Genomic DNA, 115,343 nt, shown 5'->3' with positions numbered 1-115,343 from the left:
CAAAGAACTGAACAAAACCGGCCTGTGTAACATCGTCGCGCTATGCGATGTGGACATGGGCGCCAAGCAGACCTTGGAGGTGATGAACATGTTTCCTCAGGCGAAAAAGTATCAGGACTTCCGCAAGATGTTTGATGAGATCGGCGGTGAGTTTGATGCCGTGAGCATTGCCACACCAGACTTTTCACATTTCCCTGCTACCATGATGGCTCTCTCCGAAGGCAAGCATGTCTATGTGGAAAAGCCCATGGCACGAACCTTCCAAGAGGTCGATCTCATGATGGCTGCTGCCAAAAAATACCCTAAACTGGCCACCCAAATGGGAAATCAAGGTCACTCCGAGGGAAATTACTTTCAGTTCAAAACCTGGAAAGAAGCCGGTGTAATCAAAGATGTCACCGCCATCACCGCCCACATGAACAGCCGGCGCCGTTGGCATGGCTGGGATCCAAAGATCACGAAATTCCCTACTCCTGAACCTATTCCTTCTACTCTAGACTGGGATGTATGGACCAGCCAAGCTCAGCCTCATGGCTTCCATAAGGACTTCCACAACGGGCAGTGGAGATGCTGGTATGACTTCGGCATGGGGGCCTTGGGTGACTGGGGAGCGCACATCATCGACACGGCACATGAATTTTTGGAGCTTGGCCTACCTTACGAAGTCAATCCCGTGAAGCTGAGTGGACACAATTCCTTCTTCTTCCCGATGTCTACCACCTTGGAGTTTAAGTTTCCTGAGCGTGGTGCCATGCCTCCACTGACCATCACCTGGTATGATGGCTTGGATAATATCCCTGCTGTACCGGATGGATATGGAGTATCCGAGTTGGATCCAAATATCCCACCGCCAAGCAACGGACAGATTCAACCTGCCAAACTCAATCCAGGAAAGATCATTTACAGCAAGGAACTCACCTTCAAAGGCGGTTCGCATGGCAGCACCCTATCTATCATCCCCGCTGAAAAAGCCAAAGAATGGGAATCCAAACTCCCTGAAGTACCTCAAAGCCCTTCCAATCACTTCGCTAACTTCCTAAAAGCATGTAAAGGAGAAGAAAAAACCAGATCTCCTTTTGAGATTGCAGGACCACTGAGTCAGGTATTCTGTCTTGGGGTCATGGCACAGCAGATGGGTGTGAAACTGGAGTTTGATAGAGAAACCAGACAAATCACCAACAACCCTCTTGCCAATCAAGTCTTGGCAGGCATGCCGCCAAGAAAGGGATGGGAAGAGTTTTATAGAGTTTAGAAGCTAGAGTCAAGAAGTGGCAGATAAAATATCTAGTAGCTAGACACAAGTATCAAGATTTGAGTTTGGTAGTAAGACCGCCGGGAAACATCGGCGGTCTTTCTATTTCTTGAGGTGCCTTTAGAAAAATCTGATAGCCTTTTTTAATAGAAACTTAATTAAGAAGTAGAATAACCCTACAACTTTAGCACCTTTCGACTTTGCAACCTACTTCTCCAATCGCTCCAACCTCTCCAACAACGGTGGATGTGAATAATTCACAAATACATACCAAGGGTGAGGATTGAGATTGCTGAGGGTTTTTACAGAAAGTGTCTTGAGTGCTTCAGCCAAAGGTTTACCATCAAAGGTGGTCTTGGCGTAGGCATCTGCTTCAAATTCATTTTTGCGACTGAGCCAGTTCATACCAATACCAAGTACCATGGAAATCGGGGCAAAAAGCATGGTAAACCCGATGATATTCAATTCAGCAGACCATTCAATCCCTCCAAGTGCCACACTCATTTGCTCAGAAAAGATAAACTGAGCAAGCAAAAAGAGCATCAGCCCTACTTGCAGCACCGATAGAATCATACTCCAGAGGATGTGTTTTCTTTTGTAATGCCCAATTTCATGAGCCAGCACAGCTACCAGTTCATCTGGCGGATGCTGCTCAAGTAACGTATCATACAGGACTACCTTCTTCCTTTTTCCAAATCCGGAGAAAAACGCATTGGCCTTGGAGGAGCGCTTACTTCCATCCATGACAAAGATGTTTTGAAGTGGAAAACCGACCGAATTGGCGTATAGAACGATTTTTTGCTTGAGTTCTCCGTCTTCTAGCGGAGTGAGCTTATTGAAAAGAGGTAAAATCCATGCCGTATAAAATAGGTTAATCCCTACCATAAAGATGGAGGCCACAATCCAAAACTGCCACCAAAAGTCTTTGCCCATCTGGTGAATTAGCCAAAGAAAAACCATCAATAGCGCTCCTCCTACCAGGATAGACAGCAGGTATCCTTTTACCTTATCACTGAAAAAAGTCCGAATGTTGGTTTTGTTGAAGCCATATTTTTCCTCAATGACAAAGGTGGAATAATAGTCAAAGGGTAAGCTCAGAATATCAGACCCTACGAAAACCAGCCCAAAAAACACCAGAGATTTTACTAAGGGACTTAGACCATATCCTGCCACCCATGTGTCGATGGCTCCAAACCATCCCTGTGTAATAAAAAGGAGAGTGAGTATAAAGGAAAAGGTGCCCGCTAAAAACTTAAACCTGAAATTTTCCTGTTGGTAAGCTTTGGATTCTTTGAGTTTGGCCTCATTCAAATATTCCATAAGCGTATCAGGAATGGCAGGTACTGGATTTTTGACATTCAAATAGCCCAGCGTTTTTCGCAGAAGATACCCAAAAACCAATACCCCAATGAGGAGGTATTTCAAACTTTCTGCACTCATACGCTAATTTAGAATTTAGGACAAGGGAGGATCGTATCCCGTCGAGAGGGTTTCCCTTGATAACTGTTGGGAAGGGTCCAGGATAAACTCAACTCATGAGCCCCGCCAGACTGGATGCCCAACTGGGAGACCGTGTAGTCGAAACTGTACCCGATATTTAATCCGCTTAGCAGGTTTACGCCCACCATCATCACAATGGCATCCCTGTTACTTTGATTTTCCACTGGTTTATAAGGAAGCCCTCTATACCACAATCCAAAAACAATCGGTTCTACATAAAAATAGGCGCCCAAATCCAACTGTTCAAAGGGTCCTTGTTTTTTGTAATTGACAGTTGGTGTAAAATATCTCTGCCTCCTCATGTGTGTAAAATCACTTCTCATGCTGCCTTCCCCAAGAGAAATGCGGTAACCTGCATGAAAAGAAAGTTTCATCGGCAATGGACTGATTCCGTCAATAAAGGACTGATTGGGTTGATTGACGTGGTGAGCAGAAAGCCCTGCCCACGCATTTTCAGTGAAGAACAATCCTCCCACAGACAAGGAAAGCATGCTGACAGGATCTCCCAATCCCGGTATATCACCAGGCCAGTTGATCAGATTGCCAAAAGGATCGACTGGATTGATGTTATTGGCAAAGACCAAACTCTCATAGAAACCTATTTCTCTCCTGATGTAAGAGGCCTGAAATCCAGGTCTGAAATAGACATTGTCTGCCAGTTTGAGTTCATAGGAGTAAAGAGCAGAAATGGTAGTTGACCGTAATTTGGCCGCGCCTTCCGTGTCCTGCATCACATGGACCCCTATGCCACTGTTGTAATCAGGCAGGTAAGTATCATAGTAAGCAGAAAAAGTGGTGAACTGAGCATCAATTGAAGGCCACTGATTGCGGTAGTTAAAACCCACTCTTCCAGTCAACTCCCCACCCGCCATCGCCGGATTAAGGTAAAGAGGAGCTGCGTAGTATTGACTGTACTGGGGATCCTGGGCATAGGCAGCATGATTCGTGGAAATCCACGAAAGCGCAAAAAAAACCAAAACTACCAGAGACCGTAACAAGGATTTGTTCGTTTATTTGAATTGTGAGTCAGCTTCTAAACGAATCACCTTCAAGGTTGTTTTAGGAAGCAGGTCGAAAAATATGAAAAGCAGCCCTAATTCCATAAGGTTCATTTTAATTTTTACCAGTGTCTTTTTCCTTGGTTTTTTTGGAAAGAGTGGAAAATCCTTGGCTCAGGGTTTCAATAACAATGAATGGATCTTTGGCAATTGCGGCTCAGGAGAGAATAGTTACCTGTCTTTTGGGAAAGGAAAAACTGCAAATGTTCAGACTTTGCCAAGCTCAATCCTGATTGGCAAAAACAATAATGCACTAGCAATAGACCCCATTACCGGTCAACCACTTTTCTACACCAATGGTGAACTGGTATATGATTACAGTGGTAGTCCCATCGAAGGTAGTGCCCCCGGACTAAATGGGGACATAGATGGCAAGCAGAAAGTAGCTACGGGATTTTTGAATTATGATCCAAGCCCCGGAGGACAAAAGTTATTTTACATCTTTTACATTTCGCCAGGTGGTCAACTCCAATATGCCCTCGCAGACATGAATGCTGCAGGCCAAGCTACAGGTAATGAAAGACCCTTGGGGGAAATCACATCCAAGGATCAATCCATTGGACCTGCTCAAGGAGCCATCTTGGTTGTAAAAACTCCTTCTTCCCCTTCCTATCTCATAAGCTTTACAGGAGGCAACCTTGTGGCTAGGCGACTGGGAAGCACTGCGGGAGATTTCACGCAAACTGATACGGAAGGAATTCCATTTACCCCAAAAGGAATCGTCTTTGACGAGGGAAACAGCAGGTTGATTTTAATTCCCGAAAATCCCGGAGATGATCTGGTGATGGTTCCTTTTGACACTTCCAATGGCAATTTTGGTACACCTCAGACTATAACCAATTCAGGAGGTAGCGCATCTATCAATGGTGCAGAATTTTCTCCTGATGGAAATTTCATTTATTTCTCAAGAGGCAACCAACTATTCAGAGTACCGACCAATAACCTGAGCGCAACGCCCGAGGAAGTCCCGTTGACAGCTGGACTACATCAGGTATACGATGTCAAAGCAGGTCCAGATGGCCAACTCTACTACATCTATGAGGAAGTCCCCGGAGGTCCTCAACTGATCGGTCGTGTAGCCAATCCGAATGAGGCTGATCTAACTCTACTCACAGTTGATGAAGATCCATTTGCCGGAACTGATTTCTGTGGTACTGTTTTTCCTGTGTTTGCTCCAAATGCGGACTTGGAACCTACGGTGGATTTTACTTGGGATCCCGAAGAGCCTTGTGCTAACAATCCGATTCAGCTGACGAGCGAAATCACACCGGAAAACTACCAGCCCGTATCTTTCAATTGGGAATTTAGCCCCCCTTTGACTGATTCGGACGGAAATCCACTTCCTGCAGACTATAAGCAAGAACATTTTCTGGTACCTCAGGATGCTGCTCAAGGCACTAGTGTTTCAGTCACTCTTACCGTGGAATTTGCCGATGGGTCGACCAAAGTGGTCAACAAATCGATTCCTTTGACAGAGAATGATCTGGAAGCAAACTTCACCCCTTCCGATACCACGCTCTGCGAAAGCTGTATCGACCTAGACCCTTTGCTCCAAGCTCAAGCTGCATCTGGCCAACAGGGAGGAGAGGCACCCGGAGCAGGCGGCCAAAACTACGAGTACTTCTGGTCCAATCAACGAGATAAAGGATGGATTCCAAAAGGTGCCAATGAAGTCTGCAAACCAGGTTTGTATTGGGTACTGGTAAGAGAGCCCGGCTCTTCTTGCTATGCCTATGCGGAGATCCGAATCAAAATGTGGGATATCCCCGATCAGACCAATAACATCTGGTACTTCGGTGATGGCGCTGGTTTGGATTTCAATCCTGATCCTGACGATGAAAATGCACCTGTTCCAAGACCAATAGCCCAACGCCATCCAAGAAACATTCCCGCAGGAACTACCACGATTTCGGATCAAGCAGGACAAGTACTTTTCTTTACGGATGGGAAGTCCGTGTGGGATCTCAATGGCGACCTGATGCAAAACGGCTCTGATATCGGAGGCGACAATACGGCCAGTCAGGCCGTAATTGCTGTAGCGGTACCTACACAACCGACCCTATTCTATCTTTTCACCACCCAAGCGACGGCAGGAGGTAGCAATACGGTGAGCTATTCTTTGGTAGATATCAAATCTGAAAACCAAACAGGTGTAGGGAATGTGGTCACCAAGAACAATTTCTTATTTAGTCCATCTACGGAACACACAGCCGCTTTCACGGCGGGAGACACCACTTGGGTCATGTTTCATGAATTGGGTAATAATTCATTTCGTGCATACCCCGTATCTGCCCAAGGTATAGGTCAGCCCGTGATCAGTTCAGTAGGCAGCAATCATGGATTCAACTCAGGGGTTGGTGCCATGAAATTCAGTCCTGATGGTACCAAAGTAGCAGTGACTATTAATGATGGAGGGTGTAATCGGGCTGAAATCTTCGAGTTTGATCAGCAAACCGGACGAATGACAGAATATGCCCGCCTTAACCTGGGTTGCAGCGGATCGGTCTATGGTCTTGAATTTTCCCAAGACTCTGATCGGATTTTGGTCTCTTACCGAAACGGTGGTCCCGGAATCGAAGAATTTATAATCAAACCTGTAAACTCAAACGATCCCAACGCTACCACTTGTCCTTCTTGTTTCCAAGGGGCTACCACCCGTGCCCAACGAGAAGCTTGTATCCTCACCACCCGAAAAACAGTAAGCGGAACTTCAGGACTAAATTTAGGTGCGCTTCAAATCGCATCTGACGGTCAGATCTATGTGGCAGTGGTAGGAGACAACCGAATCGGACAGATTCAGGTAGGCACTGGCTGTACAGCTTCCAGCACCTTCAACCAAGACGCGGTGGAGCCGATGCCCGGTACTGCCAATTTGGGACTGCCTTCTTTTGTCCAAAGCTCGGGAAGTTCGATTCCTGAACCTGCCTTATCATTTCCCCCCAGACTTTGTCTTGATCCGGAGTTGGGAGCAAGCGCTTTATTGGAAGGAGCGGGTGAACCTGACATTGACTCTTATTTTTGGACGATCACACACGAAGACGGCACTGTCATCCGTAATGCATTCGGAGGGCCGGGAGATCAGTTCCAAAGTCTAGAGCAACTTTTCAACAGACCTGGTAAATATACCATCGAACTCAGAGTTGACCGCTGTGCTGAAGTGGGTTATTTTACAGCTGAAGGCGAAATCGAAGTAGTCGCTCCGCCCACCTTAACCTTGGAGGCTGACGCCACGCTTTGTGCAGGTAATCCCGTCACACTCACTGCGATCGATGGATATGATCCAGCGGATGGATTATATGACTTTCAATGGACCAATGCAGCAGGTCAGGTCTTTGGAGATGTCAACTCCAATTCGATCACAGTTGACGAGGAAAGTATCTATACGGTAAGGGTAAGCTATAGACTGCCAGGAGGACTTTCAACCGATGAGTCTGCATTGTTCGATACCTGTCCTGCCACAGCTGAAGTTTTTGTCGGACCAGCCTTCGAATTTGACCTGACCCAGACTGCCACTGAAGTCTGTTTTGAAGAAACATCCGTAACATTCGCGCCAAATACTCCAATTACAGGAGAATGGTTTTATGAACGGAATCAAGACGGAAATAGAGTACCGCTTGGAGAGTTCTTTGAACTGGAGTTATTCATCACTAATCTCCCAGGTCCAGGGGATTATGAATTGATTTTCGTGACCGAAGATCCCATATTGGATGGTTGCGTGGTGGAGAAAAAATTGGATTTGAAGGTAAATGAGCTTCCTCTTTTTGTGGCTGCACAAACGAATCCAGCTACTGATTGCGCCACTGCGGATGGGGCTTTTGAAATCACCATGCAGGCCGATGCATCCGAAGTACGCCTCACTGAACTTGGATTAGTTTTCAACAATGTCAGCAATGGGGATGTAATCCCAGTGAACAATGTTTTGCCAGGAGCTTACACCATTGAGGCAGAGAATACTTTTGGGTGTGTGTATTCCTTGACAGTAGCAGTTGAAAACCTGAATCCACCGAGTCTGTACGCGTTTACAGTAACAGAAACCGACGAGACTTGCTCAGCCACAGGCGTGGAACCTGGCTCGTTGACCATTACTTTCTCTTCAGGTACACCGCAACCAGGCACTTACACCATTGTCAGACAAGGAGACGGACAGATTTTCACAGGTGCAATTCCCAATCAAGCGACTTTTACTATCCCTGTACCTTATGGAGAGTATGTGATAGAATTGGAAGATCCATCTGGGTGCAGCATTCCTGACCCTACGGTGTATGTGATTGAGCAAAAATTTGAAGTGGTTTTCTCTGTGCCAACGCTCGTCAATGCCTGTGAGGAATTTGCATTTACACCCACTGGACCTAAGCCATTAAGCTACACACTTACCAACTCGGCAGGAACGGTCATATCCCCGAATGCATCTGGAGAGTACCTTTTGACCCAATCAGGAACCTATACCATGAGAGGTGAAGATCCAACTGGCATAGACTGTCCTATGGAAATTGAAATGGCTGTAACTATTTCACAGCCGATTGATTTTCAAGTTTCCCCTCCTGTCATCAATTGTTCGGTGGGCGTGAGTTATGAAGCGATTCTTACCAATGCATCACCAGCCGATGTCATTTTTCTATGGAGAGATGATTTAGGTGTGATCGTAGGGAGAAGGCAAACCTTTGTACCCAATAGAGCAGGAACTTATTCACTAGAGGTGCAGCCAGCAAGTGGCGGGCTTTGTCCTTCCACACGTATTGAGTTTGAAGCGGAAGTGCTTTCAGAAAATGTACCAGTCAGCTTGGATGTAGTTCCTTTTTGCGTAGACCAAGTGAGTACAACGATCAACGTGGAAGCCAATCTCAGTGAAGTCGCAGAATTAGAGTGGTTTTTTGTGGTCAACGGTACCCGATCACGGCTTCCAGCTTTTGACAACCTACCTTCCATCGAGGTCACACAAGAAGGAACCTACGAAGTACTGCTAAGAAGTGAATTCGGATGTGAATTAGGACGGGCTAACGGAGTGGTGGTTAAATCCACCATCATTCCTCCGGTGGTCCCTCTGGAAGAAATTACCATCTGTGCAGTAGAAGGAAATACATTAAGTATCAATCCTGGTATTTATGATAATTATTCTTGGATTTTGAATGGTGAAGAAGTGTCACAAGAAGGCATCTTTACTCCAACTAAACCGGGGAATTATGAACTTAGGGTTTCAGATAATTTAGGATGTGAGTATACAGCTACGTTTTCGGTTCTTGAAGATTGTAGACTGCGAGTAACCTACCCATCCGGAGTGGTGCTTGGGGACCCGAACAGAAACTTTGTACTTTATGCAAATGAATATATTGACGATGTGGACGTCTTCATTTTCAACAGATGGGGCGAGTTGATTTTTTATTGTGAGCACGAAAACCTAGAACCCCGCCAAGCATTTTGTCCTTGGGATGGAATTGTCAATGGAAAATTTGTTCCAAACGGAACATATGCCGTGGTGGTAAGGTTTACTTCCCGAGAGCAAAATATCACCCAATCCGAAACCAAAGCGATTACGATTATCCAATAGTATGTTGATTGTCATTTCCCCTGCCAAAACCCTCGATTACAGCAATCCATCCATTTCAGACTACACTTTACCGGATTTTCCGTCGGATGTAAAGTCCTTGGTGAATGTCATGAAGAAAAAATCTGCCAGTGAAATATCTCAGCTGATGCACATCAGTGATAACCTAGCAGTGCTTAATGAGCAGCGATACAAAACCTTTCAGGAGAACTTTTCATTTGAAAACTCCAAACAGGCACTTCTGGCATTCAAGGGTGATGTATATACCAAAATCGACGTGGACAGCTACACTAGGGAAGACTTTGACTTTGCCCAAGAACACCTTAGAATCCTATCAGGGCTGTACGGGCTTCTCAAACCTTTGGATCTTATCCAGCCTTATCGATTGGAAATGGGAACCAAATTGATCACCAAAAAAGGCAGCAATCTTTATGACTATTGGGGTAGTAAAATTGCCAAAGCACTGAATGAAGCTGCACAAGGAAAAACCCTAGTCAATTTGGCTTCCCAAGAATATTTTAAGGCAGTAGAACTGAAGGCACTCAAAGTACCCGTAGTAACTATTCAATTCAAAGAATATAAAAATGGCACTTATCAAATCATCGGACTCTTTGCAAAACAGGCTAGAGGCATGATGACCAACTTTGCCATCAAGGAGAAAATCAATAATCCCGAGGAATTAAAAACCTTTCAGGAAGGTGGATATGAGTATTCGGAAGGGTTGAGCTCAGATAAAGAATGGGTGTTTGTGAGGTAAGCCTTATAAACACCCATTCTTTATCTGAACTTTTTGAAAGTTTTTATCAGAGTCAAATTTCCTTATTTTAGTTGCCTGATTACTAGTCATTTTAGAAGCTATTTTGCAAAAATCACGTGTTTTCTTTCTATCTGCAGTTTTCTTATCGACCCTCCTTTTTGTATGGGGAAATGGTTGGGGAGAAGACTTATGGAAAAAAAATAGTTTAATTTTTAAATCTTTTGGAACAACTGCAGAATCAAACAATCTTCCCAAACTTAGCGGTCCGGAATTACTCTGCAATGCTTTTGGAAGCGTACTAGCCAGTTATTCTGGAGGAGGCAACCCTGTTATTGACATTTACAAATGGGAAATCACCGACCCTTTCAACTCATTGGTATTTGACAGATTGGGAGGGGCTACTTTTCAAGAGATTTCCTTTACCTTTTCCCAAAATGGTAAGTATACCATTTCATTGACTGTCATAAGAGGAGGAATTGAAATTCATAAGGAATCTAAAAGTGTCGAGGTCATTCAGGGGCCAAGCTTGATTCTAAACTCCAATTATTCCTTTTGCGAGGGAGAAAATATCAAACTAACTGCAATAGATCCTTCCTCAACTAACTTCTCTAAGTACTCTTTCGAATGGTATGACGATTCTGGTAAGCTAGTCTCAAGTCAAAACACATTTTCTACCGACATTTCAGGAAAATATACAGTTACCTTATTCATTTTAGATTTGAATGGAAATAAGGTATGCGAGACCCAAAAATCAACCCAAGTTTCAAAGGTCGTTGATTATACAATTTCAGTTAGTAAGCCTATCGTTTGTCCAGATTTACCCACTAATCTTTCTGCAAGTTCTTCAGTTATTGGAAATTGGACTGCCCAAAAAAGCGGAAGCCCAGTGACCATTGCCCTTGGATATGGGAACTCTATCAATGTAGTACCAAATCAACAGCTGACAGAAGGTGAGGGAACTTACACCATTACATTCACCCCAGATCCTTCTATCAATCCTTCTTGCCTAGTAAAAAAATCCTTATCAATCACCTACAATCCACAGCCAGACTTTTTAGTCTATCCTTCTAAGGACGCTACGGATTGTGATTCATTCAATGGAACACTAACAATAGAGGCAGTCACAGATCTTGACTACGTGGTGATTGAAGGTCTGGGGATAAGCACACCATCGATCAGTTCAGGTCAAAGCTATGTGATAACTGGTCTGAAAAGTGGCACTTATAATCTTACAGGAGTACTGGGTAGTTGTTCAAATGGATTTGGATCTATAGTGCCATTAGAAAATCCTCCTACTCAATTATTATTTACTATTGAAAACATCGTCGGGGAAACTTGCCTTCCTGATGGAAAATCAGAAGGTTCATTTGTACTCAAATTTGACAACCCTCCATCTACAGGAAGCTATAAAATAATTAATCAAAAAGGCACCTTAGTAAAGGAAGCGGCATTTACCAATGTGTCAGAAATTCCGGTTTCCATTCCTGGGGGTGTCTATTTTGTGGAAGTGCTCAGCCCAAATGATTGCAATATTCCAGAGTCACAAGAATTACAAATCCCGAGCTTGACACAAAGTCAATTTTCAGTTCCAAGTGAGCTTACAATTTGTCAATCCTATGAATTAATTCCCCAAACCAATCAGAACCTAGAATTTACTATAGTTAATCCATCGGGAATTTCGCAAACCAAACCAAAAGGAACTCCTTTTACAATAGATGAGGAAGGAGAATACCTCGTAATCGGAAAAAACCTGACTGACCCAACTATTTGTCCTTCACAGTCAAAATTTGTGGTCAAGCTGGTAGACCCCATCGCTTACGAGCCTAAGTTGATCGATCAGGATTGTTTCGGAAATCGAACCTACGAGGCCGATATCAAAGGAATTGATCCAAATACAGTAAAATTCCAGTGGTTTAATGAAAAAAACGAGTTGGTAGGGACAGGACAATTCTTAAATCCAGTCTCCAATGGGTTATTTAAATTGAATGTTCAACCAATCAATAGTGAGGCTTGTCCAATACCTCCTACAGAATTTGAAATCAAGGAACCCATACTCTTTGTTGATGTTAATCTTTCTTCCACAAAACTTTGTGAATTTGGCCCAAGAGCAATACTAAGTTTGACTACAACTTTTCCAGAGGAAATAACAGATGTGGAATGGAGAAAGTATGATGTTGCTGGAAATATTGAAGAACTACCACAATTCAAGAATAAATACGAGGTAACTGTAGATGAAGAAGGAATTTACGAGGCCTCCGTTTTCAGTAGAATTCCCAGTATCAATAAAAATTGTGAACTCGGAAGAAGTAGCCTTCAGATAGACTTAGTCCCAAATAAAGTAACCTATACTATCCCAGGTGATCTATCCTTATGTGACCCTTTTGAGCTATTGCCCATCGGGTCAGCTGATCTTGAATATATCCTGACCTATCCTGATGGCAGCCAAATCACAAAACCAACTGGGGATCAGTTCATTCTTGATCAAGCCGGTAATTACACTATTTTAGGGTATAATCCAGATGTAACGTGGCCACTTTGCCCTGAGCAAAAAGAATTCACTGTGACTTTCTTTGAACCCGTGGTATTTGAACCTGAATTGGTCGATCTAACCTGCGAAGGAACCTACACTTATCAAGCGAGAATTAACAATTATGACGAGGATGAGGTTGATTTTTTCTGGAGAAATTCAACAGGGGTTCTTGTTTCAACAAACCCTATTTTGCTCACCAATATCTATGGGGAGTTTTCTTTGGAAGTACAGCCAAAAGGTTCTCTATCTTGCAGTGATAGCACCGTGCCATTTACTATCCCCATTCCAATCCTAGAAATAAACACCCAGCTAATTTCTGAGACACTATGCCCGGATCAGCCGAATGCAGCTATCAAGGTGAACGCAAACTTTGAATCTGTACAAACTATCCAGTGGTGGTACACCGACCTTAGTAACAATACATACCAATTGACTCAGTTTACAAATAGAGAGGAAATTTTAGCCACTCAGGAAGCCACTTATGAGGTAAGACTGATAAATTCCTTTGGTTGTGTTATCGGAAGTGCCAATCAACTAGTCATCAGAAGTACGGATCAAATCCGACCTCAATTAGAGTCGTCTTACCAAGTCTGCCCCAGGTATGAAATTGGGCCGACACTAAATCCAGGTAATTTCAGCTCTTATGAATGGTATTTTGAGGGAAATCTAGTTTCCACCTCTTCCAGTTTTAAACCATTGCAAGTCGGGGTATATGAGGTAATTGTATTTAGTCAGGAAGGATGCGCTTACCAGACTTCATTCGTCACAGAAGAAGAATGTGAATTAAAACTAAGGTTACCCAATGCTCTTCAACCTGGCGATCCCGAGAAGCAATTTTTAATATACACCAACTATCTCGTGGATGAACTCGAGGTTTGGATCTTCAACAAATGGGGCAACTTGATTTTTCACTGTAAAAATTCGGGATTGATCGATGAAGAATCTACCTGCCTGTGGGATGTCACTTACCAGGGGGAAAAAGTCCCGCAAGGTGTCTATTCGTACAGGATCAATTATAAAAATCTGGAAAAAAATATTCAAAAAACTCAGCTCGGATCTTTGCTTATCCTTGACTGAAGTCATTGCTTTTGCATTATTAACCACTATCTATTTAAATCAGTATAGTTTTTTCGGATGGCCTTGAAAGTAGGCTAATTGACATCCCCAATCAATCACAATCCAAAATGAAACATTCCCAATATTCTGGCAGGAAAATGAGCTTCCTGATCGTGGAGATGATTGGAAACGATTCCCGATTAGCATTGGATCAATCTTAATCATTCAGGAGATAGGGCCAAGAAATTGTAACAACTAAACCCAACTATAATTTTTCTGAAAAGGTGACCAAAAGCCTTCTTGTAATTAAATAATTTCTAGAGACTTATAGAAAATTTTCTGTACGGGGAAGCTAGATAATTTTTTTTTTATATTTTGAGCTGTTTCAATCGTTTGTTTCACTCAACCCAAAATCCAAAAGCACGAATCTATGACTCAAACCATCAACAAAGGAGCACTTTTCAACGCAAGTTGTCTGGCCCTTATCACCACCGCTTTTTCGTTTTCGATCAGAGCGGGCATCCTCCCTCAGTTAGGAACTGAGTTTGGACTTACTGCCGAGCAGCTCGGCTTTATCAACTCGATGTGGTTCTTAGGCTTCCCAATTTCAATGATCTTAGGCGGGCTGTTCTACCACATCGTAGGACCTGCTAATATCATGCGAATTGCCTTTATCACACACACGCTTGGCATTTTGCTTACCATCTATGCAGGTGGTTATACCACCTTGTTGATTTCAACATTGTTTATCGGATTTGGCAACGGATGTACCGAAGCCGCCTGTAATCCGCTGATTGCTGATATGTATTCCGGCACCACGCTGAATAAGATGCTCAACAGATTCCACATGTGGTTCCCTGGAGGTATCGTATTGGGAAGTTTAATTTCCAAGTTTATGACAGATGGAGGAATGACCTGGCAAGCCCAAGTATGGGTGATGATGGTTCCAACCGTTGCCTATGCAGTTCTTTTCTTTGGAAAAGCCTTCCCTAAGCCTTCTGTAGAGGGAGTGACCTCAGTGGGTTCCAATATCAAGGCTATGTTCAGCCCTGTGTTTATTTTCCTCTTCTTAGCCATGGCATTGACCGCAATTTCAGAATTTGGTCCACAGCAGTGGGTAGGTTTGATCATGAGTAAAAGCGGCGCAAGCCCAATGTTGATTTTGGCACTTACTACTGGTGTGATGGCAGTAGGCCGATTCTTCGCAGGTCCTGTTGTAAAAGCCTTGGGTCAAACCGGTGTACTTTTGGGAGGTGCGATTTTCGCGTCCATCGGTGTATTCATGTTTAGCACCGTGACTGGACCGATGGCTTATGTAGCTGCATTCGTATTCGCCATTGGTGTATGCTACTTCTGGCCTGTGATGGTAGGTGCTGTGGCGCAGCGCGTACCTTTGTCAGGAGCACTGGGCATGTCTATTATCGGTGGTGTTGGTATGTTTTCCACGGCTATTTTCCAGCCAATCATTGGTGGGTGGATTGACACAGCTAGAGCTGACCAAGGCGCTGCAGGCTTGGCAGGTGATGCTTTAGAACTTGCTGCTGGCCAAGAAACACTTCAAAAAATGGTCATGTTCCCAGGTATTCTGATTGTCCTGTTTATTATTTTCTTCATTTGGCAAAGAGGGGTAAAACCAGCTGGTGAAGCAGCTCATTAATAGTTACTAAAAGCAGCCTTCGGGCTGCTTTTTTCTTTATAATCCTATGACTAGACTTCATGCTCTAATCCTCTTTCTGCTACTGGTAAATCAAGCCTCGTTCGCACAACAAATCAGAGGTCCCATTCAAGTCCATCCTGATCATCGATTTTTGATGACTTCGGAAAAAGAACCCTTTTTCTGGATGGCAGACACTGCTTGGGAGCTTTTCCATCGATTGGATAAGCAAGAAGCTATTATGTACCTAGATAAACGAAAAGCACAAGGATTTAATGTTATCCAAGCAGTAGTACTGGCTGAACTGGATGGAATTCACACACCAAACGCCAACGGAGATCTTCCGTTTTCTGATTTGGCAAACTTTAAATATAATGAAGCCTATTTTCAGCATATTGATTTGATTTTAGACCTCGCCATGCAGCGGGATATCCATATCGCGCTATTACCTACTTGGGGGGATAAGCTCTTTAAACATTCTTGGGGAATAGGTCCGGAGATTTTTAATCCCAAAACTGCCTATGACTATGGAAAATGGATCGGAAACCGATACAAAGACCGCAAAAATCTAATTTGGGTACTTGGTGGTGACCGTAACCCAAGAGAAAATTCTGAAGACATAGAAGTATGGAATCAAATGGCAAAAGGGATTCTCGAAACTCAAAGTCCATCCAATAAAATACTGTTGACTTTCCATCCTCAACCCAAGGCTCCTGGAGGTAGTTCAGTTTGGTTTCATCAAGCAGAGTGGCTTGATTTCAATATGCATCAGACAGGCCATTGCCCAAATTACCCTACTTATTCACGAATCACCTATGATTATCAGTTGAATCCTACCAAGCCTACAATAGATGGAGAACCGATGTATGAAGAGCATCCCAAATGCTTCAATGCGAAGGAACTTGGCTATAGCGAGGCCACTGACATTCGAAAGATTATGTATTGGAACGTCTTTGCAGGAGCCGCTGGTCAAACCTACGGATGCCATGCCGTATGGCAGATGTATGACTTGGACAAAGAACCTGTAAACTCTCCGCTCAAACCATGGCATCAATCTTTGGATTTGGAGGTGGCAAATCAAGTCAAACATCTTAAAAACCTGATGTTAAGCAAACCTTACTTTGATCGGATTCCTGATCAAACGTTGATAGCAGAGCGTCAAGAAGAGGACGATACGTTTGTGGTAGCTACCAAATCCATAGCCGGTGACTATGCTTTCCTATATTTCCCAACCGGAAAATCCATCCCATTGGATTTGGATGATTTCAAAAATAAAGAACTCCATTTCAGCTGGTATGACCCTAGAACAGGTGTCAAACTCGACTACCCTATCAAAATAGCTAATCCTAAAGCTGTTCCTGTCACCCCTCCGAGTTCAGGAAGGGGAAATGATTGGGTGTTAATAGTAGAAGCTACTGATTAATTACTGCAGGAAAAGCTGGTGTATTCCGATGATTTGATAGACCATAGTTTACCATCCTCATCTCTATAGGTGATCGTACCCGTACTTTCCAGAATCTCAATACTCTTTTGAGTAATTATGCGCTGTCCGTTTGTCAGTTCGATGGTACATGGTCCATCAAAACGCTCCACTTCGAGGATTTTCTCACAAGATGAAAAACCAAAAAGGAGAAAAATAAAAACCAAAATTCTGCGCATGCGAATAAATGAGCTACTTATTACTATAAAATTTTGAATGCAAATAACAAAATGAGGTTCTCTAGTCCAAACCTTAAGGCTATTGAATTTGATGCACAAAATCAATCAATCATCAGAAAGTCAACCAAATAAAAAAGCCCAACTTTTCAGTTGAGCTTTTGTGACCTCGTCAAGATTCAAACTTGAAACCTCCTGAGCCGTAATCAGGTGCTCTATTCAGTTGAGCTACGAGGCCGAAATGGTTTGCAAAAGTAAAAATATAATCTCTTCCTCCAAAAAGAAACGCGAAAGAAAATCACTGTAAGTTTTGAAAAGGCTATTTAACGGTTAAGAATTATTAAGAACATATGGAGGGTAAATCCTGAGGGATTTCCTATTTTTGCCCACATCCTACTGAAAAGAAGACTCTTTTGATGAAAAAATTACTAACGATTGCCTTGATTTCTTTATCCTTCTTGGCCAAGGCTCAGGAGACGGAAACCAAGCCAAAAACTCCTATCGGAGGCAGACCAAACATTCCAAATGATCTCAATATCGAATTTGGATTCAATCAACTGACCAACAGACCTGCTGATCTTTCCTTAAATTTTTTCGGTTCAAGATCCTTTCATGTTTATTATCAAGTCCCAATCAAGATCTTTGGTGAAAAATCAGGATTTACTGTAAACCCTGGATTTGGCATAGGTTCTGAGAAATTTTCATTTCAGGACGATAAAAACCTATTCAGGAGTGCTACGCTAGGTCCTGAATCTTCGGAGCTTAAAACTTTAAAGAGTGTTTATGGAAATACAATCACTATTTCAAAAAACACCTTTGCTGCAAACTATTTTGAAGTGCCTGTGGATTTGGTATACCATTTCAACAAAAACAGTTATAGTAAAAGCTTTCGAGTAAGCGTGGGTGGGAAAATTGGATATCTATATGATGCCCATACCAAAATCGGCTATGAATCTGCCACAGCAGGTGAAGTCAAAATCAAAAGTTCTGAAAACTTTGGACTTGAGAAGTTGCGGTATGGGGTATCCGTAAAAGCAGGTAGCCCGGGCTTTTACCTTTGGAGTAATATTTACCTAAATGGGATGTGGCAAGCAGAAAGAGGTCCATTTGGTACCGAAGCGAGCCAAGTTAATTTTGGAATCGCCGTATCATTATTCTAAGCTTTTCCTTTAAAAATGAATTTAAATCCGGCCGAAAGCCGGATTTTTTTTGAACCTGATGGGTCAACTTTTCTTAAAAACTAGGACCAAAGCCATGAAAACCCTGCCAAACAAATAAGAAACCCAGTAAAAAATCCCGCATAAACTTCCGCTGGTTTATGGGCATTCAGATACAAACGTGAAGTAGCAATTGCTCCTGAAAGAATCAAAACCAATAATAATGGATAGACCGCCTGAAAGTTGCTAAACTCGAAGCCCAGGACTAAAACTACAGCAAGAAACCCTCCAACCCCTACCATATGGGCAGACATTTTCCAAAAAAAAGTAACTATAGTCAAGACAATCACAGAAAAGGAAATCACCCCCATTCCCAGCCACAAAATGGGATCAAGCTCTGACTTTTGATATAGAAAAAAGAGCGTCAGTATGAAATAGACACAGGTCATCAAAAAAGGAATCGCCCGATCTTTTCGCTCAGGCATATGTAGACTTTTCACCATTCCACTTAATCTTAATCCAATAATGCTGATCATTGGGATTAAGAGTGTGGAAAGGACAATCAAAAAAAATATTCTGTATTTGAACTCCTCCGGAATTGTGGTGGCCTCAGGCACAGCAAAAAGCAACATGCCAAATACCAAGGTCGGCATCAGCAAGGGCTGAAACACCACAGAAATCACAAGCGCTAAAATCCTCAACACTATAGCTCTTTTCTAAGTCTAGCTACTGGGATCTGCAATTGTTCCCGATATTTGGCTACAGTTCGTCGAGCGATATTGTATCCCTTTTTATTCAGCATTTTGACCAACTTATCATCCGATAGTGGGCGCTTTTTATCTTCAGCATCGACCATTCCTTGTAACACAGACTTTACCTCCCTATTGCTTACATCCTCACCACTGTCAGTAGCAATACCTTCTGAGAAGAAATATTTCAAAGGGTAAACCCCAAACTCAGTCTGTATGGACTTACTATTTGCCACTCGGGAAACAGTGGAGATATCCATTTCAATCTTTTCAGCGATATCCTTAAGAATCATAGGTCGGAGATTGGTCTCATCCCCATCTATGAAAAATTCCTTTTGATATTGAAGAATGGCTTCCATCGTTCTGAGCAAAGTGTTTTGACGCTGTTTGATCGCATCGATAAACCACTTGGCAGCATCCAGCTTTTGCTTCACAAAAGAAACCGTCTCCTTAAGCTTTTTATCCTTTTTGTCACTCTTATCGTAGGCATCAAACATATCTGCATACGAGCGGGATATCCTTAATTCGGGTGCATTTCTTGAGTTGAGAGAAATTTCAAGTTTCCCGCTGTTATTGGTAAGGATAAAATCCGGAATGATGAATTGCGTACGGACTAATCCATCGGAAACACCCCCTGGTTTAGGGTTTAAACGGGTAATCAGATTCACGGCATCCTTGATTTCATCCTCGTTCAGATCGAGGCGACGTTGGATTTTGGGATAATGCTTTTTGGTAAACTCTTCAAAGCAATCGTGAATGATAGACAAGGCGTGTTTTACCACTGGATCATCCGGATGCTCTTTACGCTCGAGTTGAATGATCAAACATTCCTGAAGGTTGCGTGCAGCAATCCCGGCAGGATCAAAAGACTGGACCTTTCGGAGGATTTCTTCCATCTCATCAATATCGGTTTCGATATTTTGGGAGAAAGCCAAATCATTAATTATCGCCTCAAGATCGCGACGGATATAACCATCATTCTCTATGCTTCCGATAAGCTGCTGACCAATAATTTTCTGCCTGTCATCCAGTTTTAAAAAACTCAGTTGAGAAATCAACTGTTCGTGGAGAGTAGCTTGTGATGAAATGGGGATCTCTCGATCTTCTTCGTCAGGATTGTAATTTCCGTCACCCTGCATTTTATAACCGCCGTATTCATCGTCTAGGTAATCATCAAGGTTGAGTTCATTATCGTCTCTTCCCAAATCATCCTCATAGGAATCTTCAAAATCGTCTTCTTGGGATTTTTCCTGTTCCTCTTCCTTGCCTTCCTCGAGTGCGGGATTGATCTCAAGCTCTTCTTCGATCCTCGTGTCCAACTCAGCAGTCGGCACCTGCAACAGCTTGATAAACTGAATTTGCTGGGGAGAAAGCTTTTGAGATAGATTCTGAGATAGATTTAACTTTTGCATTGAAATGAAATAAACCTGCTTTTGGGGTAGAAAAAGGGGATTGATGAAATAAAACCACCTTTCCAAATTTAGGAAAAAGAGCCAATCTTTTGATAAAAAGCTTATTTAATCGTTTTTTTGCATTCCATTTAAATTCGGCAGGAAACGAGTTTTTCCTATAAAAAATCAATCATGGCATTCAATAAGCGGGTCAAAATCAAAACCATCCTCGAGCAAAATCTGATCGGTCAGGAAATCACCCTCATGGGTTGGGTAAGAACCAAAAGAAGTAACAAAAATGTGTCCTTCATCGCTCTGAATGATGGTTCGATTATTACCAATTACCAGGTAGTAGCCGATCCTACGTTGATTTCGGAAGAAGTATTGAAAAAGTGCAGCACAGGAGCCTGTCTGAAAATCACAGGTACGGTAGTTGAATCGCAGGGATCAGGTCAGACTTCTGAGATAAATGCCAAATCCATCGAAGTACTTGGTGAAGCTGATCCCGAAAAATACCCTTTACAGCCGAAAAAGCACTCTTTGGAATTTCTCCGTGAGATTGCTCATCTACGAATGAGGACCAATACTTTCGGAGCAGTATTCCGCGTGAGACATGCCCTTGCTTTTGCCGTGCACAAATACTTCAATGACAAAGGCTTTTTCTATATCCATACACCAATCATTACGGCTTCTGATGCTGAAGGTGCTGGTGAAACTTTTAAAGTAACCACCTTGGATTTGAATAAAATCCCTAGAACAGAGGAAGGCAAGATTGATTTCAAGCAGGATTTCTTCGAAAGAGAGACCAACTTGACTGTATCCGGACAGCTGGAAGGAGAATTGGCAGCCATGGCCTTGTCTGAGATATACACCTTTGGTCCTACTTTCCGTGCAGAAAATTCAAACACTACCAGACACCTGGCTGAGTTCTGGATGATCGAGCCTGAGATGGCGTTTTACGATGCTGAAGACAACCAAAATCTGGCTGAAGATTTCCTCAAATACATCATCAGCTACGCTTTGGAGCATTGTGCGGAAGACCTGAAATTTTTGGATCAGCGTGCCCAGGAAGAGGAAAATGCAAAACCTGCTGATCAGCGTGCCGAGATGGGACTATTGGACAAATTAAAGTTTGTCGTAGAAAATGACTTTGTCAGATTGACTTATACCGAGGCCATCGACATCTTGAGAAACTCCAATCATAACAAGAAAAAGAAATTTCAATACCTGATCGAATCGTGGGGCGCTGATCTTCAATCTGAGCACGAGCGCTACCTCGTTGAAAAACATTTCAAAAAGCCAGTAATCCTAACTGACTATCCTAAGGACATCAAAGCATTCTACATGCGTCAAAATGAGGATGGCAAGACAGTAGCTGCGATGGACATTCTTTTCCCAGGCATTGGAGAGATCGTAGGAGGATCACAGAGAGAAGAAAGGCTCGATCGTCTTACCCAAAGGATGCAGGAAATGCATATTCCTGAGACGGAACTTTGGTGGTACTTGGATACTCGAAGGTTTGGAGCCACACCTCATGCAGGCTTTGGCTTGGGCTTCGAACGGATGGTTCAGTTTGTCACCGGAATGGGCAACATTAGGGACGTTATTGCTTTCCCAAGAACCCCAGGAAATGCGGAATTCTAAAGAAATTATCCCCGGCAAAAAAGTCGGGGATTTTTTTAGCTAACCACTTTTACCCTTTTGGCAAGGGGGATACAGAGGATACTGAAGAAAATCGCCAAATACCCTACCCAGTTAAAATTGGTGAGCTGACCTGAGGTGCTTTCCCCAATAATCAATCCGGCAATTAAAGAAGCAAAGCCTGCTGCAAGTTGTTGAACAGCAGAATTAAAACTCAAAAAACTACCTCGGTTTTCAGGATTTGCTGTACCAGTGATGATCGCAGCAGCTGGGACATATCGGCCATTCGAAGTAACAAAAAACAGGGTAGTCACCATGAGTACCAAGATGACAGGAGTTACTCCTAAGTGGGTGATGATTGCTATTGGAATGAGGTTGAGCACCATGAAAATGGTGAAGATCTTTAACTTCCCGTGCTTATCAGCAAGTTTGCCTACCCAAGGAGAGGTGAAAATGGTAAATGCTCCTCCAGCGATATACACATAAGTCAATTGCATCTCGGTAAATCCCACGTTAGCCACATTGTAAGGACTCAAAAAAGGAATAATCATGAACTGTCCAAACATCATCATGATGGAAAGCGTGATGGCTTTCATCTGATTGCTATTACTCGTCACTCGGGTAATTACCTCAAAAGGATGAGGACGTTTGATTTCTTTTCCCAAATGATCGGTGATGGAAGGGATAAACCTGAAAATCATTCCCAAACTCACGACCGATAAAAGAGAAAGAATGTAAAACGGAGTATGCCAGTCTGACAAACTAGCCAAAAACAAGCCTAAAGGCACCCCCATGACAGAGGCAAATGAAAACGCAGACATTACCAATCCCATGGCCCTCCCTCTTCGTTCATCAGGAATCACATCCCCGATTATTGCCAAAATAAGAGCTGAAGTAAGTCCTCCAAAAATACCTGACACTACTCTGGCCAATAATAGAATGGGGTAATTGGGAGAAAGTGCACAGCCAAGAGTCCCTATCGTAAAACCAACATATACCCAAAGCAAAATCTTTTTTCGGTCAAATCGATCCAAAACAAAGGCTCCAAAAAAACTGGAAGCGCCTGCGCTGAATGTATAGGAAGACACCAACAAACTAAATTCACTCGGACCTATTTCAAAAAGTCTCATCAGCTGCGGGCCAAGAGGCATTAAAATCATAAAATCAACAATGTGGATAAAATTGATAGCCGCTAGGGTCCACAGAAGTACTTTTTCTTTATTCATCTTGAAAATAACATTGCCAATCTCTCTTCCTCTAGTTGGAAAAGTAAATTGGCTTCAAAGATAAGCCTTATTCGACTCCCAACTTTTTAAATGATGCTGGAATTTGGTCAATAAGATCCGAGGCAATCATCGACCTCACTTTTTCCATTCCAGCTAGTTCTCCTGCAAGTCCATGTTGGAATACTCCACAAATCATCGCGGCTTCGGGAGAATAGCCCTGACCCAAAAATGAGGTTAACATTCCCGTCAACACATCCCCAACTCCTGCAGTAGCCATGTGCCGGCAGCCTGATGAATTAAAAATCTGTCTCCCGTCAGAGAGACAAATTACAGTATTGGCACCCTTTAATACCAAGTTTAATTGATGACTTACACAAAAGTCCTGTGCAAATTTCAATCGATCAATATGGGATTCAAAATTACCAAATAGCCTTTCAAACTCTCCCAAATGAGGAGTCAGGATACTTCCTTTCGGAATTTTGGCAAACAAATACGGATTTCTGGCGAGTATCGTCAAGGCATCCGCATCTAACACCACAGGATAAGGAAAGTTATCAAAAACCCTTTCTAACAAAACCAATTTGTCCAAACCCAAACCAGGTCCGATACCTATGGAATCATAAGCAGAAAAGTTAATCTCGGAATCATAAAAAACCGCCATCGCCTCAGGGACACTTGAGTGAATAGAACATCTTTCGTCTTCTGGAACAAGGCATGTCACCAAGCCAGAACCAGTCCTCAGCGCTGATTTTGTGGCGAGCATAGCAGCTCCCATTTTTCCTTTACTGCCTGCTACCAACAGAACCTTTCCAAAATCTCCCTTATGAGAGAAGCGATGAAACGTTTTGTGAAAAGCACAAAGATCAATCTCTCTCAGAAAAAAGAAATAAGAATTGAACTGCTCATAAATACTATCCGGAATCCCGATATCCAACACCACCATTTCTCCTGAATACTTTGCATGTTCAGGAAATAAAAGGGATAGTTTAGGAAAGGCAAACGTAACAGTGATATCAGCTTGAACACATTCCCAAAGACAAGACGTGTCAGCAGGAAGTCCACTTGGCAAATCAACAGCTATTTTCTTTCCTGGGAATGAATTGATTTTTGATACAATATTCTTAGCCTGATGACGTAATTCTCCTCTTATCCCTACACCTAAAAATGAATCAATAACACAATCAAAATCTTCTTTTTGGAATTCCTTCCAACTTGAGTTCAAAACACCAAAGGGAATCAATTCGAAATTTTTCTGGCAATCAGAACTCAATCCTGAATTAGACTCAAAACAAGAAAACAAATGAATAGAATAACCATGTTTGTGTAATAGCCTCCCGATTGCTAGGCCATCTCCTCCATTGTTGCCTGGCCCAAAGAAAATCGCAACCCTCGAACTTTTGGACATGGCTTGATTAGTAAACCAATTCACAAAAGAAAGGGCAGCTCTTTCCATCAGTTCAAAACTGCTTATCCTTTGATGGACAACTGTTAATTCATCAAGGGTAGCAACTTCTGATCCTTTGATTATCCTAAGCATGTTCGGGGATTTCTTGAGCAGAAAAGTAATTTCTTGGAATAGATACCAGAATCAAAAATCCCAATCCAACTAAAAAAAACACTCCAAGAGATACAGCAGAATTACGCATACTACCTGTCCATTGCTCTATTACACCGTAGGTAAAAGTTCCCAAAACTATGGCAATCTTTTCTGTAACATCAAAGAAACTAAAGTAAGAAGCATTCTCAGTGGTAGATTGAGGAATCAGTTTGGAATAGGTAGAACGAGAAAGAGACTGGATTCCACCCATAACCATACCCACCACAAAAGCTAATGCATAAAATTGATATACCGTATAAACATAATATGCAGCGCCACAAATGCCAATCCAAATGACCACCATAATCATTAGGCTTATCTTATTTCCAAATTTCTTGGAGATAAAAGCAAATAAAAAACTACCTCCAATAGCCACAAACTGAATGATTAATACCGTGAGTATCAGCTGATCACCGGGCAATCCAAGTTCCTTATCCCCAAATGAAGCAGCCAAATACATCACGGTCTGCACTCCCATCGAGTAAAAAAAGAAAGCTGCTAGGTATTTGTTCAATATAGGCATACTTCTAACCCTACTAAAAACAGCTTGGATCTCACGATAACCTTTCAAGAAGATATTTTCGCTACCAGACTCTTTCCTATAACCTGTTGGAAGGTTCCTAAAAGTAATTTGAGAAAATCCGGCCCACCAAAGCCCAACAAGAAGAAAAGAGAAACGAGCAGGAAAACTACCCCCAGAAAAACCGAACAACTCAGGAAATTGAATTGTAATCAAGTTGAAAACAAGAAGAATAACGCTTCCAATATAACCTAAAGCAAATCCCCTTGCACTTAAAAAATCGTATTCCTCTTCAGTGGCTATTTCCGGTAGGTAGGCATTGTAAAACACGATACTTCCTGCATAGCCGATACTAGCTAATACACTACATAAAATTCCAAACTCAAGATTAGATGCATCGAAAAAGAACAGACCCATACAGGAAATCGAACCGAGATAGGCAAAAAACTTCATGAAAGAAAGCTTCTTACCCGAAGCATCAGCTATACCTGAAAGAAGCGGAGAAATTAATGCAATAACGAAATATGAGAAAGATATGGAATAGGAGTACAACACCGTATTGACTACTTCCAAACCAAAAAAGTCCACCCGATCAGAACCATCCGAACCTTTGGTGACACTATTGTAATAAACAGGGAAAATTGTAGAAGTAATAACCAAGCTGTAAACTGAATTTGCCCAATCATACATAGCCCAAGCGTTTTGGACCTTTTTCTTTTTATTATTTGATGGCTTCATGGTATTAAAATAAAAAAAGCCATCCTAAAAAGGATGGCTTTGAAATTTTCATATCAACTTTTATTCTGGAAGCTTTGTGGTAGAAGCGTAAAGTACACGTCTAGCATCCGCATTTCTTAATTCAGTCTGAACGTCAGAAACTGGACCCATCTTCACTTCCTTATCTACTTTCATAGATATTGTGATTAATCCTCTATCGGCTTCAGCAAGCATATCTCTTTCTTGGTTTACCCACTGAACAATGTCAGAAGTATTTATCAATACATCATTTGCTTGAATTCTAGGTTCAGAACCATACAAACTTGTATTCTTAGGCTTACCTAAAAACAGATATGAAATCAAGGTTTTGTTTTGAAGCTTCTGTAGCTGAGTTGCCTGTGGAATCTTTTGTTCCACTAGAAGATCTTGCTCTCTCAAAACCGTCGTAACCATGAAGAAGAACAATAGCATGAATACGATATCAGGAAGAGAGGCTGTAGATACAGCAGGCGTAACTCTTTCTTTATTCTTAAACTTTGACATATTAATTCCCTCCTATTTTATTAGGTTCTGCAACTGAAATAGCCATTGGAATTCCTGCTTTTCCTTTGTCTTGAAGAGCTTTGGAAGCTTCATCATCGCCGGTAAGAGCTCTGTATTCATCAGCAGTTAGACCTACACGCTCTCCATAGATTTCAAAGTATGCTTTTTTGGCAGCATCAAAAACCTCCAAGTAAAGCTCATAGCTTGTTCCTCTATCTGTCTTAATAGAGACAACTGCCTCTTTAGGATGATCAGAAGATTCTGGCCTTCTTAGTGCTTGAGACTGCAGTGAAGCAGGCAGAGAATTAAACAAAGCTACCGCATCTTCATTAGGAGCACCAAAGTTCAAAATGAATTCTTTAATGTCCTTATCAAGATTCTCAGTGGTTCTTCTGTACTCACCCTCTACAAGAAGGTCATTATTCGCATTGATAAGAATAGCGAAAATGTTTCTTTCATTTACTTTAATGTCTGGGGGAGGCACATTTGGATCCAACTTCGGAGGTAAGATATTCAGGATACCCTTATCCGAAGCAATGGTGGTCGTCACGAGGAAGAAGATCAACAACAGGAAGGCGATATCCGCCATCGAACCTGCATTAATCTCATTACTCATTCTGTTTTTACCTTTTGCCATTTTACTTAGAAGCTTTAAATAATTCTGAAACTACTATTGAAAGTATAGTAATCAATGACAAAGCATAAGTTGCTATTAACAATCCACCGATGGTTTGAGACATTCCTGGTGTCAAGTTAAATGGAGCGCCTTCATATTTTGGAGCAACTTCATTACCAGAAATTGAATAAGCGATGAAGAACAAAACCACCAGCCCGATAATACCAACTGCTGATTTCACCAACCCTTTAGGATCGTCCAAAGATTTCAGCAAAGGCAATATTATCGACAAAGCAGCGCCTAGTATGGCTAATCCATAAGAGACGTAAAGCATGATATCGTAAGTATCCATATTTCAAAGGTTTTTAAAATCTTAAATTATTGAGAAGTAGAAAGTTTGACGGAAAATTACTTTCCGGTCAACTTGTGCTTCACTAAGACATCAACCAATGAGATGGATGCATCTTCCATATCATTTACCAAAGAATCAATTTTAGATACTAGGTAGTTGTAGAAAACTTGAAGAATAATCGCAACGATCAAACCAGCAACCGTAGTCAAAAGGGCGATTTTAATACCACCTGCTACAATTGAAGGAGAGATATCACCTGCTGCCTCGATAGTATCGAAGGCGAAAATCATACCGATTACAGTACCCATGAAACCCAACATTGGAGCAAGAGAGATGAAAAGAGAGATCCAGATCAAACCTTTCTCTAATCTACCCATTTCAACAGAACCGTAGGAAATGATGGACTTTTCAACCATGTCAATACCTTCAGAATATCTCATTAGACCTTGAGTGAAGATAGAAGCAACTGGGCCTTTTGTGTTTCTTGTAATTTCTTTAGCAGCTTCAACTCCACCAGACGCAAGCGCATCTTCGATTTTAGTCAAAAGCTTCTTAGAGTTGGTAGTTGCAAGGTTCAAGGTGATGATTCTTTCCAATGCAATTGCAAGACCCAAAATCAAACAAAGCAATACTGGAGTCATGTAGATCGGATCACCTTCAATAAACTTCTCCTTTAGAATTTGGTGAAAGCTTTGCTCCTCAGCGACGATTTCGTCGTCAACAACTGTGGGCGATGAAGTTTCTACTGCTGGTGTTGCTTCAGTGGCAGCAGCAGAGTCTGCAGAAGCATCTTGTGCGTTAGCGAAAACAGGAACAAACATGATACCTGCAAGCATGAACAAAGCGATTAACTTTCTCATAATGTGTTTTTTAAATAGACTTTTGATAAAGGTTAAATGGTTTCCAGATTAAATCGAGGCTTTAAAGTTATGATTTTTTAATTTCAAAAAACAAGGGCTTCTTTTTACTTTTTTGAAAGAATCCTCTGTTTAAAGTGAATTAGAGGCAATTTTTACACGAATGGATTGAAATTCAATTTCCTTATCAAAGCAAAAACGCACACCAATCATTTTATTGAAACCTAGATATTTTTTAAACCTATTGAATTTCAATTAGAAATAAAAATTAAAAAAATTTAAGGCTTGAATTAATATCATTTACCCTAATCAGAGTAAGAAAATCAAATTCCGATTCTCAAATTTTCCAACCTTTGAAAATTAAAAAAATTAGGGCCTCTCTTAAGGAATGAATTTCTCTTGAAGTATTCGAACATTCCTTGAAAAACGAAAGTGATTAATTCACCAAAATCCCTTTGAAATAAAAAAGCCAACCTTATTTCTAAAGTTGGCTATTTAAAGCAGAGAGGAAGGGATTCGAACCCTCGATACCCTTTTGAGGTATACACACTTTCCAGGCGTGCTCCTTCAACCACTCGGACACCTCTCTGTATGGTTGATTGATCCCTTTTCTGAATCGGAGTGCAAAGAAAATTATTATTCCCTCCGTTTCCAAATCACATTCGGAAATTTCGGAATTATCAAGCAGTAATCTCACCCGAAATAGACTGGGTTAGCTTCAAACAAATCTCTTCCCGAGTAAAATTCTGACCCAGCAGAAACATAAGTTTAGTCACAGCCGCTTCTGTGGTCATATCTGCACCACTTACCACCCCTACTGCCAGCAGTTCCTTACTGGTCTCATACCTTCCTTGAATCACCCGACCACCATTACATTGGGACACATTAAGAATAATCAATCCTTTTTTAATTGCCTTTTCCAAGGATTTCATGAACCAAGCTTCAGACGGACTGTTTCCTGATCCATACGTCTCCAAAACAACACCACGCAATCCGTCAATCGCAAAACATGCATCCATGATTTTGTCTGTAATGCCCGGGAAAAGCTTTAAAATCATTACCCTATTGTCCAGACTGTTTAGATTAATCAGCTTACGATTAGGCTCATAGGGACGGATTGCGTTTGTATTGTAATCAATCACTATACCTGCCTCAGCCAAAATCGGGTAATTCTCTGACTCAAATGCATCAAAATGGATGCTTTGAACTTTCTTTGATCTATTTCCCCTCAACAGCATGTGGTTGAAAAAAATGCAAACCTCAGGAACAATTGGCCTTCCATTGATTTTTGCAGTGGCAATTTCCAAGGATGTCATCAGATTTTCCCTAGCATCCGACCGCATCGCAGAGATAGGCAACTGGGCTCCGGTAAAAATCACTGGCTTATTCAGACCATTCAGCATATAGCTCAACATGGAAGCCGAATAAGCCATGGTGTCTGTACCATGCAGCACAACAAATCCATCGTAGCTGTCATAGTTTTCATAAATAATATATGCCATGTCTTTCCAGTGGCGCATGGTCACATTGGAAGAGTCAATAGGTTCTGGAAATGAAATCACCGTGATGGCAATATTCATATTGGACAGAATCGGAATTTTTTCCAAAATCTGACCAAAATTGAAGGGAACCAGCGCGCCGGAATCATCATAAGCCATTCCCAAAGTACCACCCGTGTAAATGATCAGCACTGAGGTGGATTTGCTGGTTTTGAGACCTGTGTTTAATCTTACAATTTTATAATTCATCTGCTGATCTCCTTAAATAAATTGAGTGCATTGGCGGTGGTGACCTCAGCGACTTTTTCCAGGGAAGTTTCCTTCAAATCCCCGACTCGTTTAGCAATCTCAGGCAAATAGGCTGGTGTATTTCTCTTGCCCCGATGAGGAACAGGCGCTAAATAGGGCGCATCAGTCTCAAGTACCAAGTTCTCCAAACCAATATAAGGAATCACCTGATCCAAACCGCCATTTTTGTAGGTTACCACTCCTCCGATCCCCAACAAAAAGCCCATTTGAATGATTCGATTAGCCTGATCCAGAGTACCTGTAAAACAATGAAAGATCCCCCTCAGCTTTCCATCATGAGCTTTTTCAATCAATTCGATGGTCTGATCGATTGACTCTCGGCAATGAAGCACGATAGGGAGTTCTTTTTCAATTGCCCAACCTACCTGTATTCTAAGTGCTTCTTTTTGAATTTCAAAAGTGGTTTTGTCCCAATACAAATCAGTACCGATTTCTCCTACAGCAGCAAATTCTCTTTTATTGAGCCACTCTTCCATTACCTTAAGCTGCCGCTCAAAATCTTCCTTGACATCGCAAGGATGCAATCCCATCATCGGTACACAAAGGTTGCCGTATCTGCTTTCGCTGTCGAGCATCCGATCAATTGTCTCCACATCTACATTGGGCATGTAGATTCTTGACACGCCAGCTGCTCGGATTTCTTCTATCACCTGATCCCGATCTGAGTCAAACTTGGCAGAGTAAATATGGGCGTGGGTATCAATCAGATTCATGGGTATTTTCTCGCTTTCCATTGGATTTGGACAGGCCAAAAGTAATAAAGAATAGTCAGGGAAAGGGCCAAGATCTGGTAAAAATCAAAGATTACTAGTGCAGGGACCCTCAGCTTCTGATTGGTGTAGGATGCTATTTTATGTAAAAAAAGACTTTGATAAATAACCTTTACAACCCAAAGTCCTAGTCCAAAGGAAGGCATCAGGATGAGTAAAACCCCGATTAACGGATAAAAAAGAAATTGAAAACCCAAGAGAAATTTCCATCCTACAGATAAAGACATCACCCCGTGCATCCAGCGTTTTCGCTGGAGCAGGAGATCTCTCCAAGTAGCTTCTGCTTTGGTGGTAATCAACATCCTGGGACTAACTTGGTGAACCTGACGAAAACCGGATCTAATCACAACACGGGAAATTTCCAAATCCTCAGTCAGTGAAAAAGGAAGCGATTCAAAGCCTCCGCTTTTTATATACGCCTCTTTCCTAATAACCATATTGTTACCAAGTCCTGTGGTCGAAAATCCCAAGTCAGTCACAACTTTGACAATGCCAAGCGTATTCCACCAATCCAACTCCTGCATTACCCCGAAGAGATTCTGACTCCTTACTTGAGTAATACCTATCACCAACCCAACCCCTTGATCAAAACAGGAAATACCTTCCTTAATCCAAGTCGAGGGCACCTCACAATCGGCATCTGTAAAGAAAAAAAACTCCCCTTGAGCTTCTTTGGCCAGAATTGCAAGTGCATTGGCTTTTCCATTGGGATGAAAAAACCCGGTCTGCGAGGGTAAAACAGTGATGATTTTTCGGTTTTGAGAGTGACCTGCCCAAGTGCTCAAAAGCTCAGGCGTAGTGTCCTCGCTCTGATCATCGGCGATCAAAATCTGCAGTTTTTCGGTGGGATAATCCAATCGATCTAGGCTATCCAATAGCCTTGGCAAATCTTTTTCTTCATTCCGGACAGCTATCAGGATAGAAACACTGGGTAAGAGTCCCTGTGATTCCTTACTATGATCTTTCCAGTTTTTCTTTGCTAAAATCCACAGTAACATGTATTGTACTGCAAGTAGTAAAGGAAGAAAAAGTAAAATCCAACTACTCATAGAATCCCGGTTTTAAAACCTTCCCCTTCCAAAAAGTCAAGGTATCCGGGGAGAATCTTCTGAAGATGTCCGTCAGTTTTTTGCTGATCGTGAAAGACGATGATACAAGCCTCGGAAGTCTTTCTTATGGAGTCGTTCAGCACCACTCGAGGAGAAATAGACCGGTCATAATCTCCTGTCAACAAAGTCCACATCACGATTTCCTTTTCCTTTTGAAGAGCTTTTACTTGCCAAGGACTCATCATCCCATAGGGAGGACGAAATAGTGGGGTTCTCAATTCCAATTTTTCTTCAAAAATCTGATCGCATGCTTTGACATTTTCAAAATATGACTTTGTAGAGGCCTTCAACCCATGCAAATGATGAAAAGTATGATTCCCTATCTGATGACCTGCTTGCAACACCTCTTGTGCAAGGGAGACATGCTTCCTCACATTGTCTCCGACCATGAAAAAAGTAGCCTGCTGACCTCTTTTGGCCAATTCATCCAAAACAAAATCTGTGATCCCGGGCACAGGACCATCATCAAACGTCAAATAAACTTGCCTAATTCCTCCAGCTCCCTCCCATATTCTCTGGGGGAAAAACCGTTGCACCCACTTTGGAACCCGATGAGGCTTCATGGTCAGTCAAACCTTAGACTTAGCAGGGTCAAATCATCCCTTAGTGGGATACTTTTAGAAAACTCCCCCATTAGGTTCATAAATTCCTGATGAAAATCCTCGGGGTTAATCCCTGAATGATCATTCACAAAAGTCCGGAACCGATCCTCGCCAAACTCTTCTTCCTCTGGATTCATAGACTCTGTCAGGCCATCGGTGTAGAGGTGAATGGTAAACTTCTGGAGATTCTCTCTTTTTCCTATTTCCAAAAAAGGCAATTCTTCAAAAGCTCCCAATATTGTGGTTCCTGCTTCCAAAAGTTCTGTCTGACCTTCTGGTTCTCTGCACAATATAGGAGGATTGTGTCCAGCATTGACAAAGCGAAGTTGGCGCGTCTGAAAATCATACTCACCCAGAAAAAAAGTGATAAACCGTTCCCCTTTGGTATTATCAAATAGCGTGTAATTCAGCTGCCGCACCATGGTCTCAAAATCCGCGTCGCTTCGGAGTAGTGTTCTCAATGCTGCCTGGAAATTGGACATCAATAAGGCGGCCGAGATCCCTTTTCCGGAAACGTCCGCGATGCAGAAATATACCTTGTCCTTTGTTTTTTGAATCAAATCGTAGTAATCACCTCCCACCATACTGTGAGGAAAATAAGTCACCTTGGCCTTTAGCCGATCAGAATCAGGCAATACCGCAGGGAAAAGCATGTGCTGAACTTGAGATGCGATTTCCACCTCTCGCTTTAACACCTCTTGCTCAAGTTGTCTTCTGGCAAATCGCTTGTTTTCCAATGCCACGACCAGAATATTGGCTAAAGCTTGGGTAAAGTTTAGGTCTAGCTCAACTGCCGCAGATTTTCTTTTCAGAAAAAGGATGGCAAGCATCTGATCTTTATGATAGACCGGAAGGTAGGTTTCCAGCTCTTCAAAGGAATACCCCTCTGCGAGCTGAATGGATAACTTACCTGATTCTTTATCATCCAGCACCCACGAGGCAGGCAAAGCTGAAGGAGTCTTGGCTTTCACGCCATGAGAAATTCTCCTTTCGTAGTTTCCGTCTTTGGAGACATATAAAATGAGTGCTTTGATCTCCAAATGAACCAGACAGGTGAACTTGAAAATAGTAATCAATACTGCCTCAGGCTGATTCTCATTGATTGCTTGGGTAATCTCAAGCAAGGCTTTGAGTTCGAGTTCTTTTCGTTGAAATTTATAGTTATCCTGAGCCACAGCTTATAATGTATTGTGAGCCATTAGTCCCTTTTTGGTAGCCAGAAAATAGAGCTCTTTTCCCTCCTTAAAAATATCCACCTGATCAAACCGCTCCTCGTCCGGGCCAGAAAGACATTTTATCATTGCTTTTTTGTACAAAGAAGTCAAAGTTTCCATCAGAACCACATCCTCCCAACCCAGCGATTCCTGCAAATAGCCGAACCCCTGTACAAAATACAATTCGTCTAAAAGATCAAATTCTAGGTCACTCATAGCTTGTCATTCGATGGCCTAAATTACGGATTCTTCTTGGGATCGCCCTTTCCATTTTACTTTAATAAAAAGCGTGCCCAAGCCCACCCAAATCACATAGAAGGGGTGAATCAAACTCGTCGCAAAGTAATCTGCCAAACTTGCCTTTGACCCCAACCCTTCTCCTACTCTTCCAAGACTTAGGTGCTCAGCAAAAGCTTTTAGCAACCAGATTGCTCCAAAGAAAAATAACCCATCCCAATCCCATGCTAAAAAAATCATACTGGCAACCCAAATCAACTGAACCAAAAACGTCAAAACTGCAGCAAACCCATGTGAGATAGATCTGTGAGCTTTCCATTTTCCCGACCAGCGGATGCGTTGTCTAAGCAAGTCAGTCCAACTTAACTGAGGCGTCGTGTAGACCAATGCTTCTCGGACAGGCAGGTAAATACAACTGTTAGCGCCAAAGTATTTGACGATTTTTTTCAGTAAAAACTCGTCATCGCCTGAGAGAATATGTTCATTCCCATCATACCCTCCAACTTCCAAAAAGGCTTGTTTCCGAAAGGCCAAATTTGCTCCACTGCACATCAAGGGTTGCTTTCTAAAAAAATAGAACTGGGTCATCAGGAGAATACTGTACCATTCGATTTGCTGGAATTTTTGTAAAAATCCACCTTTTGTCGCTTTGGCAAGCACAGGTCCCGCCACCAACTGCACGTTAGGATCAGAAAAAGCCGAAGCCATTTTCATTGGCCAAGCCTCAGGAAATTCACAATCCGCGTCTGAGGTGAGAATAATTTCGCCTTGAGCTAAAGAAATCCCATGGCTTAAGGCTGCTTTCTTTCCGAATCCAAGACTTTTTACCAACCGGACTCCAACCATCTCTCTAAAATGAGCAGAGGCCAGCTGCCAAGAATCGTCTTCACTCTGATCGTCAACCAGTAAAACTTCCAGATGATCAGAAGCAATCTTCGCTATTTCAGAGGCAAGTTTTGGGATATTCCGACTTTCATTTCTAAAAGGAATCACCAAGGTAATGAGTCGGTCACGATACTGCGAAGGTTGAAAAAAGTGGTTTCTTGGCCATTTTTGAGCCAGCCAAAGATGCAATGCCAAGTAACCCAAACACCAAAAGAGGTAAAAACCAATCATCTTTTAACCTAACTTGTAGCCGTGAGTAAAGAAGAACAAAAAGCCCCGAAAGAAAAAATCATCCTAGGCATCGACCCGGGTACCACCGTTATGGGATATGGTTTGATTTTGACAGAAGGAAAGAAGTACAAAATCCTCCAGTACGGAGTCATTCACCTCAAAAAATACGAAACCCACGAGCTGAAGCTGAAAAAGATTTTTGAACGGATCAGTGGAATACTTGATGAATTTGCGCCTGATTCGGTGGCGTTGGAAGCGCCTTTCTACGGTGCCAACGTGCAATCCATGCTCAAGCTCGGCAGGGCACAAGGGGTAGCCATGGCGGCTGCGCTTTCCAAAGAAATCCCGATCACCGAATATTCTCCCAAAAAAGTAAAGCAGTCAGTAACCGGTAATGGCAATGCCTCCAAAGAGCAGGTGGCGGCTATGCTTCAAACCCTCTTGGGCATCACCGAACTCCCAAAACTATTGGATGCTACGGATGCGTTGGCGGTAGCGCTCTGCCATCACTTTCACGAAGGAAGAGTTCAGACACGAGGAAGAAATGAAGGATGGAAATCCTTTATCGAAGAAAATCCCGATCGCATTAAAAAGTAAAATCCCGACTTTCGCCGGGATTTTTTTCAATTTCCTAAGGTGTAGCCTAGAGATAGTTTGAGTACTCGGTTACTCACATCCGTGTTGAAATAATTGAGTGAGGAAAGCCCCAAATCATAACTCGCCTGCAGATTAAGACCTGCTGCTACTTTTAATCCAAGCCCTACTACAGCGCCGAGTTCATAGCCACGGACAGGTTCCAAACTGGTACTGTTAGTATTGCCGATGGTGTAATCTCTGGAAACCAACACCGATGCTTGGGGACCGGCGAAGACATTCAGGGAAGGAATCAAACTCAATCTCACCAAGACAGGGATATCGATGTAGCCTAATTTTTCGGTAACATCCCCTCCTCCAAGAGCAGTAGTGGAATATCCTTTTCCAGAATACTGAATTCCCGGCTCAACAGACACTAAGTCTGTGGCAGTTTTGACCAAATAATATCCTCCGACGTGAAAACCGGTCATAGAACTGAAATCAGAATTTGAAAAATTTGCTGAATTCAAACCTGCCCTGATTCCAAATTGTGCATGCGCAGCCACCGTAAATCCCAAAAGAAAGATTGCCAATACTATTTTTCTCATTCTAGCTTATGTTTAATTTTCTCTAAAACTAACGCATGAATCGCTAAATACTGATTCAATCCTGCATATTTATAGCTACCATGAGTTCATTTGCAGAGGCATTTAATCAATTTCCCTTTTTGGATGAAGATTCCAAGAATGCCTTTTTGGAAAAAATTCAATTTCAAACCTATCAAAAAGGTGAGCTCTTGGAAGAGGCAGGGAAGCCCTGTCGCTACCTTCATTATTTGGTAGAAGGCTCAGCTAGAAGCTTTTACCTGAAGGAAAACAAGGATGTGACAGTCTCTTTCTCACTCCCAAAAGAATTCATTACCTCCATGCATTCCTTCATCACTCAAAAACCCTCCAATGAGAGCATCGAGGCATTGGAAAAAACAACCACTGGAAAAATCAGCCAAACCGATCTTTGGAGCCTTTTTGACAGTCATCCCAACATAGAAAGAACTTATCGGATGATTTTGGAGCGATATTTCATTGCTTTAGAGGAACAGCTGATTTTTTCAAAATTCAAATCTGCACGGGAGCGGTACTTAGAGCTCTTCGAAACTCGACCCAAAATCATCCAAAAAGCATCCGTGGGACAGATTGCCTCCTACCTTGACATGAGCATCGAAACGCTGAGTAGAATCCGTGGGAAAATTTGATTTTTTGACATTTCTCAAAGCAATTGATTGCTGCATAGGATACTTTTGGATAAAACCCCTCCCAACCTGCACTTCAACATGAGAAAATCTGCTTTTTACTTACTGATATCCTTTGGGATTTTGGCCTGTGGCACCCAAACCACAGAGAGGTCATTCGACAGCACCCTCCTGACCAAAGCGAGCCCTGAGCAAGTCGAGCAAGTCGTGGAAGCTTTTATTTTGGCAGAAGATTCGAGCACTATAGAAATCCCAGAAGGATTTTACGAACTCAATACCCAATTGATTTTGGATAATAAAAGTGCCATCACGATCAAAGGCGCAGGAATGGACAAGACGGTACTTTCCTTCCGAAACCTTAAATCAGGAGGTGAAGGGGTGAAAATCGTGGGTAATCAAATCACCATTCAAGATCTATCCATCGAAGATGCTCCGGGTGACGGCATCAAAGCCCAACATACCGACGGCATCACCTTTCGGAGGGTCAATGTCACTTGGACTAACGGGGACAAATCCAAAAATGGAACCTACGCCATCTATCCCGTGCAATGCAAAAATGTGATGATCGATGAATGCATTTCCTCCCACTCGAAAGATGCCGGTATTTACGTGGGACAATCTGAAAATATCGTGGTCAAAAATTCGCTGGCCTTTGGAAATGTGGCCGGAATCGAAATCGAAAACTCTGACAATGCCGAAGTCTTTGGTAACACCGCCCGCGACAATGCAGGTGGAATTTTGGTATTCAACCTTCCGGGATTACCAAAATCTGACGGAAAAGGCACGAAAATTTACGACAACGACATCATCGATAATAATCATAAAAATTTCGCAGTGCCTATCGGGGAAGATCCGAATGGAAATACTGTAACGATGATTCCGCCGGGTTCCGGAATCGTGCTTCTTGCTGCCAAAGAGGTAGAAATCTACAACAATCGGATCCTGAGAAACAAAACTTATGGCGTTGCCATCGCTAGCTATCAGGTAACCGGTTTTCCGGCAGAAGCACCCAATTGGTCACCTTACACGACGGACATCTATGTACACGACAATCACTATGAGCGCAAGTCCTTTTCAATCCCTGACTTTACCAGAGAAATGGGGCAATTGGTCACCGTACACAATGCCCATGGAATCCTCAAAACTCAAGACATCATCTATGACGGCATTTGGGACAAGTCAGTAAGTGAAAAGATAGAGTCCAACCCCATGAGAATCTGTATTCAAGAATCAGGAATGGAAAATCTCCGTTTCACCCGGTTTTACCTCATGGATGGGGAAGAAAACATCCAATCATTCAAGGACCATGAACTTTTTCAAAACTGCAAAGTGAATGTGCAGACAGACATCTCCGGAATCGCCTTGCTTAATTCTTTTCCAAAAAAATGAATACATCAGCCCTGACTTTGAGAGACCTTCTTTTGGCTTCGCTGGTAAGCATTTCCATGTTGGGTGCTTGCCAATCCGAAAAAGCTGAAGAGCAAACCGATCAGTCGAAAACGGGACAGCGCGCCTTGGCCCCAGAGGAAGCTACAGGTCAATATCCCTATCGAAGATTATCGACTTATGGGTTTTTCGTGGGCGAAATGGCCATGCTTTCTCCTTCGGAAAAATTGATCCCCTATCAACCAGCCTCTTCTTTGTTTACGGATTATGCGTTGAAATCTCGATTTGTCATGATTCCAGATAGCGCAAAAGCGCACTTGGTTGACGATGACATGTCACTTCCGGTAGGATCCATTCTGGTGAAGAATTTTTACTATCCGGAAGATTTCAGAACCCCTGAAGGAAAAAGAAGAATTATCGAAACACGACTGATGATCCATGAGGAAAAAGGATGGCAAGCCTATCCCTACATTTGGAATGAGGAACAAACCGATGCGGTTTTGAAAATCGTGGGCGGAGAAACTGAAGTCAGATTCATTGACAAAAACGGGCAGGACCAAGTAATCAATTACTTGGTGCCCAATAAAAATCAATGCAAAAGCTGTCACAACAAAAACGAGGTCTTAGCTCCAATTGGAATCCAACCCAAGCACCTGAACAATGACCTGAAGTACGAGTCCGGGAAAGAAAACCAATTGGCTCATTGGACCAAAATGGGCAAATTGGAGGGGTTCACGGGAAAGGATAACCATCCATCCCTCATCAACTATGAGGATCAAAGTCAAGCCTTGGATGACCGAGCGATGGCTTACCTCGATATCAACTGCTCCCACTGTCACCGGGCTGAAGGTCCTGCCAGTACATCTGGTCTTTTTCTGACTTTTGACCAAAAAGATCCTCTCAAGCTTGGAATCAACAAAACACCCGTAGCGGCTGGAAAAGGCTCAGGAAAATTCAAATTTGACATCGTTCCGGGCCATGGAGATCAATCGATTTTGACTTATCGGATGAATTCCACTGAAGTAGGAATTGCCATGCCGGAGATCGGCAGAACTACAATTCATGCCGAGGGGGTGGAATTGATTAAAGAATGGATCAATCAGATGAACTGAGTCTCAATCACGAGACAATCTCATTTCCAGATATTTATTTGAAAAACCAAACTCCTCATAAAGCTTTTTGGCTGGATTCTGCGGTTCAACGTGAAGTGCGATAGAACCATGGGTTTGGGACAAAAGATATTGAAGCATTTGCTTTCCAAGTCCTCTGCCTCTCTTGTCCTTCTTCACGGCAAAGTATACCAGAATATGCTCTGGAATATAACCCGACATACCGGTATGATTGAGAACCAAGGCTCCATCCAACCCTCCCGCATCGCTCGCCAAGATCACCAATCCACCCGAACCTTTCGAATTCATGGCATAATCCAGACATTTAAGCACATCGCTTGTCGAGTCTCCAAATTCTCCGAGTTGCTCCACCAAAAAGTCGGCGATTTGTTCTTTTTGAAGTAGGGACAAAGGAAAATGTGGGGTGAAGGTTTGAAATTCCATCCCCGAATAAACAAAAAAAGACAGGCTTTCACCTGTCTTTTTGTATGAGAAGTTATTGGAAATTACACGTTTTCGCTGCTTACCACGGCAGAGAAATATTCTCTGTTCATACGGGCAATATTGGTAATGGAAATTCCCTTTGGACATTCCGCCTCGCAAGCACCGGTATTGGTACAAGCACCGAAACCTTCCGCATCCATCTGGGCGACCATCTTTTCCGCTCTGGTTTTCCGTTCTACCTGACCCTGTGGAAGGAGCGCCAACTGAGAGATTTTAGCAGAGGTGAAAAGCATAGCAGAAGCATTTTTACAAGCTGCCACGCAAGCCCCGCAGCCGATACATTGCGCCGCATCCATGGCCAAATCTGCAACTGTCTTTGGAATCGGAATCTCGTTGGCATCCGGCACACCACCTGTATTGACAGAGACATAACCACCCGCTTGGATGATTCGGTCAAATGCCGAACGGTTTACTACCAAGTCTTTTACCACAGGGAAAGCCTTCGCTCTCCATGGTTCGATGGTGATGGTCTCCCCGTCATTGAACGAACGCATGTGCAACTGACAAGTCGTCGTCTGTAGCGGACCGTGTGGCTTACCATTTATATAGAGTGAGCACATTCCGCAGATACCTTCGCGGCAATCGTGGTCAAAGTGAACAGGATCTTCTCCCTTTTCAGTCAATTGGTCATTCAACACGTCCAGCATCTCAAGAAAGGACATGTCTTTGGAAACATGGTCCACCGGATAGGTTGCAAAGCCACCTTTTTCGGATGAATTTTTCTGTCTCCAGATTTTTAAAGTCAATTTCATATAGAAGTATGAATTATTGTCTACAGATTATTTATAAGAACGCTGGGTCAACTTCACATTTTCGAAGACCAAATCCTCCTTGTGGAGTTCTTCTTCCTGCCCTTCTCCCACATACTTCCATGCGGCCACGTAAGCGAAGTTTTCATCATCACGAAGCGCCTCACCATCCGGAGTTTGGTACTCTTCACGGAAGTGACCACCGCACGATTCGTTTCTGTTAAGCGCATCGTCCACCATCAATTCACCCAATTCCAAGAAATCAGCAACACGGTGTGCCTTTTCTAGGGTTTGGTTCAATTCCTCATTGGTCCCCAATACTTTCACGTTAGACCAGAATTCTTTCTTCAAAGCTTGGATCTCAGCTTTCGCCCATTTCAAGCCCTCTTCAGTCCTAGCCATTCCGCACTTATCCCACATGATCTTACCAAGCTTCTTGTGGAAATAATCCACTGTCTTGTTTCCGTTGATGGAAAGAATCGTATGAATTCTTTTCTGAACTTCTTCTTTTGCCTTGGCAAATTCAGGATGAGTTTCATCCACCTTCTTTGGTGGAATCTGCGCCAAATAGTCCCCGATAGTATATGGAATCACAAAGTATCCGTCTGCCAAACCTTGCATCAAGGCAGAAGCACCAAGTCTATTTGCTCCATGATCTGAGAAATTCGCTTCACCCAACGCATACAAACCAGGAACCGAAGTCATCAAGTTGTAATCCACCCATAGACCACCCATCGTATAATGTACCGCAGGGTAAATCATCATTGGCACCTCATAAGGATCCTCTCCGGTAATCTGCTTATACATATCGAAAAGGTTACCATATTTCTGCTCGATGATTTTTCTAGAATCACGCTTGATGGCATCGCGGAAATCCAAGAATACCGCTTCACCGGTTTCGTTTACACCACGTCCTTCGTCACAGACATACTTGGCATTTCTGGAAGCCACATCACGAGGAACGAGGTTACCGAAGGAAGGATATTTTCTTTCCAAGAAGTAATCTCTGTCTTCTTCTTTGATATCGTTTGCCTTGATTTGGCCTTTTCTGAGTTTTTCAGCGATCTCTTGAGTCGCCGGAACCCATACACGACCGTCATTTCTAAGTGACTCCGACATCAACGTTAACTTGGATTGATGATCACCAGAAACAGGGATACAAGTCGGGTGAATTTGAGTAAAGCAAGGGTTCGCAAAGTAAGCACCACGCTTGTGAGCTCTCCAAGCTGCTGTCACATTGGAACCCATTGCATTCGTTGATAGGAAGAACACGTTACCGTAGCCACCTGTACAAAGCAGAACTGCATGAGCAGCATGTGTTTCTACTGCACCAGTGATGAGATTTCGTGTGACAATACCTCTTGCATGGCCGTCAATTACTACCACGTCCATCATTTCAGTCCGTGGATAGAGCTTTACTTTTCCATTGGCTACCTGACGGCTGAGTGCGGAATAGGCTCCCAAAAGCAACTGCTGTCCAGTTTGGCCACGGGCATAGAAAGTTCGGGATACTTGAGCACCACCGAAAGATCGGTTGGCCAACAATCCTCCATACTCACGAGCGAAAGGAACACCTTGTGCTACGCATTGATCAATAATTTTAACAGATACCTCAGCCAGACGGTACACATTTGCCTCGCGGGCACGGTAGTCACCACCTTTGATGGTATCATAGAACAATCTGAAGATCGAGTCACCGTCGTTTTGGTAGTTTTTAGCAGCATTGATCCCGCCTTGAGCTGCAATAGAGTGCGCTCTGCGAGGGCTGTCTTGGAAACAAAAGGCCTTGACATTGTATCCCAACTCCGCTAATGAGGCTGCAGCAGAAGCACCTGCCAAGCCTGTACCCACTACGATGACATCGTATTTTCTTTTGTTTGCCGGATTGACCAGCTTGCTGTTAAACTTGTGCTTAGTCCATTTTTCTGCCAAAGGACCAGCAGGTATTTTGGAATCTAGTATCATACGGGACTATTAATTAGCTAGTGAAATAGATGTAAAGTGGCATGGAGGCAAATGCCGCAGGCACCACAATGCAATAAATCTGACCGATGGCCTTAATGGCAGGTGAGTATTTTTTATGATTCAAACCTAAAGTTTGGAAGGCAGAAGCAAATCCGTGGGAAAGGTGGAATCCTAAAAATCCCATGGAGATGACATATAGAGCCACCAACCACTCCTGCTTAAAGGCCTCGCTTACGATTAGAAATAAGTTTTTGTACTCCTCTTCTCCGTAGGTTACCATCGGCACTTCTCCCCAATGCATTTTAGCCCAGAAGCCCTGTAGGTGAACCACCAAGAAGATCAAAATGATTGTACCCAACACTCCCATGTTTCTGGAAGACCAAGCGCTGTTGGTAGAAGCTTTGGATTCTGCATATCCTACAGGTCTTGCAGCCTTATTATGCTGAGACAAAAGAATAGAATAAATGATGTGACCAATAACTGAGATGTAGGTCAAATAGGAGAGGATTTTTACAGCCGGATTGGTAGTCATGAACTTGGCGTAGATGTTAAACGCCTCACCTCCATCTCCTTTAAACAGAAGTAAATTTCCAGACACGTGTCCTGTCAAGAACAGGATGAGAAAAAGACCGGTCAAAGCCATGATCAATTTTCTACCTAGGGTGCTTTTCAAGGTTTTTGTAACCCAACTCATACAAATGTTTCGATTAGTTTAGAACGAAATTCTTTTGCTGTTAATGCCGCCAAATTTACATGCCGAAGGAGTAGTATCCAATGCAAACGAATTCAGTAAGCTTATTTTAAAAGGTTCTAAATAATTTTTCGATGATTGATTTTGATTTCTTTTTCAACTCCTTCCCAACAGTCTGTTTATTTTTATTGTTTGAATTTTGAGTGTTTTTCTCCCTACTTCCGTTTATTTCGTATAGGAAGAAAAATCCATCAGGAATTAGTCCATTTTAACCTCAGACTATCAGTCTTTTAGAAGACTTGGCTACCAATATTGAACGACATGAAGCTTAAAATCTACCTAGGACTTTTTTTCATTGCCCTCTTTTCGGGAATTACCTCGTCTTGGGCTACTCATATTCGAGCTGGCGAGATTATCGCAGAGCGGATTTCGGTTCAAGCCCTCACCTATCGAATTACGGTAGTGGGATATACCGATACCCGATCAAGTGTTGTGTTTGGTCCTGGCCGTATCAATTTCGGTGATGGACGCGAGGAACAGCTTAATACCCAGAGTGATTTTTCTGTGGTAGAAAGTCTCGGTAATCAGATCGAAAAAAACACCTTTGTAATCACTCACACCTTTCAAGGTCCAGGAAAATACAAAATCCGATTCATCGAATTCAACCGAAATGACCTGACCCTAAACATGGACAATTCGGTGGATACCCCATTTTATGTCGAAACAGAAATCAACATCGACCCATTTTTTGGAGTAAATAATTCTCCTGTACTGACTATTCCTCCGGTAGATAACGGCGCGGTCAATGTCCGATACATTCATAACCCGGGAGCATATGATCCCGATGGGGATAGCCTATCCTATGCGATGGATGTTCCTAAACAGGCTTTTGAAAGACCTGTAAACAATTACCGAAGTCCAGCCTCTCCAGAATTCAGCCCACGTCAGCAAGACGGTACGGTTCCGGCTTTTCTGAGAATAGACCCGATTTTTGGAGACTTGATATGGGATGCGCCGGGCACTGCTGGACAATATAACGTAGCCTTTCGAATCATCGAATGGAGAAAAATTGACGGGAAATTTGTGGAAATCGGCTATGTCGTACGCGACATGCAGATTATTATCGAAAACTCGAATAATCGTCGTCCTACGCTCATTTTGCCTCCTGACCTCTGTGTGGAAGCAGGAACTTTGGTTAAAGAAATCATTCAAGGCCAGGACCCAGATGGAGACCCGATCAAAATAGAAATCTTTGGCGAACCTATCCAAATCAATGCTTCTCCTGCTACCTATTCACCCAAAAACGTATTCCAACCTCAACCGGGAATCGTGAATTTTTCTTGGCAGACGGTCTGCAATCATGTCCGCGAACGGGAATATGATGTTCGTGTTCGAATCACCGATCAGCCAAGATCTGGACCAAGTTTAGTGGATATTCAAACATGGAGAATCAAAGTAGTAGGTCCGCCACCGGTTTGGGACGAACTCGAGCAGAAACCCGGCAGAACAGTAGAATTGAATTGGGAGCCTTATGCATGCGCCAATTCTGCCCAAGAAATGCAGGTATGGCGAAGAATAAACTCTGATCCTTATGTGCCTGACTCCTGCGAAACTGGCATCCGGGCAGGTTATGAATTGGTAGGAATTACCGACATGGCTACGTTCTCTTTCACTGATGCAAATGGCGGCGAAGGACTTGCTCCAGGGAATACCTATTGCTATCGATTAGTGGCTGCGTATCCTGAACCAAGATCGGGATTAAGCATTGTTTCGGAAGAAATATGTATCACTATCGATGTGGATGTGCCTATCATTACCAATGTCAGCATAGAGGCAACTGACGCTCAGGCAGGTGAAATCTTTGTCAAATGGACTCCACCTTACGATATCGATAAGACTCAATTTCCCGGTCCATATACCTATGAACTATTGAGAAGCACGGGATTCACAGGAACCCAAAACCGAACTTCTCTGGGAATCATGTCTGACACGCTGTTTACAGACAAAAATCTCAATACAGAGAACCTAGTCTATAATTACAAGGTCATTCTCCTTGATAACAACATCAAAATTGACACCTCCTCATCTGCCTCATCCGTCAGATTGGAACCAACCATCATCAATGAGGCCATCGAACTGAAGTGGACTTTTAATGTACCTTGGAACAATCAAGTAGCGCAGTACAAACATGAAGTCTATCGAAATAGAACTGATGCCAACGCTTCAGACGAGGGTACTTTCGTCAAAATAGCAGAGGTAGATGTCACTCAAAATGGATTTACCTACCTCGATGATGGAAGATTTAATGGAGTCAAACTGAAAAAAGAAATTGAATACTGCTATTACGTAGTAACCAAGGGGTCTTACAATGTGGCAGGATTGGTTTACCCATTAGAAAACAAATCCCAAATCGTCTGCGCAAAACCGGATGACAACAGACTCCCTTGTCCTCCTGTATTGAAATTCGAAGGGCCTGAGTGTGCTGCTTACGTAGCCGAGCAGCCTTGCAACTCCAACACCTTTGAGCACGAACTCAGTTGGGTTCCCAATTTCACGGGCAACTGTGATGATCAATTGAGTGGATATCGATTGTACTTTACTTCGGAGGGAGAAGAAAGCGAATTTACCCTTGTAGGCCAGTATTCTGCTATTCAGCTCAATGCAACGCTGACCAATCTTCCTACCTACAGAGGATGCTATTACATCACTGCAGTAGATCGCTCAGGCAATGAAAGTCAGCCAAGCAATGTGGTATGCGTCGAAAATTGTCCTGTATATAATCTGCCTAATGCCTTTACGCCAAACAACGATGGCGCAAATGATACCTTTATGGCCTTTGACAATCCTTTTGACATGTGCGCCAGATTTGTAACCGGTGTAGAGATATTCATCGTCAACCGATGGGGAGCGGAAGTCTATCGATACAATAGCCTCAACTCTACTGAGAATGACATCTACATCCGATGGAATGGTCGAGATCAAAATGGCAATGAACTTCCTGCAGGCACCTACTTCTATTCGGGAACGGTATTTTTCGATGTATTGGATCCAGCACAGCAGCGTCGAAATCTCAAAGGCACCATTCAACTCCTTCGATGAAGGATATCATATCCATCATCCTATTCGACGGAGTCTGTACACTCTGCAATGCTTCCATTGACTTTATTTTGAAACGGGATCACAAAAACCGTTTTCTGGTGGGAGCATTGCAGGAGCCTGTTTCAAAGAAGGTCCTATCAAATTTTCAGGTGGATGATTCCTACCTAGACTCTTTGGTTTTGGTGGAGAATGGAAAAGTCTATTTTCGAAGTACCGCAGCTTTGAGAATAGCCAAAAAACTCAACAGACCTTGGCCCCTTTTCTATTTTTTGATTGCAATTCCAGCATTCCTTAGAGATCCAGTTTATAATTGGATTGGCAAAAACAGGTATCGCTGGTTTGGAAAGAAAAGCACATGCCGTATCCCTACTTCAGAGGAAAAACAGAAATTCTTGAGCGAGGAAAATCTTCCCTTTTAGAAATATTGGATAATCATCCAGTAGATGGGCATGCCGAGGGTGATATTGAATGGAAAAGTTACCGCCAAAGCCATCGGAACATATAGCCCTTCGTCAGCTTCAGGATTGGCGAGCTTCATCGCAGCAGGTACCGCGATGTAAGAAGCTGAGGCCGCCAAAATGGAGAAAATTAGGCGGTCACCGGCCTCAGGTGCAATCCAGTGACTCAAAAATGCAACCGTACACCCATTCACCAAAGGAACCAGAATAGCAAAAAGAGAGGAGAAATAACCTGTCTTGAAAAATGCCTTGAGCTTTTTCCCACTGTTGATCCCCATATCCAATAGAAAAACCGCCAAAAATCCTTTGAAAATATCTGTGATAAATGGCTTGATCCCTTCAGCCTGCTTTTCATCAGCTATTAGTCCAATGAACAAACTTCCCAAAATCAACAAAACAGAACCATTGGTAAAAGCATGGGTGATAATTCCTTTGAGACCACCTTCTGATTTGGATTCAGAATACTTACGAAGTAAAATCACACCCGAAATAATTGCAGGGGCTTCCATCAATGCCATAACAGCGACCATATGTCCTCCAAAGTGCGCACCTTGGATATCCAGAAAAGAAACCGCCGCAACAAAAGTCACTGCCGAAATAGAACCATAAGCTGCTGAAATCGCCGCGGCATTAGGCACGCCCAATCGCTTTTTGAGAATAAAAAAAGTGTAGAAGGGAATTAAAGCTGAAAGGACCACCCCAAACACCAAGGCCCAAATGATACTGGTGTTGAATTCACTGTGCGAAAGCTCCTGACCTCCTTTAAACCCAATCGACAGCATCAAGTAAAGAGCAATAAACTTGGCGCTAGTGGCAGGTATCTCCAAGTCACTTTTCAACTTCACTGCCAGTACCCCTAAGACAAAAAAGAGAAGACTCGGATTTGTCAGGTTATTAATAAGAATTTGAAAATCCATGGTACAAATATCTTTTGCCTTTAAATCATAAAAAAGCAAAACATAATATTTTTTTATCCGTTATGGTTTTAAAATTAATTTTACTTATGAATCTGACCATACAACAGCTCAAAGCATTTAAGGCCATTGCCAAATATCAAAGCATAACAAAGGCCGCTGAAGCCATGAACATGACTCAACCTGCGGTGTCAATTCAGCTAAAAAATCTTCAAGAAAACTTTGAAGTGCCTTTGACTGAAATCATTGGCAAAAAGATTCATATCACCGAATTCGGACAGGAATTAGCGGATACTGCTGATCGGATTTTTGATGAACTCGGAAAAATCGAGGAAAAAATGCTAGAACTAAAAGGACTGTTGGGTGGCAAAATCAGAATCTCAGCGGTTTCTACAGGAAAATATATTATCCCCTACCTGATGGCTGATTTCATGAAGATCAATCCTCACGTGGAAATCAGCCTCGAGGTATCCAACCGATACAACGTACTCGCTCATCTTCAGGAAAACTCTACTGATTTAGCCCTAGTGTCTCTTTGGCCGGATGAACTCGATCTAGAAAGTATCCAACTTGCTGAAAATAGGTGGTACTTGACTTGCGCACCGGAGAAGAAGAGCCTTTATGAAGAATACATCCATGAAGAGGCTTGGCACAAAATTCCTTTCATACTAAGAGAGAAAGGATCTGGGACGCGCACTATGATGGAAAAATTCTTTACCGAGCGAGACATTCATGTGGAAAGCAAACTGGAACTCGCTACCAATGAAGCGGTAAAACAGGCCGTTATGGCAGGATTAGGAGCTTCCATTTTATCCAATTTTTCTATGGCTCAAGAAATCAAGGATGGAAGAGTCGCCATTTTGGAATACCCTGGACTCCCACTCAAAGCAGACTGGAAGCTGATTTGGCTTAAACAGAAAAAGCACTCTCCGGCAGTGAAAGCATTTATCAGGTGGCTTTCTGAAAACAGAGAAAAAATCCTCGCTGAACATTTCCCTACCTTGGCGTCCATGTAAGGCCGACATCTGAAAAACAAAAAGATCTATATTTGCGCCCTGCCGGATCACGGTGAGGCGCAAATTTGTTTTCAGACAAAATGAAGTAACTGAAACCCATTGAAGCCAAAATCTATAAGCATTTTAAAAATTATAGTATGAAAGCATTTGTTTTTCCGGGCCAAGGAGCCCAATTCCCGGGAATGGGAAAAACCTTGTATGAGCAAAATCCTGAGGCAAAAGCCTTGTTCGAACAAGCCAATGAAATCCTAGGTTTTCGGATCACCGACATCATGTTTGAAGGATCAGAGGAAGAATTGAAGCAAACCAAAGTGACTCAGCCTGCCATTTTCCTTCACTCCGTAGTTTTGGCCAAAACCACACCTGACTTTGCTCCGGACATGGTGGCTGGACATTCCTTGGGCGAATTTTCCGCTTTGGTGGCTAACGGTACGTTGGCATTTGAAGATGGTTTGAAATTGGTTTACCAAAGAGCAATGGCCATGCAGGAAGCTTGTGAAATCAATCCGTCTACCATGGCCGCCATCCTTGGGTTGGCAGACGAAAAAGTAGAGGAAATCTGTGCCGAGATTACCGACGAAATCGTCGTGGCTGCTAACTATAACTGTCCTGGACAGCTGGTGATTTCAGGTTCGAATAAAGGCATCGAAGTTGCCTGCGAAAAAATGAAAGCTGCCGGTGCCAAAAGAGCACTTCCACTTCCTGTAGGCGGAGCCTTTCACTCTCCTTTGATGGAGCCTGCCAGAGAAAAACTCCAAAAAGCTATCGAATCCACTCAATTCAATACGCCGATCTGCCCTGTTTACCAAAACGTGAGCACCACCGCAGTATCCAACGTAGATGAAATCAAAAGGAACCTCATCGCGCAGCTCACTGCACCCGTAAAGTGGACCCAGTCGGTTCAACACATGGTGAAAGACGGAGCCACTCAATTTGTGGAATGCGGACCTGGCAAAGTATTGCAGGGATTGGTCAAAAAAATCCATCCGGAAGCAGAAGTTTCAGGACTTTAAAAATTCAAATCCCGCTCTACAGGCGGGATTTTTCTTTTATTATTCTTTCAGAAATAGGGTTCAATCTCACTTTTATCCTCACTTTCTCTTAGCATTTGAGCGAAAGTTTTACCTGAGATCGGATGTTTTCTATCTGGGAAAAGTTCCAATAAGGGAACCAAGACAAATTTACGCTCGGCAATAAAAGGATGAGGCACTTTAAGCTTTTCTGTGTCAATAAATTCTTCACCATAAAAAAGGATATCGATATCCATCGTTCGGTCGCCCCAAGGCTCTTCGCGTGTGCGACCTAGCTCTGCTTCTATTTCTTGAATTGCTTCCAAAACTTCCCAGGCAGACCAAGAAGTGGAGATCACTGCCAATTGATTGAGAAATTTCCCTTTGGCCACACCTCCCCAAGCTTCAGTTTCGTAGATAGGGGACAGTTTGACCAGCTGAAATCGGGAGCAAAGGGATTCTACTGCACGAGAAAGCAACTTTTCCCGATCACCCTTGTTACCCCCTAGACATAGTACAACCTCAGTTTGCATCGCTTATCACTCGAGTCTTTGTAAAGCTCTTTCAAAATAGATTAATTTCGTCCGTATAAATTATAACAACTATGAAGTTTCTTGGAAATGTGTTGGCCGTCATCGTCGGTCTGTTCATTTTTAGCATCGTCAGCTTCCTGATTTTCTTTGGGATCATCGGCATGATCGCTGCTTCCTCCGACAAAGAAGTCACCGTAGAGGAAAATACCATTCTTCACCTCAATCTCAATGGTCGTATGCTCGTGGAGCGCACCTCTGAGGAAGACTTGAAATTTGGTTCATTCTTAGACCCCTTCGGCGGTGACATGAATGCAGGTTTGGTCAACTTGAAAAAGGCGATCTCCGAAGCCAAAACCAATGAAAATATTAAAGGAATCTACCTCAATACCGGGTTGATTATCGCAGGTCAGGCCAATCTGCTTGAGTTGAGAGAGGCACTGATTGACTTCAAGGAATCAGGAAAATTTATCGTAGCCTACGATGAAGCCTATTCCGAAGGAGGCTATTTTCTGGCTTCTGTAGCAGATGAAATCTATCTCAATCCGCTGGGAGGAATCGACTTCAACGGGTTTGCGTCTGAGGCAATTTTTCTCAAAGGTTTCTTCGAAAAAGTAGGAATCAAGCCGGAAGTCTTTCGTGTAGGCGAATTCAAAAGCGCTGTGGAGCCATTTATCCTGGACAAAATGAGTCCTGAAAACAGATTGCAGACTCAATATTTCCTCGACGACATCAATAATCATGCGGTGAAGTTGATAGCAGAGTCGAGGGGAATGGCGGTGGACAGCCTAATGAAGGTCAATAACCAGATGCTGGTAAGAAAGCCAAAAGACGCAGTTACCTACAGATTGGCCACAGCCTTGAAGTATGAAGATGAAGTTCACTCCATCTTAAAAGAAAAACTAGGTCTAACTGAAGATGATCAAATCTCCACCATCAATGCTACAGATTTGGGCTCTTTAGCCAAGAGCAAAAACATCACCTCTAAAAATCGAATTGCGGTAATCCTAGCAGAAGGTGACATCGTGGATGGTGATGTAGACGGCGCAATTAGCTCAGAAAAATTTGCCAAAGAAATCCGTAAAGCGAGAAAAGACGATGACATCAAAGCCATCGTGCTCAGAGTGAACTCTCCGGGAGGATCTATTTTGGCGTCTGAAGTCATCTGGAGAGAAATGTCTGAAGCTAAGAAAGCCAAACCCGTCATCGTTTCCATGGGAGAAGTAGCGGCATCAGGTGGATATTACATCTCTGCACCGGCAGATACCATTGTGGCTCAGCCAAACACCATCACCGGATCCATCGGAATCTTCGGACTGATGTTTAATGTACAGGAATTGATCAATGATAAGCTGGGCGTGACCACAGACGTGGTATCTACAGGACAGCTTTCTGACTTTATGAATATGGCCCGTCCGCTTACCGAAGTGGAGCGAACCATCATTCAATCAGGCGTGGAAGACGGATACGAAACCTTCATCACCCGCGTGGCCGAAGGTCGTGGCATGCATCCTGACTCTGTGAAAAAAGTCGCCTCAGGACGTGTATGGACAGGAACTCAAGCTAAGGAAAGAGGCTTAGTCGATGTCTTGGGAGGTATGGATACCGCAATCGAAATTGCAGCGGCAAAAATCGGAGCGGGTGAAGATTACCGAGTAGTCTATTTCCCTGAGAAAAAGCCTTGGTTTGAAGAATTCATGAACAGCTTCACCGACCAAGTGCAGGCAAGAGTCCTTCATGCGCAGCTGGGTGACCAATACCCTTTGTACCAAAAAGTCCAAAAGCTGAAACACTATCAGGGAGTACAGGTGAGAATGCCTCAAGATATTTCCATCAAGTAAGGTAAGCTTTTCAATAAATTCAGAGCCCCTCAAAAGTCAACTTTTGAGGGGCTCATTTTATTTATAGCTTTTGGAGCAAAATCTTCCAAGCCAATTCCACATTTCCTTCTTCCAATTCCTCCTTGGCCCAACGATGCAGGTGGTCAAGCCACGACTCCGGATCCAGATAAAATCGCTTTTTCATTTCCTGAATTTCTTCAGTTTGAGCAAAAAGCAAAACCTCCTCCTTACTCGGTAACTGCTCCACATTTCCCAATCTACCCAGGTTATTTCCAGTTAATACGGGACTATTTCGAATTTCCTCCGGAATCTGATCTACCCCAATCCCAAGTGTAGTCAAGGGCTTTGGGATCTGAAAAAGGGAATCCGGAGTGATTTTGGAATACCAATTTCCTCCCAATCGAGCCACAGGATCAAGTTTATAAGGATCGATCACGCCCTTGGAATCTAATATCCACTCGGATAGATGAATCTTGATGACTTCACAGATCACCAGATTCCCGGCCCCTCCACCGTCTCCCAAGGACTTGACTTCATTTACTTTGCATTCAAATGCCACCGGTGCTTCTTTGACTCTCGGAGGAGAAACCAAGTCTGAAGCCAGCCCAGTCAACCCTGCCTTTTCAAACTCATTGACTCCTTTGGGATATTCGGTACTGGCCAAAGACATCTGCTCTACGAGTTCAAAACCCACGATGTGAATGACTACTTCAGGAACCTCATGTACATTGTCAAGGGTATGCTTAGTGGTATTGTCTCTTACTCTTCTGGAAGGTGAAAAGACCAAAATCGGAGGATTTGCACTGAACAGGTTGAAAAAGCTGAAGGGACTCAGGTTGACATTCCCTTCCTTATCGATGGTACTTGCAAAAGCAATGGGTCGAGGCGCCACCGCTCCCTGTAAAATCGCCTGAAGCTCGGGAACAGAAAGGTCTTTGGGATAAATGGTTTTCATGTAACGAAATTAACGTGCAATTTTAACTGATAAGCCTTTTTCCATGAATTAGTTCACCGCTATGAAGTTTAAAATCCTCCCTTACTTTCTCCTGACCTTTGTGATAGCGCTGTCAAGCTTTTCTCAGACAGTAGCCCAAACGCACCGTTTTGCCACTTTTAATATCCGTTGGGACAATCCCGGCGATGCCGGAAATCTCTGGAAAGACCGTGCCCCACATGTGATCCATTTGATCCAATTTCACCAAATCGGACTCTTTGGTACACAAGAAACCCTAGCCCATCAATTGAAACAGATCAACGAAGGCTTAGGCTACTTATCCATCGGTGTCGGAAGAGATGACGGGAAGGACAAAGGAGAGTTTTCCCCTATTCACTACGATCCAAAGCAGTATCAGCTGGAGGATTCAGGTACGTTTTGGCTTTCTCCTACTCCTGATTCACCGAGCAAGGGCTGGGATGCCGCCCTCAATCGAATCTGTACTTGGGGCCGATTCAAGGCAAAAGGCGGAAAGCGGTTTTACGTCTTCAATATCCACTACGACCACATCGGACAGCAAGCCCGTGAAGAAAGCAGCAAACTTGTGGCATCAAAAATCAAGGAAATCAACCGCGAAAACCTACCTGTGATCTGGATGGGTGACTTCAATGTGACTCCGGATAATGCTGCCTATCAAACCATCGTTTCAAATCCAGCTTGGAAGGATGCCCGATTGATTTCAAAAGTGCCGTCCTACGGTCCAGTAGGCACTTTTACCGGGTTTGACTGGGAGCGAATGCCTGATGGCATCATCGATCACATTTTCGTAAATGGAAAAATCGAAGTGCTTCGCCATGGCATACTTACGGATAACTATGGCAAAAAGTACCCTTCTGATCACTTTCCTGTGCTGGTGGAGTTGAGTTTTTAAAGACCATCTTTTCCAGAGTTTAGAACTTTGGAAAAGTGATAGACCACAAAAAAACCGACTCAAAAGAGTCGGTTTTTTTGATTTCCAATTAACCCAACTTAACCGCCTATTGTCTTGGTGGTTGTTTCTCCGTTGACAGTGATGGTAATGGTCTGATTAGCACAAGTACCGTTGCCATAATCCACTGTGATCGTATTGTCACGATAGCGTGTTTCCACTTTTCCTTCGATAGGTCCTCTTCTTCTTCCCTGGCAAGAAAGGTCTATTTCCAATGGTGTAGTAGTCTCATGGGAATAGATCACCTTACCAGAAGCTGTCGCAATTTTGGTTTTGACAGTAGTCACTATCGAGCCACTGATCGGCTTGCGGGAGTCTTCGCCACGTACGACTTCCGAAGTTCTGCTTTTCTCAGAGGTCCAGATAGCCTCTTCGCCGTCGGCAAAAACAAACTTACCATTAGCCACGCTGGACTTCACACTGCCTTTTCCCGTGGTCTTGTCAAACTCAGACACCGTAGTTTTCAATCCACTGATTTGGATATCATTGACGGAGTAGCTTTTAAACTCAATTTTCTCTGTAAGCACATTATCCACCTTGGTTCGCTGAATCTCAATCACTCCTTTTCTCGTGATCTCCTGCTCATGTCTCGTGATGGTCACTCCTGCACCAAAATCCACCTTGGTTTTAGCAATTAGACTCAACAAGGAATCTAATTCAGGAAATTGGTTGCCACTATGTCCACCATGGGGGCCATCTACCGAATTGAAAACAGGCAGATTGACCACATTGCCTGAGGCATCGTAATGGGTGATGGTAGCTCCGCCAAATTTAAATATGCGGAATCCGCGCATATCTCCGGCACTTTCTGCTTCGATGATGGCAAGGATTTCATCGTTTGGAGCAAGTAGATTCAATCCATCCATGATCCCCTTGTGTCCGCCTTTGCCTTTTCCCAATCCTTTAAGGCCCATGCCTCCCGGACCTTTGGCGGTTTCAGAGTCATCCGAAATACGAGCATTGATGGTGCCCATCTGAAAAGAATTTCCGCTAATCGTAAAACTTGTTCCACTAGCCAACTGGCCTGAGGTCTGGGCCAAATCGATTGCTGTAGCATCTTGGGCCGTCAGTTCAGCGACAGCCGCCAATTCATCTTGCTCAGTACATGCTGCCATAAAAAGCAAGTACGACAGGAAAAGAAGGTTCTTGAGGTATTTCATGATTTAGCTGTTTTGGTTAACGTGACCAAATTCAGAGGTCAAGATGAAGGGAAAATGAAAAATTGATTTTTTTCGATTTTTTTTTCAAAAAAATAAAAAATGTTTATCCGCTTTCCACCAGTTGCCAAATAAGAGAAGGTTTGAAGTTTGATTAAAGGTGCTGTGGACTGTGGTCTGTGGTCAGTCGACGAATATCCGCGATCTTTAGAACCAATGACCTGCCTAGTGGCAAAATTGCGGATATTCATAACATAAAATCACCGAGTTTGATCCTCAATGGGGAATCGATAAGAAACCCTAGTTTTTCCATTTTCAGAAGTAACCTCCAAAGTCACACCTAGAAAAATGGCAATCTTAAACATGATCTGCAGCCCAAAACCAGACTTCTCTTTGGTTACATCTTTCAAGAAAACAAGCCCGTTTTTGACCTGAGCGAATAGTTTGTCGTCAATTCCTTCCCCGTCATTTTCAATCACGATTTCATACTGATCGGACTTTTTGATTCCGGAAAGCCAAATCTCCCCCCCACTACTGACATACTTCACCGCGTTGCTCAGCCCATTTTGAATCATCATCTGACAAAGGGAATAATTGGTACCGGAAAAAATAAAGGGATCAAGTTTGCCTTTTTGGAGCGTGACTCCCTGGTCAGCCCCAATAGCTACCCAGTCTTCCAGTAAGCTTTCGAGGATTTCTTGTAAGTCGGCTGTTTCGGTTTTGATAAACTGCGCATTGTTGACCTTGGAAAGGAGAAGCAGTGCATTGACAGATTTTTTCATCTTTTGCAGAGTATTCTGCATGTCCATCAACTTCTCACTCTGGTAAGGGCTCAGATTTTCATCTCCAAAAATCGCCTCCAACTTGGATTGAAGCACCGAAATAGGGGTTTTGAGCTCGTGGGAAGCATGGGAAATAAACACCCGCTCCTGATTGAATGATTTCTGTATACGCTTCATCATCTCTGAAATTGCCTGATCCAGCAGCTCAAATTCCTGTGTCGAACTCTCGATCGACTGATCATGAAATTCCTGAGGCTCGTTGATGCGAGCGATTTTGGTTTGGATGATTTTGTTGAAAGGCGCCATGATCCGCTTGCTGATCATCGAATCGAGGAAAAAGGAAAGCGCCAAAAAGGAAAATAGAATCCCGATCGCGATTCGGTAAAAAATCGTCTCGATCTGCTCAATCGTACTGAGACTTCGGCCGATTTCCAAGAGGTACGTGACGCCACCGATCTCAATCAAGTCAGCATACACGCGGTAGCTGATCTCTTCCTCTTCGATGATTCGCTTCTCCACAAAAATGCTGTCTTGCAAAAAGCTTTCAGCTCCTGCCTTTTCCAGCAAAATGTACTCTTCCTTCAGAATGTTGTAGGAACCAAAGCCTTCCTCGGGATTTTCTTCGGAAATAAAATTTTCAATCCCCTCAGCTTGGATCATTTCGATCACTTCACTCTTTTTCTCGATCAACTGCCGATCGGTATTTTTCAAAATCAGGTAGCTCAAGAGATACGGCCCTGACATCAAAAAGACCAAGAGAAACAACCCTTTCCCCAGTAGATTAAAAATCAACAGTTTGTGAAAAAGCTTCATGTCAGGCGATCAGTTTGTAACCAAGCCCACGCACGGTCTCCAGCCATTCGACCGGGCCAAATGCACTGAGCTTTTTGCGGATATTCTTGACATGCACATCGATGTAGTTAGACTGATACTCGTCATCGAGCTGATCTCCCCAAAGGTGTTCTGCCAATTGGAACCGATTGAGCACCCGGTTTTTGTTGATGAGCATAAACTGCAAAAGGATGTATTCCTTTTTGGTCAGCTTGATTTCTTGGCCTTCAAAAGCCACCAAGGGCTCGTTTAGATGAATTTCAAAACCGCCCAGTTGGATCACATCTTTTCTCCAGCCACTTTTTCTTCGGAGAATGGCCTGCATTCTAGCTTTCAACTCCAAGAGCGAAAAAGGCTTGGAGAGGTAGTCATCCGCCCCGCTTTCCAGTCCGAGAATCTTGTCCCCTACTTCGGTTCGGGCAGTGAGAATAATGACCGAGGCATCTTTTTGATAGCGACTCACATCCTGTAGCAGGTCGAGCCCATCTCCATCAGGAAGTCCCAAATCCACCAGTGCAAAGTCATAGGAATTGACTGCCAAGTTTTCGGAAGCCATCTTTTTGCTGCTGACCACATCGACTACATGATGCTCTGACTGGAGAAAATCACTGATTTCCTTCGCCAAGGGCCGCTCATCTTCTACAAGGAGGATTCTCATTTTTTTCTTTTTAGGGGAAAAGCATAGGTGGCTTTGAGGGCCAATTGAAAGCTTTGGGCAGAGAAATCGTATTCAGGAACCTGCGTAGGAATTACCCATCGGGGCTCTAGCTGAAATTCCAGATTGTCAAGACTGAGGGTCACGGGAATCGCCAAATCCAGACCCTGAGTGACAAAGCGCTGCGTGTCCAAATATTGTCTCCAGGTAAGGTCGTATCCTCCGATTCGGTAATAGTTACTGGTGCCCAAGTAAAATGTAAGTCGGGGTTCAAATGACAAAACTCCCTTTCCTCCGATCCTTCGATCCACTTCAAAGTATCTCGAGTGGCGGCTGATCAGAAAAAAGTCACCAGGCTGATTGACCAAATACATCAGCTGTGTGGTGGAGTAAAGCAATCCCCAATCCAAGCCTAGGCTAGTCTGTAGGATACCGATATTATCCTTCCCGGTTTGATTGAGATTGCTGGCACCGAAGAATTGATTATAGGACAGGTCGATATCCGTCTTAGCGGTCAGTTGTCTCGAAAATCCTCCTCCTATTCCCTTTTGCCAAGAAAGATCCGTGACAAAAAACTTCGCTAGCGTTGCATTCAAGTAAATCCCGGATTTGTGCCAATACATCACGTCGGCTGTGTAAAGGGGAATTTTCTGTCCAAAATCCCTTGCCATAAAACTGACTCTATTCTGATATCCAGAACTCAAAAAAAGGTAATCAGACACACTTGTTTCAGTCGTATCGGCAAGAGAATCCAAATCTTGGGCTTTACCCGAGGCAAGCCAAAATAGCTGAAGGAGGAAAGTAAGGACCAGACCTTTTCTCATGGACAAACGTGGTCGGGAAGTTGGGTGAATCCGAATTATCAAAAATCCGGAAAAGTGGGTTAAGGTATATTCAGGATAAAAAATCAATCCGCCACCTTATCCACCCGGTGGACGCTGTCGCGGCACCGTAGGTCGGGTTCCCGGAGGCACATTGGGTCGAGTTCCGGGAGTACCGGTAGGACGGGTAATTGGTCCTCCTGGTCTATTCTTCGGAACTCTTACCTCAGGTCGGTTGGCTGGACCACCACCATTGGGAACATGCTTATTGGGACCATCTGCTTTTGGTCCATCAGTATCTGCATTAGTTTTACCGGTAGGATTTATCGTGCCCGGCAGAGAACTTCTCCTTGCTGCACTGGAAATACCCACTTTTTTACCGGCTTCTCCTGCCTGCACTTGGCTAGGCACCGCTTTTTTCGGAGCTTCTGTCTGAGCCAAGGTAATTCCCGAAGCAAAGAGTAAGACGAATAACAAGACGATCCTGGTCATGGCAAAAGGAAATGTTGAGATGGCAATTTGAAACAGAAAGATGAAGAAAAGATGAAGAAAAAGGCCATCCTTCCGAATGGCCTTAAAATTATCTGATTACTCCGCCAGCGCAGCTACTCCAGGAAGTACTTTACCTTCCATATGCTCGAGCAAGGCACCACCACCGGTAGACACGTAGGATACCTGATCGGTATAGCCAAATTTATTGACCGCAGCTGCTGAATCACCACCGCCGATCAGTGAGAAGGCACCTTTTCGGGTAGCTTCTGCCACGTATTCGGCGATTGCCTTAGTTCCTTTGTCGAAAGATTCCATTTCGAACACACCCATCGGACCGTTCCAAAGGATAGTCTTGGATTCCAAAATTGTCTTCCCGAAGAGCTCTCGAGTTTTTGGCCCGATATCCAAGCCCATCCAGTTGTCAGGGATTTCACCTTTGTTGGCAACACCTTGGTTGGCAGTATTGGAAAATGCATCTGCAATGATGGTATCCACCGGCAAAATCAGGTTTACCCCTTTTGCCTTGGCTTTTTCCATCAGTTCCAATACAAAATCCATCTTGTCCGCCTCCAATAGAGACGTTCCGATGCTACCACCTTGCGCTTTTGCAAAAGTGTAAGACATCCCGCCACCGATGATGAGATTATCTACTTTCTCAAGTAAACGCTCAATGATCAAAATTTTGTCGGCGATTTTGGCTCCACCCATAATTGCCGTGTATGGACGCTCAGGATTACCCAATACTTTGTCGGCATTGGTCAACTCGGATTCCATCAGGTAGCCGGCTACTTTTTCGGAGAAAAATTCTGCGATTACTGCCGTGGAAGCATGCGCTCTGTGAGCGGTACCGAAGGCATCGTTCACATACACATCTCCCAACTTGGCCAATTTACCAGCGAAGTCTTTGTCCCCCTTTTCCTCTTCCTTGTAAAAGCGAAGGTTTTCCAATAGCAGCACTTCACCAGAACCAAGACCAGCTGCCAATTCAGCAGCATCGGCTCCGATGCAATCTGTGGCAAATTGGATGGATTGACCCAAGGCAGCTTCTACAGCTAAGATGATATGCTTCAGGGAATATTTATCCTCAGGACCTCCTTTTGGACGGCCGAGGTGAGACATCAGGATGGCCGAACCGCCATCTTTCAAAATTTTCTTGATCGTAGGGACTGCTGCCTGGATACGGGTATCATCAGAAACAGTAAAGTCTTCATTCAAGGGCACGTTGAAGTCCACTCGAACCAGGGCCTTTTTGCCTGCAAAATTGAGGCTGTCCACATTTTTTACATTCAAACTCATAGGATTGGTTTAATAGATGTTGAATTGGTTTTCGTAAAAACTGGCCTGAATTTAAGCCAATTTCAGCCAAAAGGGAATCAAAATCAGGGAAAGTTAAAGAAGTGGCTATTGGGAGATTTGAAATTTCGGATTTCAGATTTCGGATTTCGGAAAGGCTTCCACATTACCCCCCTGCTTCCATGCCTCCAAACTTGCTAACTTTTCAGCTTTCAAAATTCATTCTTCAACCCTTCACAGCCGCTCTTCGAAGTCGGTCGTTGATCGCACGGCCCAAGCCGGTTTCAGGCATCAGTTCGGCGAGGATTACCTGAACAGGGGTTTCATCCAACTTTCGCATGGCTGCGAAAAGATTTTGCGCAGCTTCATGAAGATCACCTGATGGACTCAAGGCAATCTGCTTTTCTTGGGGCATTTGCTCAAAAGCATCTGAAAAACTCAATACTGCAAAATCAACTCCCTCAGCTTGTTTTTTAGCAATCAACGTCTTCAAATCCCCCAACAAAAACGGCTTTCTCGGAGCATAGTGGCTGTCCAATTGTCCCGGTGCAGCTGGATTGCTGGAACTGTGATCTTTGACTTTGACTGGCCCGACGACATCTTCTATTTCACCAATCTCCAATCCACCCAAACGATAGATCACGATTTCCTCTCCTTCCATTCCCACGATCGTACTCTCCAACCCCACAGCACAAGGTCCGCCGTCTAAGATATATGGGATTTTTTCACCCAATTGAGCCTCCACATGCGCCGCTTGAGTGGGACTGATGTAGCCAAATGGATTGGCACTGGGGGCTGCTAGGGGAAATTCCAATTGCTCCAACAAAGTCAATGTCAAGGGATGATTGGGAACTCTAACGGCTACTCTATCCAATCCGGATGTGACCAAATCGGGAACGATAGGTTTTCTGGGTAAAAGCAAAGTCAAAGGGCCCGGCCAAAATTTCTTTGCCAGCTGCTTAAGTTCCTCCGGAAAATCAGACACAAACTCTCCCACTCTTTCCAAAGAAGAAGTATGGAGAATGAGCGGGTCGAACGTAGGACGGTTTTTGGTTTCAAAGATCAGGGCAACCGACTCAGGATTCAGCGCATTTCCTGCAAGTCCATAGACCGTCTCGGTAGGAATCCCCACGAGCTGCCCATTTTTCAAAAAGGATTGGGCTAAATCGATATCGGTACCAATTAGCGCCATAATTTACTTTTCGCAGAAGTCTTTGATCCAGGTTTCGGCCTCCGAATATCCAAGGGAAAGTGCCATTTTAAGATCGGCACAACCCTCATTTTTCTGTCCCAAAGCACTCATTCGAGTCACGCCTAACAGGTAATAGGCCTCCGCATTTTTGGGATCGAGGTTCACAGTATTGGTCAAAGACTCCATTCCGTGAATCGGATCACTCATTCCCAACTCAGCTTTTCCTTTTCTAAAGTGCGCCTCGGCATTGTTGGGATCAGACTGAAGGAGAGTTTGAAAGTCCAAAAGGGCATCTTCATACTCCTCCATATTGAGTAGTGCTGTGCCTCTGTTGAACAAAATATCCAATTGAGTAGGATCCAAAGCAGAAGCCAAATTGAAATCGGCAAGTGCTTCCCTGTAGTTCTTCAACTCCATTTTAGCATTTCCCCGATTGAACCAAGGCTTGTAATTGGTCGAATCGGCAGTGATGGCTTGGTCAAAAACAGGAATGGCTTCCTCAATTTTCCCCTGCTGGAAAAGCGCAACTCCCTTGGCATTGAGCGCCGTGGCATTGGCAGGATTCTTTTCGAGCAACTGATCAAAATAAGTGACCGCCTCAGGCCAAGCCTGGGCATCCATTTTCTCAATTCCAGCTTTCAGCAGTTCTTCCTCACTAGGGCTACAGGCAAAAAGGCTCACGCAAAGCAAGCCAAGAATCCAAAGTTTGTTCACGGGGTAAATTTTGGGCAAAGATAGGGAAAAAGGGCTAGAGAAGACTGTCGGCATTTTGGCCAACTTAATAGGCATGAATTGGCCTCCGTGTGTGTCTTCACTCACGGAAATTTATTTTCAACCATACTAAGTATCCATATTCTTGAATCAAACTTATGCTTGAGAATTTCGCACTCCGTGATAAATACGATTGAGAATTAAAAAGCAAAGTGTGCTGTGAGTGAGGACAATCACAGGGGCGAAGACCTTAGATGAGGGCCAACTTTTCACGGGCTTGGACGGGAATGGGAACCGGCTTCATGGTTTTCATATCCACCGCTACCATTACGCACTTGCATTTGGCAAATACATGATCATTTCCCTTGGCATCCTTCCCGATCAAAAACTGCTCAAGGTCAAAGGAAGAATTTCCCAATCGGGAACATTTGACCAAGGCCTCCACCTGATCTTCCAAGTGGATCGGACGCAGGTAATCGATCTCAATTCTCCCCACGACTGTGCCGATAGTCATCACATTCCAATCCGCAACTTGGTATAAAAAAACGGCGCGCGCATGCTCAAAATAGCTGAAATACACCCCATTATTCACATGCAGGTAGCCATCAATGTCCGAAAATCGAACCTGAATGGGCGTTGAAAAAGAAAATTCAGATTTGAGTTGGGAAGCTTCGACTTTAATCATCAGAGCAAAATTTCTGATTTGGAGGTTTTTTCAAGCATTCGAAGGATGGAAGGATTGTAACCGATCATATCCACCACCGAATCGAAGGTGATCCAAGCCAAAGAAATGCTTTCATCACTCATGATCAAAGGTTCATTGATGTCTGCTTCGAAAAGGTAGCGCACATCAAAGTGAAAATGCTCCGGTACGTGTGGGCGCTGTGGGATGATGTGCTTATCCAAGTCAAAGATATTCTCATCCACCAATCTCAAGGACTTCAGCCCACTTTCCTCTTCCGCCTCTTTCATCGCCACTTCGATCAGATTTTCATTGCCATCGGCATGTCCTCCAAGTTGGAGCCATCGTCCGAGTTTGCGGTGCAAGGTCAACAGCGTATGTGTTCTTTTCTCATTGACTATCCAGGCCGAAGCGGTAAAATGACCTTCCAATCGCTCCCGCTTGTAAGCCAGCGGATCTTGGGTCAATTCAGAAAAATCCTGAATGAAATGAGCTTCTTCTTCGTAGGGTGTACGGTAGGATTCCAGTTGGTTTTTGAGCGTAATTCTATCCATTTTCAGGTCTTTGAAATAAGCGATCGAGAAATTGATCGAAGGGTTTGGCATCTTGAAACAGGCGATCGGAATAGACCGTCACCAGGAGTTTGAGGTAACTGGGCTGATTGTCAAGGGTGATTTTCTCCAAAGCCACGTTACCGTAAATCTGGGAAATCAATTCGCCTTCTTCAGGCAGTTGTAAGGGTGGCTTAAAGTAAAACTTTTCGGTGACTTTCACCCGGTCGTTGACCTCTTCGTATTTTCGATCCAGGCTGACTTGGTTGTAGCCCTGCGCCAAAATCCGCCTGCTCAACCCCAGAAACAGTCTGGAAAAAGACTTGGGATCAAAGGGTGGTTCGTAGCTCACCGCAAACCCATTGGCATACGGGGAAGAGAAAATATGTACTTGGGGAGTCTCATTGATCTGGGTGCGCTTGAAGTGGTAATTTTTATAGATCAGGGCAAAAAGGTCTTTGGACTCTTGAGTTTCCAACCAGCTTTCCAAATCCTTCCATTCACTATCCTTGATCAAAAAATTCTCCTTCACATTCAAGGGCAACTTTTCAGAAGGCCTAAACACTTTTTTAAGTAAGTCATCCAGAAAATTACCCATTCGAATTGAGTTTGTATTGGCCTTCGGAGGCGGTTGAAACCTTTCCTTCATCGACCAGCTGCCGGAGCAATCGGAGATGATTGGAGGAGGCGGGTTTGTTGATTTTTTCAAACACTTCGTATTCCCCTAACTCCCCAAATCGGGCTAAAGTTTCGAGGATCTTATTCTTTAATGTCTCTTCAGTCAACTCTGCCTGATCTGACTTTTTCCTCTCAACACAGAGATCGCAAATACCGCATTCCTGATCGGTCTTTTCTCCAAAGTATTCCTGAATAAATTGAGACCGGCAAATGCGCGACTGATGCGCATACTCGACCATACTCTTGGCTTTTTCCAGGGTCAGCTCTTTGCGGAGCTTGATCCGCTGAAAGTTGAACGGCAACTTGGCAGCATCGTAGCGCTGGGTGAGAAAAGTGAGTTGCGGAGTATCTTTTCGCTGATCATAATCCAAGACTTCCAGCTTTGCCAGCTGTTGAAGGGCCTTGATCAGGTCGTATTCTTTCATTTCTAGGGACTTGGCCAGTTTGGACTCCTGAATCCGGATGTATTCGGAGAAAAGATTGCCGCCATAGGTTCGAAGCATCATCTTGATCACAGGATCCAGCTTGGCATATTGGATTTGGATCTCGTAAAGTCGCTTGGGATCGACGCGAAAATGCGCCCTTGAAGGCGCAAAGAAGCTCTCGTTGAACTCCACAAATCCCTCTTCTTCCAATACTTTGAGGGCATAAAACGTGTCCAAAACCGGAAGCTTGTAGGTCTGGCAAAAGTCCGAAAGATCAAAATCAAAACTGCTGAGCATATTCGTCCCAACCGCCAGTTGGAAATAATTAGCAAGGCATTGGTAAACCTTGCGCAGGTATTCGATCGGGGGATAGACCAATGCCGCTCTTCCAAGCACCTGCTCAAAATCCTGTTCATTGGCCAGAAGCACAGCAAACGCCTTTTTTCCATCCCGACCTGCTCGGCCAGCTTCTTGGTAATAGTTTTCGAGATTTTCAGGCAAGTCACTGTGGATGACGACCCGCACATCCGGCTTGTCAATCCCCATCCCAAAGGCATTGGTGCTGACCATCACCCGTACTTGGTTATTTTTCCAAGCTTCCTGCTTGGCAGAGCGATCGGCACTGGACATGCCTGCGTGATAGGCCGCTGCAGAAATCCCCATTTGATTGAGTGCTTTGGCGAGCTGCTGCGTGCCTTGGCGATTTCTTACATACCAGATCGCTGTACCGGGAATTCGATTGAGGATTTCAGTTCCTTTTTCAAGTTTGTTTTCGACGATTCTGACACTGTAGCTGAGATTTTTTCTGGAAAAACTCTGGTGAAACTCCCTGAATCGAGTCATTTCCAACTTTTCCAAGATATCCTTACACACCTCCGGAGTCGCCGAAGCCGTCAGGGCAATCACATTTACTTGGGGGTGAAAGGCGCGAATTTGGGCGATTTCGAGGTAGGAAGGACGAAAATCATAGCCCCATTGGGAAATACAATGGGCCTCGTCAACTGCGATCAGATTGATATTCATCTGCTTGAATCGCTCGATGAAAATCTCTGTTTTCAAACGCTCAGGAGAAACGTAGAGAAACTTGAAGTCACCATAGATGCAGTTGTCCAGTACCGTATCGATCTCGCGAAAGCTCATCCCCGAATAAATCGCTACGGCTTTGACCCCACGTGCTTTCAGGTTATCGACCTGATCTTTCATCAAAGCAATCAAAGGAGAAATGACCAAGCAAATCCCTTCTTTGGCCAATCCGGGAACTTGGTAACAAAGGCTTTTTCCTCCTCCAGTGGGTAAAATCGCCAAGGTATCTGTACCGGAAATCACCGAGTCCACGACATCCTTTTGGACAGGACGAAAGTCGTCAAATCCAAATACCTGCTTGAGTATATGTCGTGGATCGTGGGTCACTTACCAGGTCGGTTTGTTTTTCGTTAAAAATGCTGCAATTCCCTTTTTGCAATCTTCATGGACACGGGCGCGAGCATTGGCCTCCGCTGCCGCGTCCAAAGCTCGATCTCGGGCTTCTTTACCCAAAGATCTGAGCAATCGTTTGGTCTCACTCATAGAAAAGGCGGAATTTTCACGAATCAGTTTGGCCGCAAATTCATGCGCTACCCAATGATCGAGTGAATCTCCACTCATGTGCCCGGTAATCAGGCCAAACTCATCGGCTTTTTTGGCAGAAATCATTTCGCCCGAAATCAGGAGTTCCCCGGCCCGATAATGCCCGATTTGCTCTGCAAGAAAGACCGAGACCAAAGCCGGTACAAATCCGATTTTCGCTTCGGTATATCCAAAAAGCGCATCCGAATCCGCAAACGCAAAATCGCAGACAGTCACCAGGCCACAGCCTCCCGCCAAGGCATGACCTTGAACTTTGGCAATGACCACTTTGGGAAACTCATAAATCTGGCTAAACAGCAGCTTGAGTCGATGGCTGTCCTCCAGATTTTCTTCGAACGTAAAATTCTGCAAGGATTGAATGTACTCGAGGTCCGCACCCGCACAGAAAGCTCGGCCTTTGGCTTGCAGGATGACAACTTTTACGTTAGGATTGGCTCCCATTTCGGAAAAAGCCTCTGCCAAATCTGTGATCAACTGTGGACTCAGAGCATTTCTCTTTTCGGGTCTATTGAGGGTGATGAATCCCAGTTGGTTTTCTACCTGTGTGAGTACGGCGCGTTCCATGGTGCGTGGACTTTAGGATGATAAATTAGGTTTAGAAAAAAGCTTAGGCAAACGGAACTTAGAAAATTGCCCGAAAGCCTGCATTTTGATCCAAATTAGATTGAGATTGGGGCTTTTCTCCTGAATTATCTCTGCGAAAATCCTGAATTTTCTCAGGCTTTCTACTTCCCCAACTGATTTCATTTTTTCCTGGAAAAAATCTGACATCCAAACCCGGAAACCAAACAATAGAATCCTGCCAAACTCCTCGCATCGGTTCGGGCATGTGTGACCTTTTTTCGGTCAGCCTATTCGGATCTATAGAAAAAGAGAGTTGATCGAGAGGGAAACTCTGATTCCAAGAAAGGTGATGGCCGCCAAGATTCATGTCCAAAATGGCTTCCTTATTTCCTCTTTTGAAAAGCCAAAGCTGCTCGGTTGGACGATTGATTTCGCGAAAGAGACCTTCGACTCCCCAAGTAGCAAAAAATACCATCCCCAAAACGACCAGCTTTTTCCGGTTGCCTAATTCCCAATTGCCCCAAATCAAGAGTAAAATCCAAACCAACATCATCCCTGAAAAAGTGATCGTCAGCCGGTCAATTTTCCCCAAAGGCAAAAGTTGGATAAAGAAGGTGATCTGGTTTTGGAAGTAAATCATCCAATTCACCAGCCATCCCATGACCTCACCTAACATCGGTATCCAGCCTAAAAACAAAAAAGGAACCCCTACCGCCATAATTAAAAACGCGAGCGGAACCACAACGAGATTGGCAAGCAGAAAGTAGGTGGGAAACTGATGAAAATAGAAAACAGAAAGTGGAAATGTCACCAACTGTGCGGCTATGCTCACTGCAGCCAATTGCCAAAAGTACTCCAGCACCAAATTGCCGGGAATCCACCATCGCACAATCACAGGCTGCAAACCCACAATACCAGCCACAGCGAGGTAGGACAGTTGAAACCCTACATCAAAAATCACTTCCGGCTCCACCACCATCATCAGCAAGGCGGAAAACGCCAAGATATTCCAGATGGATGGTTTTTTCTTGCGCATCTGACCGGCAGTGGCCAAAGAAAACATCGTGGATGCGCGCACCACCGAAGGCGAAAAACCGGTCATCAACGCATACAACCAAATCAAGACAACCACCGCCAATAAATAGCCTTTTCGAAACTTGGAATCGTCCTTAAATCGCCTGAGCGGGAGCAAAAGAATGGCATAAATAATCCCGACATGCAGTCCGGAAACCGCCAGTATGTGCATGGTGCCCGTCTCAGAATAGGCTTTTTTGATCTCTTTGTCGAGTGACTCTTTTTGACCGAGCAACAGGGCATTGGCGATCTGTTTGGATTCGGCAATCTCAACCTTTTGATCAATAAGATTGGAAAGGAAGTAGCCCAACCGATCTATTGCAAACTCAAGGCTTCTGGTATTGGAAAAATCCACTTTTACCAAGCCTGAGCGAATAAATTGGCGGAAATGAATGTCCTTTTTCGCCAAAAACCCCCGATAATCAAACTCATCCGGAAAGGATGGAGAAGGGATAATTTCGGGGATTTTGTTGACCAAGACCACTTCACCTGGCTGAAGTGAGGAGGACAATTGATGGTAGATCAATACCTTTCCTTGGGTCTTTTTCCACCCAAGACTGTCTCTGATGGAAAATACTTCCAAGAGATTTTCGGAAGAATTGGGCTTTTGAATATCAAATCGCTTCACCTCTGCCAAATACATGGTGGCTCCTTGCCAAGCATCAACGGAAAGCGAAGCTTCTTTTTTTTCAGATCCAATAAAGCAACCCAAAACCAGCAAAAGCAGGTAGCCTAAACTGCTGGAAAACCCAAGTGAAACAGGAGTTTTTTTGGCTACTCCAACCAAATACATGATCCATACTACACCGAGTAAACCGAGGGAAATAACCTCAAAACCTACTGGTAAAAAGCTGGCAAGGAGAATACCCGTCACCAAAAAAGGCAAGTACCTTAAAAATGGAAAGTCAGCAAATCTCATGTTTGAAAAAAAATTAAACCTTAAGGTAAAATAAATCAGGCAAAAAAAAGAGCCCCGAAAGGCTCTTTATAGCAGTTTCTCCAAGTTCGATTAAAAGCGGTAGCCTAGGCTGAAACCTCCATTGAGCTCCACAGGAGAAAAGCGCGCATTGGCTGCCTCTCCGAATCCACGTCCTACACTTGCATAAGGACCAAAGGCAAAATGCCGAGACACTTCCCATTTGTATCCAAATCCAGCTCCCAGAATAAAGGCCGTCATGTCTGTGGTGGTAATTCCACCTGAGTTGGTCGGTTCCTCAAATTCTCCAAACCTGATTTTGGCAAAAGGATACATATGAAAACGCCCATTGGGTTTGTTGCCAAAATAAAAATTCAGCGCAGTCATGGCTGAATTGGTTTTGTAGATTTTACCCTTTCCTTCAGAGTTAAAGCCAAATCGGTCATTGGCCAAAACCTGAAACTCGAGCGAATGACTTTCGCTGAGATAGCGTTCGTACCCAATTTCAAAAGAACCCAGAAGAATCAGGTTCATAAAATTGACTTTAAGCTCATTTTCAAAAGTTCCCAAGTTGGGATTCCGAGTACCTGAAGAGGAAATGACCTGTTGGGCATAGCCGGCGACTCCCAGGCTGACTACAAGAAGAAATGATAAAATTGATTTTCTCATAAAAGGTAACAGTTGGTTTGACTGACTTGGTAACAATGATCAAGCCAACTGCATTTTGTAATGTTGGATGAAACATTCTTCAAAAAGATCTCCCACCTTTTCAAAACCGAATTTGGAATAAAGTCCCATGGCGGAAAGTTGGGCATGGAGGTACTTAATTTTACCGGCAGCTTCAGGATTAGCCGCAATGTCTTTCAGCACTTCTGAAACCAGTGCTTGACCTATTCCTTTACCTCGAAACTCTCTAAGAACCGCAAAACGCTCCAATTTGACCCCATAGTCAGTGACTCTCCAGCGGGCTGCCCCAACAGGGATTTCCTCCAGAAAGGCAATAAAATGATGGGAAGTGGCTTCAAAATCGTCCCGTTCAAGCGCAGGATCCACATTTTGCTCGAGGACAAAGACTTGATTTCGGATGGCAAAAGCCTCCCGAAGAAGAGAATTATCCGTTATTTTTTCTAATCTGAGCCTCATTTCGGTACTGTTCCCTTTCCTCCTGATTTTTCTCGTAGGCTTCAATGATGGCTTTGACCAACTTGTGACGGATCACGTCTTTTCCGCTGAGATTGACGATGCCGATTCCTTTCACGTCTTTCAAAATACGTAATGCCTCGGACAATCCGGATTTCTGTCGGACAGGAAGATCAACTTGAGTTTGGTCTCCTGTGATGATCACCCGGGAGTTGGGGCCCATTCGGGTAAGGAACATTTTGATCTGCTCACTCGTGGTGTTTTGCGCCTCATCCAAGAGCACAAAAGCATCATGGAGCGTCCGACCACGCATGTAGGCGAGTGGAGCAATTTCAATGACGCGGGTTTCTTGGTAGTATTTCAGCTTCTCAGGTGGCACCATGTCCTGCAAAGCATCGTAGATCGGTCTGAGATAAGGATCCAATTTTTCCTGAAGATCTCCTGGCAAAAACCCTAAGTTTTCTCCCGCTTCTACTGCCGGACGGGTGATGATGATTCGCTTTACTTCTCGGTTTTTCAAAGCTCTTACAGCCAAAGCCACCGCAATGTAGGTTTTACCTGTACCGGCAGGGCCGAGAGCAAAAACCAAATCATTTTTCATGGCAGCATCAACCAACTTCCGCTGATTGGCAGACTTGGGCTTGATGACAAGGCCTTTATTTCCAAAAACAATCACCTGATCACGACTTGCCTCTTCAAAAGGAATGCCTTCGATATCAAGGTAATCTTTGACGTTTTCGGGAGTGATATGTCCAAACCGATCAAAATGCTCCAAAAGCAAATTGATCAGGTCATTGATTCGGAGGATTTCAGGGGCGCTACCTTGAATTCGTATTTCATTACCTCTGGATACAATTTTGCTCTGAGGGTAAGCCTGGGCAATTTGTCGGATATTTTCATTGGCTGTGCCTAAAAACTCAGCCAATGGGACATTTTCTAGGGTGATTACTTTTTCGACCAAACTCGTGTATTGATTAGATTAACCTTGAAGGCAAAAGAATAAAATTTCTATTTTTGTTCACTCCCCCCTCAAACAAAAATACAATTTTAATCGACTTGCTTGTATGGCATTGGTGACATTCCTCTCTGATTTCGGGGATAAAGATTATTACGTACCTGCTGTGAAAGCCAAGATGCTTTCCATCAATCCACAACTGCACATCGTCGATATTTCCCATACCATCAACCCATTTGATCTCGAGCAGGCAGCATTCATTCTCAGGTCGACTTTTAGGGAATTTCCAAAAGGCACTGTCCATCTAGTGGGGGTAAACACCACTGGAACCATGACCGCAGGATATATTGGTATCAAACTGGAAGATCATATTTTCATCGGTCCAAATAATGGTGTCTTGAGTATGCTCGCTGATTACGATCCAGGGATCATTGTGCAGTTTGCGGATATCCATGTGAAAGATTCTACGTTTCCGACACGGGATATTTTGGCTCCGATAGCCGCGAAAGTAGCTTCGGGAGCAGCCATTCATGATTTTGGAGGGCCTTCTTCCTCCTTCAAAAAACTGATGTCCAGACAAGCGAAAGCCACCCGAGAACAAATCATCGGTCACGTCATACGAGTGGATCGATATGGCAACCTGATTACCAATATCAAAAAAGAGATTTTCGAAAAATTGAATCCCGGAAGTTTCACCATTCAATTTGGAAGGGAAACTGTAAATCGCCTGCAAACAGGTTACGATCAGGTAGAAGCCGGTGATCCCTATGCTTTCTTCAATAGCCTTGATTTACTGGAAATCGGCATTAACCATGGACATGGAGGAAGCTTGCTTGGTCTAAAGCAGGACAGTGTGGTGTATGTAATCTTTGGTAGCTGATGTTGATCCGAATCGTGCGCATGACTTTCCGTCCTGAAGAGGTGGAAGCTTTTCTCAAAAACTTTGAAGCCAATAAACTTTCTATCCGAAATTCACCCGGCTGCAAGCATTTAGAGCTTTGGCAAGATGATCATGAAAAAAATATTTTCATGACTTACAGCCATTGGGAAAGCGAAGAAGCACTGAACAAGTATCGTGATTCTGAGCTCTTTAAATCTGTCTGGAGCTTTACCAAGGCCCTTTTTGCAGAAAAGCCACAAGCATTCAGTACAAAAAAATTGCAGGAAGTGGAGAAATGAGTTTGTAGGAAATCATTTTTGTATTCATATTTGCAGCCCGTTCAAGAAGGAACGGATTTCAAATGAAATGCCCAGATGGCGGAATTGGTAGACGCGTTGGTCTCAAACACCAATGAGGTTACACTCGTGCCGGTTCGACTCCGGCTCTGGGTACTGAGGCTCACAGAAATGTGAGCCTTTTTTATTTTCAGCCTGTTGCTGGAAGGAACTTTTCCAAAGTTTGGAACTTTGGAAAAGCTACAATCGATCAGACTTTACTTTTAAAAACCATGTAATTTGAAAGTTTAACTTTCAAATTACATGGTTTTTGATTTGCTCCTTAAACAAAATGGAGTGTTCATTTTTAATTTACCTACCTCCCCAAAAACCAATAAATCAACACCGTAACCACGCAGAGCACCACCGCCAAAGGTTTTGCATACCGCCATCCTTCCATGTTAATTGGTCCAGGAGGTAGAGTGACCATTTCTTTTGGAGGGAATTTCAAACTCACGAGATACATCACCAAAAGATTGAGCACAAACTCAATCCCCCAAATGTGGATGAAATGCAAATTCACTTTGATGATGAAGGTGGTCAGCAGGTAAAAAGACAATCCCACTGCCAATCCGGCTTTGGCTCCGGCAGCTGATATTTTTGGCCAGAAAAATCCTGCCATCAAAACCGAAGCGATCGGGATAAAGAAAATGCCATTCAACTCCTGCATCAGCTGATACAATCCTTCTGGCGCGTTCGCGACCATCGGCGCAATCAGGATCGAAACCACCGCCAGTACTAATGCGCTCAGCTTTCCTATTTTCACCAACTGAAATTCGGTAGCATTGGGATGGATGATCTTTTTGTAAATATCCAAACTGAAGATCGTGGAAGCTGAATTGAGTACGGAATTAAACGTACTTAACACCGCCCCAAGCACCACCGCGGCAAAAAATCCAATCATGCTCATCGGCAGGACCTTTTTCACCAAAACAGGATAGATCATGTCCTGCTCTCCAAAGTATTCTTCCCCGAAATAATAAAAGGCAATCACTCCCGGGAGCACGATGATCAGCGGAATTAAGATCTTGAAAACTCCGGTGAAAAGAAGTCCTTTTTGTGCTTCAGCCATGTTTTCGGCACCAAAAGCCCGCTGTATGATTGTCTGATTCATCCCCCAGAAATAGAGTTGATTAATCATCAAACCGGTAAACAAGGTGCTAAAGGGTAGGACAGAATCTTCGGCGCCGATGACATTGAATTTTTGAGGGACAGCTTCGTAAACTTTTGTAAGGCCAGTCGCCATACTTCCGTCACCGATTTCCCATAGTGCAAAAGCCGGCACAGCCAATCCTCCGATAACCAATCCTATGGCATTGAGTGTGTCAGAATAGGCTACAGCTTTCAATCCCCCAAAAATCGCATAGACCGATCCAATTACCCCTATGGCCAAAACCGATAACCAAATCCCCTGAGATTTACTGATCTCAAATACCTGAGAAACATTGAAAATGCTTTCCAGATTGATCGCTCCGGTATACAAGACGATGGGAAGTAACGTGAATACAAAAGACAGCATCAACAGCACCGAGACTATGGTCTTGGTCGTCTCATCGTAGCGATGAGCCAAATATTGCGGAATGGTCGCTAGCCCCATCCGCATATAGATTGGCAAAAAGTAAAACGTGGCGATAACCAATGCAACCGCCGAAGTCACCTCCCAGGCAATGATGATCATTCCGTTTTTATAAGCGGATCCATTCATGCCGATCAAGTGCTCGGTAGAAATATTGGTCAAAATCATCGATCCTGCAATCACTCCACCTGTGAGGCTCCTTCCTCCTAAAAAATACCCTTCACGGGATTTGAGATTTTCATTTCGGAGTTTATACCAAGAGAAAAAGGCCACCAACAGGGTGAAGCCTACAAAGGTGAGAACCGTAAGCATGTACAAGAAGGCTAGATTGGGTGGTGTAAATAGAAAAGGGGATGAAATCATCACCCCCCGAATAGAAAATTGTCAGTTTTTAAAATTTGACCACTGAAGGCAAATATTTGGCTACCAAGTCTTCATAGTAAGGCTTGAGCGCTTTGGCATCGGGCGGCACAGGCACTTTAGAATACAAGTCGTAAGGATTGAATTTATCCACCCACTTAAACATCTCGCGGTCGTGATCGCTCAGCAAGTGATCGTAGGCATTTTCCCGATGCTGCGCATAAAAAGAGTGGTAGCGAATCATGTACAAGGCAGGTTCAGGAAGGTAATCTTTGAACATTTGATAGAGGTACTCATCGTGTCCCCATGACATCTTCACATTGTCCAAGCCACAGTGATGGGAATAGACGCCGTACTTGGTATTGAATCGCTCATCAGTAGAATCAGGATTGAGCGCAAAAAACTCAGGATATACGATGCTATCAGAATGCTTGCAGCCAACCGGGAACGTGTCACCTACGACTGCCCACTGTGGCTCGCCAAAAAGACATAGTACCTTTCCCAAGTCATGAATAAACCCAGTCAAAACAAACCAATCAGGATGCCCATCCTGTCGAATGGCTTCTGAAGTCTGAAGTAAGTGCTGCAATTGATCAAGATTGGTGTCGGGATCAGAATCATCTACCAGCGTGTTCAGGTAGTTTACCGCATCCCAAAAGGGCATTTCCTTTTTTTCAAACTTCAAAAACTCCTTTTCCTTCCCAACCACAAAGTCATAAGTCTGATAGGTATGATTCAGTTTATAAAACTCCCTCACGGTATTGACACGCTCGGAATCGTGATAGTTTCGGTAATCATCTTTAGCCTTTGCCTGCTTGCTTTTTGGTTCAGGGTATCGGACTAGTAAATCATCCTCCCATTCTTCGATCGATTGGAGCGGTGCCTTTTCACTTTCTGACAAATTGGTTTTCATGGGCTTAGAGTTAATCTCGGAAGATAAAAACAAATTCAAAAAAATCCTTCCTATAAGAATTTCAATATTTGAAAATATAAACTGCTTCTATAATTTTTCTTTTACTTTGGTTAAAATAAAATTTTGAAGGTATGACTGACAAAATCCTTGAAGGCAAATTTTTAAAAGACTTCATTAAATCAAATAAATTTTCTATTAAAACTCTAAGTGAAAAAATGGGGGTTTCTAGGCAAACAATTTACAATTGGTATAATGAGGAAATATTAGGAATTGAATTGATTGAAAAATTAAATGATGCTATAGGTCATGATTTTTTAAAAGAACTAAAAAAACTAAAAAATCAAGAGCCTCCTAAAAAGAGAAATAGCTTATTAGGTATTACAATTTTTCTTGATGGGAGTCCAGAAAAACTTGAAAATGGAATTAAAGAATTAATTGCATTTAATGAAAAATTAAAAAAATAGGCCTCAATTTCCAGAGGCCCTATTCACTCATTCAACCTTCAATTCAAACATTAACCATTTCCTCTTAGAATCTCCATCGGTGGCTGATTGATGATTCTTCGACCATTGAGCCATCCCAGCACAATTGTCAGACCCGTAATGGCGAGATAAATGACCAAACCCTCTTTCCAAGCCAAGCTGAAGTTCATCTCAAACACAAACTTCCCTAAGAGGAAAGTTGCCATGAATGAAAGTAAAATCCCCGAAAGCGAGGCCAAGCTTCCCAAAAAGAAGTATTCCAAGGTATTGATCACTCTCACTATCGCCGAACTCGCTCCAAGCGTACGAAGCAAGATACTTTCTCTCATACGCTGGTATTTACTGATGATAAGTGAGCTGATCAATACCAAAATCCCGGTGGCAATAGAGAAAAAGGCCATAAACTGGATCACAAAACTGATTTTGCCCAGGATATCTTCCAAGGTTTCCACTATAGTTCCCAGGTTGATAATCGAAATATTGGGAAACTCCCTTACGATCTCAGACTGCACATCAGCAGCCTGACGGTCATTTTGAGTCTTGGTGATGATCACATGGAATTTCGGAGCTTGCTCCAAAACTCCATTTGGAAACAAAACCAGAAAATTGGTCGACACCTGATTAAATTTTACATCACGGAAGCTTCCGATGTACGTCTTGATAGGCCTGCCTTGCACATTGAAGACCAACTCATCTCCTAATTTCATTTTATTTCCTTCACCAAACCCTCTTTCCAAAGAGACAAAGATGCTATCTCCTTTAGCCCCAAGCGGGATTAATGTCCCAGAACTCAAGGTCTCCGAGGAGATCAATGTATCGCGGTAGGTCACACGAAACTCCCGATTATACAGCCATCGACTGTAATTCTCTTCGTCGGGTTTTTCCTCATTTTCCTTTTTATCGATGCCATTGATCTCGTTGAGCTGCATGGTCACGATAGGCACTTCCTGTAGAATACGCATTTTGCGATCCGTTACTTTTGATCGGACATCCTCCAACTGTGGCGTCTGAATGTCAAACATCAGCATGTTGGGCTGGTCCTCCTTGTCTGCAAACTTGGCTTCCTGAAGAAGTTGATTTTGAAGGAAAAAGAGGGTACTGATCATTGCTGTCCCCAATCCGATAGTGGCAATAAGCGAAATAGTCTGATTATTTGGCCGATACAAATTAGCTAAGGCTTGTCGCCAAGGATAGCTGAGTGAAATCGGCAAAAATCGTCTCACTGCCCACATGATCAACTTACCCACTCCCCAAAGCGCCCCAAATGCCACCAACACAAATCCTGTAAAGCCCAAAGCCCAAGTCACTTGCTTGAGTAAAAATAAGCTGAAGCCAAAGATGAACAGAAGAATCCCCACAATCACCGCCCATCGAGCAGGATCTTTCAGCATCGTCGAGTCAGCGGTCTCAGGCCTCAAAGTGGCCATCGGAGACACATTTCGAACCTTGAGCAAAGGAAGTAAAGCAAACAGCACAGAAACCAGCAAACCTGTCACCATGCCAAAGCCCACTGATTGCCAAGAAATCCCTACGGTAACCTCCACAGGAAGAAAGTCCGCAAAGATCACCGGAAGGATAAACTGAAGAAGCGTTCCCAAAACCGAACCGATCAATGCTCCGAAGAGTCCCATGATGACGATTTCGACAAGATAGATAAGTAATACATCCAGTGAAGCTACTCCCAAGCATCTCAAGACAGCGACCGAAGCAAGCTTTTCTTTCACAAATACATTGACCGCTGAGGCGACGCCCACGCAACCCAAAAGCAGTGCAATGAAGGCAACGAGACTTAGAAAATTGGAAAGATTCCCAAAAGATCGACCTGTACTTCTTTTTCTGTCTTCCACCGTATCGGCATCTACCCGGTCTATCTCCCACTGATCTTCGAATGGCTTGATCAGCTCATCGACATCGGTGCCCGGCGCAAACTGTAAATAGCGATTGTATTCCACACGGCTGCCATACTGCACTAGCCCGGTTTCTTCCAGATAGGCCATCGGAATGTAGACTGCAGGTGCTACAGAAGCGGTAATGCCAGTTTGACCTGGAACCTTTTGAAGCTCTCCGACAATCTCAAACAGGACAGCCCCGACTTTGATCGAGTCGCCTACTTTGGCATCAAACTGCGCCATGAGCGTCTTTTCAACCAGCGCCTTTTTTCCTCCACTTCTGAAATCTGCGTCCCCTTCAACTGGAACCGTTTCCAATTTTCCATAAAAAGGAAAATCCCCTTCCAAGGCCCTCACTTGGGTCAGACGGCTGGCATCTTTTTTTGGAAAAGCTACCATGGAAGCAAAGTTGACCTCAGAGGCCATAGCCACAGCTACCGAGTCCAATGCCTGGTCTCCGAGAGGCTTGTTATTTTCCAGCACCAAGTCTGCGCCCAAAAGCTCCTTGGCTTGGTTATCTATGTCTTTGACGAGATTTTCTCCAAAACTGCTGATCGCCACCAAAGCTGCGATTCCCACCACAATGGAAGAGACAAAAAGCAGTAAGCGGGAGAGATTTTTCCGAAAATCCCTCATCGCCATCCTAAAGATCCAATTAAAATCAGGCATGGGTTTCCTCCTGTATTTTACCACCCTTGATATGAATAATTCGCTGAGTCTTGGCTGCCAACTCTAAGTCGTGGGTAACCAAAATGAGCGTAGTTCCTTTTTCCTTATTGAGGTCAAAAATCAACCGCTCAATCATCTCCCCCGTCTCCGTATCGAGGTTGCCTGTGGGCTCGTCTGCGAAAAGAATCTTTGGCTCATTGGCAAAAGCTCTGGCAATAGATACCCGCTGCTGCTCACCTCCTGACAATTGGGTAGGATAATGTGTAGCACGATCCTTTAAACCGACTTTTTCAAGTAATTCTAAGGCTTTTTCTTTGGCATCCTTTCTTTTTTTGAGTTCCAAAGGAACCATCACATTTTCCAAAGCAGTCAAAGTTGGTAGCAACTGAAAGTTTTGAAAAATAAAGCCAACGTCCTTGTTGCGGACGGCTGCACGCTGATCTTCATTGAGCTTCTCAAGGGCTTGACCATTAAGCACCACCGAACCCGTGGAACCGGAATCTAAACCTGCACAGAGTCCAAGAAGAGTGGTTTTCCCGCTACCTGACGGCCCTACAATGGAGATCGTCTCTCCGGCTTGAATTTCAAAATTGACATTTTCCAAAACAGTAAGCTTGCGGCTCCCGCTTTGATAAGTTTTAGAAAGATTGCGAATCGCTAGAATGCTCATGGAGTAAAATAAAAACAAGTGACTGTGTAAACGCTATTGAGCAACAATAGTTAAAATGCTCAAATTAGGCCTAGTGAACCTCAGTAAAGAAAATAAAATTCCCCGGCTTGGACCAGTCAGATTCGACAGACGGGTAGAATGCCTCGACCAACGAGGAAAAAGGAATTTTTGCAGAATATTTTCCAACTTTGAACGCAAGGATGTAAACCTTTTGGGCTGAAATCCTTTCATAGATCAAAATCACTTTAACCATGAAGATTCATTTCCAGATTGCCTCATTTTTTACCCTCGTAGTCGTAAGTTTCTTGTTAGTTTCCTGCGGAGGAAAAAGCTCTGAAACAACCAATCAAACCAATGCTGACAGCACGGCTGTAAGCCAAAAATCAGAACAAAAACTTATCCTCTTCTTTGGAAACAGCCTCACCGCGGGATACGGAATAGACCCTGAAGATGCATTTCCCGGTCTGACTCAGGCTACGATTGATAGCCTAGGCAAAGACTACAAAGTAATCAATGGTGGACTGAGTGGAGAAACCACCGCAGGTGGATTAAGCAGGCTGGATTGGTTTTTGGAAGAGGAGCCCTATTTGTTCGTATTGGAACTGGGAGGAAATGACGGCTTACGCGGGATTCAGCTAAGCGAAACCAAAAAGAACCTCCTTGGCATCATTGATAAGGTGAGGGAAAAGTACCCTAACACCAAAATCATCCTTGCGGGCATGCAAATCCCACCAAACATGGGACAGGAATATACCGATGAATTCAAAACCATCTATCCTGCTGTGGCAAAAGAGAAAAATGTAACCTTGATTCCTTTTCTTTTGGATGGCGTAGCGGGCAATCCAGACTTAAACTTACCTGACGGAATTCATCCGACCGAAGCGGGACATAAGATCGTTTTTGGGACGATTTGGCCGTTTATAGAGCAGGCTATTCAGTAAAAAAGTACCACTGTAACCCGCTGACAACTTTTTCAAGGGAAAGGATTTCTATCCTCAATTTTTTTGACCTATATTTTCGACTTCATTAAAATTTTTAAAAAATGAGCTTTCAAATCAAAGAAACTCCAGATAGCTATGATGTGATCATCGTAGGGTCTGGTGCCGGCGGAGGGATGGCTTCCAAAATCCTATCCGAGGCTGGGTTGTCAGTAGCAGTGGTGGAGGCAGGAGGGGATTTTGACCCGGCAAAAGACGAGGACAGAACCCAACTCAGACCACCTTGGGAATCACCAAGAAGGGGTGCCGGTACCCGTATCCGCCCGTTTGGAGATTTTGATCAGGCCATCGGCGGATGGGATATCGACGGAGAGCCTTATACCCGAAAAGACGGAACGCAGTTTGACTGGTTCAGATCCAGAATGGTCGGTGGACGTACCAATCACTGGGGAAGAATCTCCCTGCGATTCGGTCCCAATGACTTCAAGCGTGCCAGCATTGATGGCATGGGACATGACTGGCCCATCGGATACGATGACCTGAAGCCATACTATGATAAGGTAGACAAGCTGATCGGGGTTTTTGGATCCAAGGAAGGGATTTTTAATGAGCCGGACGGCTTTTTCTTACCTCCTCCAAAGCCAAGACTTCACGAACTGATCATCAAAAAAGGTGCGGATAAAGCCAATATCCCGATGATCCCGGGACGTCTGTCTATGCTGACCCGTCCGATCAACAATGAGCGTGGAGTCTGCTTCTTCTGCGCGCAGTGCAACAGAGCTTGTCAAGCCTATGCAGACTTTTCAGCTGGAACTTGCTTAGTTCATCCTGCGATGAAAAAAGGAAAGGTGGATCTCTACACCTTCTCAATGGTGAGAAAGGTAACTACCGACGATACTGGGAAAGCAACCGGGGTATCTTTCGTTTCCAAGGTGGATATGAAGGAATACAAACTCAAATCTCGAGTGGTCGTATTGGGTGCTTCTGCCTGTGAATCTTCCCGAATCCTGATGAACTCCAAGTCGAAAGTATATCCTAATGGAATCGGTGCAGATTCAGGAGTCCTCGGACGCTACTTGCATGACTCCACCGGTGCTGACCGTATGGGCATCATGCCTGAACTGATCGACCGAGAGCGATACAATGAAGACGGCGTAGGCGGCATGCACATGTATACGCCTTGGTGGCTGGACAACAAAAAATTGGACTTTGCACGTGGATACCACATCGAGTATTGGGGTGGTATGGGACAGCCTGCCTACGGGACCGGTGGCAGCATGGATAGCATGAGAAAATACCTCAAGGATGAATTTGGAAATCCAAGTCCAAACGGAGGCTATGGCGAAGGGCTGAAAAAAGACATCCGTCGCATCTATGGATCCACACTGGGTATGTCAGGCCGTGGAGAAAGTATCCCACAATACACGAACTATTGCGAAATCGATCCGAATGTGGTCGATAAATACGGTATTCCGGTACTTCGATTCCACTACAAATGGACCGATCAGGAGATCAAGCAAGCCAAGCACATGCAGGATACCTTTGAGGAAATCCTGACCAATGCCGGTGCCACTCTTCTTGGCACCAAACCTGGACCTGAAACCATGTACGGACTCGCTGCGCCGGGCCGTATCATCCACGAAGTAGGCACTACCCGAATGGGCAATGACCCAAAATCTTCCGTGGTCAACTCCAACTGCCAAGTGCACGATTGCAAAAACGTATTTGTGGTGGATGCTGGTCCTTTTGTGTCTCAGGCAGACAAAAACCCAACCTGGACCATTTTGGCGCTTTCTTGGAGAACTTCAGATTACATCGTCGATCAGCTAAAACAGAAAAACATCTAAGCCATGAACAGAAGAGAAAACCTAAAACTGCTCTTTACCGGCTCTGTGGGAGCGGGATTGTTATTGACCGGATGTGAACCTGAGCAGGTAGCTGTACAAGGACAAGTCATCACAGGAGGCACACCGGGTGGACGTACAGAAGAAGAAAAAGCGCGTGATGCGAAGTTGCTATCTGAGAATTTCTTGACTGACGAGGAAAAGAAAAAACTAAGCACCCTGGTGGACATCATCATGCCGGCAGATACTGAGTCCCCTTCGGCCACTGAACTGAAGGTGCCGGATTTCATCGAGTTTATGATGAAAGATCAGCCCAACATGCAGACACCCATGAGAGGCGGTCTGATGTGGTTGGACTTTGAGGCCGATGAGTTGTTTGGAAAAAAATTCAACGACCTTAGCCAAGAAGAAGTCATCCAAATTGTGGATTTGGTTGCTTGGCCTGACAAAGCTACTGAAGCTTACTCGGGAGGTGTTCGCTGGTTTAACATGCTCCGCAATCTGACTTGCTCAGGCTATTTCTCTACCGAGGCAGGCTGGAAATACATGGGCTACATGGGCAACCAAGCCAATGTGTGGGATGGTGTACCGCAAAAAGTCCTGGACAAGCACGGCGTCTCCAATCCTGAGAAATATGCAGCCATCTATCTCAAACCCGAAGAGCGCGGCAAAGTCGCCGAATGGGACGAAGAAGGAAACCTTATCGGATAATCTGAATTGAAGTTTGAATGTAAAATCCACGGTCTAGAAACCGTGGATTTTTTTATTCCTTCTAACTTCGTCCCAGTTAAAACCCGCTATATGAATTTTATCTTTTCTTTCAAAACCATCTACAGTCTACTCTTTTCAGCTTTTCTTCTACTTGTATGTGGCTGCTCCAAAAATGTCACCATGACCAGGCTGGTACCCGCGCCAGTGACAGTACCCAGCCATATCCAAAAAATCGTGCTGGTCGATCGGACCAAACCTCAAAGTGAAGGCTTGGCGATCTTAGAAGGAATCATCACCGGCGAACTCCCATTTGAGGTTCGCAATGCCGTACAGGCCACCCTTTCTTCACTTCAAATGAGTCTCAATTCCTCCCCTAGATTCCAAATAATCAGAGCTAACGAACGACTTCCTGGAGGAATCTTCGGACAGATGTTTCCGAATCCATTGGATTGGTACACAGTGGAGCAACTTGCCAATCGATACGATGCCGATGCAGTCTTGACCTTGGAAAATTTCAGTTCAGACTTCATCATTACCGATCAGCAGCGCTTGATCAAAAAGACCGTGACCGAAGGCAAAACCACCCGACAGATCGAAGTACAGGGCTGGTATGTAGAGGGAGTGGCCAATGTAAGCGCAGGATTTCGCCTGTATGATCCAAAGGATCGGAATATAGTCGATCAGCAGCGGTTTGAGAAAAAAAACCTCTGGTCGGCAGAGGGAGAGACCAAAGCCCAAGCTTTGGCCTTACTCATCACTAAAGCGGACGCGGCAAGAGCTGTGGGAGAAATGGCCGGTGCAGGATATGCCACCAAAATAGCGCCGATGTATGCCGAGATCAATCGTGGCTTTTTCCCCAAATCCAAAACCGACCCAGCCGTATCAAAAGGTGCCCGACTCGCTGAAGTAGACCAATGGGAGCATGCGATTGAAACATGGAAAGCGGCTTTACCCGGGGTCGATGAGAAAAGCGGGGGAATGCTTGCTTACAATATCGGCGTCGGATATGAGGTGTTGGGTTCTCTCGATTTGGCAAAAGAATGGGCTGGAAGAGCCTACACGGACTTTGGACTCAAAAAAGGGAGAAACTACACCCGAACTTTGAACGGCTTGCTACAGCAACAGGCCCTTTTGAATCAGCAGATGGAAAAACAAGATTATTGAATTGATTATTAGTGAACCATTTGAATATTCACTCTTGATTTATTTTCTTAAGAAAAAATCAAGAAATGAAGCATTTTTTACAAGTACTAAATGTATCCCTCGCTTTGGTCATTTGGGGATGTAATTCTTCTGATCGAAATTCAAATCTGAGCTCATCGGATTGGGAATTAGAAATCGTGGATTCCCTTCAAATTCAGTCCTTGGAGAGTTTGGATTTGATGGATATCCATCCGGAACGTGGACTTTTTCTTTTCAATGTGCAGAAAGAAAACGCCCCCATGATTCTGGTGGATAAGAATGGAGAAATCCTACATCGCTTAGATGTCCCCAAAGATGCACCAACCGGTTTTGGCGGGATTTGTTCTGGGGCGATTTTCTCGGGAGATTCCATTCTCATTCAAGGTAGAAGAGGCATCTATTCTTATGACCTTGAGTTCAATTTTTTAAGCCACTTGAATCGCCCCTATCCTCCAAAAGGCATGATATACGTGGGCTTTGATCACCTCCGGACTGCCAACACCTACGAAGGACCAGCCTTGATTTCTTTTTCCGGCAATCCCCAAACAGACTATCCGCCCAATCAACGGGAGTTTTATGAAAATTTCAATGGATTGGATCTGATTCCGGTTTCAACCCTCGAATTCAAGCCTATTGCCCCTCTTCATCCCGACAGTCGTTACCTCAGTTCTGGAATGGCTTTTAATCTCATTTCGCTCACCTTTTCCATATCCAACAGCCAGCTTACTTATGCACATCCTACAGATTCGATGCTGTATGATATGGATTTGATGGACCCACAACTTCGTCAAAAGGCCACCAAAATCCCCTTTGACAAGTTTGTACTTAGAAATGGTTTTCCTTTTGGCAGTCAGGAGGACTATGATGGACCTACGGATTATGAAGGCCAGCTTTCGAATATTTTTAAAGTAGGCGATAATGACCTCCTTCTGTATTATTCTGGAATCAAAAAAGAGGACTTGCCACCTCTGACACAAGATAGAGCTTCACGTCGAAGTGAAATCAACCGCATGAATCCTCAAAAGTGGATGGTAAGAGATGCTCAGAATAAATTCACCAAACCAAAGCTCGCGTCTCCAAAATACAGAATTGTGCGAGTGGATTCTCAAAACAGGATTTGGGCGATGCAAAATGTCAATCAATTGGAGGAAGAACCTGAGGTAGTCACTGTTTACCAACTCAAACTCATTAGAAAATGAAAACATATTTAATTCTCATTGTCCTGTCATTCATTCTGTACTCCTGCAATCAGGAATCTGAAAAATTGAACTCGCTTTCCAATGAATGGGAACTCGTCATCGAAGATTCGATTCAGGTGGATTTTATGGGGGAGATCTGGATGGGTACTTTCGAAAATGGAAAAGGAATAGTCAAGGATATTCCTTCAGAGGCAGTTTTACAATTTGATTCGACTGGAAAATTATTGGTCAACAAGATTTTGCCGAAGGATGGGCCAGGTAAAATAGATTGGTTTGAAGGACTTATTGTCGATGAAAAAGGAGAAATCTATGCCTCTACCTCCTTCAACAACATCTACCATTTTGATCAAGACCTTAACCTGATTAAAACACTTGAAATGCCTTTTGCCGGTGAAGCAAGAGGAGGAATGAGGAACGCCCGAAACCTAGCCAAGTGGAATAACAAGCTTTTGCTTTGGTACCCCGGACGCGATGGAATCAGTCCATACATTAACCATTTTTATAGAGATTATCCCCTGCTTGAACTCTTTGACATCAGCAGTCAAACTTCTACCCCCCTGATCAAAACCCCTACTACTTCAAAATTCAGCTCTGATGAGTTTTTCAACAGGCCTTACCTTCAGTTCACTATCGAATCAGATTCTCTTTACCTAACCTTTTCCAATGAAGAACTGATCCACGTGTACGCTCTTCCTGATGGAAAATGGGCCAGAAGCTTTAGTTTCTCCCCTTCTGATTTCAAACTTTATCCCGGACAGAAAGAACCCGTCACCTATGAACAAATGATGACCATGTCGGAGGCTCGGATTACAGGAATTTACTCAGATCCCAAGCATCTCATTTTGACTTATGAAGGCGGTATCGACAGTGAAACTTTTGTACAGTACGAACTGAAAAACCGAAAAAACTTTCACAGATATGCTGAATTTAATACCAGCTTTTTAAAAGTATTTTCTTTTGACCTAGGCCGATGGTCAAATGAAATAAAGATTCCTGCAAAGGTGGACTTGATTTTGAACATTGAATCATCGGATAAATCCTTCTACGCGTTAAGAAATGACGAATTCCTCGGCGAGGAACAGGATTATATCACTTTTTACAAACTCAAACTCATCAGAAAATGAAAAATCAACTTTGGCTATTCCCGCTGCTTTCCTTTTTGCTTGTCCTTGCCTGTGGGCCAAAAGTTGAAGATCTTCCCGAAAAACCGCTTGCTGAGCAGCAGCTTGAGTTTGAGATTTACGACTCACTGGTGGTAGACTACTTAGGAAATCTATATTTGGCCGACATCAGCAAGGATGGGGAGACTTTCCTTTTGGCAAATGACAAAACAGACTCCATCTTTCTGGCCAATTCCAGCGGTGAGATTATCTCAAAGTTCAAGCGGTCGGGCGAAGGCCCAGGAGATTACCGCCTTTCGAGAGTCAATCCTCCTCAGTTTTTAAACGAATCAGAGATCATCATTGCCGCCTGGAAAGGATTTTATTGCTATTCCTTTTCGGGAGAGTTTACCCGTTCATTTGAATTGGAGTACCTCCCAACCTCCTCGCTTATCGATCAGTACAACAACAAAATGGCAATTCTTGACAACAAGGTGATTTATCCTTGGGAAGGAAGAAATGCAGACAGTATAGGTGTACAGGGAAAGAAATTCCAAGTCCAAACACAGAGAGTAGAAGTCTTGGATCTTCAAGATGGCACTTTTACACCTGCAATGCCTTTTCCGGATCAATCCAAATTCAAAACGGATCAGAAAAGCTTTTTCAACTTTTACTACAACACCCGATTGGCAGGTTTGCATGATTCTGTTTATGTGATCTTTAGAAATGAACCAAAACTCTTTGTTTACCACATCAACCAATTGAATAAACCTGCTTCTGTTTCTGAGATTCCTTTCAAAGAATTTATTGAAAGGGCTCCGAAAGACACCGATAAAGAAGTCGGGTATGAAATGAGAGACCTTTACTCTGGAGCTGTAAACCAACTTATTCCCCTCAAAAACAGTCAGTTTCTGATCTTTTATACTCGGGGACTTAGTGAGGATGAGTTCAATCAACTATCATCTTCAAGCGGAGGTATGAATGAAAAGTTTTTTACTGAAATGGAAAAGATCAACACCTATGGATGGATCTTATTCGATGGCAAAAGCATCTCAAACTTGATCGAAAAAAAGCCTGAAATCGGGAATCTGGGCAAATTCATTTCAAAGGAAGAAATCTGGTTTAGTACCGATTATTACGAGGTGGAAAAAGACTACGTGGTCCTCTACAAAACCCGACTGGTCTCCAAATAAGCCCCTCCCAAAACCTGCTTTTTCCACTCGCGGGGAAGGTCACCTGACTTTCCCCGCGATTGTTTATATTCCCTCCTGATCAAAGAAAACCACATGCAAAAATCATCTTACCTCATTCTCCTCGCTGCCGGGCTGATTTCCTTCAGTTCGCTGGCACAGGACATCAAGCCCACTTCTGAAAAAGCGCTGCAAGAGTCCGTGGACAAGCACAAAGCCATGCTTTCCTCCACGCCACTAAAGGATTTCAAAGCCCGAAACGTCGGCCCCACCAATATGTCTGGGCGAATCGTAGATCTTGAAGTAGCCAACAATACCAACATCTTTTACATCGCAGCAGCTTCCGGCGGCGTATGGAAAACCGAAGACAACGGACAGTCCTTTACCCCGATTTTTGACCATCAGGGCGCTTTGGGAATCGGCGCCATGGCGCTTTCCAAGTCAGACAACCAAGTCCTTTGGGTAGGTACAGGCGAAAACAATTCCAGCCGATCTACTTATGCCGGAGCAGGTCTATACAAATCCACCGACGGGGGCAAAACCTTCCAAATGATGGGCTTGCTCCACTCCCACCACATTGGTCAAATTCAGATTCACCCGACCAATCCGGACATCGTGTGGGTTGGTTCGATGGGTTCGCTTTACTCCAAAAACAAAGAGCGAGGTCTCTACAAAACCACTGACGGAGGGAAGACTTGGAAAAAAGTCCTCTACATCGATGACAACACCGGCATCATCGACATCAAAGTCCACCCTACCAATCCGGATGTGCTTTTGGCATCAAGCTGGGAGCGATTCCGTCAGGCGCATGACTTTATCGGCAACGGAAAGGGTTCTGCGATCTGGAGATCCGAAGACGGTGGTAACTCCTGGAAGAAAGCAGTGGAAGGATTTCCTCAGGATGAGTTCGTAGGCCGAATCGGCTTCGATTTTGCACTTTCTCAGCCTAATACGGTCTATGCATTACTCGACAACCAGGGCAAATCCGACAAACCGGTACCAGCGCCAAGACAGCGCGGCAATCAGCAGCAGGAAGAAAATCCGATCAAACTAGAGGATTTCAAAGCGATGACTTTGGATCAAGCTTTGGCTTTGGATGACAAAAAACTCGAATCCTTTCTGAGAAGAAATCAATTTGCCACCAAATACACGCCGCCCGAACTTAAGCGTCAACTGAAAATCGGCAAAATCACCACTACTCAGATAGCCAACTACCTCGGGGGTGCTGTGGATGCCAATGCTGCCATGTTTGGTCAGCCAATCAAAGGGGCAGAAGTATATCGCTCTGAAGATGCCGGCAAGAGCTGGAAAAAAGTCTCCGAATCAGACATCAGTCAGTTGTACAATACCTATGGCTATTATTTTGGTGAAGTGCGGGTAAGCACATCTGATGAAAATGAAATCTTCGTCTTAGGGGTGCCTTTGTTGGTCTCAAGAGACGGAGGCAAAAATTTCTCTAGAACTGACTCGATTGGAAGACCTCATTCTGACCATCAGGCGATGTGGATTAACCCCAAAGACAGCAAGCACATCTTACTCGGCAATGACGGTGGATTATACCGTAGCTATGGAGGCGGTGCGCGTTGGGATCACTTGAATACACAGATGCCGATCTCTCAGTTTTACTCCATCATGGTCGATGATGCCAAGCCATACAACATATATGGCGGAATGCAGGACAATGGGGTTTGGTTTGGGAAGTCTACGAATAAGCCCGAAGATCCATGGGAGTCACTTCTAGGAGGAGACGGCATGGTAGTCGCAGTAGATACCCGAAATAACAACATCGTCTACACCGGTTCGCAGTTTGGCAACTACATGCGCATCAACAAAGAAACGGGAGAAAGACGACGCATCACTCCGGGACATGACATCGGAAATGCTCCCAACCGATGGAACTGGAGAACACCAGCAGAACTCAGCTACCACAATCAGGACATCGTGTACATGGGTTCGCAGTACGTTTACCAATCTTTAGACCAAGGAAATACCTGGAAAACCATCTCTCCCGACCTAACCAAAAACCAGAAAAGCGGAAACGTACCTTTTGCCTCTCTTACCGTGGTAGAAGAATCTCCACTGGAATTTGGGACGCTCTATGCCGGTTCGGACGATGGCAATGTCTGGATAACCCGAAACAATGGAGGAACTTGGACCAGCCTCAATGCAGGATTACCTCAGTATCGCTGGGTCAGCAGTATTTCTCCTTCAAGATTCAAAGAAGGGAAAGTGTACATTACTTTGAATGGCTACCGTTATGACGAGTTTAACACCTACGTCTACATGAGTGAGGATTACGGCAAGACTTGGGTTTCCATCAAATCCAACTTGCCTGATGAGTCCACCAACATCATCATCGAAGATCCAAAAATGCCAAATCTCCTTTATCTGGGTACAGACCACGGCTTATATGTCAGCATGGATGAAGGCAAAAACTGGAATCTTTTCCAAGGCCAAATCCCGAACGTGGCGATCTATGACATGGTCATCCAGCAGCGTGAAAACCATTTGGTGGTCGGAACTCACGGCAGAAGTGTCTATGTGATCGACCTCAAACCGATTCACGAGTGGGCCAAGCCAGGCCCGATGGTCATGGAAAAATAAGCCTCCATAAAAGCTGTTGATACTAAAAAGGCCCTTCTGAATCGATTCAGAAGGGCCTTTATTTTTGGTTCAGTTACGTTAAACGTCTTTTCCCGATTAGAAAATCTTAAATCCTAAAGATACTACCCACTGGTTGATGCGATTGTCAGTGGTAAATGAACCGATATTTTCTGTCCACTTGCTAAGACCACCTTCGTATTTGGCATCGATAAAAAGGTTACCAATGTCTACCCCTACTCCTGCCTGATAGCCAAGGGTGGCATTTTTGAATTCGGCATCTCGGATAGTATCGCTTACTTCACTGAGTTTGGAATTGATATTCAAGCTGGCGATTGGCCCTGCTTGAAGTCTGAGAACCTTGAAAAATCGCATTCCAAGCATAACAGGAATATCGAGTCTGTTAAACTGAGCAGTCAGCTGATCTTGATCATTGATGAATTTCCCACTTGTCTGGGTAAAAAGAAGTTCTGGTTGCACGAAGAAACCTGCACCTCCCAATCGACCAAAAACCCCTACATGATATCCTGTCTGAGCTCCTTCAGGAGCAAATTGTGTGTTTTTGAAATCCACTTTGGTACTACTTAGACCGGCTTTGATACCAAAACCACTTTGAGGAAATGCCTGGAAGGCAATAAATGCGAATGCGAGTAAAAGAAGTAATTTTTTCATGGTAAAAGGATTTTGGTTTAGTTAGTAAAATGTAAAACTTCTGGTTGCAATTCCTTTGCCAAATCCAATCTTCTAAGCCCTGATTTAATCAACTTGAATGCGCGCTTGTCAAAAGCAAATGGGCTTAGGTCTAAACAAGGATATCATCCCTATAAAATTTCTTTCCTTTTTTTGAAAAAATAAAGGGCTAACCTTTCGGAAAGCCCTTTAATGATATTCTTGGGAATTTTTATGCAGCCTGAGGAGCTCCGAAAATACCCATCATATTCAAAATCAACAGGATAATTACAATTGGACAAACCCACTTGATAAAGAACATCCAACCAGTACGAAATGCCCCTGTAAAACCAGGTGCTCCCAAAGCAAGTTCGTCTGCATAATCATTGATTTTTTGAGCCCAACCGGTATAAAGTGCAAGCATCAAACAGATTAGAATCACTGCAAATGTCCCGAAAATAAAGTCCATCGCACCGAAGAAACCTACGAGTTCATTACTCAAGAAGGTGAATCGGATCTCAGCAAACATATTTCCTTCAATAGACGAAAGCGCAGATGGAACTGACAAGATCATGGCTCCGATTCCGACCACCCATGTAGCTTTTTTACGATTCCATTTTCTGTCATCAATCAAGTAAGCTACAGGTACCTCCAACATAGAAATGGTCGAGGTCAACGCAGCAACCATCAAAAGAATGAAAAACAAACCTCCGATGATGTTACCTCCTGGCATCGCATCAAAAACCTTTGGCAAGACATCAAATACCAAGGCTGGACCAGCAGCAGGATCTTTTCCAGGAAGTAATGCAAACAAGGCAGGGAATACCATCAATCCGCCCAATAAGGCAACAGCGGTATCCATACCTGCAATCCAACCTGAAGCATTGACAATGTTGGCATCTTTACCCAAGTAAGATCCAAATGTGATCATTAATCCCCATCCCACTGACATGGAGAAGAAAGCTTGACCCAATGCCTGAAGAATCACCGTACTGTTGATTTTAGAGAAGTCAGGATTCAAATAGTACTGAATTCCTGCCTCAGCACCTTCCAAAGTCACCGAGCGGCCCGCAATGAAAAGAATGATGATAAATAGGATAGGCATCAAGAATTTTGCAGCCTTTTCAATACCTCCTGATACACCGCCCAACACAATCAGGATGGTCATCAAAATAAAGAAAAAAGTCAATGGAATGACATACATCGGAGTCTGGACAAACTCTTCGAAATCAACAGGTATGTTGATGATTTCCGTAAAAATGTAGCCCACTGTCCACCCTGCTATCACAGAATAATAGCTAAACACAAAGAAGCATACCATTACGCAAAGGACACCTGCCAACTGCCAAAACTTGTTACCACCAGTTTCTCGAATAGCACCGATTGGGTTTTTTCCAGACTTTCTACCCAAAGCGATTTCATTGAATAGAAGTGGTAAACCAATCAAAACCACACAGAGAATGTAAACGAATACGAAGGCACCGCCTCCATTTTCTCCGGTGAGGTAAGGAAATCTCCAAATGTTGCCCAGTCCGACGGCTGAACCAGCTGCGGCCATGATAAAGCCAAGGCTGGAGCCAAACTGACCTCTGTCCTCAGTATTAGAACTTACTGCCATAGATAATGCTAAAGTTAAATTAAGGGTATAAACTGCTTTTTAAGAGCGGGCTAAGATAATTTGTTTTGCCAAAATACCTATCCCCGTTTGGAAACTTTTGGGTTCATATCCCAGTAGTTTTCTGGCTTTTTCGATGATAAAGCCTGTTTTCATTGGCCTCTTGGCAGGTTGCTTAAACTTAGTTGAATCAGTTTTAGTAATTAAGCTTTTGTTAAGGCCAAAATACTCCGCCGTTTCTATTGCCATTTGATATGGAGTCAAAAGATCCGATCCAGAGATATTAAACACCCCTTTAGCGCGCTGCTCTGCTATTAATATACAACCCGCCGCTAAATCTTCTGCCAGTGTCGGAGTTCTTACTTGATCATCTACCACTTGGATTTCTTTTCCTGCTTCCAAAGAAGATTTCACCCAAAGAATGATGTTGGAACGACTTAGGTCATTAGCTATCCCATAGACCAAAACTGTACGGGCAATCGCCCAATCCAGTCCAGAATTTTTCACAATCTCTTCACCTTCCAGTTTGGTTTGGCCGTAATAATTGACCGGATCAGGAGTTGCTTCCTCATCATATGGGTTATTACCGTCTTCTCCAGAGAAAATAAAGTCTGTGGAAACAAACACGAAGTGGGAATTGATTTTTTTCGCAGCCTCTACCAGGTATCGTGTAGCAGTCACATTAGCTCGGTAGCATGCTTCCTGATTTAACTCGCATTCATCCACATTGGTCATAGCCGCTCCATGAATGATCACTTCAGGTTTTAGAGTGGAAAAAACTGAATCCACATGTTGCTGATCTTCTATATCCAATGACTGATATACAAATCCCTGACCTGAAAGCCTGCTGGAGCCCCTCCCTGAAGCAATCACTTCAAAAATTCCTTTTTCGACCAGCTGATCGACGAGCTTTTGGCCCAAGAGACCGTTGGCACCTGTTATAAGAATCTTGGGTTTATTTTGAGACGGGATAGACATAGCCAAATTCTTTTTCAATTTTTTTGCGCGAAACTTTTTCTACTGTCACTTTCATGTAAACCGGTTCATTGGGCACCTCTCTGCTAGTCGGTTCAGCTGCAATTTTATCTACTACCTCCAAACCGCTAAGTACTTGGCCAAATACCGTGTATTGAAAATCCAAGTGAGGTGTCCCTCCTTTTTCTGCATAATCTTTTACTTGCTCGGGAGTGTAATCTTTTGTGAGTTTGATATTGAGCGTCTTGGCGATTTCGTCCCGTTTAGAAAGGAGAAGATTAGTAAGGCTATCAAACTTTTGCTCTTCAAACAATCTGGAATATTCCTTTTTCAACTCTTGACCGGAGCCCAGCTGCATGTATTGAAAGACCGCTTTTTGCAATGCAGGAAAATCTGTCGTCAGCTCTAACTCTTCATAGGGTCTCCCTTCGACAATGTAAAATTGGGAACCATTGCTTCGCTTTTCAGGATTGATATTGTCTCCCTGTCGGGCTGCGGCAATCATTCCTTTGATATGTACATGGTGAGAGCTAATCTCGGCGGGCAAAGTTGGCCACTGCTGGGCCGGAAGTCCTTCCTTACCAAATACATCACCTCCCTGGACCATGAAATCCTTAATCACTCGGTGAAACTGTGTAGAGTCGAATCTTCCTGCCTCAGCCAAGGCGATAAAATTGTTTTTGTGCTCCGGTGTATCGTCAAAGAGAATCGCTTTGATTTCTCCATGTCGGGTAGTAATGGTAACCAGGTAATCTTTGTCCTTTCCGCAAGCCCAAGAGCTGATCAGGATAAGTCCAAAAACCAGAAGCATGCTCAGCTTTCTCATATCAGGATTGTGCTTTTTTGATTTGTTCCAAAATTTCTTTTCCCCCAGCAGCCAACACCTTTGTGGCTAATTCTTGACCTAAACTCTCTGGATTCTTTGCAGATCCATCGAGGTAAAAGGTAATCCGCTGTTTGCCATCCAGACTTACAATTCCGCCATTGAGTACCAATTGGTCATTTTCCAGATTGGCCATCGCAAATACAGGAATACTACAGCCCCCCTCAAGTACTCTGAGGTACGCTCGCTCTGCTCGAAGTCGGACTTCGGTACCGGGATGATTGCAGGCTTGGATGATTTGACCTCGAAGGGTTGGATCAAGATTTTTTGCAGATTCAATGGCCACTGAACCCTGGCCAACGGCAGGTGTGAATTCATCTAAACTCAAGTATTCAGCAATCATATCATCATACCCCATCCGATGGACACCAGCATAAGCTAAAAGCAAAGCATCACAGAGGCCTTCTTCCATCTTTCGGATTCGGGTTTGAAGATTACCTCTGACGTCGACGGTTTTGATGTGAGGATAAAAATGCTTGAGGGTAGCAATCCTTCGGGTAGAAGATGTCCCCAAAACCAAGGATTGCGAGGCATCTGAAATGGAAATCCCTTTTTTGGTGGAAAGAAGGATGTCATTTTCCCTTTCCCGCTCTGTAAAGGCGATGATTTCAAACTCTTCAACAAGACTAGACTGCATGTCTTTGGCTGAATGAACGGCAATATCGATACGACCATCAAGTAATTGGTCTTCTAATTCTTGGGTAAATACACCCTTGGACCCGATTTTGGAAATGGAGACATCCAAGACCTGATCGCCTTTGGTATCGATGATGACAATTTCGGATTCAAGCCCAGCCTTTTTCAGCAAATCCTCCACATGGTAGGCTTGCCAAAGCGCGAGTTTACTGCCTCGGGTACCGATTTTTATAACTCTACTCATTAATGTTTTTCGCGTTTTGAAGATTTTTTGCGGACGCCTTCCTCCACAAATTTGATGATTTCGGCGGCGATGTTCACACCAGTTGCACTTTCTATTCCTTCGAGTCCAGGAGAGCTGTTGACTTCCAAAATGAGCGGACCTCTTAAGGATTGAAGCATATCTACCCCAGCCACGTCCAGTCCAAGGGCTTTGGCAGCGTTTAGGGCGGCTTGCTTCTCTGCCCTGCTCAGTTTGATTACAGTGGCTACGCCGCCTCGGTGTAAGTTAGATCGAAATTCACCTTCAGCGCCTTGACGCTTCATAGCTCCGACCACTTTACCATTGACTACAAAAGCGCGGATATCTGCACCTTTGGCTTCTTTGACAAATTCCTGCACGATGATTCGGGCTTTCAATCCATGAAAAGCTTCCACTACGGACTGGGCTGCTTTTTTGGTTTCGGCCAAAACTACGCCCAAGCCTTGAGTGCCTTCCAGCAATTTGATGATCACAGGAGCACTGCCGACCTGTTCGATCAACTGTTTTTCTCCTCCTTTGGAAAAATTGGTAAAGGCAGTCTTAGGCATTCCGAGTCCATTTTTGGAAAGGATTTGTAAACTTCTGAGCTTATCTCTGCTTCGCACAATGGCCTGTGAAGTCACCACAGAAAAAGCTCCCATCAACTCAAACTGACGGACTACCGCAGTCCCATAAAAGGTCACTGAAGCCCCAATTCTCGGGATGATTGCATCTACCCCCTCGAGCTTTTGCCCTTTGTAAATGATGGAAGGCCCTTCCTGCTCAATGATCAAATCACAAAGGCTATGATCTACGACCATTGCTTCATGACCTGCCTTTTGAATTTCTTCGACCAGCCTGCGGGTAGAGAATAGTTTTGGGTTCCTCGAAAGGATGGCAATTTTCATTTCTTTTTGCGGTAGGATTTACCCAAGTTGGTTTTGGAGACATCCACGAGGAATTTTCCCCGTAGAATTTTTCTGCCCAGCAGGATAGAATTTTTCATACTGGACCTGTCCGTGAGCGTAAACTCAGCCCGATAAGTCTCTCCGGCGAGTTGTATCTTAGTCTCGATCAGGTAGCGGACTTCTACCTGACCAAAGGAATTTTTGACTTTCTTTTCTCGGTACTTTTCAAAAACGAGGGTTTTGCCAGTAAATTTTTGATGCTTTGGCATCAGTATTTGAAATTTCAGGACTTTTCTACCGTCCAATTCTTCCTCCCTAATCTCTTCAGCATGCAAGCTGCTGGTGTAAGCACCCGTATCGATTTTGGCCCACACTAAATTGAGACCCAATTCGGGTAAGGTGATTTTTTCTTTTCTGCCGATTATTTTCTGCTCCACGACTTAGTTTTTTGACATCATCAGAAGCAATTCCATAGAAAGGTCAGTGAAGATCATTTTGGCATTTCCATTTCGCTCGAGGTGGTAGTGGGCCTGATTGAATGCTTCGTACATCTTCAGTGCATGATCCTCTGTCAACACACTTTTGCTGATTTTATTGATAAAATCCCGATCCTCCTCAGTAGTGCGGAGCAAAGTGTCCAAGTCCAGATTCTTAAGCATAATCTCACGAGTGACATTAAGACCCGCCAGGATCATGGATTTTTGAGCCTCTTTGTCATACTTATGAAACTCATCCGAAAGGTTGAAAATGTCTTTGAGATTTTTGGTCACGCAGAGTCTGAACCAATCCCTTACCTGACGAACAGTCTGGTCTTCGACATTTTCCAAAAGTCGATAAGCTTCCCTCAAATTGCCATCGGCAAGCATGGCGATCTGCTCAGCAGCTTTGCTTTCGCAAAGACCAGATTGAACCAAGTGATTTTTTATTTCTTCGTCCGAAAATGCCCTGACCATTATTTTCTGCGTTCGTGACAAAATAGTTGTCAACAGCTGATCTGCTTGGGAAGTCACCAACATGAAGATGGTCTTGGCCGGTGGCTCTTCAATAATTTTCAAAAGGGAGTTGGCCGCTGAGGGATGCAAAAATTCAGGTGCCCAAATGAGCATGATTTTATACCCTCCTTCAAATGACATGAGAGAAAGGGCCTGAATGATCTTACGGGCAGCTGCTTTGGAAATATTCAATTGCTTTTTCTCAAAACCATTGAAATAGATAAAGTCATGGACATTTCCGTAGGGGTGTCCTAAGGCGAATTTTCTCCAATTGGCAAGCACATCAACCTTTTCTTCTTTTTCTCCATCTTCCCCTCCTTCGTCATCTTTGGAAGATGCCACAACCGGAAAAGCGAAATTCAAATCAGGCATGATGAGTTTTTTCATTCGCTGACATGAGCCGCAGGTACCGCAGGAATCAGATTCGTTTGGATTTTCGCAATAGAGGTAGGTGGCCAAGGCTAATGCCAATGTCAGATTGGCGGAACCTTCAGGTCCGTGAAAAAGCAGCGCATGTGCCAAATGATTGAATTTGACAGCATTGAGTAGCTTTTCTTTGGTCTCAGAGAGCCCAGGTATTTCTGCAAATTGCATATCCGGATCGATCAGGAAGTTTTATCCCAAATTCTATAGCTTTTGGTCAAATCAAAAACCTTATCCAAGATTTCTTTTTCGGCAGGAGTCCATTCCAGTCCCCTTCTTCCAAAAACCGCCTTGGCCGTTTCTTCAAACTTAACCATGGTGAAGGTGGAAAAGCCAGCCGCACCTCCCCAAGAAAAAGAAGGAATAAAGTTACGCGGAAAGCCATCACCGAAAATATTCGCTCCTACTCCCACCACGGTACCGGTATTAAACATCGTGTTGATTCCGCACTTGCTATGATCACCCATCATCAGGCCACAAAACTGGAGGCCAGTATTGGCAAAGCCACCTCGGGTATAATCCCAAAGTTTGACAGGGGCATAGTTATTCTTAAGGTTGGAAGTATTGGTATCCGCGCCTAGGTTGCACCATTCACCGATGACAGAATTACCCAAGAATCCTTCGTGTCCTTTGTTGGAGTAGCCAAAGATCACCGAATTGGAAATTTCTCCCCCTACTTTGGAAAATGGTCCTACCGTGGTATCGCCGCGGAGTTTGGCTCCCATATTTACTGTAGAGCCTTCGCACAGTGCAAATGGCCCGCGTATGAGTGAGCCTTCTTGGATTTCAGTATGCTTCCCGATGTAAATAGGGCCACTTTCAGCATTAAGGACGGCAGCTTTGATTTTTGCACCCTCTTCAATAAAAATCTGATCCGCACCATAGACAATGGTGTGTGGATCGTTTACTGGCTGGGAAATTCTTCCCTTAGTCAATAAGGAATAGTCCTTTCTGATTTCGGAACCGTTAAACTGGAAGATTTGCCAGGATTTTTGAAGCAAAACGGGCTCGTAGGGCAGTTGAACGGGAATTCTTTCGGCAGCAAAGCTGAGGTTCTTTTCCGTTTCCCCGATGTAGCCTGCGAGAAAAATCTTTCCAAAGTACAGTGCTTGGTCCTCTTTAAGGGAGTCTAAAGCTTGCAAAGCCTCCGCATCGGGGAGCCAAGAACCATTAATGGCGAGTGCATTTTCCGTGTTTCTTGGGAATTTTTTCTGCAGGTAGTCCTGAGTCAAAAATGAAATCTTGGCTCCGGTAAGCTTATTCCATTTTTCAGAGATCTTAAGAATACCCACCCGGATATCAGCCACAGGCCTTGTAAAAGTAAACGGAAGCAAGGATCCTCTAATCGCAGGATCATCAAATAATAGGATATGGGTCATAGGGCAAAAATAAAAAAGTCTCCCGGAATCCTTGCTCCGGGAGACTTTTTCGGCTTAAGCTGCCAAGAATTACTTCTTCGCGTATCTTTTGTTGAATTTCTCCACTCGGCCAGCAGTGTCAAGAAGCATCTTCTTGCCTGTGTAGAATGGATGAGACTCAGAGCTTACTTCGATTTTGTAAACTGGATAAGTCTTGCCGTCAGTCCACTCGATAGTTTCGCTAGTCTCGATGGTTGATTTGGTCAAAAACTTAAACTCGCTAGAGGTATCGTAGAACACTACGTCTCTGTATTTAGGATGAATATCTTTTTTCATATGTTCAGCTAGTTTTCTTGGCTTTTTTGAAACGAGGCACAAAGATATTCTTTTATATAAATCTGACCAAATCTTTGTTGATGATTTATTTAGCTTTCTCGCCAAAAGCACGACCAGTATCTTTTATTTACTCTTCAAATCTCCTCGCTTGATGGATCTGATAAACTGTGACCAAGCAAAGGGATCCAGGATCCGAAGAGGCCTAGGCCCATACAAATCTTGATTTTGCATCATCTGCCCTTGTTGGAAGTACCTAAAATTCTCCCCACCAGAGGCAGGTATCGATTCAGCCCATCTTAACAGCATTTCAGGACTCATGTTTGACCTACTGATCGACATGGGGTCTACCACACTCATGGCGATTACCGCCTTTTTAAATTCTTCCTCTGTCGGATAGGGCATGACTTCGATCTCCGCCAGTGCGATTTCATCCACTTCCATTGTAAGGATAAGGGATATTCGATCACTTTCCACTTTTTCCGGAACTTTGAAAGTTTGTTTTTTCAATCCTATGAATGTAAAGACTACACTATCCCCTTCTAAGACAGGCATGGAAAAGTAACCAAAGCGACCTGAGGCCGTACCTCTTCCCTTCTTGGGCACATAGATATTTACCCCGGGGACAGCATCGGTACTATCCGCATTCAGTATAATACCGGAAAGCTGGATAACTTTTCTTTCCCGCTCATCTTGAGCAAATGAGGTTTGGGATAGGAAAAAAAATCCTAAAACCAGTACAAAAGGAAGTATTTGGGTAATTTTCACAAACATTGAATTCAAAGATGGCACTTGGATTCTGTAACGATTTTAAACCAATTTCGGCTTAAAATTTATTTTCGCCCTCTATTCCAAGTTAAAACTTACAAATGAGACTCAAAAATATCAGTTTAACCTATGGTTTGCGAATTTTTAAGGCGCTTTCCGAAGAACCTCGAGTAAGAATTATCCACTTATTGATGCTCAACAAAGAATTGAGCATTTCGGACTTGGAGCACATTCTTGATTTTACCCAAACCAAAACGAGTCGCCATCTCATTTACCTCAAAAACGCAGGATTACTCGGAAGTCGACGTGTAGATCAATGGATGTTTTATTATATCCTCGAAGAATATCTTGAAATCATTCAGCAGATTTTCAAGTTTATCCAAAAGGATCCCAGTCTCCTCAAGGATCAGGAAACTTATGAAATTCTAAAATCCAACCGAGAACTGGCCATCAACAAGATCCAATACAACCAATATCGACGCTGAACTCATTTTGAAAACGTACCAACACCTCTTCTTCGATCTCGACCATACCCTCTGGGACTATGATCGAAATGTCACCGAGTCCCTTGCTGAACTCTATCAGATTTACAGTCTTCAAGACCTGGGAATCCCCACCTTTGAAAAATTCTTTGAGTCCTTTCATGCGGTCAATTTTCAGCTTTGGGACTGGTATAATGTAGGGAAAATAGACAAGCACAACCTTCGAAAAGAGCGATTCCCGCGGATATTTGCACATGCTGGTGGAAATTTTGAAGCTATTCCAGCGGCCTTTGAGGACGATTTTATGCATCGAACTTCTTCCAAACCCCACGTATTCCCCTACTCCAAAGAAATTCTGACTTACCTCAAAACAAAATATCGAATCCATGTCATCACGAATGGATTCAATGAATCTCAGGCAAAAAAAATGAAATCGGCCGACTTAGATGGCTATTTTGAGCTTGTGGTCACTTCCGAAACTACCGACTTTAAAAAGCCTGATCCGAGAATCTTCCATTACACCATGGACCAACTTCAGACTACGCCCGATGCCTGCCTGATGATCGGAGACAATCCCTCCTCAGATATCTTAGGTGCTCAGCGAGCTGAAATAGATCAGGTTTTTTTCAACCCTGAAGGAAAAACTATCGATTTGAAACCCACATATGAGATTCGTCATCTCAAAGAACTTGAGCAGCTTTTGTAAGCAAAATCACTACTCAAAACATCAGGAAAACCTATCTTTGGCCTCTTCGAAATCACATAAACTCCAAATATCATGTTAAAGGGATTTTTCAACGTTCCTGCTCCTGTCAATGAGCCGGTAAAAGCATATGCTCCGGGCAGCCCCGAGCGAAAAGAACTTCAGGCCATGTTGTCTGAATTAAGATCAAAACAAATCGATGTGCCTATGTACATCGGCAGTGAGGAGGTCAGAACTGGAAAAACCCGTCCGATGTCTCCGCCACATGATCACCAACACATTTTAGGTCATTTCCACGAAGGTGATGCCTCTCATGTGGAGCAGGCGATCAATGCTGCCTTGGGTGCCAAGGAAGCTTGGGAAAATCTGGAATGGGAACAGCGCGCAGCCATTTTCCTGAAGGCAGCTGATCTGATTGCTGGTCCTTACCGAGCAAAAATAAATGCAGCCACCATGCTCGGCCAGTCCAAGAATGCGATGCAAGCCGAAATCGACTCCGCCTGTGAGTTTATCGACTTCCTTCGATTCAATGTGAAGTACATGACGGAAATCTACGCCCAGCAGCCTCCTGTTTCGGGCGCAGGAGTTTGGAATCGAGTAGAGCAACGACCTTTGGAAGGTTTCGTGTTTGCCCTGACTCCGTTCAACTTCACTGCCATTGCCGGTAACCTACCAACTTCCGCCGCTATGATGGGCAATACCATCGTATGGAAGCCTGCTTACACTCAGATTTATTCCGCTCAAGTGCTGATGGAAGTTTTCAAAGAAGCCGGTGTGCCCGACGGAGTGATCAATCTAATCTACGTGGATGGACCGACTGCGGGCGATATCATTTTTAAGCATCCGGATTTTGCAGGAATCCACTTCACAGGATCTACAGGGGTTTTCCAACACGTCTGGAAAACAATTGGAGAAAACATCAAACGCTACAAGTCCTATCCAAGAATCGTCGGTGAGACAGGAGGAAAAGACTTCGTTCTAGCACACAAATCCGCTGACGCAAAAGCAGTAGCTGTAGGATTAGTTCGTGGGGCATTTGAATACCAAGGTCAAAAATGCTCTGCAGCATCCCGTGCTTACATCCCGTCCAACCTTTGGGAGGATGTGAAAAAATACATGCTTGCAGATCTCGCTGACATCAAAATGGGCGGCACGGAGGACTTCACTAATTTCGTCAATGCGGTGATTGATGAGAAGTCTTTTGACAAAATCGCCAAGTACATTGACAATGCCAAGGCAACTCCAGGTGTCGAAATCATCGCTGGAGGCAACTATGATAAGTCCAAAGGCTATTTCATCGAACCAACGGTGATTCTAACGCAAGACCCGTTGTACATCACGATGTGCGAAGAGATCTTCGGCCCTGTGTTGACGATCTATGTATACCATGAAGAGCACTTCGAAACCGTTCTTGAATTGGTCGATCAGACTTCTCCGTACGCACTTACAGGTGCTGTATTTTCTCAAGACCGCTATGCGATCGAATTGGCTACCCAAAAACTGAGAAACGCAGCGGGCAACTTCTACATCAACGACAAGCCAACCGGAGCCGTGGTCGGTCAGCAGCCATTTGGCGGAGCGAGAGCATCCGGCACTAATGACAAGGCCGGCTCGATGATCAACTTGCTTCGCTGGGTATCTCCACGGACGATCAAGGAAACCTTTGTGTCTCCGAAGGATTACCGATATCCGTTTTTGGGGAAAGACTAAAAAATGCTCAATGAGCAATGATCAAATTCAATTTTCAAGAGCCTCGGAGATTTCCGGGGCTTTTTTTTGTACTTTTATTACCATGAAAGCAATTGAAATTAAGACGATTACCAAATCTGATGGAAGCATTTCTTTGGAGTCAACCGGACTTAAAGGAGGAATCCCAGTGAGAGTTTTAATCCTTTCGGAAGAAGAGGAAATGGAGGAAAAGAATTACCTAAAATTTCTCTCCAATAATCCGGCCCTTGATTTTTTAAACGACCCTGAAGAAAATGTCTACACCAGCAAAGACGGAAAGCCTTTCAAAAATTAGAGGAAAGATTGTCTTAGTTCCTTTTCCATTTGAAGATTTTTCAACTCGAAAAGTACGTCCAGCACTTTGCCTATCTGAACCCATAGGAAAATTTGAACACGTTATCGTGGCATTTATTTCGAGTAAAATCAGCGATCAGCTCGAAGAATCCGAATTTGAAATAAAACCAGAAGAGGAAGAATGGCAACAAATCGGATTAATCGTTCCATCGGTTCTAAAACTTCACAAAATGGTTTCTCTACCTCAGAACCTTATTTTGAGAGATTTGGGATATTTTCCAGAAAGTAAGATGGAAACCCTTGAAAAAGGCATTAAAATGATTTTCAACATCCGATAAGTAGCTTTTTTTTCCCACAGAAACGCACAGATTAAAAACACAGATTTTCACAGAAATTCTATCGAGGTTTTTCATCTGTGCGCATCTGTGACCATTTCCGCGAAGATCTGCGGAAAAAAAACGGCTAAGTCTCCCCAGCCGCTCGTTTGACCTTTGAGGTTTTCAAAAACCTCGAAGGTCTAGATTGAAAATCTCTGTCTACATTGTTATTTTGGTTGTTAAAAAATTGCCTTTCAACAATTTATAAATATTCATTTTTATGACTGATCCCTTTTCCCCAGGAGAATTTTTCCATATTTACACTAGAACAAACGGAGCGGAATTACTTTTTAGAACTAAAGAAAACTACACCTATTTCCTTCAAAAATATCAAGATCATTGCTCTTCCTATTTTTCAACCTTGGCCTACTGTTTACTACCTAATCATTTTCACTTTTTGATTCGAGTAAAAGAAAATACCGAACCAGAAGCTGCTTTAAGTGCTTTTTCCAACTTTTTGAATGGTTACGCCAAAGCATACAACAAGCTTTATGATCGACATGGGGGATTATTTCAACGGAAATTCAAAAGAAAGCGAGTAGATCAGGAAAGTTATTTATCCCAAGTAATCATTTACATCCATAGGAATCCTCAAAAACACGGGATTGTTGAGGACTTTAAAAATTGGAAATTTTCATCCTACAATGGCCTGATATCTCTAAAAACCACAAAACTGGATAGAGATTTCATCCTGGATTGGTTTGGTGGACTTGAACAATTTAAAAAAGTTCATGAATTAGAACAGGGTGCTGACTTACCCGAAGAGATGTCTTTAGAATAGAAAACTTTGTAAAAAATCTTTAAAGTTTTCAAAAACCTCGAAGATCTAGTTTTCCTTGAAACCTTCGAAGTCTTGAAGACTTAAATGATGTAATCTAGAATAAAACCTTCGAGGTCTTGAAGACCTCAAAGGTTAAGTATACATCGCTCCATTCACATGAAGCACCTGTCCAGAGATGTAGGTGCTCATGTCTGAGCCTAGGAATACGCACACATCGGCGATTTCTTCCGGCTTGCCTCCACGCTTCATCGGGATGGCATCTCTCCAGCCTTGTACGGTCTTTTCATCCAACACTTCAGTCATCTCTGTTTCGATAAATCCAGGAGCGACCGCGTTGCAGCGGATATTTCTGGAGCCCAATTCCAGGGCTACTGATTTGGTGAATCCGATGATTCCTGCTTTGGAAGCCGCATAGTTTGCCTGACCGGCGTTTCCTTTGGCACCGACCACAGAGGTCATGTTGATGATGGAGCCAGATTTGGCCTTCATCATGGTACGGGTTGCGGCTTTTACAGTGTTGAAGCAGGATTTGAGGTTGACGTTCATGATTTCATCCCAAGATTCCTCGGTCATCCGCATCAGCAGGTTGTCACGTGTGATTCCAGCATTGTTGACCAAGATGTCCAAAGCCCCAAAGTCAGCCACAACTCCATTGACCAATTCGTCAGCAGCTTTGAAGTCGGAGGCATCTGAGCGGTAGCCCTTTGCTTTCACACCAAAAGCAGCAAGTTCAGCCTCAAGTGCTTGGCCTTTTTCAACGCTCGAGAGGTAGGTGAACGCGACATTTGCTCCTTCCTGTGCAAATCTGATGGCGATTGCCCGTCCGATCCCTTTAGAGGCGCCGGTAACCAAGGCCGTTTTTCCTGAAAGTAATCCCATGAAGATCAAAATTAAGTTTGGCCAAAATTAGAAAAAAAGCCCGGACTTTGGCCTTTTGAAAGACCTTCAGGAGCTTTTTCACTGAAAAACAGGAGGATAAACCTGTAAAATCCCGAATCTCAGAAACCCATTTGGCTTTTATCAGATTTACAAAATTTTCATCTAATCGCTACAAATAATTCATCAGCAAGGCGTTTTGGATTCCATTTACTCATCCAAATCGGATTTTTTTCTGAACCCAAAAGACCTATTTTTGCACAGTTTCATTTGTAATCAAACCCATTTTAAATATGTCTTCGACAAAATTTGACTTGATCGTGCTGGGAAGCGGACCGGGAGGATACGTGGCGGCAATTCGCGCTTCTCAACTCGGATTGAAAACTGCGATCGTGGAAGCCGCGGAACTAGGCGGTATCTGCCTCAATTGGGGCTGTATCCCGACCAAAGCCCTGCTAAAAAGCGCTCAGGTTTTTGAATACATCAGCCATGCCAAGGATTACGGAATCTCTGTTCAGGGTGCCGAGGCGGACTTTGCCGGAATGGTGAAAAGAAGCCGTGGCGTAGCGGATGGAATGAGCAAGGGTGTGCAGTTTTTGATGAAGAAAAACAAAATCGAGATCATTGCGGGATGGGGTAAAATCCAGCCGGGTAAAAAAGTCGAAGTCACCGACGCCGAAGGTAAAAAGTCAGTCATCGCTGCGGATAACATCATCATAGCCACAGGCGCCCGCGCACGTCAACTTCCTACGATGAAAATTGACGACAAGAAAATCATCGGCTACCGCAAGGCGATGACTTTGGAAACTCAACCAAAGAAAATGGTGGTAGTAGGTTCCGGAGCAATCGGAGTGGAGTTTGCCTACTTCTATAATTCTATTGGCACGGAAGTGACCATCGTCGAATTCATGGACAGAATCGTCCCTGTAGAAGACGAAGAAGTATCCAAGGCCTTGGAAAAAATCTATAAGAAGTCCGGCATGAAGATCATGACTTCCTCGGAAGTGACCGGTGTAGATACCTCAGGCGAGGGTTGCAAAGTGACTGTAAAAACTGCCAAGGGCGAGGAAATCCTTGAATGCGATGTGGTTCTTTCTGCCGCAGGTGTGGTTTCTAACCTAGAAAATATTGGTTTGGAAGATGTCGGAATCCTAGTGGACAAAGGCAAAATCCAAGTCAACGAATACTACCAAACCAACATGCCAGGCTACTATGCCATCGGCGATGTGGTTCCTGGACCGGCGTTGGCGCACGTGGCTTCTGCAGAAGGCATCATCTGTGTGGAGAAAATCGCAGGCCATCATCCTGAAGCCTTGGATTACGGCAATATCCCGGGCTGTACCTATTGCTCTCCGGAAATTGCCTCTGTGGGCATGACCGAAGCCAAGGCAAAAGCTGCTGGATACGAAGTGCGAATCGGTAAATTCCCATTCTCTGCTTCCGGAAAAGCTTCCGCGGCCGGAGCAAAAGACGGATTTGTGAAATTGGTATTTGACAAGAAATATGGAGAGCTCCTCGGTGCTCACATGATCGGTGCCAACGTGACCGAAATGATCGCTGAGATCGTGGCTATCCGCAAACTGGAAACGACCGGTCACGAACTAATTAAGACCGTACACCCTCACCCAACCATGTCCGAAGCGATCATGGAAGCCGCAGCCGCTGCTTACGACGAGGTGATTCACTTGTAAAAATTTTCTTTTTGGAAATAAATCAAACACCGGGTCCAAACATTTGGCCCGGTGTTTTACTTTTAAAAAAGTAACTCCACAACCGACCGACTTTTGCAGGAAGAAGATATCATAGCAGGCCTACGGGCTCGAGACCGCAAAACCACCGAGTATTTGTATGAAAAGTACTCCCGTGCACTTTTCGCAGTGATCAGTCGAATCATTACTGACCAAGACATTGCAGAGGAAGTTTTTCACGATGCATTTATCAAAATCACCCGGAAAATCGACTCCTACGAAGAATCGAAAGGCCGCCTCTACACCTGGATGGCCAATATTTGCCGAAATTCTGCCATAGATAAGCTCCGCTCCAAAGAAATTTCTCAAACCACTAAGACCAACACCATCGATGACTTCGTATTTGGTCTCGAGAGTCAATCGGGAACCATGGAACAGGTAGAGGCGATAGGTGTGCGAGAGTTGATGATTCAGCTGAACGAGGATCAGCGATTCATTATTGAGTATATTTATTTCCAAGGATACACCCATTCGGAGCTTTCGGAGGAGTTTCACATTCCTCTGGGCACGGTCAAGTCCCGAGTCAGGGCAGCCTTACAAGTATTAAAAAAGAATTTAGAACGAATCTAGCGTGAACATCCAAGAATATATCGAATCAGGCAAACTGGAGCTCTACCTACTCGGAGAGCTGACCGAGCGTGAGCGAGAGGAAGTGATCGCCATGGCCAAAGCCTATCCGGAAATCCAAGAGGAACTCGATGCGCTGGAGCAGTCTATGTTTGCCTTTGATGAGTTGACCGGAAAAACTCCCTCAGCTCAGGTTAAGGAGAAAATCTTCACTTCCCTCGAGGAAGAGTTCAAAAAGGAGGAAACCCCTAAAGCAGCTCCTGTACCAAACCCTGCCCCCGTGGAAACCAACGTGGTCAAACTCACCCCTTGGAAACCCTTCGCTGTAGCTGCGTCTTTGGTGGCCATTCTGGCGAGTGCGGCGGCGATCTACTTCGCAGGCAAATTCTACGAAACCGATCAGAAATTCACCGCACTCCTACAAGATCAGCAGGTGATGGCGGATAACCTGAACCAAGTCAAACTCGAATACGAGAAAACCGATTCCCGATTGGATCGATTGGTGGCAGGTGATTTCCGAAGAGTTGAAATGAAAGGAGAGACCCTGCCGATGCAAAAAGACGCCAAAGTGGATGTCTTTTGGGACCAAAAAGCTAAGGAAGTCTTCGTAGCGGTGAATAATCTGAATTCTCTTTCAGCTGAATTTGACTACCAGCTCTGGGCAATCGGCAAAGATGGACCTGTCGGCATTGGCCTCGTGAATCCGGGAGAAAAATTCACCCTACAGCAAATGAACGCTGTAGCTGAAGCGGGAGCTTTCGCCATCACAATCGAACCTAAAGGAGGATCAAAAGCTCCTACACTTGACAAATTGGTTGTACTGGGAGAAGTTGCCTAATCCCATTTTGATCAAAAATGCCAAGCCTGCTTTTCTAAAGAGCAGGCTTTTTTAATGCCTTTTGTTAAACTTACTTATTCTAAAAGCACTTACCATACCTATGGAACTCCAACTCTCTACCCCTGCCCTGCTTTTTTCGGCTATCACTTTACTCATGCTGGCTTTTACCAACCGATTTTTGGCTATTGCCACTCTCATTCGAGGACTGCATAAAAACTACCTCAAAGATCCCGATCAGGAGATCATCGTGGAGCAGATTCACAACCTCCGACGCCGACTGACACTCATCAAAAACATGCAGCTTTTTGGAGTATTCAGCTTTTTACTCTGCGTGATTTGTATGTATTTGCTATTCCAAGGCTATACTTCCGCTGCCAATTGGGTATTTGTGATCAGCATGCTTTCCTTGCTGATTTCCCTCGGAATTTCTTTGGTCGAAATCCAGATTTCAACCAAAGCACTCAATTTGGAACTCTCCGATATGGAAGAGATTTTCGAAAAACGGAAAAGTAGCCTGGACATTTTCTTTAAAAAAGACGACAAGTAACCACCATGCTGATTGATTTAAGAAGTGATACCCTGACCCGGCCAACTCCGGGGATGAAAGAAGCCATGTTTACCGCACCTGTAGGTGATGACGTGTTTGGAGAAGATCCGACTGTCAATGCCTTGGAGGAAAAAATTGCCACCCTTTTTGGAATGGAAGCAGGGCTTTTCTGTCCCTCTGGCACCATGACCAATCAGATTGCGATCCGCCTACATACCGGACCGCAGCGGGAAGTCATCTGTCATCAGTATTCGCACATCTACCTTTATGAAGGTGGAGGCATCATGGCCAATTCACTGGCCTCTGTAAAGCTATTGACAGGAGATTTGGGGAAAATCACCGCTACTCAAATCGCCGAATCCATCAATCCGGACGATGTGCATGCCCCGGAAACAACCTTGGTTTCCTTGGAAAACACCATGAACAAAGGCGGGGGAAGTATTTATACTTTGGAAGAAATCAAGCCCATCCATGCGCTTTGCAAAGAGAAAGGCATCAAACTTCATCTGGACGGGGCCAGATTATTCAATGCTTTGGTAGAAACGGGCGAAAGCCCTGCCGATTGGGGAGCGCATTTCGATACGATCTCGATCTGCCTGAGCAAAGGTTTGGGTTGTCCGATTGGGTCAGTTCTTCTTGGATCAAAAGCTGACATCAAGCGCGCCAGAAAAGTCCGAAAAGTATTCGGAGGAGGCATGCGACAGGCTGGTTTTCTAGCTGCTGCCGGCATTTATGCCTTGGATCATCAGGTGGAGCGACTGAAAGAAGATCATGCAAGAGCCCGAACTTTGGGTGAAATGCTGAGCAGGCTGCCTGTGGTTTCAGAGATTTTCCCAGTAGCCACCAACATCGTCATCGCGAGGCTGGAAGGAACTACTCCGGAGGAATTCATGAAAAAGCTTTCAGATCAACATATCAAGTCGGTCAAATTTGGAAAGGACTTGGTTCGCTTTGTGACTCATTTGGATTTTGGAGACGAACACTTGGAGGAGTTTGGGAAAAGGATTGGGAAAATTTAAGATCCATGATTTAAGACACGAGACGTTAGATTTGTCCCAGCCTCTTAAATTCTTTTTTGTCTTGTATCTTATGTCTATTGTCTTGATACTAAAAAAATGAACCCCACTCCCCTAGCCGAACGCATGCGCCCCACCCGACTGGAAGACCTGATCGGTCAGGAGCATTTGTCTGCGCCTTCTTCCTTTTTATACAAAGCCATCAAATCGGGAAATGTGCCTTCGCTCATCCTTTGGGGGCCTCCTGGTGTAGGCAAAACAACCATTGCCAATATCATCGCCAATGAGATCAAGGTACCTTTTTACACCCTGAGTGCGATCAGTTCGGGCGTGAAAGACATCCGTGAAGTCATTGATAAAGCCAAATTTCAGCGGGGCACTGTCTTATTCATTGATGAAATTCACCGCTTCAACAAATCCCAACAGGATGCGCTTTTGGGAGCGGTGGAAAAAGGAATCATCCGACTAATCGGTGCTACCACAGAAAATCCCTCTTTCGAAGTCAACTCAGCTTTGCTTTCACGCTGTCAGGTATTTACACTGAATCCTTTGGGAAAAGCAGAAATGGAGGCCATGATGAAGCAGGCTTTAGAGAAAGATTTGGATCTGAAAAAGATCCAGGTCGAACTACAGGAAACCGATGCGTTGCTTCGAATTTCAGGTGGAGACGGTCGCAAACTCCTCAATCTGCTGGAAATCGTCATCGACGGAATCAATGAAAATCCCTGTGTGATCACCGACGAAAAAGTGATGCAGATTGCACAGCAGAAAGTCGCACTTTATGACAAATCCGGCGAGCAGCACTACGACATCATCTCGGCTTTTATCAAATCCATCCGAGGCTCGGACCCAAATGCTGCCGTGTACTGGCTGGCGCGAATGATCGAAGGTGGAGAAGATGTGAAGTTTATCGCCCGAAGGCTGGTGATTTTGGCTTCGGAAGACATCGGCAATGCTAACCCGAATGCCTTGCTTTTGGCAACCAACTGTTTTGAAGCGGTGAAAATCATCGGCTATCCGGAGTCTCGGATTATCCTTTCCCAATGCGTGACTTATTTGGCGAGTTCGCCGAAAAGCAATGCGTCCTATTTGGCCATCAATCAGGCCCAGGCTTTGGTCAAAGAAACGGGGAACCTATCCGTACCACTTCACCTCCGGAATGCCCCCACCAAGCTGATGAAAGACCTCAACTATGGCAAAGCCTACAAATATTCCCATGACTTTCCAGGCAACTTTGTCGAACAAGAGTTTTTACCCGATGAAATCAAAGGAACCAAACTTTATGAACCCGGAGAAAATGCCCGGGAAAATGAGCTGAGAAAGTATTTGTCTGGAAAGTGGAAGGGGAAATATGGGTATTGAAAAGTAGCTTTTACAAAATCTACGATTTGAATAACTCCTGTTTGTTATGGATCAATAGATCTGAAAGACGTTCCTTTATCTTAGGGTCTTCAGTCATCCAAGAGAGGCAAGAATTGATTTTGTCAAACATTTCGACTTGCAAACTCACTGCATTGATGAGCTTGATAAACATGTTGACCAGAAATTTTTGATTGATGCTGTTGACTATGATGCCGATTTTTTTCTTTTCAGAAATCCCAGATCTGAGTTTACGGATGCGTTCCACAAAGGACACCACATCCACTCGATAAGCAATAGCTGCACTGCCCGTAAAATCGTAGATCGCAGGAAACTTTGGATCAAAATCCGCTCGTGCATAGAGGTTCTCCAGCATGTCGAACATGTCATTTGCATAGACTTTCTCCCGAAAGCTAATTACAATAAAACCCAACTGTTGGTCTATCGCTATCCTGTATTTTACCTCTGCCATGGCTACTCCCTTCTGTTTAAATCAGACAAATAGACTTTACTCACCTAATTTACCTTATACTAAGAGGATTTGACAGGTGATCCATAAACCTTAATGAAATCTTAAGAATCTCCTACCAGATGTTTTCTGAACCCTCAAACAGTCTGATACCCAGCATAAATTCGTGTGTTGGATTGGGTAAAAGATAGCTTTTTAGAGTCGGCCATTCGTACACGTAGCCGAAGCGCATTTTCCCCATCAACATTCCAAGTTGCGCACTGTTAGCATAGTCCACTCGATGACCTGCACCTACCCAGAACTTTTCATAAAACATGAATTTCATGTTGAATTCCAAATTATCGGGCAAGTTGTCCTGACTTCGCCACATCGTGTTGAAGATGACAGAAAGCTGATCCGAAATCGCATTTCGATATCCCGCTTGGGCGATACTTACCATCGGCTTTTTGCTGATAAACATATCTCCCTTACTGAAGCTACCTTGGTTGACATTGTGCATTCCGTAAGAGAAATAGTAGTTGGGATGGGTCAAAGACAAACCCAAATTGAAGTCTACAATGCTCAGATTGGCAAAGCCTCCGATGTATTGACCCACTGTAGGATCATTCGCCTGTTCGGTAGTTAAATTGTTGCCATCCAGTCTGATCTGGTTGAAATTTACTCCAGCACCCAGTCGGACCCCTGCCTGTTCGCTGATCCCAACCGGAATTGTTAATAATTACATTGAATTTCAAAGTTTGTCATTTAATCAAACTTTTATAAAAATTTTCAAAAAAAAACCTTATTGAAAAGATTTCAATAAGGTTTTTTGATAACTCTATTCTATTACGACTTATTCAAAGAATGAATCAATCAATTAAACATTAGATAAGGAATCAATCAGTAAATAGATTAACTACTCCACTTCTCTTTTCCCCTGACTCAATAACTTCAACGGTGAAATAATATGCTCCAGTTGTCATTACCTTGCCATTGAAAGTCCCATCCCATCGTACCTCAGGGTTCGAAGTAATAAATAGCTGTTTGCCACTTCGCTCAAATACTCGGATAGTCACGCCAGTCCAATATCTAAGCTCTGTCACGCCCCAATCATCATTGATTTGATCACCATTTGGAGAGAAGGAATTATAGATGGCTATTTCAGAGAGCGGTTTTCTAAGACGGATGATTTTGAACGTTTTTTCGAAAATATTTCCGACACGATCAGTCACTCGGACAACAATTTCAAACTCATTGCGTCCAGGTAAAGCATCTTTGGATGTCCAAATCAACTGGCCGTTTACGATCGTGAAATAGGCATTATCCTTCTGACCAGGGACCAATTGGATCGTATGCACGTTGTCTTGAGGATCGACCACAGTAAAGCTTCCAACAAAGGCATCTTTTACAGGATACGGAGCCGTAAAGGTATTATTACTTAGCAACAAGTCCTTAGGAGCGTTTTTCACCTTTACAATCAATTCAAAGGTTACTTTCAAATTGAAAGGATTACCAAAGCAACCCTCATATGTTACTGCTCCTTCAAACTGATACGTTCCAGATTTAAGCTTATCATAAGAAACGGTGTTCCAAGTGACTGGAAGATTTATGATCTCTCCATTTCCATAAAGAACCGCTATAGTCTTAGGCAGAGTGACGAAAGAAAGCTCTGTGCCCCACTCTACAGTTAAAGTGTTATTACCGATTACCTGTGAAGGAGTACGATTAGCTACATAATCAGGTATACGGGCCGAATTAGATGATTTAAAATCTGCAGGATTGTTTGGATTTGTTTGATCAAGATAAATTTCGACATAATCAGGCACTAAATCTCCATCAGTATCTTGGTAAGAACACGGATCCAATCTCAAGGAACCTTCCAATCCCTCGATGTAATCCGGCACACCATCACCATCTTGATCTTTATATTCATTCTTGTTTATTGGGTCAGTACCCTCAAGCAACTCTACGCTATTTGGAACCCCATCTCCATCTGTATCCAATTGAGAAGCAGAACAACCATCTTTATCAACAGTCTCACCCATTGGAGTATCAGGACATAAATCCAAATTATCAGTCACACCGTCACCATCCGAATCTTTTTGCGAATCAGAACAACCATTTTCATCGACAGCCTCACCTCTAGGAGTATTTGGGCAAAGATCCACTTCGTCAACTACCCCATCACCATCCGCATCATTGATAAATATGGTCGCAGTGGTTTCCGGCTTATCATCAAGATCAAACACATAATTATTGACATCAGAACCAGCAACCGAGATATTAATAATAATAACCTTTTGAGTGCCTGGTTGAGGAGAAACAAATGCAATTTGTAGTCCTTCAAGCCTTACATCATCACCCTCAAGCACTCCAATTAACGTCAACCGATCATCAAGAAGGGTTGCCTTCGTATTTCCATCAAATGGTTTGTTTTTAGCTGTGAAACTACCACCAATCCTTACAAGCTTTGGTTTAATTGTGAAATCAGCATCGATAAAGTTGATAGTATAATTATTGCTTACAGTCAATGAACCAATGTTAGTTTCATAGGCTCCTACATTTTCGCCAACCTCTCGTCCGATCTTACCTGAAATTATGGAGAGGTCGTCACCGTCTTGCAATCCGGTAACTTGATAAAGTATCACAGGATCTTGATCACCATAGATTTTAAACTGATCAGGCAATACCCTAATCGTCAAAACTTTAGAAGCTATCAAGAAGTTGGCAGGTACAAACTGAATCGTATAATTACCTCCGGCAGTAATGCTTCCAATTAACAAGGCATAACTTCCAACATTTTCACCAGGTACTCTTGATAAGGAACCTGAAATCACCGCCTCTGTATCCCCAGGTGCTAACCCGGAAACATTGTAAAGAAACACTGGGTCATCTGTACCAAAGGTTTTTGACTGATTAGGATTAGCTGTTATGGTTAATACCCTTTTAACAATCTCAAATTGAGTTGAAGTGTAGTTAATGGTATAATTGGACCCTGCACTTAAATTACCTTGAGAAATGGTATAAAGGCCTACATTCTCACCAGCAGCTCGTACTAAACCTCCAGTCATCAAAGAGACCGTATCAGATCGCTTAAAGCCTGTGGCTGTGAAGGTCAATGCAGGATCAGCATTGCCAAATATTTTACTTTTTGCATCTGCTACGATTTGGAGTGGAGCAGGTGTAATTGTAAAGACACCCGGAACGAAATTAATGGTATAATTATTTCCAGCTGATATGCTTCCCAAAAGGATTGCGTATTGATTTACATTTTCACCAGGTACTCTTGAAAGACTACCTGTAATTATGGATGAGTTATCTCCATCCTCAAATCCACTAGCGGTGTAGGTCAATACAGGGTCGTTATCCCCGTAAACTTTAGATTGGTTAGACGACACCGTTATGGTCAATAACTTAGAGGCAATAATAAATTCAGCGGAAACGAATTGCACCGTATAGTTAGATCCTGCAGCGAGCGAACCAATCAAAATAGGATAAGAACCTGTATTCTCTCCAGCAACTCTAGACAGGGCTCCGGAAAGTACATCCCCTGACACCAAGCCTTGAGTGGTAAAAGTTAAAGTAGGATCAGAATCTCCAAATCGTTTCCCTTGATTTGGATTAGCAGTAATCACTAAGGGCTTAGGATTTATTACTAAATTAGCTCCAATGTACGTTACTGTATAGTTGGAACCAGCAGTCAGAGAGCCTTGAGTGATCGCGTATGTTCCTACATTCTCTCCGGAATTTCTGGAAAGAGATCCAGTAAGTTGATCTCCACCTTGAAGACCCGAAACTGAATAAGTCAATTGAGGATCAGCATCTCCGTAAGTTTTGGTTTTAGGATCTGCTGTAATCGTCAAAGCACGAGAAGTGATCGTCAAATTAGCTCCTACGTAGATGATGGTGTAGTTGGAGCTGGCAGATAGTGATCCTTGGGTAATGGCATAAGTGCCAACATTCTCACCTGGATTTCTAGAGAGAGAACCCGTAAGCTGATCACCACCTTGCAAACCAGTAACCACGTAAGTTAACACAGGTTCTCCTGACCCATAAATTTTAGATTTTGAATCAGCTGTCACCGTCAATGAGGCCTTTGTTATTGTCAAAGTTCCAGGTACAAAAGTGAGGTCATAATTGCCAGAGGTCAAGCCTCCAGGGGTAATCACATAAGAACCTACGTTCACAGCACCCTGAGAATTACCTGTGTAGGTTAAACTACCTCCCAATACAGAAGAATTCTCTCCGTTTACAAATCCGGAATAGTTTACGCCGTTTCCGTTACTGTATGCCAATCCATTATACACTTTCGTGTCATCAATAGCTGTCACCGTCAATGAGGCCTTTGTTATTGTCAAAGTTCCAGGTACAAAAGTGAGGTCATAATTGCCAGAGGTCAAGCCTCCAGGGGTAATCACATAAGAACCTACGTTCACAGCACCCTGAGAATT

104 protein-coding genes and 3 tRNA genes (1 of these 107 only partly in view) are annotated in these 115,343 nt (G+C 43.7%); 42 read left to right on the top strand and 65 right to left on the bottom strand.

Annotation, left to right across the window (positions count from 1 at the left end; all coding sequences use genetic code 11):
* Window positions 1-1,252: the 3' portion of a Gfo/Idh/MocA family oxidoreductase gene (locus ACFPIK_RS09765; protein ID WP_377914691.1), read on the top strand. The gene continues 173 nt to the left of window position 1, outside the view; 1,252 of the gene's 1,425 nt are visible here — the last part of the coding sequence; the start codon falls outside the window, past its left edge; its stop codon occupies window positions 1,250-1,252.
* Between the two features lie 207 nt (window positions 1,253-1,459).
* Here ACFPIK_RS09765 and ACFPIK_RS09760 read toward each other — a convergent pair whose 3' ends face one another.
* Together ACFPIK_RS09760 and ACFPIK_RS09755 are read right to left on the bottom strand one after the other, a co-directional pair.
* Window positions 1,460-2,692, bottom strand: coding sequence for a M48 family metallopeptidase (locus tag ACFPIK_RS09760; RefSeq protein ID WP_377914689.1), 1,233 nt, complete (start codon window positions 2,690-2,692; stop codon window positions 1,460-1,462).
* Window positions 2,693-2,700: 8 nt separating this feature from the next.
* Window positions 2,701-3,750, bottom strand: coding sequence for a PorP/SprF family type IX secretion system membrane protein (locus ACFPIK_RS09755; RefSeq protein WP_377914687.1), 1,050 nt, complete (start codon window positions 3,748-3,750; stop codon window positions 2,701-2,703).
* Window positions 3,751-3,919: 169 nt separating this feature from the next.
* Between ACFPIK_RS09755 and ACFPIK_RS09750 the strand changes: the two genes are divergently transcribed.
* The 5 genes from ACFPIK_RS09750 to ACFPIK_RS09730 all read left to right on the top strand — a co-directional run bounded on the left by ACFPIK_RS09750 (window position 3,920) and on the right by ACFPIK_RS09730 (window position 16,772).
* Entirely contained in the window at window positions 3,920-9,355 is a 5,436-nt protein-coding gene (locus ACFPIK_RS09750) for a hypothetical protein (RefSeq protein WP_377914685.1), read from the top strand.
* A 1-nt stretch (window position 9,356) separates the two neighbouring features.
* The gene (gene yaaA / locus ACFPIK_RS09745; RefSeq protein ID WP_377914683.1) at window positions 9,357-10,109 is read left to right on the top strand and encodes a peroxide stress protein YaaA; all 753 of its coding nucleotides are present in this window, start codon (window positions 9,357-9,359) and stop codon (window positions 10,107-10,109) included.
* A gap of 103 nt (window positions 10,110-10,212) precedes the next feature.
* Window positions 10,213-13,716: a T9SS type B sorting domain-containing protein gene (locus ACFPIK_RS09740; RefSeq protein WP_377914681.1), complete on the top strand. Its 3,504-nt coding sequence runs from the start codon at window positions 10,213-10,215 to the stop codon at window positions 13,714-13,716.
* A 409-nt stretch (window positions 13,717-14,125) separates the two neighbouring features.
* Window positions 14,126-15,352 (top strand): MFS transporter, encoded by a 1,227-nt coding sequence (locus ACFPIK_RS09735; RefSeq protein ID WP_377914679.1) that lies wholly within the window; start codon window positions 14,126-14,128, stop codon window positions 15,350-15,352.
* Between the two features lie 46 nt (window positions 15,353-15,398).
* Window positions 15,399-16,772 (top strand): glycoside hydrolase family 140 protein, encoded by a 1,374-nt coding sequence (locus tag ACFPIK_RS09730; RefSeq protein ID WP_377914677.1) that lies wholly within the window; start codon window positions 15,399-15,401, stop codon window positions 16,770-16,772.
* Here ACFPIK_RS09730 and ACFPIK_RS09725 read toward each other — a convergent pair.
* Both ACFPIK_RS09725 and ACFPIK_RS09720 read right to left on the bottom strand, forming a co-directional pair.
* Window positions 16,769-17,008: a YgdI/YgdR family lipoprotein gene (locus ACFPIK_RS09725; RefSeq protein WP_377914675.1), complete on the bottom strand. Its 240-nt coding sequence runs from the start codon at window positions 17,006-17,008 to the stop codon at window positions 16,769-16,771. The genes ACFPIK_RS09730 and ACFPIK_RS09725 overlap by 4 nt on opposite strands.
* 161 nt (window positions 17,009-17,169) lie before the next feature.
* Window positions 17,170-17,243 (bottom strand) — tRNA-Arg (locus ACFPIK_RS09720).
* 178 nt (window positions 17,244-17,421) lie between these two features.
* On the opposite strand from ACFPIK_RS09720, the gene ACFPIK_RS09715 reads away from it, so the two are divergent.
* Entirely contained in the window at window positions 17,422-18,165 is a 744-nt protein-coding gene (locus ACFPIK_RS09715; RefSeq protein WP_377914673.1) for an outer membrane beta-barrel protein, read from the top strand.
* Between the two features lie 80 nt (window positions 18,166-18,245).
* On the opposite strand, the gene ACFPIK_RS09710 is transcribed toward ACFPIK_RS09715, so the two are convergent.
* Together ACFPIK_RS09710 and rpoN are read right to left on the bottom strand one after the other, a co-directional pair.
* Window positions 18,246-18,866, bottom strand: a complete 621-nt coding sequence (locus tag ACFPIK_RS09710) for a PA-phosphatase (RefSeq protein ID WP_377914671.1) — start codon at window positions 18,864-18,866, stop codon at window positions 18,246-18,248.
* On the bottom strand, window positions 18,866-20,323 hold the full coding sequence (gene rpoN, locus ACFPIK_RS09705; protein WP_377914669.1) for an RNA polymerase factor sigma-54: 1,458 nt from the start codon (window positions 20,321-20,323) through the stop codon (window positions 18,866-18,868). Before rpoN ends, ACFPIK_RS09710 begins: the two co-directional genes overlap by 1 nt.
* A 171-nt stretch (window positions 20,324-20,494) precedes the next feature.
* On the opposite strand from rpoN, the gene asnS reads away from it, so the two are divergent.
* A complete protein-coding gene (asnS, locus tag ACFPIK_RS09700; RefSeq protein WP_377914667.1) occupies window positions 20,495-21,946 on the top strand; it encodes an asparagine--tRNA ligase in 1,452 nt (483 codons plus the stop codon).
* Between the two features lie 35 nt (window positions 21,947-21,981).
* Here asnS and ACFPIK_RS09695 read toward each other — a convergent pair whose 3' ends face one another.
* The 15 genes from ACFPIK_RS09695 to ACFPIK_RS09625 form a co-directional block, all read right to left on the bottom strand.
* On the bottom strand, window positions 21,982-23,169 hold the full coding sequence (locus ACFPIK_RS09695; RefSeq protein ID WP_377914665.1) for an MFS transporter: 1,188 nt from the start codon (window positions 23,167-23,169) through the stop codon (window positions 21,982-21,984).
* Window positions 23,170-23,236: 67 nt separating this feature from the next.
* A complete protein-coding gene (locus ACFPIK_RS09690; protein ID WP_377914663.1) occupies window positions 23,237-24,706 on the bottom strand; it encodes an NAD(P)H-hydrate dehydratase in 1,470 nt (489 codons plus the stop codon).
* Window positions 24,699-26,024, bottom strand: a complete 1,326-nt coding sequence (locus ACFPIK_RS09685; RefSeq protein WP_377914661.1) for an MFS transporter — start codon at window positions 26,022-26,024, stop codon at window positions 24,699-24,701. Before ACFPIK_RS09685 ends, ACFPIK_RS09690 begins: the two co-directional genes overlap by 8 nt.
* A gap of 60 nt (window positions 26,025-26,084) precedes the next feature.
* A complete protein-coding gene (locus tag ACFPIK_RS09680; RefSeq protein WP_377914659.1) occupies window positions 26,085-26,546 on the bottom strand; it encodes an ExbD/TolR family protein in 462 nt (153 codons plus the stop codon).
* A gap of 1 nt (window position 26,547) precedes the next feature.
* Window positions 26,548-27,183, bottom strand: coding sequence for an ExbD/TolR family protein (locus ACFPIK_RS09675; RefSeq protein ID WP_377914657.1), 636 nt, complete (start codon window positions 27,181-27,183; stop codon window positions 26,548-26,550).
* A 1-nt stretch (window position 27,184) separates the two neighbouring features.
* Window positions 27,185-27,514 carry a hypothetical protein gene (locus ACFPIK_RS09670; protein WP_377914655.1) on the bottom strand — a complete coding sequence of 110 codons (330 nt, stop codon included), beginning with the start codon at window positions 27,512-27,514 and terminating at the stop codon, window positions 27,185-27,187.
* Between the two features lie 56 nt (window positions 27,515-27,570).
* The gene (locus ACFPIK_RS09665) at window positions 27,571-28,374 is read right to left on the bottom strand and encodes a MotA/TolQ/ExbB proton channel family protein (protein WP_377914653.1); all 804 of its coding nucleotides are present in this window, start codon (window positions 28,372-28,374) and stop codon (window positions 27,571-27,573) included.
* A 498-nt stretch (window positions 28,375-28,872) separates the two neighbouring features.
* Window positions 28,873-28,960 (bottom strand) — tRNA-Ser (locus tag ACFPIK_RS09660).
* Window positions 28,961-29,051: 91 nt separating this feature from the next.
* Window positions 29,052-30,119, bottom strand: coding sequence for an asparaginase (locus ACFPIK_RS09655; protein WP_377914651.1), 1,068 nt, complete (start codon window positions 30,117-30,119; stop codon window positions 29,052-29,054).
* A complete protein-coding gene (locus tag ACFPIK_RS09650) occupies window positions 30,116-30,892 on the bottom strand; it encodes a TatD family hydrolase (RefSeq protein ID WP_377914649.1) in 777 nt (258 codons plus the stop codon). The genes ACFPIK_RS09655 and ACFPIK_RS09650 overlap by 4 nt, the downstream gene beginning before the upstream one ends.
* Window positions 30,889-31,998: a glycosyltransferase gene (locus tag ACFPIK_RS09645; protein WP_377914647.1), complete on the bottom strand. Its 1,110-nt coding sequence runs from the start codon at window positions 31,996-31,998 to the stop codon at window positions 30,889-30,891. The genes ACFPIK_RS09650 and ACFPIK_RS09645 overlap by 4 nt, the downstream gene beginning before the upstream one ends.
* Window positions 31,995-32,621 carry a polysaccharide deacetylase family protein gene (locus ACFPIK_RS09640; protein ID WP_377914645.1) on the bottom strand — a complete coding sequence of 209 codons (627 nt, stop codon included), beginning with the start codon at window positions 32,619-32,621 and terminating at the stop codon, window positions 31,995-31,997. Before ACFPIK_RS09640 ends, ACFPIK_RS09645 begins: the two co-directional genes overlap by 4 nt.
* 2 nt (window positions 32,622-32,623) lie before the next feature.
* A complete protein-coding gene (locus ACFPIK_RS09635; RefSeq protein WP_377914643.1) occupies window positions 32,624-33,835 on the bottom strand; it encodes a PP2C family protein-serine/threonine phosphatase in 1,212 nt (403 codons plus the stop codon).
* Between the two features lie 3 nt (window positions 33,836-33,838).
* The gene (locus ACFPIK_RS09630) at window positions 33,839-34,090 is read right to left on the bottom strand and encodes a hypothetical protein (RefSeq protein WP_377914641.1); all 252 of its coding nucleotides are present in this window, start codon (window positions 34,088-34,090) and stop codon (window positions 33,839-33,841) included.
* A gap of 18 nt (window positions 34,091-34,108) precedes the next feature.
* Window positions 34,109-35,227 carry a glycosyltransferase gene (locus ACFPIK_RS09625; protein ID WP_377914639.1) on the bottom strand — a complete coding sequence of 373 codons (1,119 nt, stop codon included), beginning with the start codon at window positions 35,225-35,227 and terminating at the stop codon, window positions 34,109-34,111.
* Between the two features lie 21 nt (window positions 35,228-35,248).
* On the opposite strand from ACFPIK_RS09625, the gene ruvC reads away from it, so the two are divergent.
* Complete coding sequence (gene ruvC, locus ACFPIK_RS09620) at window positions 35,249-35,824, top strand: crossover junction endodeoxyribonuclease RuvC (RefSeq protein WP_377914638.1); 576 nt, start codon at window positions 35,249-35,251, stop codon at window positions 35,822-35,824.
* A gap of 26 nt (window positions 35,825-35,850) precedes the next feature.
* Here the strand turns inward: ruvC and ACFPIK_RS09615 are convergent, their stop codons facing one another.
* Window positions 35,851-36,408 carry a porin family protein gene (locus ACFPIK_RS09615; protein WP_377914636.1) on the bottom strand — a complete coding sequence of 186 codons (558 nt, stop codon included), beginning with the start codon at window positions 36,406-36,408 and terminating at the stop codon, window positions 35,851-35,853.
* Between the two features lie 80 nt (window positions 36,409-36,488).
* Between ACFPIK_RS09615 and ACFPIK_RS09610 the strand changes: the two genes are divergently transcribed.
* The 3 genes from ACFPIK_RS09610 (at window position 36,489) to ACFPIK_RS09600 (ending at window position 39,547) form a co-directional block, all read left to right on the top strand.
* Window positions 36,489-37,052, top strand: a complete 564-nt coding sequence (locus tag ACFPIK_RS09610; protein ID WP_377914634.1) for a Crp/Fnr family transcriptional regulator — start codon at window positions 36,489-36,491, stop codon at window positions 37,050-37,052.
* A gap of 78 nt (window positions 37,053-37,130) precedes the next feature.
* Window positions 37,131-38,438 (top strand): parallel beta-helix domain-containing protein, encoded by a 1,308-nt coding sequence (locus ACFPIK_RS09605; RefSeq protein WP_377914632.1) that lies wholly within the window; start codon window positions 37,131-37,133, stop codon window positions 38,436-38,438.
* A complete protein-coding gene (locus tag ACFPIK_RS09600; RefSeq protein WP_377914630.1) occupies window positions 38,435-39,547 on the top strand; it encodes an SO2930 family diheme c-type cytochrome in 1,113 nt (370 codons plus the stop codon). The genes ACFPIK_RS09605 and ACFPIK_RS09600 overlap by 4 nt, the downstream gene beginning before the upstream one ends.
* Before the next feature lie 3 nt (window positions 39,548-39,550).
* Here the strand turns inward: ACFPIK_RS09600 and ACFPIK_RS09595 are convergent, their stop codons facing one another.
* The 4 genes from ACFPIK_RS09595 to ACFPIK_RS09580 all read right to left on the bottom strand — a co-directional run bounded on the left by ACFPIK_RS09595 (window position 39,551) and on the right by ACFPIK_RS09580 (window position 43,456).
* Window positions 39,551-39,988, bottom strand: a complete 438-nt coding sequence (locus tag ACFPIK_RS09595) for a GNAT family N-acetyltransferase (RefSeq protein ID WP_377914628.1) — start codon at window positions 39,986-39,988, stop codon at window positions 39,551-39,553.
* A gap of 62 nt (window positions 39,989-40,050) precedes the next feature.
* The gene (locus ACFPIK_RS09590; protein WP_377914626.1) at window positions 40,051-40,800 is read right to left on the bottom strand and encodes a succinate dehydrogenase/fumarate reductase iron-sulfur subunit; all 750 of its coding nucleotides are present in this window, start codon (window positions 40,798-40,800) and stop codon (window positions 40,051-40,053) included.
* Between the two features lie 27 nt (window positions 40,801-40,827).
* Entirely contained in the window at window positions 40,828-42,762 is a 1,935-nt protein-coding gene (locus tag ACFPIK_RS09585) for a fumarate reductase/succinate dehydrogenase flavoprotein subunit (protein ID WP_377914624.1), read from the bottom strand.
* Window positions 42,763-42,775: 13 nt separating this feature from the next.
* Window positions 42,776-43,456: a succinate dehydrogenase cytochrome b subunit gene (locus tag ACFPIK_RS09580; RefSeq protein ID WP_377914622.1), complete on the bottom strand. Its 681-nt coding sequence runs from the start codon at window positions 43,454-43,456 to the stop codon at window positions 42,776-42,778.
* A gap of 318 nt (window positions 43,457-43,774) precedes the next feature.
* Here ACFPIK_RS09580 and ACFPIK_RS09575 point away from each other — a divergent pair, with 318 nt between their 5' ends.
* Window positions 43,775-46,552, top strand: coding sequence for a T9SS type B sorting domain-containing protein (locus tag ACFPIK_RS09575; protein WP_377914620.1), 2,778 nt, complete (start codon window positions 43,775-43,777; stop codon window positions 46,550-46,552).
* The gene (locus ACFPIK_RS09570; protein WP_377914618.1) at window positions 46,549-46,971 is read left to right on the top strand and encodes a thiol-disulfide oxidoreductase DCC family protein; all 423 of its coding nucleotides are present in this window, start codon (window positions 46,549-46,551) and stop codon (window positions 46,969-46,971) included. The genes ACFPIK_RS09575 and ACFPIK_RS09570 overlap by 4 nt, the downstream gene beginning before the upstream one ends.
* Here ACFPIK_RS09570 and ACFPIK_RS09565 read toward each other — a convergent pair.
* A complete protein-coding gene (locus tag ACFPIK_RS09565; RefSeq protein ID WP_377914616.1) occupies window positions 46,968-47,927 on the bottom strand; it encodes a sodium-dependent bicarbonate transport family permease in 960 nt (319 codons plus the stop codon). The two genes, ACFPIK_RS09570 and ACFPIK_RS09565, sit on opposite strands and share 4 nt — an antisense overlap.
* An 86-nt stretch (window positions 47,928-48,013) precedes the next feature.
* Between ACFPIK_RS09565 and ACFPIK_RS09560 the strand changes: the two genes are divergently transcribed.
* Together ACFPIK_RS09560 and fabD are read left to right on the top strand one after the other, a co-directional pair.
* Entirely contained in the window at window positions 48,014-48,940 is a 927-nt protein-coding gene (locus tag ACFPIK_RS09560; protein WP_377914614.1) for a LysR family transcriptional regulator, read from the top strand.
* 137 nt (window positions 48,941-49,077) lie between these two features.
* Entirely contained in the window at window positions 49,078-49,953 is an 876-nt protein-coding gene (gene fabD / locus ACFPIK_RS09555) for an ACP S-malonyltransferase (protein ID WP_377914612.1), read from the top strand.
* Between the two features lie 47 nt (window positions 49,954-50,000).
* Here the strand turns inward: fabD and folK are convergent, their stop codons facing one another.
* Entirely contained in the window at window positions 50,001-50,483 is a 483-nt protein-coding gene (gene folK, locus ACFPIK_RS09550) for a 2-amino-4-hydroxy-6-hydroxymethyldihydropteridine diphosphokinase (RefSeq protein ID WP_377914610.1), read from the bottom strand.
* A gap of 71 nt (window positions 50,484-50,554) precedes the next feature.
* Here folK and sppA point away from each other — a divergent pair, with 71 nt between their 5' ends.
* Window positions 50,555-52,321 (top strand): signal peptide peptidase SppA, encoded by a 1,767-nt coding sequence (sppA, locus tag ACFPIK_RS09545; protein WP_377914608.1) that lies wholly within the window; start codon window positions 50,555-50,557, stop codon window positions 52,319-52,321.
* Between the two features lie 61 nt (window positions 52,322-52,382).
* Here sppA and ACFPIK_RS09540 read toward each other — a convergent pair whose 3' ends face one another.
* On the bottom strand, window positions 52,383-53,276 hold the full coding sequence (locus ACFPIK_RS09540; RefSeq protein WP_377914606.1) for a flavin reductase family protein: 894 nt from the start codon (window positions 53,274-53,276) through the stop codon (window positions 52,383-52,385).
* Between the two features lie 61 nt (window positions 53,277-53,337).
* Between ACFPIK_RS09540 and ACFPIK_RS09535 the strand changes: the two genes are divergently transcribed.
* Window positions 53,338-54,186: an endonuclease/exonuclease/phosphatase family protein gene (locus tag ACFPIK_RS09535; RefSeq protein ID WP_377914604.1), complete on the top strand. Its 849-nt coding sequence runs from the start codon at window positions 53,338-53,340 to the stop codon at window positions 54,184-54,186.
* Window positions 54,187-54,284: 98 nt separating this feature from the next.
* Here the strand turns inward: ACFPIK_RS09535 and ACFPIK_RS09530 are convergent, their stop codons facing one another.
* The 17 genes from ACFPIK_RS09530 to ACFPIK_RS09450 all read right to left on the bottom strand — a co-directional run bounded on the left by ACFPIK_RS09530 (window position 54,285) and on the right by ACFPIK_RS09450 (window position 70,794).
* Window positions 54,285-55,403, bottom strand: coding sequence for a hypothetical protein (locus tag ACFPIK_RS09530; RefSeq protein WP_377914602.1), 1,119 nt, complete (start codon window positions 55,401-55,403; stop codon window positions 54,285-54,287).
* 257 nt (window positions 55,404-55,660) lie between these two features.
* Window positions 55,661-56,995 (bottom strand): sensor histidine kinase, encoded by a 1,335-nt coding sequence (locus ACFPIK_RS09525; RefSeq protein WP_377914600.1) that lies wholly within the window; start codon window positions 56,993-56,995, stop codon window positions 55,661-55,663.
* Window position 56,996: 1 nt separating this feature from the next.
* The gene (locus ACFPIK_RS09520) at window positions 56,997-57,671 is read right to left on the bottom strand and encodes a response regulator transcription factor (protein ID WP_377914598.1); all 675 of its coding nucleotides are present in this window, start codon (window positions 57,669-57,671) and stop codon (window positions 56,997-56,999) included.
* Window positions 57,668-58,492 (bottom strand): hypothetical protein, encoded by an 825-nt coding sequence (locus tag ACFPIK_RS09515; RefSeq protein WP_377914596.1) that lies wholly within the window; start codon window positions 58,490-58,492, stop codon window positions 57,668-57,670. The genes ACFPIK_RS09520 and ACFPIK_RS09515 overlap by 4 nt, the downstream gene beginning before the upstream one ends.
* Window positions 58,493-58,588: 96 nt before the next feature.
* Complete coding sequence (locus tag ACFPIK_RS09510) at window positions 58,589-58,981, bottom strand: hypothetical protein (protein ID WP_377914594.1); 393 nt, start codon at window positions 58,979-58,981, stop codon at window positions 58,589-58,591.
* 96 nt (window positions 58,982-59,077) lie between these two features.
* On the bottom strand, window positions 59,078-60,277 hold the full coding sequence (locus ACFPIK_RS09505) for a phosphoglycerate kinase (RefSeq protein WP_377914592.1): 1,200 nt from the start codon (window positions 60,275-60,277) through the stop codon (window positions 59,078-59,080).
* 223 nt (window positions 60,278-60,500) lie between these two features.
* The gene (locus tag ACFPIK_RS09500) at window positions 60,501-61,466 is read right to left on the bottom strand and encodes an L-threonylcarbamoyladenylate synthase (protein WP_377914590.1); all 966 of its coding nucleotides are present in this window, start codon (window positions 61,464-61,466) and stop codon (window positions 60,501-60,503) included.
* Between the two features lie 3 nt (window positions 61,467-61,469).
* Window positions 61,470-62,180 (bottom strand): tetratricopeptide repeat protein, encoded by a 711-nt coding sequence (locus ACFPIK_RS09495; RefSeq protein WP_377914588.1) that lies wholly within the window; start codon window positions 62,178-62,180, stop codon window positions 61,470-61,472.
* Between the two features lie 247 nt (window positions 62,181-62,427).
* Entirely contained in the window at window positions 62,428-62,862 is a 435-nt protein-coding gene (locus tag ACFPIK_RS09490) for an acyl-CoA thioesterase (RefSeq protein WP_377914586.1), read from the bottom strand.
* Window positions 62,862-63,413: an NUDIX hydrolase gene (locus ACFPIK_RS09485; protein WP_377914584.1), complete on the bottom strand. Its 552-nt coding sequence runs from the start codon at window positions 63,411-63,413 to the stop codon at window positions 62,862-62,864. Before ACFPIK_RS09485 ends, ACFPIK_RS09490 begins: the two co-directional genes overlap by 1 nt.
* Window positions 63,406-64,008, bottom strand: a complete 603-nt coding sequence (locus ACFPIK_RS09480; protein ID WP_377914582.1) for a hypothetical protein — start codon at window positions 64,006-64,008, stop codon at window positions 63,406-63,408. The genes ACFPIK_RS09485 and ACFPIK_RS09480 overlap by 8 nt, the downstream gene beginning before the upstream one ends.
* Entirely contained in the window at window positions 64,001-65,923 is a 1,923-nt protein-coding gene (locus ACFPIK_RS09475) for a RecQ family ATP-dependent DNA helicase (RefSeq protein ID WP_377914580.1), read from the bottom strand. The genes ACFPIK_RS09480 and ACFPIK_RS09475 overlap by 8 nt, the downstream gene beginning before the upstream one ends.
* Window positions 65,924-66,703 carry an enoyl-CoA hydratase/isomerase family protein gene (locus ACFPIK_RS09470; RefSeq protein WP_377914578.1) on the bottom strand — a complete coding sequence of 260 codons (780 nt, stop codon included), beginning with the start codon at window positions 66,701-66,703 and terminating at the stop codon, window positions 65,924-65,926.
* 58 nt (window positions 66,704-66,761) lie between these two features.
* On the bottom strand, window positions 66,762-68,696 hold the full coding sequence (locus ACFPIK_RS09465) for a ComEC/Rec2 family competence protein (RefSeq protein WP_377914576.1): 1,935 nt from the start codon (window positions 68,694-68,696) through the stop codon (window positions 66,762-66,764).
* Window positions 68,697-68,786: 90 nt separating this feature from the next.
* The gene (locus ACFPIK_RS09460) at window positions 68,787-69,362 is read right to left on the bottom strand and encodes a DUF3575 domain-containing protein (protein WP_377914574.1); all 576 of its coding nucleotides are present in this window, start codon (window positions 69,360-69,362) and stop codon (window positions 68,787-68,789) included.
* Window positions 69,363-69,401: 39 nt separating this feature from the next.
* On the bottom strand, window positions 69,402-69,836 hold the full coding sequence (locus tag ACFPIK_RS09455; protein WP_377914572.1) for a GNAT family N-acetyltransferase: 435 nt from the start codon (window positions 69,834-69,836) through the stop codon (window positions 69,402-69,404).
* Window positions 69,805-70,794, bottom strand: a complete 990-nt coding sequence (locus ACFPIK_RS09450) for a PhoH family protein (RefSeq protein ID WP_377914570.1) — start codon at window positions 70,792-70,794, stop codon at window positions 69,805-69,807. The genes ACFPIK_RS09455 and ACFPIK_RS09450 overlap by 32 nt, the downstream gene beginning before the upstream one ends.
* A gap of 103 nt (window positions 70,795-70,897) precedes the next feature.
* Here ACFPIK_RS09450 and ACFPIK_RS09445 point away from each other — a divergent pair, with 103 nt between their 5' ends.
* The 3 genes from ACFPIK_RS09445 to ACFPIK_RS09435 all read left to right on the top strand — a co-directional run bounded on the left by ACFPIK_RS09445 (window position 70,898) and on the right by ACFPIK_RS09435 (window position 72,120).
* Entirely contained in the window at window positions 70,898-71,668 is a 771-nt protein-coding gene (locus tag ACFPIK_RS09445; RefSeq protein ID WP_377914568.1) for an SAM hydrolase/SAM-dependent halogenase family protein, read from the top strand.
* Window positions 71,668-71,967 (top strand): putative quinol monooxygenase, encoded by a 300-nt coding sequence (locus ACFPIK_RS09440; RefSeq protein WP_377914566.1) that lies wholly within the window; start codon window positions 71,668-71,670, stop codon window positions 71,965-71,967. Before ACFPIK_RS09445 ends, ACFPIK_RS09440 begins: the two co-directional genes overlap by 1 nt.
* 69 nt (window positions 71,968-72,036) lie before the next feature.
* Window positions 72,037-72,120, top strand: a tRNA-Leu gene (locus ACFPIK_RS09435).
* Window positions 72,121-72,319: 199 nt separating this feature from the next.
* Here ACFPIK_RS09435 and ACFPIK_RS09430 read toward each other — a convergent pair.
* Both ACFPIK_RS09430 and ACFPIK_RS09425 read right to left on the bottom strand, forming a co-directional pair.
* The gene (locus ACFPIK_RS09430) at window positions 72,320-73,891 is read right to left on the bottom strand and encodes a solute:sodium symporter family transporter (protein ID WP_377914564.1); all 1,572 of its coding nucleotides are present in this window, start codon (window positions 73,889-73,891) and stop codon (window positions 72,320-72,322) included.
* Window positions 73,892-73,970: 79 nt separating this feature from the next.
* Complete coding sequence (locus ACFPIK_RS09425; protein ID WP_377914562.1) at window positions 73,971-74,852, bottom strand: inositol oxygenase family protein; 882 nt, start codon at window positions 74,850-74,852, stop codon at window positions 73,971-73,973.
* Between the two features lie 131 nt (window positions 74,853-74,983).
* Between ACFPIK_RS09425 and ACFPIK_RS09420 the strand changes: the two genes are divergently transcribed.
* Window positions 74,984-75,316 (top strand): helix-turn-helix domain-containing protein, encoded by a 333-nt coding sequence (locus ACFPIK_RS09420; protein WP_377914560.1) that lies wholly within the window; start codon window positions 74,984-74,986, stop codon window positions 75,314-75,316.
* A 50-nt stretch (window positions 75,317-75,366) separates the two neighbouring features.
* On the opposite strand, the gene ACFPIK_RS09415 is transcribed toward ACFPIK_RS09420, so the two are convergent.
* Window positions 75,367-77,892, bottom strand: a complete 2,526-nt coding sequence (locus ACFPIK_RS09415; protein WP_377914558.1) for an ABC transporter permease — start codon at window positions 77,890-77,892, stop codon at window positions 75,367-75,369.
* On the bottom strand, window positions 77,885-78,562 hold the full coding sequence (locus tag ACFPIK_RS09410; RefSeq protein WP_377914556.1) for an ABC transporter ATP-binding protein: 678 nt from the start codon (window positions 78,560-78,562) through the stop codon (window positions 77,885-77,887). The genes ACFPIK_RS09415 and ACFPIK_RS09410 overlap by 8 nt, the downstream gene beginning before the upstream one ends.
* 251 nt (window positions 78,563-78,813) lie before the next feature.
* Between ACFPIK_RS09410 and ACFPIK_RS09405 the strand changes: the two genes are divergently transcribed.
* From ACFPIK_RS09405 to ACFPIK_RS09370, 8 genes are all read left to right on the top strand, one after another.
* Window positions 78,814-79,503, top strand: coding sequence for an arylesterase (locus ACFPIK_RS09405; protein WP_377914554.1), 690 nt, complete (start codon window positions 78,814-78,816; stop codon window positions 79,501-79,503).
* Between the two features lie 101 nt (window positions 79,504-79,604).
* A complete protein-coding gene (locus tag ACFPIK_RS09400; protein ID WP_377914552.1) occupies window positions 79,605-81,347 on the top strand; it encodes a GMC oxidoreductase in 1,743 nt (580 codons plus the stop codon).
* 3 nt (window positions 81,348-81,350) lie between these two features.
* Window positions 81,351-82,055 carry a gluconate 2-dehydrogenase subunit 3 family protein gene (locus ACFPIK_RS09395; RefSeq protein WP_377914550.1) on the top strand — a complete coding sequence of 235 codons (705 nt, stop codon included), beginning with the start codon at window positions 81,351-81,353 and terminating at the stop codon, window positions 82,053-82,055.
* Window positions 82,056-82,145: 90 nt separating this feature from the next.
* Entirely contained in the window at window positions 82,146-83,219 is a 1,074-nt protein-coding gene (locus ACFPIK_RS09390) for a DUF6340 family protein (protein WP_377914548.1), read from the top strand.
* A 65-nt stretch (window positions 83,220-83,284) separates the two neighbouring features.
* A complete protein-coding gene (locus tag ACFPIK_RS09385; protein WP_377914546.1) occupies window positions 83,285-84,436 on the top strand; it encodes a hypothetical protein in 1,152 nt (383 codons plus the stop codon).
* The gene (locus tag ACFPIK_RS09380; protein WP_377914544.1) at window positions 84,433-85,560 is read left to right on the top strand and encodes an NHL repeat-containing protein; all 1,128 of its coding nucleotides are present in this window, start codon (window positions 84,433-84,435) and stop codon (window positions 85,558-85,560) included. The genes ACFPIK_RS09385 and ACFPIK_RS09380 overlap by 4 nt, the downstream gene beginning before the upstream one ends.
* Entirely contained in the window at window positions 85,557-86,729 is a 1,173-nt protein-coding gene (locus ACFPIK_RS09375) for a hypothetical protein (RefSeq protein ID WP_377914542.1), read from the top strand. The genes ACFPIK_RS09380 and ACFPIK_RS09375 overlap by 4 nt, the downstream gene beginning before the upstream one ends.
* A 93-nt stretch (window positions 86,730-86,822) precedes the next feature.
* The gene (locus tag ACFPIK_RS09370) at window positions 86,823-89,330 is read left to right on the top strand and encodes a WD40/YVTN/BNR-like repeat-containing protein (protein ID WP_377914540.1); all 2,508 of its coding nucleotides are present in this window, start codon (window positions 86,823-86,825) and stop codon (window positions 89,328-89,330) included.
* Between the two features lie 96 nt (window positions 89,331-89,426).
* Here the strand turns inward: ACFPIK_RS09370 and ACFPIK_RS09365 are convergent, their stop codons facing one another.
* The 11 genes from ACFPIK_RS09365 to ACFPIK_RS09315 all read right to left on the bottom strand — a co-directional run bounded on the left by ACFPIK_RS09365 (window position 89,427) and on the right by ACFPIK_RS09315 (window position 99,128).
* The gene (locus tag ACFPIK_RS09365) at window positions 89,427-89,999 is read right to left on the bottom strand and encodes a porin family protein (RefSeq protein ID WP_377914538.1); all 573 of its coding nucleotides are present in this window, start codon (window positions 89,997-89,999) and stop codon (window positions 89,427-89,429) included.
* A 229-nt stretch (window positions 90,000-90,228) separates the two neighbouring features.
* Window positions 90,229-91,614, bottom strand: coding sequence for a sodium-dependent transporter (locus ACFPIK_RS09360; RefSeq protein ID WP_377914536.1), 1,386 nt, complete (start codon window positions 91,612-91,614; stop codon window positions 90,229-90,231).
* Window positions 91,615-91,653: 39 nt separating this feature from the next.
* A complete protein-coding gene (locus tag ACFPIK_RS09355; protein WP_377914534.1) occupies window positions 91,654-92,589 on the bottom strand; it encodes an SDR family oxidoreductase in 936 nt (311 codons plus the stop codon).
* The gene (locus ACFPIK_RS09350) at window positions 92,567-93,412 is read right to left on the bottom strand and encodes a peptidylprolyl isomerase (protein WP_377914532.1); all 846 of its coding nucleotides are present in this window, start codon (window positions 93,410-93,412) and stop codon (window positions 92,567-92,569) included. Before ACFPIK_RS09350 ends, ACFPIK_RS09355 begins: the two co-directional genes overlap by 23 nt.
* A gap of 1 nt (window position 93,413) precedes the next feature.
* A complete protein-coding gene (gene hemC / locus ACFPIK_RS09345) occupies window positions 93,414-94,349 on the bottom strand; it encodes a hydroxymethylbilane synthase (protein WP_377914530.1) in 936 nt (311 codons plus the stop codon).
* The gene (gene rimK, locus ACFPIK_RS09340) at window positions 94,349-95,254 is read right to left on the bottom strand and encodes a 30S ribosomal protein S6--L-glutamate ligase (protein ID WP_377914528.1); all 906 of its coding nucleotides are present in this window, start codon (window positions 95,252-95,254) and stop codon (window positions 94,349-94,351) included. The genes hemC and rimK overlap by 1 nt, the downstream gene beginning before the upstream one ends.
* Entirely contained in the window at window positions 95,251-95,691 is a 441-nt protein-coding gene (locus tag ACFPIK_RS09335; protein WP_377914526.1) for an ATP-dependent zinc protease family protein, read from the bottom strand. The genes rimK and ACFPIK_RS09335 overlap by 4 nt, the downstream gene beginning before the upstream one ends.
* Before the next feature lie 3 nt (window positions 95,692-95,694).
* Window positions 95,695-96,840 (bottom strand): DNA polymerase III subunit, encoded by a 1,146-nt coding sequence (locus ACFPIK_RS09330; protein ID WP_377914524.1) that lies wholly within the window; start codon window positions 96,838-96,840, stop codon window positions 95,695-95,697.
* Between the two features lie 11 nt (window positions 96,841-96,851).
* A complete protein-coding gene (locus ACFPIK_RS09325) occupies window positions 96,852-98,048 on the bottom strand; it encodes a GlmU family protein (protein ID WP_377914522.1) in 1,197 nt (398 codons plus the stop codon).
* A gap of 69 nt (window positions 98,049-98,117) precedes the next feature.
* Window positions 98,118-98,363, bottom strand: coding sequence for a type B 50S ribosomal protein L31 (locus tag ACFPIK_RS09320; protein WP_377914520.1), 246 nt, complete (start codon window positions 98,361-98,363; stop codon window positions 98,118-98,120).
* Window positions 98,364-98,486: 123 nt separating this feature from the next.
* The gene (locus ACFPIK_RS09315) at window positions 98,487-99,128 is read right to left on the bottom strand and encodes a carboxypeptidase-like regulatory domain-containing protein (RefSeq protein ID WP_377914518.1); all 642 of its coding nucleotides are present in this window, start codon (window positions 99,126-99,128) and stop codon (window positions 98,487-98,489) included.
* A gap of 101 nt (window positions 99,129-99,229) precedes the next feature.
* Between ACFPIK_RS09315 and ACFPIK_RS09310 the strand changes: the two genes are divergently transcribed.
* The 6 genes from ACFPIK_RS09310 (at window position 99,230) to ACFPIK_RS09285 (ending at window position 103,493) form a co-directional block, all read left to right on the top strand.
* Complete coding sequence (locus ACFPIK_RS09310; RefSeq protein WP_377914516.1) at window positions 99,230-99,613, top strand: ArsR/SmtB family transcription factor; 384 nt, start codon at window positions 99,230-99,232, stop codon at window positions 99,611-99,613.
* A gap of 7 nt (window positions 99,614-99,620) precedes the next feature.
* On the top strand, window positions 99,621-100,316 hold the full coding sequence (locus tag ACFPIK_RS09305; protein WP_377914514.1) for a YjjG family noncanonical pyrimidine nucleotidase: 696 nt from the start codon (window positions 99,621-99,623) through the stop codon (window positions 100,314-100,316).
* A 72-nt stretch (window positions 100,317-100,388) separates the two neighbouring features.
* Window positions 100,389-102,023, top strand: coding sequence for an L-glutamate gamma-semialdehyde dehydrogenase (pruA, locus tag ACFPIK_RS09300; RefSeq protein ID WP_377914512.1), 1,635 nt, complete (start codon window positions 100,389-100,391; stop codon window positions 102,021-102,023).
* 82 nt (window positions 102,024-102,105) lie between these two features.
* Window positions 102,106-102,336 (top strand): hypothetical protein, encoded by a 231-nt coding sequence (locus ACFPIK_RS09295; protein WP_377914510.1) that lies wholly within the window; start codon window positions 102,106-102,108, stop codon window positions 102,334-102,336.
* Window positions 102,296-102,673, top strand: coding sequence for a type II toxin-antitoxin system PemK/MazF family toxin (locus tag ACFPIK_RS09290; RefSeq protein WP_377914508.1), 378 nt, complete (start codon window positions 102,296-102,298; stop codon window positions 102,671-102,673). Before ACFPIK_RS09295 ends, ACFPIK_RS09290 begins: the two co-directional genes overlap by 41 nt.
* Before the next feature lie 259 nt (window positions 102,674-102,932).
* On the top strand, window positions 102,933-103,493 hold the full coding sequence (locus tag ACFPIK_RS09285; protein ID WP_377914506.1) for a transposase: 561 nt from the start codon (window positions 102,933-102,935) through the stop codon (window positions 103,491-103,493).
* Window positions 103,494-103,625: 132 nt separating this feature from the next.
* Here the strand turns inward: ACFPIK_RS09285 and fabG are convergent, their stop codons facing one another.
* Window positions 103,626-104,372, bottom strand: coding sequence for a 3-oxoacyl-[acyl-carrier-protein] reductase (gene fabG / locus ACFPIK_RS09280; RefSeq protein WP_377914504.1), 747 nt, complete (start codon window positions 104,370-104,372; stop codon window positions 103,626-103,628).
* 290 nt (window positions 104,373-104,662) lie between these two features.
* On the opposite strand from fabG, the gene lpdA reads away from it, so the two are divergent.
* The 6 genes from lpdA (at window position 104,663) to ACFPIK_RS09250 (ending at window position 110,447) form a co-directional block, all read left to right on the top strand.
* Complete coding sequence (gene lpdA / locus ACFPIK_RS09275) at window positions 104,663-106,060, top strand: dihydrolipoyl dehydrogenase (protein ID WP_377914502.1); 1,398 nt, start codon at window positions 104,663-104,665, stop codon at window positions 106,058-106,060.
* A gap of 93 nt (window positions 106,061-106,153) precedes the next feature.
* On the top strand, window positions 106,154-106,687 hold the full coding sequence (locus ACFPIK_RS09270; protein ID WP_377914500.1) for an RNA polymerase sigma factor: 534 nt from the start codon (window positions 106,154-106,156) through the stop codon (window positions 106,685-106,687).
* Between the two features lies 1 nt (window position 106,688).
* On the top strand, window positions 106,689-107,522 hold the full coding sequence (locus ACFPIK_RS09265) for an anti-sigma factor (RefSeq protein ID WP_377914498.1): 834 nt from the start codon (window positions 106,689-106,691) through the stop codon (window positions 107,520-107,522).
* Between the two features lie 100 nt (window positions 107,523-107,622).
* Window positions 107,623-108,069: a DUF2721 domain-containing protein gene (locus ACFPIK_RS09260; RefSeq protein WP_377914496.1), complete on the top strand. Its 447-nt coding sequence runs from the start codon at window positions 107,623-107,625 to the stop codon at window positions 108,067-108,069.
* 5 nt (window positions 108,070-108,074) lie between these two features.
* Window positions 108,075-109,088: a threonine aldolase family protein gene (locus ACFPIK_RS09255; protein ID WP_377914494.1), complete on the top strand. Its 1,014-nt coding sequence runs from the start codon at window positions 108,075-108,077 to the stop codon at window positions 109,086-109,088.
* Window positions 109,089-109,184: 96 nt separating this feature from the next.
* Window positions 109,185-110,447, top strand: coding sequence for a replication-associated recombination protein A (locus tag ACFPIK_RS09250; protein ID WP_377914492.1), 1,263 nt, complete (start codon window positions 109,185-109,187; stop codon window positions 110,445-110,447).
* A 19-nt stretch (window positions 110,448-110,466) separates the two neighbouring features.
* Here the strand turns inward: ACFPIK_RS09250 and ACFPIK_RS09245 are convergent, their stop codons facing one another.
* The 3 genes from ACFPIK_RS09245 to ACFPIK_RS09235 form a co-directional block, all read right to left on the bottom strand.
* Window positions 110,467-110,916, bottom strand: a complete 450-nt coding sequence (locus tag ACFPIK_RS09245) for a hypothetical protein (RefSeq protein WP_377914490.1) — start codon at window positions 110,914-110,916, stop codon at window positions 110,467-110,469.
* A gap of 112 nt (window positions 110,917-111,028) precedes the next feature.
* Window positions 111,029-111,610: a PorP/SprF family type IX secretion system membrane protein gene (locus ACFPIK_RS09240; RefSeq protein WP_377914847.1), complete on the bottom strand. Its 582-nt coding sequence runs from the start codon at window positions 111,608-111,610 to the stop codon at window positions 111,029-111,031.
* Between the two features lie 178 nt (window positions 111,611-111,788).
* Window positions 111,789-115,328: an MBG domain-containing protein gene (locus tag ACFPIK_RS09235; RefSeq protein ID WP_377914488.1), complete on the bottom strand. Its 3,540-nt coding sequence runs from the start codon at window positions 115,326-115,328 to the stop codon at window positions 111,789-111,791.
* Between the last annotated feature and the right edge of the window lie 15 nt (window positions 115,329-115,343).

The sequence above is a fragment of the Algoriphagus aquatilis genome, from assembly GCF_042657405.1.
GTDB lineage: Bacteria > Bacteroidota > Bacteroidia > Cytophagales > Cyclobacteriaceae > Algoriphagus > Algoriphagus aquatilis.
Note: the sequence above shows the minus strand (reverse complement) of the source record. Positions and strands in the feature narration are given on the sequence as shown.

Coding starts and splice junctions, on each gene's coding strand:
- ACFPIK_RS09760 (WP_377914689.1), bottom strand. CDS start 2,692: ATGAGTGCAGAAAGTTTGAAATACCTCCTCATTGGGGTATTGGTTTTT.
- ACFPIK_RS09360 (WP_377914536.1), bottom strand. CDS start 91,614: ATGGCAGTAAGTTCTAATACTGAGGACAGAGGTCAGTTTGGCTCCAGC.
- ACFPIK_RS09465 (WP_377914576.1), bottom strand. CDS start 68,696: ATGAGATTTGCTGACTTTCCATTTTTAAGGTACTTGCCTTTTTTGGTG.
- ACFPIK_RS09535 (WP_377914604.1), top strand. CDS start 53,338: ATGAAGTTTAAAATCCTCCCTTACTTTCTCCTGACCTTTGTGATAGCG.
- ACFPIK_RS09585 (WP_377914624.1), bottom strand. CDS start 42,762: ATGATACTAGATTCCAAAATACCTGCTGGTCCTTTGGCAGAAAAATGG.
- ACFPIK_RS09295 (WP_377914510.1), top strand. CDS start 102,106: ATGAAAGCAATTGAAATTAAGACGATTACCAAATCTGATGGAAGCATT.
- ACFPIK_RS09580 (WP_377914622.1), bottom strand. CDS start 43,456: ATGAGTTGGGTTACAAAAACCTTGAAAAGCACCCTAGGTAGAAAATTG.
- ACFPIK_RS09425 (WP_377914562.1), bottom strand. CDS start 74,852: ATGAAAACCAATTTGTCAGAAAGTGAAAAGGCACCGCTCCAATCGATC.
- ACFPIK_RS09355 (WP_377914534.1), bottom strand. CDS start 92,589: ATGTCTATCCCGTCTCAAAATAAACCCAAGATTCTTATAACAGGTGCC.
- ACFPIK_RS09675 (WP_377914657.1), bottom strand. CDS start 27,183: ATGGCAAAAGGTAAAAACAGAATGAGTAATGAGATTAATGCAGGTTCG.
- ACFPIK_RS09640 (WP_377914645.1), bottom strand. CDS start 32,621: ATGAAGCCTCATCGGGTTCCAAAGTGGGTGCAACGGTTTTTCCCCCAG.
- rpoN (WP_377914669.1), bottom strand. CDS start 20,323: ATGCAAAAGTTAAATCTATCTCAGAATCTATCTCAAAAGCTTTCTCCC.
- hemC (WP_377914530.1), bottom strand. CDS start 94,349: ATGAGTAGAGTTATAAAAATCGGTACCCGAGGCAGTAAACTCGCGCTT.
- ACFPIK_RS09725 (WP_377914675.1), bottom strand. CDS start 17,008: ATGCGCAGAATTTTGGTTTTTATTTTTCTCCTTTTTGGTTTTTCATCT.
- ACFPIK_RS09670 (WP_377914655.1), bottom strand. CDS start 27,514: ATGGATACTTACGATATCATGCTTTACGTCTCTTATGGATTAGCCATA.
- ACFPIK_RS09505 (WP_377914592.1), bottom strand. CDS start 60,277: ATGAGTTTGAATGTAAAAAATGTGGACAGCCTCAATTTTGCAGGCAAA.
- ACFPIK_RS09540 (WP_377914606.1), bottom strand. CDS start 53,276: ATGAAAACCATTTATCCCAAAGACCTTTCTGTTCCCGAGCTTCAGGCG.
- ACFPIK_RS09630 (WP_377914641.1), bottom strand. CDS start 34,090: ATGAGTGACCTAGAATTTGATCTTTTAGACGAATTGTATTTTGTACAG.
- ACFPIK_RS09515 (WP_377914596.1), bottom strand. CDS start 58,492: ATGAGAAAAGGTCTGGTCCTTACTTTCCTCCTTCAGCTATTTTGGCTT.
- ACFPIK_RS09605 (WP_377914632.1), top strand. CDS start 37,131: ATGAGAAAATCTGCTTTTTACTTACTGATATCCTTTGGGATTTTGGCC.
- ACFPIK_RS09405 (WP_377914554.1), top strand. CDS start 78,814: ATGAAGATTCATTTCCAGATTGCCTCATTTTTTACCCTCGTAGTCGTA.
- ACFPIK_RS09380 (WP_377914544.1), top strand. CDS start 84,433: ATGAAAACATATTTAATTCTCATTGTCCTGTCATTCATTCTGTACTCC.
- ACFPIK_RS09525 (WP_377914600.1), bottom strand. CDS start 56,995: ATGAAGCTTTTTCACAAACTGTTGATTTTTAATCTACTGGGGAAAGGG.
- ACFPIK_RS09440 (WP_377914566.1), top strand. CDS start 71,668: ATGTTGATCCGAATCGTGCGCATGACTTTCCGTCCTGAAGAGGTGGAA.
- ACFPIK_RS09320 (WP_377914520.1), bottom strand. CDS start 98,363: ATGAAAAAAGATATTCATCCTAAATACAGAGACGTAGTGTTCTACGAT.
- ACFPIK_RS09530 (WP_377914602.1), bottom strand. CDS start 55,403: ATGAAATACCTCAAGAACCTTCTTTTCCTGTCGTACTTGCTTTTTATG.
- fabG (WP_377914504.1), bottom strand. CDS start 104,372: ATGGGATTACTTTCAGGAAAAACGGCCTTGGTTACCGGCGCCTCTAAA.
- ACFPIK_RS09565 (WP_377914616.1), bottom strand. CDS start 47,927: ATGGATTTTCAAATTCTTATTAATAACCTGACAAATCCGAGTCTTCTC.
- ACFPIK_RS09625 (WP_377914639.1), bottom strand. CDS start 35,227: ATGATTGGTTTTTACCTCTTTTGGTGTTTGGGTTACTTGGCATTGCAT.
- ACFPIK_RS09460 (WP_377914574.1), bottom strand. CDS start 69,362: ATGAGAAAATCAATTTTATCATTTCTTCTTGTAGTCAGCCTGGGAGTC.
- ACFPIK_RS09735 (WP_377914679.1), top strand. CDS start 14,126: ATGACTCAAACCATCAACAAAGGAGCACTTTTCAACGCAAGTTGTCTG.
- ACFPIK_RS09455 (WP_377914572.1), bottom strand. CDS start 69,836: ATGAGGCTCAGATTAGAAAAAATAACGGATAATTCTCTTCTTCGGGAG.
- ACFPIK_RS09375 (WP_377914542.1), top strand. CDS start 85,557: ATGAAAAATCAACTTTGGCTATTCCCGCTGCTTTCCTTTTTGCTTGTC.
- ACFPIK_RS09285 (WP_377914506.1), top strand. CDS start 102,933: ATGACTGATCCCTTTTCCCCAGGAGAATTTTTCCATATTTACACTAGA.
- ACFPIK_RS09290 (WP_377914508.1), top strand. CDS start 102,296: ATGTCTACACCAGCAAAGACGGAAAGCCTTTCAAAAATTAGAGGAAAG.
- ACFPIK_RS09395 (WP_377914550.1), top strand. CDS start 81,351: ATGAACAGAAGAGAAAACCTAAAACTGCTCTTTACCGGCTCTGTGGGA.
- ACFPIK_RS09485 (WP_377914584.1), bottom strand. CDS start 63,413: ATGGATAGAATTACGCTCAAAAACCAACTGGAATCCTACCGTACACCC.
- ACFPIK_RS09430 (WP_377914564.1), bottom strand. CDS start 73,891: ATGCTTACGGTTCTCACCTTTGTAGGCTTCACCCTGTTGGTGGCCTTT.
- ACFPIK_RS09350 (WP_377914532.1), bottom strand. CDS start 93,412: ATGAGAAAGCTGAGCATGCTTCTGGTTTTTGGACTTATCCTGATCAGC.
- ACFPIK_RS09595 (WP_377914628.1), bottom strand. CDS start 39,988: ATGGAATTTCAAACCTTCACCCCACATTTTCCTTTGTCCCTACTTCAA.
- ACFPIK_RS09615 (WP_377914636.1), bottom strand. CDS start 36,408: ATGAGAAAAATAGTATTGGCAATCTTTCTTTTGGGATTTACGGTGGCT.
- ACFPIK_RS09610 (WP_377914634.1), top strand. CDS start 36,489: ATGAGTTCATTTGCAGAGGCATTTAATCAATTTCCCTTTTTGGATGAA.
- ACFPIK_RS09665 (WP_377914653.1), bottom strand. CDS start 28,374: ATGAGAAAGTTAATCGCTTTGTTCATGCTTGCAGGTATCATGTTTGTT.
- lpdA (WP_377914502.1), top strand. CDS start 104,663: ATGTCTTCGACAAAATTTGACTTGATCGTGCTGGGAAGCGGACCGGGA.
- ACFPIK_RS09325 (WP_377914522.1), bottom strand. CDS start 98,048: ATGACCCATATCCTATTATTTGATGATCCTGCGATTAGAGGATCCTTG.
- ACFPIK_RS09330 (WP_377914524.1), bottom strand. CDS start 96,840: ATGCAATTTGCAGAAATACCTGGGCTCTCTGAGACCAAAGAAAAGCTA.
- ACFPIK_RS09645 (WP_377914647.1), bottom strand. CDS start 31,998: ATGAGTAGTTGGATTTTACTTTTTCTTCCTTTACTACTTGCAGTACAA.
- sppA (WP_377914608.1), top strand. CDS start 50,555: ATGAAGTTTCTTGGAAATGTGTTGGCCGTCATCGTCGGTCTGTTCATT.
- ACFPIK_RS09445 (WP_377914568.1), top strand. CDS start 70,898: ATGGCATTGGTGACATTCCTCTCTGATTTCGGGGATAAAGATTATTAC.
- ACFPIK_RS09390 (WP_377914548.1), top strand. CDS start 82,146: ATGAATTTTATCTTTTCTTTCAAAACCATCTACAGTCTACTCTTTTCA.
- ACFPIK_RS09500 (WP_377914590.1), bottom strand. CDS start 61,466: ATGGCGCTAATTGGTACCGATATCGATTTAGCCCAATCCTTTTTGAAA.
- ACFPIK_RS09655 (WP_377914651.1), bottom strand. CDS start 30,119: ATGAATTATAAAATTGTAAGATTAAACACAGGTCTCAAAACCAGCAAA.
- ACFPIK_RS09590 (WP_377914626.1), bottom strand. CDS start 40,800: ATGAAATTGACTTTAAAAATCTGGAGACAGAAAAATTCATCCGAAAAA.
- fabD (WP_377914612.1), top strand. CDS start 49,078: ATGAAAGCATTTGTTTTTCCGGGCCAAGGAGCCCAATTCCCGGGAATG.
- yaaA (WP_377914683.1), top strand. CDS start 9,357: ATGTTGATTGTCATTTCCCCTGCCAAAACCCTCGATTACAGCAATCCA.
- ACFPIK_RS09690 (WP_377914663.1), bottom strand. CDS start 24,706: ATGCTTAGGATAATCAAAGGATCAGAAGTTGCTACCCTTGATGAATTA.
- ACFPIK_RS09520 (WP_377914598.1), bottom strand. CDS start 57,671: ATGAGAATCCTCCTTGTAGAAGATGAGCGGCCCTTGGCGAAGGAAATC.
- ACFPIK_RS09600 (WP_377914630.1), top strand. CDS start 38,435: ATGAATACATCAGCCCTGACTTTGAGAGACCTTCTTTTGGCTTCGCTG.
- pruA (WP_377914512.1), top strand. CDS start 100,389: ATGTTAAAGGGATTTTTCAACGTTCCTGCTCCTGTCAATGAGCCGGTA.
- ACFPIK_RS09560 (WP_377914614.1), top strand. CDS start 48,014: ATGAATCTGACCATACAACAGCTCAAAGCATTTAAGGCCATTGCCAAA.
- ACFPIK_RS09255 (WP_377914494.1), top strand. CDS start 108,075: ATGCTGATTGATTTAAGAAGTGATACCCTGACCCGGCCAACTCCGGGG.
- ACFPIK_RS09250 (WP_377914492.1), top strand. CDS start 109,185: ATGAACCCCACTCCCCTAGCCGAACGCATGCGCCCCACCCGACTGGAA.
- ACFPIK_RS09650 (WP_377914649.1), bottom strand. CDS start 30,892: ATGAATCTGATTGATACCCACGCCCATATTTACTCTGCCAAGTTTGAC.
- ACFPIK_RS09470 (WP_377914578.1), bottom strand. CDS start 66,703: ATGGAACGCGCCGTACTCACACAGGTAGAAAACCAACTGGGATTCATC.
- ACFPIK_RS09385 (WP_377914546.1), top strand. CDS start 83,285: ATGAAGCATTTTTTACAAGTACTAAATGTATCCCTCGCTTTGGTCATT.
- rimK (WP_377914528.1), bottom strand. CDS start 95,254: ATGAAAATTGCCATCCTTTCGAGGAACCCAAAACTATTCTCTACCCGC.
- ACFPIK_RS09410 (WP_377914556.1), bottom strand. CDS start 78,562: ATGAGCATTCTAGCGATTCGCAATCTTTCTAAAACTTATCAAAGCGGG.
- ACFPIK_RS09365 (WP_377914538.1), bottom strand. CDS start 89,999: ATGAAAAAATTACTTCTTTTACTCGCATTCGCATTTATTGCCTTCCAG.
- ACFPIK_RS09420 (WP_377914560.1), top strand. CDS start 74,984: ATGACTGACAAAATCCTTGAAGGCAAATTTTTAAAAGACTTCATTAAA.
- ACFPIK_RS09400 (WP_377914552.1), top strand. CDS start 79,605: ATGAGCTTTCAAATCAAAGAAACTCCAGATAGCTATGATGTGATCATC.
- ACFPIK_RS09310 (WP_377914516.1), top strand. CDS start 99,230: ATGAGACTCAAAAATATCAGTTTAACCTATGGTTTGCGAATTTTTAAG.
- ACFPIK_RS09715 (WP_377914673.1), top strand. CDS start 17,422: ATGAAAAAATTACTAACGATTGCCTTGATTTCTTTATCCTTCTTGGCC.
- ACFPIK_RS09730 (WP_377914677.1), top strand. CDS start 15,399: ATGACTAGACTTCATGCTCTAATCCTCTTTCTGCTACTGGTAAATCAA.
- ACFPIK_RS09695 (WP_377914665.1), bottom strand. CDS start 23,169: ATGAATAAAGAAAAAGTACTTCTGTGGACCCTAGCGGCTATCAATTTT.
- ACFPIK_RS09370 (WP_377914540.1), top strand. CDS start 86,823: ATGCAAAAATCATCTTACCTCATTCTCCTCGCTGCCGGGCTGATTTCC.
- ACFPIK_RS09480 (WP_377914582.1), bottom strand. CDS start 64,008: ATGGGTAATTTTCTGGATGACTTACTTAAAAAAGTGTTTAGGCCTTCT.
- ACFPIK_RS09490 (WP_377914586.1), bottom strand. CDS start 62,862: ATGATTAAAGTCGAAGCTTCCCAACTCAAATCTGAATTTTCTTTTTCA.
- ACFPIK_RS09510 (WP_377914594.1), bottom strand. CDS start 58,981: ATGACCAGGATCGTCTTGTTATTCGTCTTACTCTTTGCTTCGGGAATT.
- ACFPIK_RS09260 (WP_377914496.1), top strand. CDS start 107,623: ATGGAACTCCAACTCTCTACCCCTGCCCTGCTTTTTTCGGCTATCACT.
- ACFPIK_RS09570 (WP_377914618.1), top strand. CDS start 46,549: ATGAAGGATATCATATCCATCATCCTATTCGACGGAGTCTGTACACTC.
- asnS (WP_377914667.1), top strand. CDS start 20,495: ATGGCATTCAATAAGCGGGTCAAAATCAAAACCATCCTCGAGCAAAAT.
- ACFPIK_RS09575 (WP_377914620.1), top strand. CDS start 43,775: ATGAAGCTTAAAATCTACCTAGGACTTTTTTTCATTGCCCTCTTTTCG.
- folK (WP_377914610.1), bottom strand. CDS start 50,483: ATGCAAACTGAGGTTGTACTATGTCTAGGGGGTAACAAGGGTGATCGG.
- ACFPIK_RS09245 (WP_377914490.1), bottom strand. CDS start 110,916: ATGGCAGAGGTAAAATACAGGATAGCGATAGACCAACAGTTGGGTTTT.
- ACFPIK_RS09685 (WP_377914661.1), bottom strand. CDS start 26,024: ATGAAGCCATCAAATAATAAAAAGAAAAAGGTCCAAAACGCTTGGGCT.
- ACFPIK_RS09415 (WP_377914558.1), bottom strand. CDS start 77,892: ATGCCTGATTTTAATTGGATCTTTAGGATGGCGATGAGGGATTTTCGG.
- ACFPIK_RS09680 (WP_377914659.1), bottom strand. CDS start 26,546: ATGTCAAAGTTTAAGAATAAAGAAAGAGTTACGCCTGCTGTATCTACA.